The sequence below is a fragment of the Marinomonas sp. genome (genome assembly GCF_039940335.1).
In the GTDB taxonomy this organism is placed as follows: domain Bacteria; phylum Pseudomonadota; class Gammaproteobacteria; order Pseudomonadales; family Marinomonadaceae; genus Marinomonas.
Genome location: NZ_JBDVGW010000013.1, coordinates 576,715 through 690,234, shown reverse-complemented (window position 1 = coordinate 690,234; position 113,520 = coordinate 576,715). Strand labels below are relative to the sequence as shown.

Here is a 113,520-nt window from a genome sequence, read left to right as displayed (position 1 = left end):
TGGTGAAACTTGCGAGCCAATAATCACATAATCTATGGATTTACTTGGGTCTTTTCGAGTGATAGCCCCAAGGCTTGTGGCAATGGTCTCTATCTGTTTTCGGGAGCCTGTATCAAATACACCAGTAAAACAAATTCGCGCGCCAGTATGATCCATTGAGTTTATTGTGTCGGCAATGTGATCCATTGGGTGTACGTCGGTAGCACCTGTTTCTAAAAACTGAATGCCAGAGGTTTGTTTTAAGAATGATAGTAAAGTGGCCTCGTCATTTGCATTGAGGCTTTCAATCTTTGAAAATTCGACCATCTTTATTACAACGTCCCTTACCGTTGGGTCGTCTACTAAATCGGCATGATTGTTGATCCAATCAACGATGTAAGATAATTCGTCATCATTAACTTGATCATCAGATACAATGCCGCTAATCAGCCCCAAGAACTCATTTAGGTAGTCAGATTCAGTAATATCTTCATAGGATCGATACTCTATGATGTCAGAAATTAGGTTGTTTATATCGTCGAGTTCTTCCGCTGAGAACTTGCCATCCTTTAAGGCATCGTTAATTAACTCTCGTAGGTCTATGGCGTCTGGGTCATCGCATAGTGGTTTAGAGTTCAAAAGCCAAGTGTTGAGGTAAAGCGCTTCCATTGTATTGAGTGTCGTATCTGCGGCAACGCCTTGTAGAATGCCTTTTAGTGAGAAAATAGCCTTTTTCTTATTGCTGGCCAGCGCATAATTTGGGGTTTTTCTGTCCATGGGTCCATCCGCTTTTGTAGTGATAGTGTTTGCACTATAAAACATTTGTAAAAGCGTGACACGTCACAATTTTACTGACTAATAATATTATGTGATTGAAATAAACATCGTATCGAAAGGCGGCTGACTAGTGCATCTGAGCATGCGCAAAGGCGGGTTTACAGGAGCTCATTAAAAAGGGGCAAAATGCCCCTTGTGTACATTCTCTCTATGCTTATTTCCAATAAGCGCCATTAGCGTTCTTGACGCATGTAATTTCTTTCTTAGAGTCTTTGACTTTGATCACACTACCTTCGCTATACACAGTACCAGCGTAGATGCAGAAACTAGTTTTGTTGTAGGGAACTTCCATTTTGACTGGAGCTTCTGCCATGGCTTGGCAAGATGCTACGAATAGGGTGGCAATACATAGAGATTTTTTCATCATTCTACTTCCTTTTTTGGGGATGGATTTTGTATATTTATACAGTATGTATAAATATACAGTTCATTTTGAGGGTTATTTTTAGTTTTTCAAGAGATTTAGTTAATTGTTTTTATAGAAGGCCATCTTGCTCAGAAAAATAACCAACGGATGAACTGCCAGTGGTGAAGTGAATAAAAATATGAGGCTCATCAGTTTTAAAGGAATCTGATTAAAAACAATGAATTGGTGACAAATTAGATGTGTTTTGTCAAAAAAATGATTGTAAAAATTACAAAAAAAGCAATAAAAACATAGAAAATAATTGGAAAATAGTTCAAATTTGACTTGTGAGGCTATAGAATCCACCGCCATAAGGTTAACTTAAGGGAAGAGGATGACGACAACTGTTTATGATGTCGATGGCAAAGTAGTAACAACAGATTCGAGATGGTCTATCAACTTAGATGGACTTGGTCTAGTTAACCATGTTTTATTTGTAGATAATACAGAATTTGAGAAGCTTGCGAATAGACAGACTGTTTGTGTTATTTTTGCTGGCGACTTAGAATTAATATCCGAATGGAAAGCTTGGCTAAACCAGGAAGATCTTGGTGTTGATATACCAAGAACAGAAATAAGCCAAGACAGAACTGTATCTCTCACATTAATACATAAAAAGAATAATCAAGTTCTTTTTGATTGTGGTCTAAAATATCCATTACTAGATGAGCATTCTAAACGTATGCTTGCTTTGTTTGCAGGGTCTGGTGGGATAAATGCATGTCATTGTTGGGTAGAAAACCGTTGTGCAAGAACTTGTATTGGAACAGCTGCAACAGCTGATCCTTATACAGGTGGAGAAATAAAATTTTTAAATTTTGTCAGTGATGACAACAACTTAGGATCATATTGCTTTGATCCTAAAGTGGTTATGGAAGCAATATTGGATAGAGGTAAAGTCATGAATGTACTTCAAGCTGGACAAATCGTAGATCTAAAAGATTTCGACAAAGATGGTGTCATTAAGAGTGCTGTATTAAATGGCGCCCTTCATGCTACAGCTCCAGTTGGTGGTGACTCTCAATTTAAGTGGACTGAAGAGAGAAAGTCAAAACTTCGTAGCGTGTTAGCTGAAATTCGTGAAGAGGAACAATCCCTTTAGAATCTACAAGGGAGTCGATAAAAGGAGCATATAACTTGCTCCTTTTTTTATAGTTTTTCAAACATCCCCAATCCCAAAATCACTCACTAATACTTGGCTAAGCTCAGGTCCCGCTAAACTCACTAGAAATGGCCTCACACATGGGTCATCAATCAAGGCAGATAATTTAAACGACTGAGCCATTTGCATGTGTTGGTCGTAAAGGCTTTGTGCTATAGACACTTCATTGCTAATTAAGCCCAAGATGGCTGTAAGATTACTACCAAGTTCGCTGGTGACTCTATCCAGCAAATCTTCAAAGTCTGCTTTTTCCATTGTGCCTGAATCAAAGCTGATGATGCCTTGGTCGAGTTCATCCAATATGCTTGTTGAAGCGGCCAAGAGATCATCCGTTGCGCCTGCGGCGGTACCCATGATGGTGTTAATGTTGGCGCAACTGTCTGGTACATCATTAATATAGCTATCAATGACTTTCACGGCGCTGGCCACTTGCAGATCGTCCAACATGGTATTGAGTCGGCTTTGTACATGAGCGTTCAATGTGTTGGCACCGGTACCGTAATTTAACAATGCAATTTGACAGTTTGTGACTTTTACTTCATTGGGAAGTGTCGGATCGACTACGGTTTCTTCTTCCGCGGGTAAATATTTGTCTAGCTTTGTTCGAAGGGTACCGCATTGGCTGTTGGTTTCCGTAGCCTTGCTCATTGTCACACTTTGGAAAGGGCTACCCGATGAAAAGGCATTGAATGCACCTTTGCTGAAATCTAATGCCATTGTTATGCACCCTCATTTTGTACGGTTAGCCAACGTGGTTCATTGAAACCAATCTTTGCGCGAGCGGGTAATCGCTCGTTTAACTCTTGCCAAATCGCTTGCTTCGGTATCGTTTCACAGTCGTAATACACTTCACGAACATTTTTTAAATCGCCATGGCCTGCGGCATTGTTTGCCATGATGCTGGCAAGCCCTGCGGGTACGCGATGCATGTTTAGAATATCTTGCTGGGTGACTTCTTTGATCTTGTCGTATTCGTCGCGGTTGCCAAAATCACCAACAGGAATTAACTGAACACGATCTTTTGTGTAGCCCGGTTTACCCGAAATAGTGGATTCCATATTCATGTACAGTGAACGATGGTTACCGGGTCCCTTGGATTGAGTAATGGCCTGTTCAATGTCTTCGGCTTTTTCATCGTCTAAATCGAAGGTTACCAAAATGTAGCCACTGTGGGCGCCATTTAGGTAATACTTACGGCGAAACAGTGTGGCCGCTTCACCGAGCAAAATACTGTGAATTCCAGAAAAGTAAGTGGGCACACCATAAATGCTTTGGCGAATATCGCCGCCATTTAGATGAATGATTTCGGTACCATAATATTCTTGAAAACTGCCATCGCTGTTTAGTAAGAAAAAATTGCTGTCGGTACCCACGCGAACATTTACTGCAGGCAAACGCACATAGCGATTAATACCACCAAGATGGTTGCGAATAGCGAGAAAATAAGCATTGTCGAATACTTCAAAATCTTTAAAAGCCAGCCGTATTTCTTTGCGTGAAATCATCGGATTGTCTTTAAAACTGGCTAATAGCTGATTTTGTTTGAATTCTAATACACTGGCATGGGTACCGTTTGCATACATGGTCTTAGCTAGGCCGGCTAAACTGACAGGTGGTAGGTACCAGAGGCCATTTGTGTCGGAAAAGATGCCAAGGTAGTCGCTTATTTGACTGCCCAACACTGGTTCGGGATCACCAAAACTAAACGCGTGAGTTTTACTTTTTGTTGGCGATTCTGGCATCAGCTCACCTGTTTTTACGGCGCTACTGGTGTATTCACTGGCAATCCGTTGGCGTGGTTTATCTGTCGTTGTCATAGTTTTCAATCCTGTTTTTATCCCATTGTTACGCGCGTTTTACTGGTTTTCTTTTCGGGCTTCTTAGACTTTGAATATTGTCGTTCCGCTTGCATTGCGTGGAATACTGCCCATGCTAAATCGGCATGACCTGTTTCACCACTGCGAGCCGCACCATAGGTAATGGAGCCATTTGGTGTGGTGATTTGGTGGATCATCATGAGAGATTGAGAAAGTTCTTTGTTGCCCATGTCATATTCAAAGCGGCCACCGTCTATTAAGCGTTTAGCCCGTGTTACCAGGTCGGTTTTTTCGGTGACGGAATAGTGGATAGGAACAACGTGCTTTAGACGCAAAGCAACACAGCAATCAAACGTGTCATGACCAATGCCGGTCACATCGATTCCGCACCATTTCACATCAAAGCGATCGTAAATTTCAGCGATTCGGGCGGCTTGATATTCCGATGTAATGCCCTTGAATTGATGGGTTTCAATGACTCGCCATTTTTGAGCGTGGCTGATCGGTATTTCCAATACCACTAATGCGGCATTGTCTCTAATGCGTGACGGATCATAACCAATCGCCACCGGGCGGTTTCGGCTAGGGTTGTCGCTTTCAAAGTCCACGTCTGTCCATTTGCTGAATGCGTCGACCATGCATTTTTGTAGCGTAGTGAACGGAAAGACACTTTCATTATCATCGACGAACTTACAGCCAAATAGGTTTTCGTAATCGGCTTTACTGTACTCTGATTTCAGTTCATCAATATCGAACAGTGTGCAACCGGCTTTCTCTGCATCTTCCACGGTGACTAGATGACGCCAAATTTTGTCACCGCCCAATGCACCTTGCTTGAGTGTTTTATCAGAGAGGTCAATTTCAACTTTACGAGAACGGTTTTTATTGAATTTCGCACCGCTCCAATGATCATAAGCTGGGTGTTGTAAGCTGGATGGCGTAGAAAAATAGGTACGGCGCCATTTCTTATGTGAGGCCATACCGGATGCCAGCTTTTGCAACTTGGCGTAACCGTGAATCCAGAACACTTCATCAACATATAAATGGCCGTGGTAACCCTGCGCTGTGCTTGAGTTAGTAGAAAGGAAGTACAGCGTGGCCCACAGCTTACCGTCTTTATAAAGCTCTATGCTGTCAGAGCCTTTTAGCTCTAGATCAAATGTATCTCGAGCAAATGCTTGGATGTAACCCTTAAAAATCCGCGCTTGGTCTTTCGATGCAGATAGAAAGACTTGGTTGTCGCCGTTCTTAACAGCATCTTCAAAGGCTTCCCATGCAAAATAATAAGTCGCACCAATCTGGCGGCTTTTTAATATAAAGCGGTTTCGGCAAAGGTCGGGGTCGTGGGCAACTTGGCGCCACAGCAATTGGTATTCAAATAGGTTTTCATCTGCCCAGGTATCAAACTTAGATACATCAATGTCGCTAATGTCATTTTTGACCTTGGCTTTTCTTTTGCCGTTTGAACGACGATTACCGCGACTAATGGCTCCTTCCACCGCTTCTGGCTTGCCATCGGCAATGGCCTTGGCCTCTGCTAGGATCTTTTCGGCTTTGGCTAGGTCTTGTTTCATGCCGCCAAAAATACGGCACAAAGAAGTGAGCTCTTGCACTTCTTCTTTCGTCTTGTTCTCACGGTTCGTGAGTGTACTAATGCGCCGGCTTATTTCTATTTCTGCTGTGTCGAACGCCAGCAGTTCTTTCCAGTTGAACTTATCAATCCAGCCGTAGACGGTTCTTTCACTGACATTCAGGCGATGAGATATCTCCGCTGCTTTATGGGCGCGGATATACATTAATCGTGCGTAGTCGATAGTCTCTTGGGAATGTGCCATGCCGCCATATTAGCCGCCATGCCGTCTACAAATAACGCTACTTAAAACGATGCTTTGTGATAGTTGAATTATCGCAATTCTGCGGATTTTACGTGCTGGAATACACAGATTTAGCCGCTTATCGTTGCATTACAGAATGTTACAACTGAATGGATAAGTGGCAAGGGTCTTGAAAAATGGCAGAAAAATCGAAGTGGTTCAAAGTAGCAACGTCTGGCCCTACAGTCGATGGTCGAGAGATCAAAGAGCAGTGGATTAAAGACATGGCTGAAACTTACGACATGGAAGAATACACTGCAAGTATTTTTCAAGATCACTACGGCTGGTACGGCAACTATGGGCAAGTGGTTGCAGTAAAGGCGGCGAAAGACGCCAAAGGTCGTTTGTGTTTATTTGCTCGGATCAAAGCGAACAAGATGTTGTTGGCACTGAATAAAGCTGGCCAAAAACTCTTTACCAGTATTCGCGTGATTGAAGATTTCGCATCAACGGGTAAAGCCTACTTGATGCACCTCGCCATTACCGACGAACCTGCCAGCCTTGGTACCGAACAGCTTTCCTTTAGCCAAAACGGTGAACAATCCCAAATTTTTGTAAATGAAGACGGCATAGTGCTGGACTTTGTTTCGCCTCAAACCGACGAAGAACTGGAAGCGGAAATTAAAAAGCGCCCAGGGCTCTTTAAGCGTTTATTCAGTAAATCCCCAGAACCAAAACAGGAAGACGAACCCATGACAGAAGCAGAAAAAGCGGCGTTTGAAGCGCTGCAGAAACAAGTGAATGAATTTAAAACCAAGCTTGAAGCGCTTACCTCCAATGACGAGCCAGAAGGTGATACGCCAGCGGACTATGCGGCAGAAGTTGAAGCGTTAAAAGGCAAAATCGCTAAGTTGGAAAGCGAGAAAGCTGACTTCGCAACGCAAGCGGAAACGCTAAAAGCGCTAAACGAAAACTTCACCAAACTGCAAAGCGATTTTGCGGCAGCAATGGAGGACAAAACAGGTTCGCCAGCATCGAGTAAAGGTGAAGCGGAAGGAAGGCTAGACGTTTTTTAAGTCATTAAATCATGGGGCGTCTGGGGAGCCGCTTTTTAAAAATTCAGTAAAGGAACAGAGTGATGAGTAATTACGCATTATCAGAAACAGGCCGCAAGCAGTTAGAAAGCTTTAGCCAGCGCATGCATGAAACGGTTGGCGCTGACCAAGGCAAGCAGTTTGCCGTGGCACCTGCAGCCGTACAAAAACTGTTTGAAAAAGCAGTTGAAGATGGCATGCCCTTTTTAGGGAAAATTAACTCCAATGTCGCGGTAACTGAAAAAGTCGGTGAAAAAATCGGCCTATTTGTTTCTGGCTTGGTGGCGGGTCGTACCGACACAAGTGGAAGCACTGAACGCCAAGCGCGCAGCCTGCATTCGTTAGAGAAATTCGGTTACGCACTAAAACAAACCAATGCCGATGTCGCGCTGAAATACAGCATTATCGACCAGTGGAAACACGTCGCGGCGGGTAAATTCGCAGAGCTTTATGCCTCTGCCATCCGTATGGCAATTGCCAATGACCGTTTGCGTATTGGTTGGTATGGCACCAGTGCGGCCGACACAACGAACCCAACGGACAACCCATTGGGTGAAGACGTAAACATTGGTTGGTTCCAGAAAATCCGTAATGAAGCGGCCACACAAATTGGTGACGACGAGATCACCATTGGTGAAGGTGGCGACTTTACTAACCTTGATTCCTTGGTTCGTGCGCTAAAAGACAGTATTGATCCTGTTTTTCGAAATGATCCACGCTTGCGAGTTCTCATTGGTAGCAACTTAGTTAGCTTGGCTGAAAACAAGTTCTATACAGCAGGCGGAGAGAAGCCAAGCGAGAAACGTCATTTAGACGGTGGTCGTTTGCTTGATACCTATGGCGGACTTCAAGCAGAGACACCACCTTTCTTCCCTGAAAACGCGGTCATGATCACGTTCTATTCTAACTTGTCGATTTATCGCCAAGAAGGAACATGGCGTCGAACCATTATCGATAACCCGAAGAAAGACCAAATCGAAGACTTTAACTCATTCAATGAAGATTACATCGTTGAAGATTATCGTGCGATTGCAGCGGAAACAAACGTGGTGGCGTTTGATCCAGACGCAGAATAAACCAATAGGTTTAACAAATGGCATTCGCATGATGCGAGTGCCATTGATTAAACCCATACAAATGGAAAGCAAACATGAACCTAATCCAAAAGCGTCGACTTGCCAAAATGGCAGCGCAAAACGCACAAAAAGAAGCTGCTAAACCAGCCAATAAGAATGGCAAGGGTGTAGCGCCTAAAGTTTCAAAAATGAAACAAAAGTTGGCAAAGAAAAAAGCCCAGGCAGAAGCCGTAAAGCTAGAAGCGGACAAGACCAAAGTAGAAGCTGATAAACAAGGTGATGACTTAGAAAACCAAGTCGATGATTTGAAAGACAGCGTGGAAAATCAAGCGGATAAAGCCGAAGACTTGGCCGAAACCGTTGAGCAACAAGGCGAGCAACTCGACAGCGTTAAAGACGATGTGAACGACTTAGAAAACCGAGTCGATGGCGTTGAATACGATGTTCAAAAAATCAAAGACAGACTAGAAGACGACTCTCAATTTGTCGGTAATCCAGAACTGGAAACACATAAAGTCATCATGGCCGATGCCATTGACGAAATGAAAAACCTTGAAGACATAGAAGATCGCGCATCTTACAAAGCCGAAGCGATTAAGCGTGTTGAAGCATTTGTGATGGGGTATGTGGAAAGTGCCGCGAAATACCCAAACATCGTGGCCGTTTGGATGATGGTTTTCCTTTTCGATTTGGGCGACATCGCTCGCGCTGTACCGTTGGCGTTGCATTTAGCTAAGCAACAAGTTCACAAAATGCCGCAGCGTTTTAACTCCAGCATTTACCAATTTATTTGTGATTACGTCTATGACTGGTCGGTAACACAGCTAGAAGCCAACAAAAGTGCTGGGCCATATTTAGAGCAAGTGATTCAAGCAATTGAGTCTGATAAATGGCAATTGTCTAACATCGTGCACGGCAAAATGTACGCGATTTATGGCAAGCATTTGGAAGCATTGAGCGAAGACGAAGCCGCATTGAACGCCTTTGAAAAAGCCATGGATTTGAACGAACGCGCAGGCGTGAAAAAGAAAATTGAAAGGCTTAGAGCAAAACTAAAAGTCTAACAACGAGCTCCCCGCAGGGCATCGCCAACGGTGGCGGGTTGATTGCTAGTCAACCAACACTAAAGCCGTTTGGTCGATGTTTATTTAAAGGCCATTGGGTATCAGGAGAACAGTGTGAGTTTAAACGGACAGACAACCGCAAGCACAACAACGGGAACCGTGATTACAAACTCACATTCTTTCTTTCCTGATATTGAACTACAGGCTTTTTTAGATAACTACCGCCTGCCAGGTGAATACGATGAAGCACCACTGGTTTATGAACTCAAGACTGCTTTTCGTCATGTAAACGAAGAGTTAATAGATTACGTGCTGGTCCTGCAAAGCGTTGTTGCAGTAGAAACGCTAGAAGTATTCGATGCTGCACTGGTCGATGTGTACAAGACGGCTGTCATGCATTGGGCTCGCTCATCATTGATTAAGTATTTCGAAACCGTTAATCGAAAGTCTGCCGCTGAAATACAGGGTGATCGTAATGAAATCATCGTGACCGAGTGGAAAGGCGAAGCACAGCGGGAAATAGACTTTGTTGGTAAGCGTCTTTTAAAAGTGGCTGAGGCCAATGGCGCACTGAGAACAAGACGAGTTTATGCAGACGGTTTTAGGGCGTCGATTCTATGAAAAAGATGGCAGCGTTGCGTACACATTTAGAGACGACCAGCTGTTTTAAGTTCGAGCAGTTTGATGCTTGGGTAGAAGCGCTAGAGCAAACCACTCGCGGTAAAAATGAAGGAAATAGAGTCCTTCTTTACACAATGGAATATAGGGCGGTGTTCTCTATTGAGCGTTTTGCCTATCAAAAATTTCCAATAGAAATATTACACGCCAAATTAATTACTTGGCTTGCGGACAATGATGAACGTAGCGACATGGAAGATAAAGAACCAAAAGTGGTGTTTGATATTTTTGATGATCATACAGCCGATGTTGAAATTACGTTGATGTTTGAAGAAGACGTTTATATCTCGCCTAGTGAACAAGGGAACATTGAATACGCTGGCGGATCATGGGCGCTAGAAGACGCGGATCATGATGTTGCCGAGACGTTTGATCTGGTAGGACGGAATGAATAAGAGCGGTCTGCAAGCATTTTGGCGCGGTGAGCATGCCGTAAATGCTGAGTTGAAAATGCTAATGCTTCCAGCTGAACGCAAACAACGGGCTCTAAACCAGATGGGGCGCGAGGTGAAAAAACAATCTCGAAAGAATGTTAAACACCAACGTAATACCAAGAACAAGCCATTTCAAGAAAGAAGAAAGCAACGAAGTCGAGAAGGCCAGATGTTGAGTGGCTTCGTGAAAGGTTCAAACATTAGGCAAAGGCGAAAAGGTAATTCTTCGATCACGATTGGCTTTAAAAATAACTTTATGGGGCGGATGGCAAGAGTCCATCAAGAAGGTCAAACCCAGACAATGCGCGCACGAAAAATGAGCGAGAGCCTAAAGGACGACTGGAGGAATGAGCCAGCAACTCAAGCTCAAGCAAATGCAATTCTGCGGCTAGGTTGGGCAACATCAAGACGTAGGGATGGTAGGCGAAAGAAAATAAGCCGGCAGTACATAATGGAAAATTTAACCAAGCTTCAAGCGCTTGGGATGCTGTATGAATTGAACAATAAGCGAAAAGGAAAGCAAAGCTGGCAGGTCGCTTTACCATCAAGAGAGTTTTTTTCAAACGATGCTCAATGGGTAAAACAAATGGCGCATGACGCCATGAAAGCAGAACTAAGTAGAGGCAAATAAAATGGCATTAGGTAGCGTTAGCGTTAGCAGTCAAGACAATGGCAATGGTGACTTTACCAGTGTCGAAGGACAATTTTTATACATCGGAGCGGCAGGCAAGAACGCTGGTACGGTTCAGTATATCGATCAAACAACGGATTTGGACAATGTATTGGGCATTCCGGCGAGCAAGCTGAAAACTGCGATTGAAAATGCTCGAAATAATGCAGGCACCAATTGGACGGCCATTGCTATGCCGCGAAGCGCCGCAGGTGAGTGGTCTACAACATTTGAACAGGCCATGGCGAACAACTTTGTTTGTGAGGCAGTGGTGGTAACGGATCCTGTGACGACGCAAGCAGTATTAGACGATATGAATGCGGCAGTAACGAGCGCAGAAAATCAATATGGTCGTTACCTGCATTGGTTTGCTGTTACCGATGTAATGGATAGCAGTGCTCAGGCGTGGGACGATTTTATTGAAGCGTTTGAAACTTTACAAAACGGTGTGGCGGCGCCAGCTTTGTCTTTGGTGCCAGAAGTGTTTTCTGGTTGGCTGGGGACCTATTGTGGTCGCCTTTGCCATGAGGATCAGTCTTTGGCCGATACGCCAATGCGGGTTGCTTCTGGTGCCATTGTTGGTTTGTCATCACTGCCAGCGGATAAAGACGGCATTGTGTTCAACATGAGCCACGCTAAAGCATTAAACGATGCGCGTGGAACTGTCCCCCAAGTGTATGCAGATTATGACGGCATTTACTGCAGCGACGGTATGACGCTGGCAGCAGAGGCCAGTGATTTTTCGGTGATTGAAAATTGTCGTGTCACGAATGTTGTGAAGCGCGAAGTTCGTATTTTAGCCATTAAAAAAGTGGGTAATCGTGAACTTAACAGCACGCCGATTTCCGTGGCGGCACATGAAACCTACTTTATGCGTCCTATGATTGATCGCAGTAAGAGCCTTGTTTCAAACGGTATTTATAAGCCTGGTGATGTTAAGCCGCCACAAGATGGTGATGTGACCATCACTTGGCCAACAAGAACGAAAGTGGAGTTTGGTTTGTTAATTCGACCATACAACTGTCCAAAAGCCATTGCTGCAACGGTGGCATTAGAACTAAGTAACGAGGTGTAAACATGCCACATCATATTTCCGGAATGGATGTGAACGTATCGATGGGTACGTCACTGATCAACATTAAGCAGTTCACGTTGAACATTGAAGATGGCGTGAAAGCGGTGACAACTCGTGGCATACCTCATGGCCATGTAAATGGGGTGGTGGCGGCCAGCGGCGAGATCACACTTGATACAGAGAACTTTAACCGAGTAATAGAAGAGGCTCGTAAAGTGGGTTCATTTCAGCAGCTATCAACATTCGACATTATCAGCCTTGGTTCAACGGTTGATCAGACGTTTAAAACGGCGGCTTACGGTTGCAAGCTTAGTGTGAGCAAGTTGCTGGATGCAAGCAGTGACGGTGGTGACAAGTTGGAGCACACGATTCCTTACTCTGTGACGGATTCACGCTTTGTTGAAATCAATGGTGTGCCATACGCAGATCAAAGCTTCTTAGAAACGCTAGGGCTGTAAATGGATATTCGATACTTGGTGGTCCATTGCTCAGATACGCCAAATGGACGCGAAACGACGGCGGAAGATATTCACCGATGGCATTTAGAGAATGGCTGGGACGGTATCGGATATCACTTCGTTATTACGCTGAATGGAAGTGTAATTAGTGGGCGACCTAAGTATTGGCAGGGTGCGCATGCAGATCCATACAACCAAGAGTCTTTGGGAATTTGTCTTATAGGGCGTGATCAGTTTACTGATGATCAATGGCGCTCCCTTGAGGGGCTTGTATTGGCTCTTACTGCAGAATTTCCTGAGGCGGAAGTAGTTGGTCATCACGATCTGAACAGCCACAAAACCTGCCCCAATTTTGATGTGAAAGCGTGGTGGGAAGACGTAAAAAAGCGGAGCTTGGACTAATGAGTATTTTTGGCACATTGCTAAACGGTATCACCGGTGGGTTTGCTGAAAAGGCGATTGATGCGGTGAAAGAGTACTTCCCACCGGATATGTCTGCGGAACAAAAAGCAGAAATGCAATTGAAGCTGAAGCAGATTGAGCTGGATGCGCAGCGTCAGGCCAACACAGCGGTAAATGAAGCGGAGAAAGTGCTTAATCAACGTATCGCTGAATATGAAGGTACCGCCAGTGACTTGAAGGCCATTCCAGTGGTTGGGCCGTTAATGATTTTCTTGCGTGGATTGCAACGACCTGTTTGGGGCTTTGCCACGCTGTATATGGATTTCATGTGGTTTGCTGAGTGGACGACTCTAACCGAGAAACAAGAAAGCGCTTTGATGGCCATTAATGTTTTGGTGTTGGGTTTTCTTTTTGGTGAGCGTGCAGTAAAGAACGTGATGCCACTGATCACAAAGCTATTTGAAGCGAAGCGGGGTTGATATGGAACTGTCGGGACCAGTGCTGACCATCATCATGTTTGTATTGTCGTTAGTCGTGAGCGGTCTACTTGGTTTTCTGACGTTCTTATTTCGACGTACCGCGGCAAATGAGCGCGACTTGATGCAGCACAAATTAGACGCTGCAGAAAAATATGCGCAAAAAGAAGAGATAAACGGTTTGGCCAGCAGGCTGGAGCGAAAAATTGAAGATTTGTTTAGACAGCTTTATGAGTCGAAAAAATAGGGGAAATGTATGAGCGCACCACAAGTCATTCTAGTAATGATCGGGACAGTAGAGTTTGAATTCTCGGTTACAAATAAAGAATACAACAAATTTGTAGACAGTATGGCCAGCGGTAAAGCGGTTTTGCCTGCCTATAACTTGCTGTCTAGTACGGTTAAAAATGAACAGCACGCGACGCTTAAAAACTTGCTGGTAGATGATGCCAATAACCCAAAAGCGAATTTAGTGATGGAGGTTATGGGTATTGTTACGGAGGAGTTCGCTAGCGATCTGCCTGCGGTGGTAAAGCCGCGAGCGAGTTCTGTGAGTTCATCGAAAGAAACGGCTTCGAGCAACTCGTAACTCTTAGAATGCGCCACTTACCACTGGCTGATGACTCGCCCGAAAATTTAGGGCGAGCGCTGTGGTTAGAAGGGCGGGAATTGGAGCGGAGTACAGCCGCTATTGCAAAGGGCATAAATAAAGCGTTTTCGGGGTAGGTGATGAAATGGCTAAAGCGTTAGACAAGTTGATGCTCACGGTTGGTTTATTGGATCGCATCACCGCACCGATGAAGGGAATTCAGCGGACTATCAAAAATGTTACTGATAATTCTCGAAAAGCTTTTATGAGTACTGCGGCTGGGGTAACGGCATTGATCGCCGCTTCAACTACTTTTGCGAGCACAATAAACCCAGCGAATGACATGAACAACGCACTTAATGAAGTGCGATCACTGGAAGTTGCTGACGATACCTTAGCCCGACTTAATCAAGCGGGTTTGAGATATTCCATCGAATTTGGCGAGTCTGCCAGTAATTACGTGCGGTCTGCCTATGATATTCAATCGGCTATTAACGGTTTAGCAGGTGATGATTTACCTCGATTTACCACCGCCGCGGGTACCTTAGCGAAAGCCACGAAAGCTAATGTTACAGACATTACAGGCTATTTTGGTTCTATGTACGGCATCTTTAAGAAACAAGCCAATGACATGGGGAAGGGGGCTTGGGTCGAAATGCTTGCCGGGCAAACAGCGCAAGCCGTCCAAATGTTTAAAACAACAGGCCCAGAAATGTCGGCCGCTTTTGAGTCCATTGGTGCAGGTGCAACCACTATGGGCGTTAAGTTGAATGAGCAAATGGCCGTGTTGGGTTCTTTGCAAGCCACCATGAGCGGATCGGAAGCGGGTACCAAGTATGGTGCTTTCTTGGAAGGGCTCGGGAATGCTCAGGATAAGTTGGGTTTAACTTTTACTGATAACAGTGGCCAGCTTCTGCCTGTGGTGCAGATTCTCGACATGATTAACAGCAAAACCACAGGGCTGAATGCCTTAGAAGTTCAAGATTTATTAAGTGGAGCGTTCGGCTCGGATGAGGCTGTAGGTTTTATCCAGTTGATGTCGAGTGACATTGATAAGCTCGGCCAAGATATCAACAAGTTAGGAAGCATTAGTGGAATGCAAAAAGCCATCGATATGGCGAAAGCTATGCAGGATCCGTTTGCTCAAGTCGCGGCAGGTATTAGAGGGGTTTCTACTGCGATATGGCAAAAAGCACTTCCGGTCATCTATCCGTTCATTGACTCTATTACCAACGTCACTTTGCTGATTGTTGAATGGACTGACAAGTATCCACATTTGGCAAAAGCTATTGGGCTGGCGGCAACGGCATTCATGGCATTTGTGGCAATTGCTGGATTAATGAGTATTACTATTGGCTTGGCCCGTTATGCCATGGTTGGTCTAACCATGCGATTCATCATTGTTAAGCCCATAGTGTGGGCGGCACGAGTAGTACTGATTGCTTGGAATGCAACATTGTGGTTGGCGAGAACAGCCTTGCTTGCGTTCGTACTGTACGGCCCTGCATTAGCGGGTGTATTTACCGCAATGAAAGCGGGAATTTTAACGAGTCTTCCTGCTATGTGGGCCTTTACTGCAGCACTGCTTGCCAACCCTCTAACTTGGATCGTGGTGGGTGTTGTCGCATTGATCGCCGCGCTAGCTGCTTTGGTTGTTTATTGGGATGACGTTACTGCAGCGGTTAAGCGGTTCTTTTCTGGTATGTCAGCACTGGCCAACACGGCGATATTTGAGCCTATTCAAAAATGGTGGGGGGATTTTCAAGTGTGGCTAAGTTCAATCACTTTCATGCCATCTTGGGATTTACACCTTGAGCTTTTTGAAAGCCTTAAAGGGTGGTGGCTAGGCTTCAAAAATTGGCTAAGCACTCTTGATCCATTTGCTTTTCTCGGGGAAAAAATTAGCTGGCTAAAAGAAAAGTTTAGTTGGTTACCGGGCATTGATGTAACGGCCAAGTCCACACAAGAGGTTGTAAGCAGGAGCGAATCCAGCTTGGAAAGTGTCAATAAAATGGTTGCCTTGCCAGGGTCGGAAGACGCTCAAGGTCGCCAAGACTCAGATGGTTTATTTCAGACGATTAGCAATATGTTTGGCGGCAATAAAAAGAGCCTGCATGTTGAGAAAATGGAAGTTCATAACAACGGTAAAGGCGTGCGTGGTGATGAGCTGATGTATCAACTGGAAATGGAAGCAGGCTAATGGCAAGCATTGATTTATTGATTGAAGATGATGACCTTGTCTTGTCTGCCATTGGCGAGCCTAAGCTTGTATCTGGTGCTGACTGTGTTGCTCAAGATTTGCGTCACATGATCAGAGAAAAGGCTTATGCGTGGAAGATGATCGGTGAGCGAAGCAAAACCAAAATACAGGCTTTATGCACAGAAATAGAACTCGAAATGGAAGACGATGAACGAATTTACCCCGGTACGGCCAGTGTGTCATTAAGCGTGGAAAGTCTTATTTGCAACGCAGAAACATTAGAGGGTGAGGCTGTCAGTTTGGTGGTACCAGTATGAGCGATTTTGAACAGGTTTTGATTGAAAATGGTGTTCCGACCACAGAAGAAGCTGTCACAGAAGAGTTTCGTACTGTGCTTGCTGATTCGGGGTCAACCATTGCGAATGACTCTAGTTATTCACCGTTTTGGCGGCTGATTTCAGCCATCGCTACTAAGCCGGTGATGTGGCTTGTTCAGTTGCTGATTACAAATATCATGCCGCAATTTTTCTTAAAAACGGTGGGGGAATCATTTATTGAATTGTGGGGCGATAGCTACAACTGCCCACGAAAGCAAAGCCAATTTCTGAAAGGTCGTGTCATATTTACAAGAGAAAATACATCGGGAGCTTTCACTGTTCCAGCAGGAACAGTTGTTTATACGGATTTAATAAACAACACGGTTTATAGAGTAACAACAGATTTAGATGCCACGTTTAACGATGGTGAAGCAGGCTTGATCATATCCGTTACGTCAGAGAGTGCGGCCACCGCTTACAACTTGGAAGCGGGGTATTTTTCAAACTGTGATTTGGACGGTGTGAGCGTAACCAATCCTAATGATTGGATTGATCAAGTCGGTGCAGATATAGAAGAGATTGAAGCCTATCGTGCACGGATCCGAAACGCCTTTAACACGTTAAGTCATTACCACACAGACGGCGTTTATAAATATTTGATCTCGTCTTGGGTTGGAGTTCAGTCCGACAAAATATGGTTTGAACATGATGCCCCGCGTGGGCCAGGTACCGCAAATGCGTACATTTTATTTGACCTGAATGCGCCGGCTGAAAGTTACCTTGAAACCATTAATCGTCAAATTTCAACAGAAGGTTATCACGGCCATGGTGACGATGTGGTGGCGTACAACATGCCAGAAACCGAACACGATTTAATTACCACTTTGTATTTTTCAGACACGCTATTAGATGAAGAAAAAGAAGCCAAAAAGGTAATCGTTTATAACGCTATTTATTCGGCATTTCGCGGTAATGCGGCTTATGAGGTAATAAAGACAGAGCCATTTTCGCGCTTCTCGTTTACCAACTTGGCAGGTGAGCTTTTCGATTTGGTAGATGGGCTAGAAGACATTGAATTCAGTCTGGGCAGTATCGTTTCAGAAATGTCGATTCCCACTCTAAATTCGTTAGAAATCGTCGAGGGGTAGCAGGTATGGCGGATCGTTACTCCTTGCCCGCTTGGATGAAACGTGGCATTCACGCCAGCAAGATAAAAGCGGCTTTTGATGACTGGTGGGATAAAACAGAGGCGTGGTTGAAAACACCTCTAAACCAAATGGACGCGAGGACTTGCGCGGTTGCGTTGCTCAAATATCACGCTTATCAAAAAGACGTGACTCGTTTAGAAAATGAGCCTGATGATTTGTTTAGAAAACGAGTAGCTTTTGCTGAGCAAAACGCAATGGATGCTGGTTCAAAAGAGGGCTTTATCGCCATTTTTGAACGACTAGGAATTGGTTATCTGGAGGTTCTGGAGCGTGAAGACTCAGAAAACTGGGATGTTATTACACTACGTCTTTCTGATTCCCAGATTTCTGAAAACATCGATCTGCTTGGTTACATCATTCAGCAGTACGGGCGAACTTGCCGCCGCTATGAATTAACAGTTCTAACGCCAATCGATATGACAGTGGGCGTGTTTGAAGTGGGGCACTCGTGGGCTTTAGATGTAGCGAGTGAGCCAAAAGAACCATGGGCTATAAGTTCGGCAATAAAAAGCAACGAGATTGGGCATTCATGGAATTTGGATATAGCGACAGTTTAAGTGCATTAACTGGATTTAGAGAGAAAAAATATGGCTTTTATAACCATTGATGGCGAACGTCAAATAGCAAAAAAACAAGGCGACAACCAAACATTAAATATAGCCACATTTGTGTTGGCTAACATTGAGAATTTGGGCGAAGAGCCAGCGACAAGAATAGAAAGTATTCCAGATGCTGAGTATATTTCCGATCAGTTGAACGTCACGAAATCGGGCTATGTCAGCACAAACCAAGTGGTTTACTCGCTGGTAATGGGGTCTGATATTGGTGACTATGATTTTAACTGGGTGGGAATGGTCGATGATGAGGGAGTGCTTATTGCTGTCTCCTACATACCGACAATTAAAAAGCGTAAAAACGATGGCGGTGTGCCTGGTAACACTATTACGCGTAATTTTCTATTGGCCTATACCGGTATTCAACAAACAACGTCAATAACGGTACCTGCAGAAACTTGGCAGATTGACTTTACTGCACGGCTAAGTGGGATTGATGAGCGTGAGCGCCTGGCTAACTTCGATATTTATGGTCATGAAGGTTTCTTGGGTGATGGCTGGAAGGTTGCCGGATCAGCGGGAATGTATAGTGTCGCCGCTGGCGTGGGTTATGTTGGTGGTATCCGCATCAAAAATACAGAAGCACAAGAAATCACGACAAGTACATTATCTAATGAAATTTGGTTAAACGTCAGTCTGCAGGGTGATATTTCAGACATGACCGCCGTGGGTGAATTCGTTATCGATACGGGGCCATTTGAAGATTATATCGATGGGAATGGTGTTGCTCATTACTTAACAAAACTTGCAACAATTGATGTGGCGGGTGGTGTGAGTGATGAGAGGATTATTACTTACTTAAAAGACCTGAAGTCGATTGTTGATAAAAATGCCAGTCGGAAAAGACTTTTTACTGTCTCTGGTGATGCTAACAATCTCATTCTAACGACTAAAGATGGTGAAACGCCAGTTACAGAATTAAGCGACTTTGACGAGTTTTCATTCATTGTTTCAGCAACAAATACATCGTCCAGCATGACGATAAAAGTTGATGATCTAGCCGCAGTTACATTGTCTGGTATTAGTAGTGACACACAAGTATTTGAAACCGCATTGCTGACTATTAGATATATCGGCGGAGCGTTTTATATTGCTGAGCAGATTAACCCAAAACTCGGTAGTAATGTTTTAGATATAGCTAAGTTGTATACGGACACCGTTGATATTTTGCGCCCGGGTGAATATGCGTTGGATGGCTCTTCTTTAAGTCGTTCCGATCATCCAATTGCATTCGCTATTGTTAATGCATCAAGCAATTACATTGATCAAGCCACAAAAGATGCCGACCCGATTATGTATGGTGGTTATTATGGTGATGGTGATGGTGAGAATACATTCACCTTGCCTATGGTTGGAGGTGAGTTTATCCGTATGTTCGACGATGGGCGAGGTGTGGATGATGGGCGAATTTTTGGTAGTTGGCAGGAAGACTTAACTACAGTGCCTAGAGGGGTTATTTTTAGAGTGGGTGAATTTGGAGGGGATGATGGGCAGTATGATTTATCGGGGAATTCTGGTTATAAAGGTGTTAATGACCTTACTCCAGCCGACTCTAACTCCCTACCAGGTTTATATGAAAATCGCCCACGTTCCATTGCTTATTACGGTAAAACCCGACTTTAGGAGTCTCAAAATATGAAATTAAGTACATTCAAATTAGGGGCTACTTACCCTGTTTTTATAGAGCAAATCGAAACAAAAAAAGACCCAGTCAGCGGTAAATGGTTGAAACCTGGTTATTCGACTGATGTTGAGTTAATCGCAGAAAAAGAGGGATTTCAGCGATATTTTAAAGACGGTTCTTGGCACTACGTTGTCGATAATATTGGCACTGAGTACTGGGATGAAGATGGCACAAAACACACAATCACTGAATTGGGTGAAGAAGTACCAGATGGTGGGTTGCTCGAAGCGCCAATTATCCCTATTACGCTAGAAGCTCAAACAGCTTTAGCCAATGTGGAATGCACCAAACGTATAAACTATCATTGGAATCAGATCGGTCAAATTAATGCTTCTTTAGGGGTTTACGGAGAAGAAGATACATTTGCATGTGCAGCTTGGATCGCTGCCAATCGGGAGGCGCTAATTGAGTTGCTGAATCGTGACGATTTGACAGAAATAGATGTCACAGAAGATCAATTCTGGCCAGTCTTCAAATGATTGTCTTATCCCTAAATCGTACTGAGGTTAAGGGTTACGGTATGAGGGTGGATTGTGAATTCAGTCTGCCCGAATCTGATTTGTCAGGTAAAAGTTCTTCAACGGCCACTGCGGAAGAAGGAGAGAAAGCGTGCCGGTTAAGGGTGTCGTTAAACATTAAATACACTGACTCTGCAGACCTTATCAATATTAAAAAACTCAGTATGGAAAAAGGCTCGGATACAGGTGCCCGACGAGTTTTTAATATTGAAAACCAAACTGCTAAAGCGTTTGGGGTACGTCAGGTAAGGTTTTCTGACAGTCTAACGGCAAGAGAGATGGAGGATGATCATGCCTGGTCTGTTTCGTTTGTCTTGGTGGAGTATCAGTCTGTTGCTGAAAAAGTTGAGTTGATAACAATCAAAGAGAAAGAGCCAGAAGCCGCGCCAGCTGATGAAAAAGTGATCTCTGAATCTTCTGTAGCTTCTACAACGACACCATCATGGCTTGAAAAGGTTGTAGCGAATTTAGATACATATTTAGCCGGAGAGGATTCGGCAACAGATGAAGTATGAGTACCTATTAAAGATAAATTCAAGCCGTGTAGACCTAGTTTCGCATGATGTTGTTCTTGATGCAGGCTTACCTGGTCGGGCTTCTTTTACTATCAATAGCATTGACACACCAAGTGGCGTGGTTCTTTTCTCATTTAGCGTTAATAACGGAAAACAACACAGCCAATTCTATGGCTATATAGAACGATCTATTAAAGTAAGTGATGGTGTTTGGTCTATCTTTTGCCGTGAAAAATCCAACGCTTTAGAAATGCGCGCACCTATTGCGCTTCGAAATAAAACTTTAAAGGATATCTTGTCGGAAGTGAAAATTTTAACGGGTATCGGTTTTGCCATTCCTTCAAGTGACTATTCAATCAAGTCTATTCCTTACTGTGTGAATACCGGTGGAGGTTTTCACCTAATGCAATCATTAGGAAGCATGTTTGAAATAGAGGATTATCTCTGGCAACAACGGCGGGATGGATTGGTTTTTGTTGGGTCTTGGTCCGATGGGCATTGGCCAGATAACCCAGTCACCATTCCTAGTGCTTTGTTAGACAAGCAGAGTTCAAATCAGACTGCAGAAATACTAGCGATACCGGGTTTAAGACCTAACTATCTATTAAATGGCAACCGTTTAAAAAGCGTGCGCATGATCGAGTCGAAGATGGTAGTTTCGTGGAAAAAATAGTTGAACGTATTTTAATGCGAAAGTACCCAGAGCTTAAAAGTGGCTGGCATCTGCCCATGTGGGCAAAAGTAACGGACATACAAAAACCATTGGTTGGACAAACGGTAACGGAAGAAGAGCCAATATATACAGTATCGGTTCAGCTGTTAAAAGTAGGCGGTGAAGAAGACAAAGACGTTCCAGTGATGGAAGATGTTTTATTGCCTGTACCATCTGGTGGTGAACAGCGAGGCTTTTGGTCTAAACCAAGCAAAGGCACCATTGTTGAATTGGCCTTTGCTTACGGATCACCAGCCCATCCGTTTATCCGCTCAATACTGCCCCATGGATTAAAACTTCCTAATATGGCCGAGACAGATCAGCGGTGGCAGCAATCCGAAAATGCCTACACTCAAGTAAACAAAGATGATGACTGGGAAACCAAAGGTAAGAACAGCTTAATAGATATAGAAAAAGAGCTGAGATTAAAGGCTGGCAATCTGATTGAAATCATAGCCCCAAAGCATCATGCAGGCGATGATTCAACGAATATTTATAGCCTACTACACGACCTAATGAACACCGTGGCAGACCTTGCAAAAATTGCAGGAACACACAACCACTCATACACATGGAGTGATCCAGGTGGAGCAGGGACAACATCACCTCCAATGCAAACCGCGAGTTATACCCAGAAAAGCACGGAAGCCACGGAACAAGCGGGTAAGCTGAGTCCACTACTCAAATAACCAGCACACAAAACAACAATCGGAAGGGCGCGCATAGCGCCCTTTTTAATGCCTACAGCTTGTCAGCGTACCGCTCTCCCAACCCCCAAAAAGCACTCCTCCCCACACCTGCGCGCTTTACGCTTTTTTTTGTTTCTGCAATTCTAAAACTGCAATAAGAAGCCGTCACAGCCCATATAACAGGCGTTTTTCAAAAAAATGGAATTGCAGTTAATTGAAATAAAATGCAGTTAAAAACGCCTTAGAATAAGTGTAAAAAACGCTGAAAGCCTTGTTTTTCCCGTTATGAGCTATTTTGAGTGATTAAAAACTTAAAAAATGAGACCTGATTAAAAATGAGCGAAAATAATGCTGTTTTGATAGAATTCCGCCCAATGATTAAAAACAGAGCTATGACAGCTTTGTATGAATTAAAATTGTGTACATACTGGTGTACATAAAATTGGAAATTGAAAAAATGAACCAAGAATTTCTTAATGAAATCAATAAAAGAAGAACATTTGCTATCATATCTCACCCGGATGCGGGTAAAACCACCATTACCGAGAAGCTTTTGCTACTGGGTCAGCTTATTCAAACCGCGGGTTCAGTAAAAGGCCGTAAAGGCGATAAACATGCTACCTCGGACTGGATGGCGATGGAGAAACAACGTGGGATCTCGATTACCTCTTCGGTGATGCAGTTCCCTTACCGAGATCGCACTGTCAATCTATTGGATACTCCAGGGCACGAAGACTTCTCGGAAGATACTTACCGTACTTTGACAGCGGTTGACTCAGTATTGATGGTGATCGATGGTGCCAAGGGTGTTGAGGATCGCACGATTAAGTTGATGGATGTTTGTCGCTTGCGTGATACGCCTATTTTGACCTTTATTAACAAGATGGATAGGGATATTCGTGATCCAATTGAATTATTGGATGAAGTAGAAGAAGTCTTGAAAATTGCGGCGGCGCCTATTACTTGGCCGATCGGCATGAGTGACTTCTTTAAAGGGGTATACAACCTATATACCGATACCATCCATGTGTTTGTTCGTGGTCGTGGCCACACCTTAATGGACGATATTCGTATCGAAGGTCTAGAGTCCGACGAAGCGAAAGAGCTGCTGGGTGATGACTGGGAAGCTTATGCAGAAGAGATTGAATTGGTCCGCGGCGCGAGCCATGAGTTCGAGCTAGAGGCTTATTTAGCGGGTGAGTTAACACCGGTGTTCTTTGGTACGGCGCTGTCGAACTTTGGTATTCGTGAAATGCTGGATGGCTTCGTTGAGTGGGCACCTGCACCGATTGGTCGTGGTACTCATACACGTACCGTTGAAGCGGAAGAGGAAAAATTCTCTGGTTTTGTGTTTAAAATTCAAGCCAACATGGATCCGAAACACCGTGACCGTATCGCCTTCATGCGAGTTTGTTCTGGTACCTACACTCGTGGCATGAAGATGCGCCATTGTCGTTTAGGTAAAGATATTAAAGTGACTGACGCAGTATCTTTTACTGCGGGTGATCGTGAAGGGGTCGAGGAAGCCTTCTCTGGCGATATTATTGGTTTGCATAACCATGGCACAATTCAAATCGGTGATACCTTTACGGAAGGTGAAGATCTAAAATTTACGGGGATTCCTCACTTTGCACCAGAATTGTTCCGTCGTGTGCGCTTGAAAGATCCGATGAAAATGAAAGCCTTGCAGAAAGGCTTACAGCAACTTTCCGAAGAAGGTTCGACTCAGTTGTTTATGCCTCAGCGCAATAATGAGCTTATCGTGGGTGCCGTGGGTCAGCTTCAGTACGAAGTGGTAGCATATCGACTAAAAGACGAATACAAGGTTGAGTGTATTTACGAAGCGGTTAATGTGAATACGGCTCGCTGGGTTGAGTGTGACGATCCGAAGAAATTTGAAGAGTTTAAGAATAAGTGTCGTGACAATCTTGCGATTGATGGTGGTGGTCACTTAACTTACCTTGCTCCAACGCGAGTTAACTTGATGATGGCAGAAGAGAAGTGGCCAGATGTGCGTTTCCGTTCTACCCGTGAGCACTGATCAATACTTGACTAAAATACTCGGTTAAGTGGATAATCCATTTATTCGAATACACTTGTAATGGTAATGATATGAGCATGGTTGAATCAGTAGATCCTATTGAGTTTACAGCGGCGGCTGCGGCTAAGTTGCAGTCTCTTATTGAGGAAGAAGAAAACGATCGTCTCATGCTACGTGTTTATGTGACAGGTGGTGGTTGCTCCGGTTTTCAATACGGCTTTACGTTTGATGAAGAGCATCAAGAAGATGATACGGAAGTAAAACGCGATGGGGTGACCTTGGTGGTCGATCCATTAAGCTTCCAGTATTTGGTTGGCTCTGAAGTCGACTATAAAGAAAACTTGGAAGGTTCGCGCTTTACGGTGCAAAACCCCAATGCCACCTCAACTTGTGGTTGTGGGGCGAGCTTTAGTATTTAGTACTAATAGGCTTTCTTTTAAAACCCTTTATGCTTGTCATAAAGGGTTTTTTATTGCCTTAAGCTTTTTCATACAGTCGGCTGGCTTGACGGCTTTTCTCCTCAGGACTCATCATGCTGCTGTCTAGGGGAGAGTAATTTCCCATGTAGAGTAACCCTAGGCGATTGTCGCCAAGAATTAGGGGCGTTAATATTTGGTCTTTATAGCGCCAAATGCGTAATCCATGACTGTCACTGCTGGTAGGGTTGCTGTCAGAAAGGCGACTTTGATTGGCGTAGGCGTGTAAATCCGATAATTGGTCTGCTTCACCGTCTTGGTCGAGTAAAACATGGAAGTGTCGATTCTGCTCATTTAAAAACTCCGGTGTATAAGGGGTTTTTAATGGGCTTAGATTGTTTTCTTTCGGGTATTGATGAAAAAGTGCAGGCTTCTCAGGAGAGCCTAGTGGTGTTGACATTAATACTGTCATTTCAATGGTATTGCCATAAGCGGGTTTCACAGGAATGTGAAAAATTAACGATTTGGCTTGTGGTCTTTTTTGTATATGCGGCACCTGATAGTTGCTGGCAGGTTTCTGCGGCAAGTTGTGATACGGTGGAATTTGTAAAAATACTTGCCAAGATTTTTCTTCGACGCCCAGTTCCTGAGGTGAGGAAATATTGATTTTAGTCTCAAACAAATAGCAAAGGATATGTTCGATAAGGTTAGCGACAATACTTTGTGATGCACTGAGTGGCTGAGCTTCCTTACTGTCGAGGTAGATTTCTTTAACCTGAGTGGCGTCTTGACTTAAATCTACAGAGTCTTTATCGCGGACGACAGCACGCTTTCTCAGGCTACTATTGAGCCGAGTGTCGTGGGGCGGTGTGTTGAGTTTGTTGAGTGCTTCTATGAATAACATGAGACCATTCCTGCAATAACTGGAATTTATATCGGCACCATGAAGCAAAAATTTAGGAATAGCCTTTTTATGACGATAAAAAGCTATTCCCTAGGGAGGTATTAACGCAGTAGGTTAGACAATTTTGGATTGGCTTCTAGTGCTGCTCGGTAGAAAAGCGCCACTTTACCTATGGTTTGCACCACTTCGCATTTCATGATTTTGCTGATTTCAGCGATCAAGGCGCTACGAGTGTCACGATCAGCAATGCTGATACGGACTTTAATAAGTTCGTGATCTTCAAGGGCGCGATCAATTTCAGTTAACACAGATTCTGTTAGGCCATTGCCCGCAACCATTACCACTGGATTAAGTGCATGGCCAATAAGGCGATATTGCTTTTTTTGGGCGTTTGTAATGCTCATAGTAAAATTTTCTCATATTAGTTAACCCTCTTTATTGGAGGCTTTAGAGGTTAAGCGATATTATAGCGGAATATTGACTGATTTAGGTATGATGAAAACGTGGCAAGATCAAAAAGTAGTAATAATTGGATGAAGGAACATTTTGACGATCAATATGTCAAACGCTCCCAGCAGGATGGTTATCGTTCTCGAGCGAGTTATAAGTTGCTGGAAATCAACGAGAAGGATAAATTGTTCCGTCCAACCATGCGAGTGGTAGACTTAGGGGCCGCACCGGGGGGGTGGTCACAAGTCGCAGGCAAACTGGTGGGCGATAAAGGCACCGTGGTTGCGTCAGATATTCTTGAAATGGCACCACTACCTGGGGTTCGCTTCGTGCAAGGGGACTTTACTGAGCAAGACGTATACGAAGCTATTCTAGCGGAAATAGGGAATGAAAAAGCAGATCTTGTAATTTCAGATATGGCCCCCAATATGAGTGGTAATAGTTCTTCGGATCAGCCACAGGCCATGTATTTGGTGGAGCTTGCTCTGGATATGGCGGCACAAGTGCTACGTCCAGGGGGTAATTTTTTGGTTAAAGTGTTTCAAGGGGAAGGTTTTGATGAATATCTTAAAACCATGCGAGCACAATTCGCCTCCGTTGTGACACGAAAACCAGATGCGTCACGCGCGCGTAGTCGCGAAGTTTACTTATTAGGAAGACAATTTAAAGGTTAACGATCGGTGTTCTGGTATAATGCCAGCAACATTAAATACAACCGTTAAGAGGTGTGCTCTTGAACGATATGCTGAAAAATATACTGTTGTGGCTAGTTATTGCGGCTGTGCTACTAACTGTGTTTAACAATTTTAATACAACGACTGAAACGAATCGGATTTCTTATTCTGAATTTGTCAAAGAAGTGCAAGATGGACGAATCGCGAAAGTAGTGGTTGATGGCTATACCATTAGCGGTAGTCGTACAAGCGGAGACACCTTTGATACGGTTCGACCTGCTGCAGCCGATCCTAAAATTATGGATGACTTGCTGAATAATAACGTTGTTGTTGAAGGTCGTATGCCTGAACAGCAAAGTATTTGGACGCAATTGCTGGTTGCTAGTTTTCCTATTTTACTTATTCTTGCCATTTTTATGTTCTTCATGCGCCAAATGCAAGGCGGTGGCGGTGGTAAGGGCGGCCCAATGTCTTTTGGTAAATCCAAAGCGCGTTTGCTGCCAGAAGATCAAATCAAAACAACCTTTGCCGATGTGGCAGGCTGTGATGAAGCCAAAGAAGACACCGAAGAATTGGTGGATTTCCTTCGTGAGCCAAGCAAGTTTCAGCGTTTAGGCGGCAAGATTCCTCGTGGTATCTTGATGTGTGGACCTCCAGGTACAGGTAAAACCTTGCTGGCTAAAGCCATTGCAGGTGAGGCAAAAGTGCCTTTCTTTACCATCTCTGGTTCTGACTTTGTTGAAATGTTTGTGGGTGTGGGTGCGTCTCGTGTCCGTGACATGTTTGAACAAGCTAAAAAGCATGCCCCATGCATCATCTTTATTGATGAGATCGATGCGGTAGGTCGTAATCGTGGTTCAGGCATGGGCGGCGGTAATGACGAACGTGAGCAAACTTTGAACCAATTGTTGGTTGAAATGGATGGTTTTGAAGGTAACGAAGGTATTATCGTTATCGCCGCTACCAACCGTCCAGACGTGTTGGACCCAGCACTATTGCGTCCTGGTCGTTTCGACCGTCAAGTACAGGTTGGTTTGCCAGATATTCGTGGTCGTGAACAGATTCTTAAAGTGCATTTGCGCAAAGTGCCTTGTGATGATGATGTTGAGCCAAAGAACATTGCTCGTGGTACGCCTGGTTTCTCTGGTGCCGATCTTGCGAACTTGATTAACGAAGCGGCACTGTTTGCTGCTCGCTCAAATCGTCGTTTGGTGAACATGGAATTGCTTGAGTTGGCCAAAGATAAAATCCTCATGGGTGCTGAACGCAAAACCATGGTGATGAGTGAGAAAGAGAAACTTAATACCGCTTTCCATGAAGCGGGTCACACCATTATTGGTTACTTAATGCCTGAGCATGATCCAGTTTACAAGGTGTCCATTATTCCTCGTGGCCGTGCCTTGGGTGTCACTATGTATTTGCCAGAAGAAGACAAATACAGTGTCAGTAAGCTCGGCCTAGAAAGTCAGGTTTGTAGCTTGTATGGCGGTCGTATTGCCGAAGAAATGATTCATGGTTTTGATGGTGTTTCGACCGGTGCTTCCAATGATATTGAGCGTGCAACCAGTATTGCTCGTAACATGGTAACTAAATGGGGTTTGTCTGAAAAACTGGGGCCATTTGCTTATGAAGAAGATGACAACAGTGGTGGCTACATTTCTGGCCCAACAGGTAGTAAGGCTAATTACTTCTCACCTGAAACAGGTAAGGTAATTGACGCTGAGGTACAGGATATTATTACTCGTTGTTATGCGACAGCGACGCGCATCTTAGAAGAGAACCGTTCTAAGCTTGACGTGATGGCTGAGGCCTTGATGCAATACGAAACAATTGATGCTAAGCAAATTAAGGAGATTATGGATGGTAAAAAACCTTCCGCTCCCGAAGGCTGGACTGACCCTAAGGGGAATGGTCCAAAGGCAGATAATGTTGAACCTGAAGAAACGGTTGAACCGGTTGTAGATCAGGATAGCGATGACGAAGTGCCCGCTTCTAAGCCTGTTAGTGAATAATTAGGTATAGATGTAGGTATATGTCTTTGATGTCATTTGGGGGCAAGTCACTCGACTTGTCCCGTCCTCAGGTTATGGGCATTTTAAATGTCACCCCAGACTCGTTCTCAGATGGCGGGTCTTTTTCGTCTCTAGATACTTCCCTAAAACACACAGAAAAGATGATTCTTGAAGGTGCCAGCATAATCGATGTGGGCGGCGAATCAACGCGCCCGGGTGCTGCCCCAGTGAGTCTTCAACAAGAGTTAGATCGGGTTATTCCTGTTATTGAAGCTATTAAGCAACGTTTTGATGTTGTGGTTTCTGTCGATACGAGTAGCGCAGAGGTGATGCGTCAAGGGGCTTCCCTCGGTGTCGGTTTGATTAACGATGTGCGAGCGTTGGAGCGTGAAGGTGCCTTAGAAGCCGCTGCTCAAACTCAATTGCCCGTTTGCTTGATGCATATGAAAGGGGGGCCGCAGACAATGCAGGACCAACCTAATTATGTGTCTGTGGTGGATGAAGTGACACGTTATCTCATGTCCCGTGTGGGAGCTTGTGAGGCGGCAGGTATTGCTCGCTCTCAGTTGCTGCTTGACCCGGGTATCGGTTTTGGCAAATCCTTAGAGCATAATTTGAGTTTGTTGAAACATACTCAACACTTTCGCGAGTTAGGATTCGAAGTGTTAATAGGCGTATCCCGCAAAACCATGATAGGTGATGTGTTGGGTTTGCCAGTGGATGAACGTCTTTACGGTACTATGGGGGCAAATGCTGCTTGCTACGGGAAAGGCGCACGTATTTTTAGAGTGCATGATGTGAAAGCGCATGTGCAAATGCTAGAGCTAATGTATCGAATTGAGAGAGAAAACTGATGCGTAAATATTTTGGTACGGATGGGATTCGTGGCACAGTGGGTAAAGGGCCAATTACACCTGAGTTTATGTTGAAACTTGGTTGGGCTGCTGGGCAAGTATTTAAAGAGCAAGATAAGAAAATTTTGATTGGTAAGGATACCCGCATTTCTGGCTACATGTTCGAGTCAGCTTTAGAGTCAGGGATTGTGGCGGCAGGAGTAGATGTTCGCCTAGTAGGTCCTATGCCAACGCCTGCGATTGCCTACCTAACACGAACGTTTCGTGCCAGTGCAGGTATTGTGATCAGCGCTTCCCACAATCCCTACACAGATAATGGTATTAAATTCTTTTCCGCGGAAGGTGGCAAAATCTCGGATGAGATCGAAGAGCGTATCGAGCACTATCTTGATCAGCCTATGGGGGTTGTTGAGTCTCACCTAATTGGTCGTGCACGTCGCATAGATGATGCGGCAGGTCGTTACATTGAGTACTGTAAGGGTACTTTTCCGATTGGCTTGCAGTTGACCGGTCTAAAAATTGTGGTGGATTGTGCAGATGGCGCTACCTATCATGTAGCGCCTCGTGTGTTTAGTGAGTTGGGCGCTGAAGTGATTGCCATCGGTGCCAACCCAGATGGTTTGAATATTAATGAGTTTAGTGGAGCTACTAAGCCTGAACTGCTGCGTAAAAATGTCTTAGCGGAAGAAGCGGACATTGGTATTGCACTAGACGGTGATGGTGATCGACTGATTCTCGTGGACCGTCATGGTGTGGTTAGAGATGGTGATGATATCTTGTATATTATTGCCAATCATTTGATGCAAACGGGCCGCTTTAGTGGTGGTGTTGTGGGTACGCTGATGAGTAACTTCGGTCTAGAGTTGGCATTTTCTGAAACCGGTATTGGGTTTAGTCGTGCTGCGGTAGGTGACCGTTACGTCAATGAAAAGCTCAAGCAACATGGTTGGGTGTTGGGTGGTGAGCCATCTGGACACATTGTTTGTCGTTCTATTACCACCACGGGTGATGGTATTGTGGCGGCCTTGCAAGTGCTGCGCGCAATGGTAGAGGAAGGCAAAACTCTTGATGAGCTGTTGGTGGGTCTAGTCAAGTTTCCGCAAAAATTACAAAACATCCGTGTCGAAAAACGTTTCGTGCCGAATGAAGTGCCGGCTTTGCAGAAAGCGATAGCGGTGGCAAATGAACGTTTAAACGGCCTTGGTCGTGTTTTGTTGCGAGCGTCTGGAACCGAGCCTTTAATTCGAGTTATGGTAGAAGGTCGAGATGACGATACGGTAAATGAGCTGGTGAAATACTTGTCTGAAGAAGTGAAGGCGGCAATTCCAAAATAAGCGCTCATTTAAGAGGTGCTTTTTGGTTGTCTTATAAATAAATACTTGAAACCCAAGGTGCCTTTCCATAGAATAAGCGCCTCAAATTTAGGAGTTAGAATATGATTCGTCAAAAGATCGTAGCTGGAAACTGGAAAATGAACGGTTCAAAAGAGACTGTTTCTTCTTTAGTTGAAGGTTTGCTGAAGATGGATGCTTCTAACTCTGAAGTGGTGGTTTCGCCTTCATTTCCTTATTTGTCTCAAGTGTCTGATGCTTTGTCTGCCAGTGCTATCCAATTAGCTGCGCAGAATGTTAGTGATCAGTCAAAAGGGGCATTTACTGGTGAAGTTTCCGCTTCAATGTTGAAAGAATTTGCGGTGAAATATGTGTTGGTAGGTCATTCTGAGCGACGCTCTTTATATGCTGAATCAGATGCGTTCATCGCTTCAAAAGTAAAACTTCTTCTAGAAGAAGGTCTGTCCCCAATGCTGTGCATTGGTGAGACATTGGCGGAGCGTGAAGCAGAGCAAACCTTAGTGGTTTGTCAGCGTCAGGTTCAGGCTGTGATCGATCTCGTTGGTATTGAAGCTTTTGGAAATATAGTTATAGCTTATGAGCCGGTATGGGCAATAGGCACAGGGTTGTCAGCCAGTGCAGAGCAAGCGCAAGATGTGCACAGTGCCATTCGACAGTTCCTGGCAGAGTTATCTCAAACTGTCGCTGAAAAGGTACAGATTCTGTATGGCGGCAGTGTAAAAGCATCAAGCAGTTCGGCTTTATTTGCAATGCCAGACGTGGATGGTGCTTTAGTTGGTGGTGCATCATTAGATGCAGACGAGTTTATAGCGATAGTTAAATCAGCAGGTTAATTGATGGAAGCACTTATTTTGGTTTTTCACGTCTTGGCAGCAATCGCGATTATCGCGCTTGTATTGTTGCAGCAAGGCAAAGGCGCAGATGCAGGTGCCGCTTTTGGTGGTGCTTCTCAGACCGTTTTTGGTAGTCAGGGTGGCGGTAGTTTCTTTGTTAAGCTAACAGCATTTTTTGCCCTGGTATTCTTTTTGACAAGCTTTGGTTTGGCGTTTTTTGCCAGCGAGCAGGCGAAGAGTGTATCAACTGGAATAGATTTTGTTCCTTCTGCTTCACATGTAGCAGAAACGATTTCATTGCCTGAATTAGGTGATGATGTAACTTCATCGGATTTGCCGGTTACTGAATAAGTAACCCTTTAATTCGATGTCGAAGGTTTTGCCGATGTGGTGGAATTGGTAGACACGCCATCTTGAGGGGGTGGTGGCTTAGGCTGTGCCGGTTCGAGTCCGGCCATCGGCACCAATCTTGAATTGACATTATTATTGTGTATAATGTCCGCGTATTGATTAGCAATAATTTTAGTTTTTTTAATCTGTAAGGTTGAAAGAATAAAGTTATTCGTAGGTTAAGGTGTAAGTTAGATGTTTTTATTGAGAAATCTACTTATATTGACCGCCAAATCGCATTCTAAGAAGCCCCTATATGGGGTTTTTTGTTATCTATGCAGTTTGAAATGGGCCTTGAGCCCGTTTTTTGTTTCTGCGTTTTAAAAAATGATTTTCGGAGAAAACGATTGTCAGCGAAATATACGATTTTAGATGAGCTTATTCGACCTGTGGTTGAAGGGTTAGGGTTTCAGTTCTGGGGTATGGAGTATTTATCTCAAGGTAAAGACTCTGTTTTGCGTATTTTTATCGAAACCGATGCTGAAAAGGGCATTGATGTTGAAGATTGTGCGCAAGTTAGCCGTCAGGTGAGCTCGATTCTGGATGTAGAAGACCCAATTACAGGTGAATATAACTTGGAAGTTTCCTCTCCAGGTTTGGATCGCCCTTTGTTTGAATTGGCGCAATACCAGGCTTATGTAGGGACAATCGTTTCTCTACGTTTACGTGTGCCTTTTGATGGGCGTCGTAAATTTAAGGGTCAACTTGTGGGTATCGAAAACGAAGATATCGTTATCCGTGTTGATCAAGAAGAATATTTGTTGCCTGTCGAGTTAATCGAGAAGGCAAATGTGGTTCCACAATTTTAAAAATTAACCTTGAAGAGAGGCTAAAGGGATGAGTAAAGAGATTCTTTTGGTAGTCGAAGCTGTTTCTAACGAAAAAGAAGTGCCGAAGCAGATTATTTTCGAAGCCGTTGAAATTGCTTTAGCAAGTGCAGCAAAGCGCCGTTTTGAAGAAGATGCATTGATCCGAGTGTCTATTGATCAACGTACTGGTGATTATGCAACTTACCGTCAGTGGAACATTGTTGCGGACGAAGATTATTCTTCACCAGCAACAGAGCTCACTATAGATGATTCAATTGAACAAAATCTTGGTGTGGAAATTGGCGGTATTTACGAAGAAGAAGTAGAGTCTGAGGCCTTTGGTCGTATTGCTGCGCAAACAGCGAAACAAGTGATTGTACAAAAAGTTCGTGAAGCAGAGAAAGCCAAAGTCGTGGCACGCTACATGGAAAAAGTGGGTAAGTTAGTTCACGGTCAAGTGAAGAAAGTGACCCGTGACAGTTTGATTATTGATTTGGGTGAAAACGCAGAAGCAAGCTTGCCTAAAGACCAATTGATTGCTCGCGAATCTTTCCGTATGAACGACCGCATTCGTGCGTTGTTGTTGGAAATTCGTGATGATAATCGCGGTTCACAACTTATCTTGTCTCGTAATAGCCCTGACTTCATGGTTGAGCTGTTCCGTTTGGAAGTGCCAGAAATTTCAGAAGAAATGATTGAAATTCGTGGTGCTTCACGTGACCCAGGTCTACGCGCGAAGATTGCCGTTAAAACCAACGATCGCCGTATTGATCCAATCGGTGCTTGTGTGGGTATGCGTGGCGCTCGTGTACAGGCTGTGTCCAATGAGATGAATGGTGAACGAGTTGATATCGTCCTTTGGGATGATAACCCAGCACAATTGGTTATCAACGCAATGGCACCGGCCGAAGTAGATTCCATCGTAATCGATGAAGATGCTCATTCGATGGATGTGGCGGTTAAGAGTGATAACTTGGCGCAAGCTATTGGTCGTAACGGACAGAATGTTCGCTTGGCATCAACATTAACGGGTTGGGCACTTAACGTCATGACCAGTGAAGATGCGGAAGCGAAACAGCAAGAAGAGTCGCAGAAACTAATCGATTTATTCGTTGATAGTTTAGAAATTGACGATGATTTGGCGATTCAATTGGTTGATGAAGGCTTTGCTTCTTTAGAAGAAATTGCCTATGTACCAATGGAAGAAATGTTAGATATTGATGGATTTGATGAAGATTTAGTTAATGAGCTACGTTCACGAGCAAAAGATGCTCTGTTGAACAAAGCCCTTCAAGCTGAAGAGCAACTAGATGGCGCCAAACCCGCTGCTGATTTGTTGGAAATGGAAGGCATGGATAATCACCTTGCTCTCGTTCTAGCGTCGATTGGCGTGATTACAATGGAAGATTTGGCTGAACAGTCTGTTGACGAATTGTTAGAAGTTGAAGGGATGACTGAAGAGCGTGCCGCGAGTCTAATTTTGACCGCGCGTGCTCCTTGGTTCGCTGAATCTGAATAAAATCTGAGTACACAAGGGGGAACTTAATGACAGTTCAAACCGTAAAGATACTATCCGAATTAGTAAATACACCAGTAGAGAAGCTACTGACTCAGATGAAAGAAGCTGGTCTTCCTCAGAAGAGCGAAAACCAAGAAGTCTCTGATGTAGAAAAGCAAGTTTTGTTGAATTACTTGAAGCGCTCTCACGGTGAAGAAGGTAATGCTTCTCAGCGTATTACTTTACAGCGTAAAAAAACCAGTACATTATCTCGCGGAGATGGTGGTAAAGCGGTTAACGTTGCGGTGAAGAAAAAACGCACCTATGTTAAACGTGATGAAACAGATGATACAGCTCAGCAGGAAGAGCTGGCTGCGAAGCGTCAAGCGGAAGAGCAAGCTCGCTTGGCCGCTGAAGAACAAGCAAGAGTTGAGGCAGAACGCAAATTAGAAGCTGAAAAAGCTGAAGCGCAAGCCCAAGAGAAAAAACGCCAAGAGGCGGCCGCTAGCACGGTTGCAGCGGATCCTGTTGTCGTTGATAATTCTGAGCAAAATGTTTCCGATACAGGAGCGAAAAATCCAGTGGAATCTCCTAAGCAGGCCAAGCCGACCAAGAAAACTTTCTCCTCTCCAGCAGAAAGTAAACCGGCTCATGCGCCAAAAGGCAAAAAAGGCGCACCAAGACAAGATGGTGACGCAAAGCCTCGTGGTCGTGGCAACGATAATAAACGTGGTCGTGTTAATGTTAATGGTGACGACGAGTTCGCACGCCGTGGCAAGTTAGGGCGTAAGAGCAAGAAGCCTAACAAGCAGCAAGAACATGGTTTCCAAAAACCCACTGCGAAAATCGTTCATGAAGTCGCATTGCCTGAAAGCATTACCGTCGCTGATCTGGCTGAGAAAATGACGGTTAAAGGCGCTGAAGTCATCAAGATCATGTTTAAAATGGGCGCAATGGCGACTATTAACCAAACGATTGATCGTGATACAGCGACCTTGGTAGTTGAAGAAATGGGTCATACAGTCAAGTACATCGATGAAAATGCGGTGGAAAATGACATGATCGAAGCCATTGATTACGATGGTGAAGCAATTAAGCGTGCGCCAGTTGTAACGGTAATGGGTCACGTTGACCACGGTAAAACTTCGCTACTTGATTACATTCGTACGACACGCGTTGCTGCGGGCGAGTCTGGTGGTATTACCCAGCATATCGGAGCTTACCATGTAGAAACACCGCACGGCATGGTTAGTTTCCTTGATACACCAGGACACGCCGCCTTTACATCGATGCGTGCCCGTGGTGCTAAAGCAACCGATATCGTTATCCTTGTTTGTGCTGCAGACGATGGTGTTATGCCACAGACAATTGAAGCGATTCAGCATGCTCGCGCAGCAGAAGTACCTATGGTTGTTGCCATTACTAAGGTTGACAAAGAAGGTGCAGACTTAGATCGCGTTAAAAATGAACTAGTTGCTCAAGAAGTCGTTCCAGAAGAATGGGGCGGTGATGTTCAGTTCGTCGGTGTGTCTGCCAAGTCTGGTGAAGGTATCGAAGAGCTTCTAGAAGCTATCTTGTTGCAATCCGAAGTATTGGAATTGACTGCTGTGCCTAGCTCACCTGGTAAAGGTGTAGTAGTTGAATCTCGTCTTGATCGTGGCCGCGGCTCAGTGGCGACGTTACTTGTTCAAAATGGTACCTTGCGTAAAGGTGATATCGTATTGGCAGGCCTGCAAATGGGTCGTGTACGTGCTTTGTTGGATGAAAATGGTAAAGCCATTACTGAAGCAGGTCCGTCTATTCCGGTTGAGATTCTTGGTCTTGATGGAACACCAGAAGCAGGGGAAGAATTTATTGTAGTTGCTGATGAGCGTAAAGCTCGTGAAGTAGCTAACTTCCGTCAGGGTAAATACCGTGAAGTACGCTTTGCGCGTCAGCATTCTGCGAAGCTTGAAAACCTATTCTCTGAAATGGGCAAAGATGAAGTTCGCACTTTGAATGTTGTACTTAAAGCCGACGTACGTGGTTCTCTTGAGGCTTTGATTAAGTCTCTAACAGACCTAAATACAGAAGAAGTACAAGTGAACATCGTATCTAGCGGTGTTGGTGGTATCACGGAAACGGATGCGACTCTGGCCTTGGCTTCTGAAGCCGTTATCTTTGGTTTCAACGTACGTGCTGATAGCTCTGCTAAACAGTTCATCGAGCGCGAAAGTATTGACTTACGTTACTACAGTGTCATCTACAACATTATTGATGATGTGAAATCTGCCTTGTCTGGCATGTTGTCTCCGGATCTACGTGAAGACATTCAAGGTACCGCTGAAGTGCGTGACGTATTCCGTTCACCTAAGTTTGGTTTGATTGCCGGTTGTATGGTAATTGACGGTACGGTTTACCGAAACAAACAAATCCGTGTACTTCGTGATGACGTGGTTATCTATGAAGGTGAGTTGGAATCATTGCGTCGCTTTAAAGATGTCGTTAATGAAGTCAGCAAAGGCATGGAATGTGGTATCGGTGTGAAAAACTACAATGACGTTAAAGTTGGCGACAAGATCGAGGTTTTTGAAACCATCGAAGTAGCTCGTACACTTTAATAGGAAAATATAATGGCAGGCGAATTTAGTCGTACTAGTCGAATTGGTGACCAGCTCCAAAAGGAGCTGGCTAAACTGATTCAATTTGAAGTCAAAGACCCTCGTTTGGGTCTGGTGACTGTCAATGAAGTGCGTGTTGCAAAAGACTTAGGTTATGCAGACGTTTATTACACTGTGCTGGGTAAAGATGATCAGCCTGAAGTGTTGGCTGAAAATCAAGAGGCACTGGAAAGCTCAAAAGGCTTTTTGCGTCGTCGTTTATCACAAGAAGTGAAATTGCGTGTGATGCCCTTGTTACGTTTCCATTACGACCAAAGTGTGGTCAATGGTACGCGTATGTCTGCACTTATCGACGAAGCAATTCGTGATGACCAGACCAAGAATGGCAGCGAAGACGAGTAAGTAATTTACATGGTAAAAACGAAATGGCGTTCAGTAGACGGGATTGTCCTACTGAACAAGCCCATCGGTTTAAGTTCCAATCAAGCTTTGCAAAGAGTCCGTCGTTTGTATCGAGCTGCGAAAGCAGGTCATACGGGCGCTTTGGACCCATTAGCAACAGGAATGTTGCCTTTGTGTTTGGGTGAAGCGACCAAGTTTTCTCAGTTCTTATTGGATGCAGACAAACGTTACGTTACCTGTATCCAGTTAGGGACTCGAACCACTACGGGGGACCGAGAAGGTGAGGTGTTAACGCAGGAAACGATTCCTGAGTTGACCGATACAGAGTTAGAAGTGGTGTTAGATATGTTCCGTGGTGACATTGAACAAATTCCACCTATGTACTCTGCTCTCAAGCATGAAGGTAAACCGCTCTATGAATATGCCCGTCAAGGCATTGTCATAGAACGGAAACGTCGTCAGGTTATCATCTCCAATTTAACCCTTATTTCGAGAACTGCTGATACCCTAACCTTGGATATTAGTTGCTCGAAAGGCACCTATATTCGCACTATAGGTGAGGATATTGGTGAGACTTTGGGCTGCGGCGGTCATTTAAAAACCTTACACCGTGTTTCTACGGCCGGTTATCAGCCGGAAAATATGCTTACGCTGGAAGAGTTTGAGGCGTTAGCTGAGCAGGGTGAAGAAGTGTTGGATGAACGTCTAATGACCATGGATACGGCGGTTGAACACCTTGATGAGGTGATGTTATCGGTGACGGACAGCAAAGATATGTTGTTTGGTCGCACGGTACAAAACCCTACGACATTAGCTGATGGCGCATTAATCCGCTTGTATGACCAAGAAAACTCGCGTTTTCTTGGATTAGGGCAAGTAAAAGGGGCTTTTATCAAGCCTCAACGATTGGTAAATACCAGTGAGTTGACCCTGTAAATAGCAGTGAGTTCTGTAAAAAATAGTGGTAAACTTATGGTTCTAGGATAACTGAAAATATGCTCGGCTATCCTTTACTTTTAATAGCATATTAATTTGGAGATATAGATTATGGCATTGTCTGCAGAATCAAAAGCAGCGTTGGTTAAAGAGTTTCAAGTAGCGGAAGGCGACACTGGTTCTCCTGAAGTTCAAGTAGCATTGTTGACTAAGAACATCGAAGGTCTACAAGGTCACTTTAAAGCTCATATCCATGACCACCATTCTCGTCGCGGTCTAATTCGCATGGTAAACCAACGTCGTAAGTTGTTGGACTACCTTAAGCGTAAAGACGCAGCACGTTACACTAGTTTGATTAAAAAGCTAGGTCTGCGTCGCTAAGACTGAATAAGGGCCATAGTTTTCTATGGCCCTTTTTTATTGGTTTCCCAAGGAGCAGCCTGTACTTCATATGAGTTTTTAGATGAAGAATTTATATGAGTACTGGCTTAAAAAGATGGCCTTTGGGAAAAAGAAAAACTTTATAAAAAGGAATACGTGTGAGTATTACGACTAAAACTTTCCAGTTTGGTAACGACACAGTTACGATCGAAACTGGCCGCATTGCTCGTCAAGCGACGGGCGCAGTGCTATGTACCATTGGTGATGCGCAAGTATTAGCGACCGTTGTTGGCGCTAAATCAGCTAAGCCTGGTCAAGACTTTTTCCCACTTTCTGTTCATTATCAAGAGCGTGCTTACGCGGTTGGTAAAATCCCTGGTGGTTTTCTAAAACGTGAAGGTCGCCCTTCAGAAAAAGAAACGCTGACTTCTCGTCTAATCGACCGTCCTATTCGTCCATTGTTCCCTAAAGGTTTCATGAACGAAGTTCAGGTTGTTTGTACTGTTATGTCTACCAATACTAATTTGGATGCAGACATCGCTGCCATGATCGCGACCTCTGCAGCGCTAACGATTTCTGGTATTCCATTTAATGGTCCTATCGGTGCCGCTCGTGTTGGTTTCAACGACGAGTCAGGTTACGTGTTGAACCCAAGTTACTCTGAGCTAGATTCTTCTCTTCTAGACATGGTTGTTGCGGGAACAAAAGATGCCGTTCTTATGGTGGAATCTGAAGCACAAGAGCTAACAGAAGACGAAATGTTAGGTGCGGTATTGTTCGCTCATAAAGAAATGCAAGCAGCGATTACAGCGATCAATGAGTTTGCCGCTGAAGCTGGCAAGCCTCGCTGGGAATGGGAAGCAGAAGCCGCTAATGCGACTTTAACTGAAGCTTTGGCAACAGGTTACGCAGCCCAAATCGAAGAAGCGTACGGCATTAGTGAAAAAATGGCGCGTTACGCCAAATTGGGCGAAGTGCGTGATGCAGCGGTTGCAGCCTTGGTAACAGAAGAGGGTGAATTCTCTGAAGCTGATGTGACCGGTGCTTTCTCAAAATTAGAAAAACGCACAGTACGCCGCCGTGTTATTGATGGTCAGCCACGTATAGACGGTCGTGATAACAAAACAGTACGTCCAATCAATGTTGAAGTAGGTTTACTAAGTAAGACTCATGGTTCATCTTTGTTTACTCGTGGTGAAACACAAGCCATTGCTACTTGTACACTAGGTACAAGCCGTGATGCTCAAATGACTGATGGCTTAACTGGCGAAAGCAAAGACAGCTTCATGTTGCACTACAACTTCCCTCCATACTCTGTAGGTGAGTGTGGTCGTATGGGTGGTGTTGGTCGTCGTGAAATCGGTCACGGTCGTCTTGCTCGTCGTGGTGTTCAGGCTGTTTTGCCTTCTGAAGAAGAATTCCCGTACACTATTCGAATCGTTTCTGAGATTACTGAATCTAACGGTTCAAGCTCTATGGCTTCTGTTTGTGGTGCGTCTCTATCTATGATGGATGCTGGTGTACCATTGAAAGCTCCTGTTGCAGGTATCGCTATGGGTCTTATCAAAGAAGACGATGGCTTTGCGGTATTGACGGATATTCTGGGTGACGAAGATCATCTAGGCGACATGGACTTTAAAGTAGCAGGTACTGAAGAAGGTATCACTGCGCTACAGATGGACATAAAGATCGAAGGTATCAATGAAGAAATCATGGATATCGCCCTAAGCCAAGCAATGGATGCTCGTAAGCACATCCTACGCGAAATGGCTGAAGTTATCGGTTACGCTCGTCCTGAAGTGTCACCAAACGCTCCTTCTATGGCGACAATTAAGATTGATCCAGAGAAAATCCGTGACGTCATTGGTAAAGGTGGTGCAACCATCCGTTCTATCACTGAGCAAACGGGTGCATCTATCGATCTTGATGACGATGGTACCGTTCGTATCTACGCTGCGGATAAAGCTGCTTCTGATGCTGCATTGTTGAAAATCCATGAAATCACTGCTGAAGCAGAAGTGGATAAACTTTACCAAGGTAAAGTTGTTCGCCTTGCAGAATTCGGTGCTTTCGTTAACATCTTACCAGGTAAAGATGGTTTGGTTCACATTTCACAAATCGCAGAAGAGCGTATTCGTGCTGTGTCTGATTTCTTATCTGAAGGTCAAGACGTTATCGTTAAAGTATTGGATGTAGACGCTCGTGGTCGCATCAAGCTTTCTATGAAAGACGTAACGGAAGAAGATAAAGCCTCTTTCGCTGAGTAAGCTGAAAGGTTTTTCTATAGATTGTGAAAAGGGGGCTATTTATAGCCCCCTTTTTTTTGTTTAATAACCCCAAGGCTTTTTAGCAAAGCAGCTATACTGAGCAAAACTTAGCAACCAGAGGGAAAGGATATGAAATTAAAAATTGTTGGAGTGATGGCCGCTGCGATGGCATTGGCAGCCTGTAGTAAAGACGTCATTGATACGCCACCTGTGGCAGCGGTTCCTGAGTGTGTATTTGCTGACGGTTCTAACCAAGCAGCCCCACTATGGGTCTGTGGTGCACCCGTTGAAGGTGTTGAATTATCTGCGGTAGGTTACAGTGAAAAATCTGCAGCCGGACCTAACTATATGAAGCAAATGGCGGCTACCGCGGCTCGTGTAGAATTAGCACAAGTGCTGAGTTTAGATCTGCAAAACATGGTGAAGCAGTATGTTGAAACGACAGGCGCTGGTGATGCTGAAACAGTAGACCGTGTAAACAGTGTAGTGACTAAGCAAATTACCGATCAGACCTTAATTGGCTCGAAGGTTATTCGTCAAATTCCAACACCAAGCGGCGGTTTAGTGGTATTGGTTGGTTTAGACCCAGAGCAGGCTGGTGAGATGACGCAGGATATTCTTCGTACCTCAATGAAAAATGAAGCGGCCGTTTTCCAGAAGCTACAAGCGGAAAAAAGCTTTGACGAGCTAGCTGAAGAAATTGCGTTAAGTCGCGCCCAGTAGAAGGTTTACTAAGCACGGTGCTGTGGCATCGTGCTTAGTAAATTGATTTAGCCAGTGCTTATTCTAGGTCTTCAAAGATGGGGGTAGGTTTTTTGTTTTCATCCACTGCAACAAAGTTAAAGTGCCCAGTGATGGCTTTGGTGCGAACGTCACTATCAAGTTGTTCTAGGAAAATGCTTACTTCTACTTTTAAAGAAGTGCGTCCAACGTGAACAACATTTGCTACCAGTTCTACCAAAATGCCAGAAGGAATTGGTTGGGTGAAATCAACTTGCTCAGTAGAAATTGTCACCATAGATTTTCTGGTGAAGCGAGTCGCAGCAATATAAGCAACCTCATCCATCCACTGTAGGGCTATGCCGCCGAAGAGGGTGTCGTAATGGTTGGTGGTCGAAGGGAATACCATTTTTGCGACGCGTGTTTCTGATACTTCCTTACGTTTTTCAATAAGTTGCTGTTTCATGAGAGCAAAGCCTTTTCGTCATCTGATAATTTTGTCATTTATTATACTCTTTGCAGCGGTTGGGTGTGATAGTCGTTTTCAAACAAAAGACCTGTTTGAGGACTATATTGCCGATTTAAACCGTTCTCAGCTGGTGCAAATTGATTCGCCTGATACGGTGTTTCCTTTAGCTTATCCTCCGCTTCGTGATCGCCTCCAAGCACTTTCTGAATTTGATATTGGTCTTTTGGATTTCTTGTCCCTACAACAATGTGATGTGGGTGCTGTTGCGGGTCAACGAAACAGTATTCTGGGCAAGGTAATGCCCACGAGTCAGCGGTTTTTATACGAGTTAGACATAATTCGGGCGATTGAGAGTTGTCAGATCCAAGATGAGGGGTTGCTTAACGCTTTAGAAAATGTGGCTTGGCATAAACGGCACGAACTTCCTATTGCTTTCGGGAATGCTGTATTTAATGACACAGGCAGAGAAAGCTTTTTCAGCTTGTCGAATGGTTATTTGCCACTTGATTATTCTACTGCCCATAATCAAGCACTGCTTAGTGCTTTAAACGGCTTGCTTGGTATTGCAGAAAACCTGAAAAGTCTTCCTGTTGTTGATGGAGCGGAATTTGAGCAAGACCTAAAAGCCTTAACAGACAGTGAATATATTGGCCGCTTAATTTTTAGTTTGGTGCAGATAACGGAATATTTAAATGCTGTGACTGAAGGGGTTAATAACATAGAAAAGGGTCAATGTGGGTCTCCGATTCATTATTTGGCAACGCAGTTTGAAGACAATTATGTGCAAAGATTACAGCCTTATATGGCTCGCATTAATCGCTCCGCTTACCAAATATTACCACAACTTATGAAGCTGATTGAGTTGACTGAGCCGCTTACGGATGCGTTGAATGTCTATGTGGAACAGATTTCTCTTAGCGCCGACATAGGTGTATGGGCTAAGTATCAACAAGCCTCGGCTCAACATGCTAGGTCATGGAGTCAATTGTTGGCATCTTGTGGAACAGCCATTGGCGGAGCGAAAAAGGGTTAATAGGAGGATTAAACCCGCATGCTGATTTGATTTTCTAAATTAGCAATGGCGTCGTACTGATAAGCGCTCCCTTCGGCGAGTGGCTCTGCGGCTAGAGCTTTAAGTAAGGCAATGTTGGCTTCAGGATTGTTGGCAATACCTTGAGAAAAATAAGCAGGGCGCGTAATAGCGTGGGGTTGGTGCTGATTCAGTTCGTCATTGGTTTCCATGACAGGAGGGCCAGGTTGAGTAAACAAACTCATAAATAAGGCAAATTGAGCGTCACCCGAAACCGCTTTACCTGCGCGGCTATCTTGGGTGAGCTGAGTTTCAACTATGCCTCTAATGTTCATTTTGGGACCTGCTTATTTAAGTGTATCTAGCTATCGGCCTGGAAGGAGAAATCTTAATCTTAGAGGGCAGTTTTTCTTTTTTGTTAGTTGTTTAGCATTAGTGACTTCACCAAGTGTGCCAAAGGGTGTTTATTGGTAAGATTTAATCATTAAATAATAAGTAATTTGCCATGAAAGGGTAGGCATGTTGATTATGCTTCGTACTATAATGCATTATAGATCAACTGCTTCTTATTTTTCCTACAAAGTGATCCAGAAAGCTGAGCTGTCAAAAACAGGGTTAAGGCATAATGCATGCATGACATTGATGAACTGATAGATAACGTTAGACGTAATGAACAGATCGCTTTGAAATTTTTCGAAATTGAGCGCTGTATTCTGTCAATTGGTCGTTGTGATCAGTTTGTTTCCACGTTAACCAAAGAAGTTCAGAAGCAATTTAATGTCCCTTATGTGTGGGTAAATTTAATCAATGAAGCCCCGCTATCGCATTTAATCGAAAACTTAGAAAAAATGCCTGATCTAAGAGATAGAGTGCTATTTACTAAGCGTCGCTTCATGTTGGATATTATTAAGTCGAGTAACAAAACTGTACTGGTTAACACAGATTTACAGCGTTGCCGAGAAATTATTCCTGAAGTCTATCAAAACATTATTGCCTCCGTGGCGATCTCACCTTTGACTATAGATGGTGAGCTGGTAGGCTTGTTTTGTCAGGCGGATGCCGACAGTACTCGTTATGATGCTCAAACCAAAGACACCTTCTTACTAGATCAATTAGCAATCAAGATATCCATTTGTTTGAGTAATGTGTCGGCACGAGAAAAGCTTGAGTATTTGGCGACAAGGGATCCGTTGACCGGCTTGCTAAATCGTCGACAGTTAGAACTGATGCTAGATCGTGAATTTAGCCGCTCTAAACGTCAAGGAAGAGACCTTACCGTTGTTTTCATTGATTGTGATGCATTTAAATCCATCAATGATACTCTAGGGCATAACTGTGGTGATGAGGTGTTAGAGTATATTGCCAAGCGCCTATTAAAATATGTACATCGCCAAGGTCTAGCATTTCGTTTTGCTGGGGATGAGTTTGTCTTTGTGATGCCGGGTAAAAGTTATGACCAAGCTCTCTTGATTGCCGAGTCTATTCAAGAATACCTGCAATCGAACCCATTACGCTATAAGTCTAACTTGGTTCCTATCACGATCAGTTATGGTGGCGCGAGTGTCACAACTGATGCACCATCAAATTACAAGCAACTGCTAAAAATCGCCGATGAGCGTCTTTATGACTATAAAAATAATCGCAAGAGACTGGTGCCTACTAAGGTGTTCAAGTTCTTAAATCGGTTGAGATAGATGTAATTAAATTACATTTTAAGAGATAATATTTTGCCTGAAAGTGTTTTTCAGTCTTATTTTGTTGTAAAATTTCAAAAAAAATCTATTAGGGTTCTTTTATGTCCCATGCATTGATTGCTGACTTAGGCGGAACGAACGCACGTTTTGCTTTGGTGCCTATTCATGAGTATATCCCTCAGGAAGTGAGGGTGCTGCCTTGTAAAAATTACCGTACCTTTTTTGATGCGGCAGCCGATTATATCGCAACTTGCAGTGTTGATATGAGCCAGATTGATGCGGTGGTGCTTGCTATTGCCGGCCCAGTCAACAAACCCGTTATTCGATTTTCTAATAATCCTTGGGAGTTCACCCGGGAAGAGATACAAGCTTACTTTGGAGACGGGCCAAAAATAGCCTTATTAAACGATTTTGATGCCATTGGTCATTCCTTAGAAGTCTTGCCTGAAGAAGAGTTGGTAGCGGTTGGTGAGGTTACTGACATCGACAAAAAAGCCCCCGCTTGGGTAATAGGTGCTGGTACTGGATTAGGGGTGTCTTGTGTCGTTCCCCAAGATAATGGTCCTAACTTGATTCTACCTGGTGAAGGTGGTCATGTGGATTTAAGTGCCTGTAATGAGCTAGAAGACGATATCGTGCGTTTTGTTCGTACCCTCCATAAAAGAGTGTCGGCGGAGCGACTATTGTCTGGTATGGGGTTAGAAAATATTTATGAAGCCCTCGCTTGGCGCGAAGGTGTGAGTAAGCGTTTAAGTGCACCAGAAATTGGTGAAGCACTTAAAGGCGGGAAGGACCCTATTGCTAAGGCTGCTTTGGAGCAGTTCTTTGTATTTTTAGGCCGAGTAATCGGTGATTTAGTATTAACGGTGGAATCCCGCGGTGGTGTCTATATTGCCGGTGGAATAGTCCCTCGTTATTTAGAAAGTATTCTTAGAAGTGGTTTTCGCGATGCAATGCAAGAAAAAGGTCGTATGAAAGCTTATGTTACCCCTATTCCGACTTTTGTTGTGATGTCTGAATACCCAGGGCTGATGGGGTGTGCATGTTATGCATCCTATCTAGTATCGAAAGCCTAGATTTAGTTGGAGAGTGAAGAATGAAGGCCAGTTTGAAAGCCTGTGATGTTGTAATTTTCGGTGGTGGTGGCGATCTTGCGATGCGTAAACTATTGCCCGCTTTGTACCATTTGGATATGGACGGACTGCTAGCACCTAGTACTCGCATTATCGGTGCGTCCCGTCGTGAAGTGAGCGCTGAAGATTACCAAGCCAAGATACGTACGGCATTGGATGAGTTTGTACCTTCCAGTATTGGTGATGAGAAAACTTGGCCAAGATTCAAAGAGCGTTTAAGCTATGTTTCTGTCAACGCCCAAGAAGAAGCCGACTTCAAGCGTCTAAATGAGCACAAAATTGGTGAAGAAAATCGTGATGTTGTTTTCTATTTAGCAACTTCCCCTGACCTTTTCGGTTCTATCTGTTCTTCGCTAGCAAGTCATGGCTTGAACGATAAGCGCATGCGTGTGGTACTGGAAAAACCATTAGGCCGTGATTTGGCATCATCTCGTGCTATTAACAACGAAGTCATGAAAAACTTTGGCGAGCAGCAAGTGTTCCGTATCGACCATTACCTAGGTAAAGAAACGGTGCAGAACCTATTAGCGATTCGCTTTGGTAATACTTTGTTTGAGCCACTTTGGTCGAGTGCTCACATTGATAACGTACAAATCACTGTTGCAGAAACAGTCGGTGTTGAAGGTCGTTGGGGTTATTACGACAATGCGGGAGCCATGCGAGATATGGTTCAGAACCACCTTGTGCAGTTGTTGTGTCTTGTGGCGATGGAGCCTCCTGGTCGTATGGACGCAGACTCAGTACGAGATGAAAAAATCAAAGTGCTAAAGGCTTTGCGTCCTATTGTTGGCGCCAATGCTTACACCAAAACTGTACGCGGCCAGTACGCTCAAGGCCAGATTAAAGGAAAAGGTGTACAGGGGTATTTTGATGAAGAAGGTAGTAATCCGACCTCTAAAACAGAAACCTTTGTGGCGCTTCGTGCCGACATCGACAATTGGCGTTGGGCTGGCGTACCTTTCTATCTAAGAACAGGTAAGCGTTTAGGTCAGCGTTACTCTGAAATCGTCATCCAATACAAAGCGGTTCCGCACAGTATTTTCAGTGATGAAAGTAACCGTCAGTTACAGCGTAATCAGTTGATTATTCGCCTGCAGCCAGAAGAGAAAATCTCTTTGACTGTGATGAACAAGGTACCAGGTGCTAGCGAAGGTATGAACCTGCAGCCGGTCGATTTGAACCTAAGTTTGACCGAAGCGTTTAATGATAAACGTAGCCCAGAAGCTTACGAGCGCTTATTATTAGATGTGATGCGTAATGACGCCACTTTATTTATGCGTTATGACGAAGTAGAGGCCGCTTGGAAGTGGGTTGATGGTATTATGGACGCTTGGAATCAAACCAGTGAGCGTCCAAAAGAATACGCGTCAGGCTCATGGGGGCCAGCGGCATCCATGGCGCTTCCAATCAAAGACGGTCGTAACTGGCACGATTATTAAGTTTTAATAAAAAAAGGAAATGAGGATGAGTTCTTCTTACACTGCTGAACAAGTAATGACGGCAACACCTGTTGTCCCTGTTATTGTTGTTGATAATGCGGAACAAGCGGTTTCTTTGGGTAAAGCTCTAGTAGCAGGTGGTGTACCTGTACTAGAAGTTACTATGCGTACTCCTGCAGCGCTTGAAGCTATTACAGCGCTTCGCAAAGAAGTACCAGAAGCCATTGTTGGAGCAGGTACTGTCTGTACTCGTGCTCAATATGTGCAAGCTGTTGAAGCGGGTTCACAATTTATCATTAGCCCAGGAATGACGGCAGACCTGTTAGCAGTCGGTAAAGAGTACGATATTCCTTATTTGCCTGCTGTGGCAACGATTTCAGACATTCTATTGGGTATGGAGTACGGTTACGATCACTTCAAATTCTTCCCAGCAGAAGTAAATGGCGGCGTTAAAGCGCTTAAAGCCTTTGGCGGCCCATTGTCTCAAATCCGTTTCTGCCCAACGGGTGGTATTGGTGCGAATAACTTCCGTGAGTACCTAGCATTGCCAAACGTATTATGTGTTGGCGGTTCTTGGATTGTTCCTACAGACCTTGTGAAAGCGGGTAAGTGGGATGAGATCACAGCATTGGCAAAATCTGTGTCTCAATAAGATGTTAGTGCTTCTCAAAAAAAGGGAAAGGCGATCGCCTTTCCCTTTTTTATTGCTCGAAAAGTGCTAGAGGTTCTCTTCGGCAAACTCTGCTAAACGACTCCGTTCAATACCATTTACATGCATGATGCTGGCGTATTTAAAGGACTTACATTTTTCCACTAGGTAGGTTAAACCTGAAGTGAGTGGGGTGATGTACTTGTTATCGATTTGCGCCAGGTTGCCCAAGACGATAATTTTTGAATTACTACCGATCCGAGTGACGATGGATTTGAGCTGGAACTGAGTTAAACCTTGGGCTTCATCAATAATGATGAGGGCGTTGTTGAATGATCGGCCGCGCATAAAATTAAGTGATTTAAACTGTATGTTAGCCTTTTGTTTGACGTAGTCGATACTGCTAAAAGAATGTTCGTCTGCGCCATGAAGAATCTCAAGGTTGTCATCAAATGCTGCCAACCAAGGCGCCATTTTTTCCTCTTCTGTACCGGGTAGAAAACCAATATCCTCCGCCATAGGTGGAGTAGAGCGCGCGACAATGATCTTATTGAAGCGTTTCTCTTCCATGGTGACTTGTAGGCCATAAGCAAGCGCTAGCAGTGTTTTACCAGAACCTGCCGGGCCTGTCATGATCATTAGGTCGGAATTATCATGACGCAACAAATAGAAAGCCATGGCTTGCTCTAGGTTGCGGGGGTGGATCCCCCAAAAGCTTTGGTTCATTAGATTCTGTTTACTAATATCCAATAGGTAGACAAACTCCTTGTCTAGGTTGACCACGAAACCGACAAACTCTTCTTCATCAATGATGAACATATTTAGATAAAGTGTCGGCAAGTTGCTTCTGGCAATCACATGAACCGTGTGGCGACCATGGGCCTCGCTCTTGACACTGTCTACGGTAGACCAAAAACTGCCGTCATACTGGATGTAGCCTTTGCTCATTAAGTCTAAATCATCAAGCACTCGGTCTTTCTTGTAATCCTCAACCCGCTCAAGGCCAGAGCCCTTAGCCTTAATGCGCATGTTGATGTCTTTGGTGACTAGGCAAATAGAAGATCTTGGATTGGTGGCTTGAAGGCTAAGGCCAACATTGATAATGCGGTTATCGTTGGCGTGATCATGATTGCCATTTAAAAACGGAATGTTATCTGTGTTAGTGATCATTTGGTCTGGGAAAATAGCCAAAGACCCTTCTGTGTTTTGTGTGCTGTCCTCTGTGCCTAGCTCTTCCCCCATCACTCGAATAGGAACACCACTTTGCAAAGCCTTAGGTGAGGCATTGCCAACGATTTTATCGATAGTGTTGATGGCCAGTCGAGCTTCACGGCTAACATCTTTGTCTCGCCTGTCTTTAATGACATCTAGCTCTTCTAGCACGGTCATGGGAATAACCACCTTATGCTCGGCAAACGCATAAATGGCTAGCGGGTCATGCAGTAGCACATTGGTATCAAGAACGTAAATTTTTTCCATAGACAAATCTCCTGTCATAAGTAGGACAAGTTCCAATAAGGGTTATTTGACGAATTGATCGGATGTTACTGAGCGTTAAATGGGGATTGCTAAAAGAAGTGATGGGACTGGGGGTAGAGTTGAGTGTCTGTTTGCCAAACAAGCTAGATTGGCATCTGGGGGTAAGAGAATGATGTTCGTGTCTTTTCAGCAAGCTGGACCTCACAATCTGTATTCATACTCTAACTAGAGTGTATGACAAATTTGTGGCCGAATCTGCTGATTTTTTAATTTTTTACATTGCAGGTTAATAGGATACAAAAATAGAGGTGAAAAAAAGACGAAAAAAAACCGCCTGAATTAGGCGGTTTTAGTAGAGGCTTACTTACGAATATTATTCGTCTAGGAAGCTTCTCAAGTGTTCAGAGCGGCTTGGGTGGCGTAATTTACGCAACGCTTTAGCCTCGATCTGACGAATACGCTCACGCGTTACGTCGAACTGCTTACCCACTTCTTCAAGAGTGTGGTCAGTGTTCATATCGATACCGAAACGCATGCGCAGTACTTTCGCTTCACGGGCGGTTAAGCCAGCTAGGACTGTCGTGGTCGATTCACGAAGACCCTCAATAGTGGCTGTATCAATCGGTGATTCAGCCCCGTCGTCTTCAATGAAATCACCTAGGTGCGAATCTTCATCATCACCGATAGGGGTTTCCATAGAGATAGGTTCTTTAGCGATCTTCAAGACTTTACGAATCTTGTCTTCAGGCATATCCATGCGTGCTGCCAACTCTTCTGGCGTTGCTTCACGACCCATTTCCTGTAGCATTTGACGAGAAATACGATTCAACTTGTTGATCGTCTCAATCATGTGCACAGGAATACGGATGGTGCGTGCTTGGTCGGCAATGGAGCGTGTAATGGCCTGTCGGATCCACCATGTAGCATAAGTCGAGAACTTATAGCCGCGGCGGTATTCAAACTTATCAACTGCTTTCATCAAGCCGATGTTACCTTCTTGGATTAGATCCAAGAACTGTAGACCACGATTGGTGTATTTTTTCGCAATGGAAATAACCAAACGTAAGTTGGCTTCTACCATTTCTTTCTTAGCACGACGAGAGCGGGTTTCACCGATAGAGATGCGGCGGTTAATTTCTTTCAACTCTGCGATAGTTAAGCCAGAATCTTTGGCAACGGCGCGAAGTTTCCGCTGGCTGCGCATGAATTCCGCTTCGTTTTCTTCAAGTCCTGCTGCGTAGCCAGCGCCCGAAGCAATTTGTTCTTGCAACCAATCTGGGTTCGTTTCGTTACTTGGGAAGCGTTTTAAGAACTCAGTACGAGGCATGCCAGCTTTGCGTACACAAACTTGCATGATGAGACGTTCTTGGTCGCGTACTTTGGTCATGCGTGAACGAACACGATTGATTAATTCATCAAACAATTTAGGCACAAGTTTGATCGGAGCAAAGCTAATGCTTAGTTCTTCTTGTTTCGCTTGAACGTCGGGGTCTTTACGGTCACGGGTTTCCAGAAGGACTTTCAGCTCTTCATAGATGCGTGAGATGTCATTGAAGCGTAAAGCTGTCTCTTCAGGATCTGGACCGTTATCCGTTTCTTCTTCTTCGTCTGTATCAGAATCATCGTCGTCGTCATCATCTGTCGATTCTTCTTCGATGATTTCTTCAGGTGCAGATTCTTCAAACACAGGTTCTTCACCGTCGCCATCAATAAAGCCACTGAAGATATCGCTTAGACGACCTTCTTCCTCAATGACTCTTGCATAGGTGTCGAGTAGCACATCGACCGCGCCCGGGAAATAAGACACAGCGGCCATAACTTCTCGCGTGCCTTCCTCGATACGTTTCGCAATGGCAATTTCGCCAGCACGAGTTAGTAGTTCTACAGTGCCCATTTCGCGCATATACATGCGAACAGGGTCAGTGGTGCGAGTAACATCGCCTTCTACCGCTGCTAGGGCTGCGGCCGCTTCTTCGGCTGCGGCTTCGTCGGTAGAATCGCCTTCTTCCATAAGAAGGCTATCTTTATCAGGAGCAATCTCAGAAACCGTGATGCCCATGTCGTTGATCATGGCAATGATTTCTTCTACTTGCTCTGGGTCAGAAAGGTCATCAGGGAGGTGGTCATTGACTTCGGCAAAAGTTAGGTAACCTTGTTCTTTACCTTTGGCGATCAGCTCTTTGAGACGTGACTGTTGAGTGTCTGGCATTCGACAACCTATCGTTAGAAATGTATTTGGAATTTTGCAAGCAGCGGATTATACCAAAATCAATCACTTTTATCTAGAAAATCATCGATTATAAGGGTGATTTTAAAGAAAAATTAAGATTTTTTTCGTCGGAGTGTATCCATTAAATCACGTAACTCTTGCTTGCTACTATTATCCTTTATGGATTCATTACCCTTATTTTTCAAGCGCTCAATGCTAGTATTTAAGCCAAGATTTTTTTCGAGGGCCGATATCATGTCGGCTACTTCTTGTTGAGCATTGCTAATTTTCTGCTTAGTCGCTGCATCTTGATGATTTAAAAGACTAAATATTGCCGTTAGAGTAATGCTGTCCTGTAGCTCTGTTAATAAATGGCCTACATTCTTTTTAGGATATTTATGGAAGAAGCGCCAGATTTTGCAGAATATTTGTAAATCTTCCTCACTTCGATTGATCAGCGGGTCGGGTACATCTACTTGCGTGGCAATGTGAGGGTGGAGCAATAAGCAAAGGCTGGCTTGTTTGATTCGGCTCAAACTTGTAGGCGCGGGTGGAAAGTGGGCGGGTGTATCTTGGTTATTTTTAAAGCGCCCCTTGTTACCAAACTTTGAGCCCTTTTTGCCTGAGTTGGACGTTTGCTGCTGGCCCGTATAAGCATCTTGTGGGATACCTAGCGATTGGTATGAGTCGTCATACTCTTCATAGCCCATACTAGGTGGTAAATGATCATCATAGCCCCCTGGTGGGTTTGAATCTGGGGTATTAGAGGGAGTTTGAGGTTCATAGTTGCTTTGACGAACCGCTTTGATGCTAGTGTTGCCAAGGGTGTCGCTGTCAATACCAGATTGTTCACTGAGTTGGCGAATAAGCACAGAGCGAAAAGTCAGCTCTTTCGGCATCTGCTGGATCATCGCCATAGCGTTACGGGCAAATTGTGCTTCGCCTTCTTCGTCACCGAGAGTGACTTGGCTGCGGGCGTGGTCAAACAGCACGTGAGATAAAGAATGAGCGTCCTCAAGGCGATGGTTGAAGGCGCTTTCACCTTCACTGCGAACTAAAGAGTCTGGGTCTTCTCCATCGGGGAGAAATAAGAAGCGAATTTGTTTTTCATCTTGCATGACTGGTAATGCCGCTTCCAATCCGCGAATGGCGGCAGCACGACCCGCTTTGTCTCCATCGAAACACAATACCACCTTGCTCACTAACTTGAATAGTTTGCGGATGTGTTGGCTGTTTACAGAGGTGCCAAGGGTGGCCACGGCATTGGTAATGCCGTGCTGAGCAAGAACAATTACATCCATGTAGCCTTCTACTACAAGGATTTGATCGAGTACCTTAGTATTTTGTTTGGCTTCAAATAATCCGTATAACTCCTGACTTTTTTGAAATACAGGCGTTTCTGGGGAGTTTAGGTATTTGGGTTTTTCATCTCCGAAGGCTCGGCCGCCAAAGGCAATCACTCGACCTCGACTATCGCGGATAGGGAAGATAATTCGGTCTCGAAAGCGGTCGTAGTAATGTCCCGGCTGATCTTTTTTTTCAATCAACATACCGCCACGTAGCAGTTGCTCTTGGCTTTCGGCGCGGGTGCCAACTTTTTTAAGCAGGTTGTCCCAGCCCGGCGGAGCAAATCCTAACCCAAATACTTTTGCAATTTGCCCAGAAAGGCCTCTGTCTTTTGAAAGGTAATCTGTCGCTTTGATTTTTTGGGGGCTTTGGGTGAGCTGTTGTTGATAAAACTGAGCACTTTCGGAAAGTCTTTTCAGTAATTCGGCATTTTGCTCATAACGGTCTGGGGCGCCTTGTTCCTTAGGAACCTCCATACCAGCATCTTTGGCGAGAGTTTCAATCGCGTCGACAAAATCTAAATGGTCATGTTCCATGACAAAGGAGATAGCATTACCGCCAGCCCCGCAGCCAAAGCAGTAGTAAAACTGTTTGTTAGGATTAAGGCTGAAAGATGGGCTTTTTTCATTGTGAAATGGGCATAGAGCACTGTAGTTTTGGCCGGTTTTTTTTAAGCTGATGCGGGACGCAACCACGTCGGTGATATCTGTGCGAGCTAATAGCTCATCGATAAATTGATCGGGTATGCGTCCTGCCATAGTCTTAGCCTAATTGTGCTTTAACTTGCTTACTGATTTGCGCCATGTCGGCACGACCTTGTACTTGAGGCTTAACAATGGCCATTACAGCGCCCATTTGTTGCATAGAGCTAGCGCCCGTTTCTGTAATAGCGGCTTTGACGATTGCAGCAACTTCATCATCCGTTAAGGGTGTTGGTAGAAACTCGCTAATAATTACCATTTCTTCTTGCTCGATTTTGGCAAGATCTTCACGGCCACCGTCTAGGAATTGCTGGTTGGAGTCTTTACGTTGTTTGTTCATTTTATCTAGGATGGCCAATACGCGAGCATCGTCTAGCTCAATGCGCTCGTCGACTTCTACTTTTTTACATTCGGATAAAATGGTGCGAATGACGGTAACTCGTTGTTTTTCTTTCGCGCGCATTGCGACTTTAAGGGTGTCGGAAATATTCTTTTTAAGTGCTGACATAAAATCCTCTCTAAAATTAAAAGCAAAAAAAACGGCTAGTTTAATTAACTAGCCGTTTTTATAAGCCTAAAAGTGTTGTACGTCTAGGCTAACATTTGTTTTCTAGTAAAATGCCAAACGGCAGATTGGCCTAGTACAAACGTTGGAATTTTTTCTGCTCGCGAGAAACTTTCTTAGCGTGACGTTTAACAGCAGCGGCTGCAGCACGTTTGCGAAGAGTTGTTGGTTTTTCGTAGCATTCACGACGACGAACTTCAGCCAAAACGCCTGCTTTTTCACAAGAGCGCTTGAAGCGACGTAGAGCGATGTCAAATGGTTCGTTGTCTTTTACTTTAACTGCTGGCATGTAAATTACCTTTCAAATAATGTTTTAAATTTAAGTGTTCACAAAACGGCGTGAATCATACCCGTATTTATAGGGCTTTCAAAGCGCGCTTTGGTTGAACAGGATGAGATCCATCGGATCATTTTTCTTACCCTGAACAGACTAGATCGCGTCTGTAACGGTTTACTCTTTTTTTAAAGGGTGTCTGCCTTCCTAATTGCTTTCTTGCAACTTGGTGCAAACTCGAAAAATCACCTGCCTTTTAATTTAAACATTGAAAACGCGCGCATTATAAAGTGTTTTTATTCGACTGTCTAACGTTATACCAAAGCTAGCCTAAGGAAATTGAGCACAAGTCTGCAATGCTGGATCTGAATGGGGTACAATGCCGACAAATTACGTTAAGAGATGATTGCCATGAAAGTCTTGGGGTTAGAAACGTCTTGTGATGAGACGGGGATTGCTATTTACGATACCGAAAATGGCTTATTAGCACACACAATTTATTCTCAAATCGCCCAACATGCAGAGTATGGTGGTGTGGTTCCAGAATTGGCCTCCCGTGACCATGTGCGAAAAACCTTGCCATTAATCGATGAAGTTTTAGCGCAAGCTGGCATCAATAAACAAGAATTGGATGCCATTGCTTATACAAGTGGCCCTGGTTTGGTTGGCGCTCTTATGGCTGGGGCGACAATCGGTCGCTCTTTGGCGCATGCATTGGATATTCCTGCCTTAGGTGTGCACCACATGGAAGGACACTTGTTGGCGCCAATGTTGGAAGAAACCCAACCTGAAATGCCGTTTGTGGCGTTGTTGGTATCGGGTGGCCACACACAATTGGTGCGTGTGGATGGTATTGGTGAATACCGCTTATTGGGCCAATCTCTCGACGATGCTGCAGGGGAGGCGTTTGATAAAGCCGCCAAAATGATTGGTTTACCCTACCCTGGCGGGCCACAAATTGCAGCCTTGGCGAAATCAGGCAACCCTAAGTCAGGATTGAAATTCCCACGCCCTATGACCGACAGGCCTGGGCTCGACTTCAGCTTTAGTGGTTTGAAAACAGCTTTTTTAACAGCGGTTCATGAAGCTTTAGATGAAGAGCGTTGTGATGAGCAGTTCAAAGCGGACGCAGCGCTGGCGTTTCAATCCGCCGTGGTAGATACCCTAGTGATTAAATGTCGCCGAGCGCTGGAAAGTGAAGGGTTAAAACAGTTGATTATTGCAGGTGGTGTGAGTGCCAACCAGCATTTGCGTGAGCAACTGGAAAGCCAGTTGAAGAAAATCAAGTCCAGTGTCTTTTATGCGCGACCGGAATTTTGTACCGACAATGGTGCCATGATCGCTTATGCCGGGGCACAGCGTCTGGTAAATGGGCAGTCTTCGGATTTGAGTTTAACCATAAAGGCGCGTTGGCCTTTAGCCGATTTGCCAGCCATTAAGGAAGCCTAATGCAAGATATCGTGTTTATAGAAGGGCTGACAGCCCAAGCTGTGATTGGTGTATATGACTGGGAAAAAGAGATCCAACAAGAGCTGGTGTTTGATCTAGAAATGAGTCACGACAATCGTTTACCGGCGGGGACAGATGATTTGTCTCTCACTTTGGATTATGAAGCCATTTCAAATTACATCTTAAACTTTTGTGCCACAGAGCAATTTGAGCTGATTGAAACTTTAGCGGAAGTCCTAGTGGCTAAGTTAATCGAAGCATTTTCTCTAACCGAGGTGACCCTAACCTTGCGTAAACCCGGTGCTGTCCCTGCTGCACGGGCGGTTGGTGTTAAGATTCGTCGCTTAGCTGAACAATAAAGGGACTGTCCATCTTGCTTAGGGCTTGGATTCGAGCTTCTTTTAGAGCTTGACCCAGTTCGGCGCCACTAAAGCCTTGTTTTATAAAATTAGCAGGTGAAACACTAGCAGCCTGCTGTCTAAGGGCAAGCCAATCTTGTTGCTCTGTTTGGGTCAGGGCGCTTAGCACTTGAATGAGCCGTTCGTACGGTTGTGGTTTCTTAACTGCGCTGACCGACATAATCCAGCCTTCCCATTGCTGTGCTGTCATTTGGGGGCTGCATTGATGCATGAAATGACTGGCTTGCTCGGCGAGTAATTTAAACTGATTCGGCACGCGTAAGGATTGCTGTAAAGTTTGTAGCTCCGCAACGGGGGTGCGGTGGCAAATAATCGCCCAGCGCTGTTGGGGGGTCAAAGTGCCTTCGCTTAACAATATCGTGCAGCTTTGCTTACACCATACCAATTCCGAGAAGATACTTTCTAGTGCGCCAGCTTCTTCTAATACGGAGAAATATTGGCCGCTATTCGAAGTGCAAAGGGCCTTTTCTGTTTCTTTCCAAACGCGTTCTGCACTTAAGCTTTTCAATTCGCCGGATTGGCTAATGGTGCGCATGAGCGTTAATGTGTCTGGGGCTATTGTAAAACCAAAATCATGGAAGCGTGCTACAAAACGTGCGGCTCGTAAGACTCTAAGGGGGTCTTCCGTAAATGCTTGTGAGACGTGTCGCAAGATTCGATCATCAAGGTCTTGTTGGCCATTGAAGGGGTCGATTAGCTCACCATCCTCACTCTGAGCGATGGCATTTATGGTCAGATCCCTTCGCTCTAAGTCCTCTTCAAGGTTAATATCGGGTGAAAAATCACAGATAAACCCTGTATAGCCCACTCCTTGCTTTTTTTCTTTGCGGGCGAGAGCGTATTCTTCTTTGCTTTGCGGGTGTAAAAAAACAGGGAATTGTTTACCCACTTGCTGGTAGCCTTGCTGCTCGAGTTGTTCGGGTGTCGCTCCCGTCACCACCCAATCCCTGTCGATGACCGGCAGCCCGAGTAACTCATCTCGTACTGCACCACCAACAAGATAGGTTTGATAACTTGCCATGCTGGGTTAAATGCTCATGTCGCATTGCTCTGGGAACATAGCGCTCCACTGGCTAAAGCCACCATTTAATGAGTAGACCTCTATAAAGCCTTGAGCCGCTAAATACTCGGCCGCACCTTTGCTACTGTTGCCATGGTAGCAGCATACAATCACAGGTTTGGATTTATCTGTTTGCTCAATAAAAGCCGGCACATTGTCATTGTTTAGGTTAATTGCATTCGTCATATGGCTGGTTTGAAAACTCACTTGGTCACGTATGTCGACAATCGTGGCATCGTTTTCAATGATTGGGAGGGCATCGGCAATATCGATACAGGTATAAGTCATGAATTCTTCCAGTTTGTTGAACAAGGTGTACTAAATTTTTGTTGGTCTTCTAGGCGTAAAGCAGTCAGGCTGCCTCCCCAGACGCAACCGGTGTCTAGGGCGTGAATGTTTTCTTTATTGGCCATGCCTTCCAGTGCGGCCCAATGACCAAAAACCACTTGGCAATTTTGAGGCAGCTGCAATGGGTAGTCAAACCAAGGGGCGTAATTCTGTTTGGCGTTGTCTGGGGACTCTTTAGATTTGAGGTCTAGGACGCTGTCAGCATCACAAAAGCGCATACGAGTTAAGTAGTTGGTAATGCATCGTAAGCGGTCCATACCCACCAGTTTGTCATTCCACTTAGCCGGCTTGTTGCCATACATAGTGGCAAAGTAACTGTGAAAGTCTTCGCCACGCAATTGTTCTTCCACTTCTTGAGCGAAACCAAGGGTCTGTTCAAGCGTCCAGCACGGAGGGACGCCAGCGTGGGTCATGATGGTGTTGAAAGACGCATCATAATGACAAAGAGGACGCTGCCTTAACCACTCGATCAGATCGTCTCTGTCGCTGGCCGTGAGTATTTCGGATAAGGTGTCATTACGTTTTAAATTGCTATGACCATAAGCGACGGCCAGTAGGTGTAAATCATGGTTACCCAAGATTGCTACCGCTCCGTCTCCTAAGGACTTGATAAAACGTAGAGTCTCTAAGGATTCCGGGCCTCGGTTGATGAGGTCTCCTGCGAACCAAAGTGTATCGGACTCGGCTTTATATTGAATGCTTTCTAATAGCTCAAACAGAGGGGTTAAGCACCCTTGTAGGTCGCCTATAACATAGGTAGCCATTTAAGCCTCAGTGTATTTGGTTGGGTGCGCAAAGTGTGAAAGGCTCTATAGACGCTTCAAATGACGTACCATCATCGGCCTGGAATTGATAGCTGCCCTGCATCACCCCAACCGCAGTCTCAAGAACCGTGCCACTGGTATAGTGGAAAGAAGCTCCAGACTCTAGGTGTGGGAACTCGCCCACAACACCGTCGCCTTTTACTTCTTGGACCCGTTGGTCGCCATTGGTAATGACCCAATGACGAGTTTTTAATTGTGCGGTTTCGGTACCACAATTGGTGATGGAAATATGGTAAGCAAAAACATAACGTGACTCTTCCGGTGTTGACTGATGGGCAAGATATTCTGTCCTAACCGACACAACTATGTCGTATTTTTGCATCTAACTTTCCTTCTGTATTACATAGTTTGTAATGTTAACAAAGTCTTCAACATCCAGTCTTTCAGGGCGTAAGCTTGGGTCAATATTAAGGTTTTCAAAGTCATCATTGTCCAGCACTCCTTTGTAGTTATTACGCAAAGTTTTACGGCGCTGGTGGAACCCAATTCGAACCATGTCTTCTAGTTTTTTAATGTCCGATACCTGATAGGGCATGGTTCTGTGTGGTGTCATACGTACGATAGCAGAATCAACTTTTGGCGCCGGGTCAAACGACTCAGGGCCAACGATAAAGAGTGATTCTACTGAACAGTAGTATTGTGCCATCACACTGAGACGACCATATAAGCTGTCTCCCGGGCGGGCGGCAAGGCGATCTACCACTTCTTTTTGCAGCATAAAGTGCATGTCTTCAATGACTTCTGCTTGGCTGAGCAAGTGAAAAATAAGCGGTGTAGAAATATTGTAAGGTAAGTTGCCAACCACACGAATCGCTTGTTCATGAGTGGCCAATGAAGAAAAATCAAACTTCATGGCATCCGCTTCGTGGACGGTTAGGTCTGGGTAGCGGAAAAGGTTCACCTTGAGAATAGGGATTAGGTCGCGATCAAGTTCGACCACATCCATACGTTCCGTGACACTAATGATGCCTTCTGTTAAAGCGCCCTTACCTGGGCCGATTTCAACAATGCGCTGACCTTTTTTAGGGCCGATGCAGGCAACAATGCGTCGAATGATACCATGGTCATGGAGGAAGTTTTGGCCGAATCTTTTACGGGCCTTGTGTGCTTGTGGTCTACTCATTAAAGATGTTTTTTCGCGTTATTGGCCATATTAATGGCGTGTTGGATAGCCACTTTTAGGCTGCCGTTATTTGCTTTGCCTGTGCCTGCTAAATCCATAGCAGTGCCGTGGTCGACGGATGTTCGAATCATGGGTAACCCAAGGGTGATATTCACCGCGTTACCAAATCCAGAGTATTTTAACACAGGTAAGCCTTGATCGTGATACATCGCCAAGGCGCAGTCTGCATTATCTAAATATTTTGGTGTGAATAGAGTGTCGGCAGGGAGAGGGCCGATGAGGTTAATGCCTTCTTGGCGTAATGCTTCTAAGGTTGGCGTGATGACTTCAATCTCTTCTTTGCCAAGGTGGCCGTCTTCACCCGCGTGAGGGTTGAGTCCACAAACCAGAATTCTAGGTTGAACGATCGCAAATTTGTCAATTAAATCTTGATTGAGAGCTCTTACTACTCGGCTGATTGTGTCTGGGGTTATCGCCGTAGAAATGTCTTTTAATGGTAGGTGAGTGGTCACTAAAGCCACTTTCATGGCTTCAGTCGCTAGCATCATCACCACGTGTGGAGACTGACTCAATGCCTGAAAAAACTCCGTATGCCCAGAGAAGTGAACACCGGTTTCACAAAGAATCCCTTTGTGAACAGGCGGCGTCACTATGGCATCAAAGTCTTTACTAAGGCAGCCTTCACCCGCTTGTTTAAGGGTTTCTAAAACATAGTTAGCGTTACGAACATCCAGCACTCCTGGTTGGCAGGTTTGGGAAAGTGCTATGGGCAATACTTGGATTTGCGCCTGTTGATGAGGGCCTACCTTTTGAGCATTGTCGACTTCGCAGATTTTTACTGTAACGCCCAAGCATTGAGCGCGCTGTCGAAGTAGGTTCGGGTCGGCTAATACGACTAAGCGAGCAGGGAAGTTTTGCTCGCTTAGTGCACTAAGAATAATATCCGGACCAATACCCGCAGGTTCACCTGAGGTAATGGCCACTAGAGGATGGCTAGAGGAAGGGGCCGGTGTCATCTTTAAAGCTATTCCTTCAAGTCGATAAAGGCATCGGCACGTAACTCTTCTAACCAGTTACTGAGCACTATGTCTTGTTTTTGCGCGGTTAATGCTTGTCTTGCATTGGCACGTTTAACTTGATCACTTACGTCTTCATCGCGGCGGCCTTCTACTTCTAGAATATGCCAGCCAAACTGAGTTTTGAAAGGCTGACTGACACTGCCAATGGCGGTCTCGTTCATCACGTTTTCAAAGGTCGGGATCATAGTGCCCGGTGTTACCCAGCCTAGATCACCACCTTGTAGGGTTGAGCCTTGGTCTTCACTGTATTCTTTAGCAAGGGCGGCAAAATCTGCACCTTCTTTTAAATCAGTGTAGAGCTTATCGGCTAAGGCTTTGGTTTGAGTGTCATTGCGGATCTCATTTGGACGAACCAAGATGTGACGAGTTTTGGTTTGTTTTTGCAATGTGGTGTTTGGCGAGCGTTTTTCCATCACCCACAATAAGTGAAAGCCTGCATTACTGCGCAATGGTCCAATGAGTTGGCCGCTTTCTTGCTCAAGGGCACGTACAAATAGAGGAGGTAATTGGTTTAATGGACGCCAGCCAAGATCGCCCCCTTGAATAGCAAACTGACCTTCAGAAGATGCAATCGCTTGATCAATGAAATCACTTTCGCTGGTGATTTGCTGTGCGATTTCTTCAATTTTTAGCTTGGCCTTCACCGGGTCTGTGGCGCGAATAATAATGTGGCGTAGGCGAACCTGATCTTTTTCTTTACTGATGCTGGTGGTTGAGCTCAAGTAATCATCAATTTCCTGTTCAGAGATCACAATGCGTCTTTTGATGATTTCTTTTTTGATGCTGTTGATTAGGATTTCCTGCTCAATTTGATCACGATAGCGACTGTAATTAATACCTTGTTGACTGAGAACTTGCCTTAGGCCCTGTAGATCCATCTTTAGGTTTTGTGCAACCCCAAGAATGGCTTTGTCTACTTCTGAGCTAGAAGGGCGCATGCCGATTTTTTTAGCATAATTGGCTTGCAAGGCTTCGTCGATCATCTGATTAAGAATTTGACGGCGAATGTTGTCCGTCATTTGCCCACCGGGAATACGCTCTTTAATTACTTGGAAGCGCGTATTAATATCGCTGTCTAAAATCGCTTTTGAATCAATGATGGCAACAATGCCATCAATTTTAGTTTGTTCTGCGTGAGCGGCGTAAAACGGTACGCACATAAGTAAAATAGCGGTGTAAAAAGAAAACAACTTCATGGTTAGTATCCAACTTGTCCTTTGTTCCAGTAGTCATCAGCAATGCTGGCTTCGGTATTTTGACTGCCGACTGTGCTTAAACTGCGTAATATAAATTGTAAAAAGATGCCTCTATCGCTTTCGTCATCGTCGTCTACCCAGTCTTGGTAGCTTAGTGAGACTTTGACACAGCAGTTTTCATAGCCTAATCCGACCACCTCTTTGGTGGTATCATCGTCAAAAAAGTCGTACGTATGATGGGTGAACATGGACCAATTTCTATTTAGCGGAAATATGGTACTGAAGCTCGCTTGTTTGGCATCGTCATCCGAATCGCTGTTATCTATGGTGTACAGATAACTTAAGTTGATCTTTATGTCGTCCGTAGGCTGCATTTTTAGTACAAGCTGTGCCAAGTCTGAGCTTCCGTCATCTAGATCATAGTTAACGTTACTAGTGAGGCTGTAGCGGTCGCCATTGTAACTTGCCGACGTAAGGATGTCGCTGTGTGTATCGCTGTCCACAGCAGTATCACTGTCCGTATCGCCGTCTATATCAACATAGCGATCTTCAAAATAAAATACTTGTCCGACTTTAAATGTCCATCTTTCCACATTATTGACATCATAAAGACTGGATTCCACCCCCAATGTCATTTGCTCCGTGTCGCCAATGCGGTCATCACCGGAAAACCTTTCATGGCTAAACGCTTGGGAGTAGGTGATTGTCGGTTCGCTGGCATCAAAATCAGGGATGTCGTCTTGATCGACATAAGGTGCGTTTAAGTAACTTAAGCGCGGCACCAGCGTTTGTCGCCAAATGCCGTTATTTACATTAATGGCTCTCTCAAACGCGATGCTGGAATCGAAGTAGCCACTGGCATGAGTGATTGAGGAAGTACTATCTGAGCCAGTGTAACTATTGAGGTTGTAATCTCGGTATTGCACTAATACACCTGGGCTGAAGCTGCCCCAAGCATTGCTCAAATCAACGGAAAGGTCTTGATTTAAGACACCACGCTGACCGTCGAAGTCATCTTCTGCAGGGTCATAAAAATCTGTGTACTGAGCGGCCAGTGAGTAATCGATCAGTTCCCCTGCCACTCGATAAGAGCTTTCAACTCGAGGCAACCAATCGAAGGGTTCGTCATTGGACGAATCGGGCGTGAAGTAACGACGCTGAGTGATTTTGCTGCTGAAATTGCCTTTCGAGTAGGCTACGTAGGCACTGCGTTCGTAGTCGTCCTTTTCACCAATAGAAGTGGTGTTTACCTCTGGGTATAAGTCATCTGTGGGGTTGTCTTCTAACGTTACCCCTGCGGTGATGTTTTCAGTAAAAGTTAATTTGGATGTGAATTTTTGTAGGGTTTGCTCACCTTCATCATTGTCATAAAAACTAGACTGCTCATAGGTAGTTTCATCGTATTCTCCTAAATGCCTCAGCTCGATATCAAGACCTTCCCCTTTGTTCTGTACGTAGTTGGGGGTAATCGTTGCGTCGTAGTTGGGGGCAATGTTCCAATAAACAGGAGCGGAAACACTGAGTCCGTCATTACCTGAGTAACTGAAGCTTGGGAATAAAAAACCAGTGTGTCGTTGATCATCTATGGGAAAACGCAACCAAGGCACATAAAAAACAGGAATATTAGCAATGTGTATGCGCACATGTTTTGCTGTACCAAAGCCTGTATTCGGATCGAGTTCGATAGCGCTACCATACAGTTTCCAACTCTCTTGAGTGGGTTCACAACTGGTGTAAAAACCCTCTTCGATGAAAACAACGCCTTGCTCGTTGCGAGACAAGGATTGAGAAGCGCCACGTATTCCGGACTGATAGCTTAAAAACTGGGCGTTGTTAAAGCGGGTGTCTTGTAAACCGTTACTTGATATATAACTACTATCACTGAGAATAAGCTGATTCGAATTTTGTACACGCACATTTCCTTCAGCTTGATAATATTGATCTGGTATACCGTCAATTGTCTGTGCATAAAGAGTCGATTCGGGCTGTTGGATCTCAGCGTTGCCTTCCAAATGGACAACGCCTTTCTCGTTTCTTTTCATCATATCAGCCACTAAAGTGGTGTCAGATGTGTCTGTCGCATGCCAGTTGTTAATATAGGATCCTTGGCAATAGCGATTTAAATTCGTTTGTTGTTCAGTAGAAAGTGCTTCACGAGGAACCCAGCCCCATTGATTGGCTTGGGCAAGAGGAATGAAGAAAAGACTATGCAAAAATATTGTGCAGGGGCGTAAATACTTGGCCATACAGGGTATACTTGTTAACAATAAATGATTGTCCAAACTGGACTTGTCCCATGAATGGGTCCACGTTAAAGCTAAATGATAATCTAAGCAGGCCCATAGGGGCTACCGATTCTGGAGAAATATCTTTATGTGGAAAATTGTCTGTGCCATTTTGGGTTACATCCTAATGGGATTTGTGGGCGGGGTACTCGGGTTCTTTATCGGCAGTTTTATTGACCGATCTCAGTCTGGTGGTGGTTTCATTGGTGCTCGCCGTGGCAATGTCCGTGCTCAACAGGAAGCTTTCTTTCGCACTTTATTTTTATTGATGGGGCGTTTGGCCAAGTCTGATGGTCAGGTTTCTCAAGCAGAAATTCAATTGGCTCAAGCTGTCATGCAGCGTTTGCGTCTTTCCCCAGCGGCTCAAGAACAAGCCAAACAATTGTTTAATGAGGGTAAAGCGGACAATTTTGACTATGTGCCTGTACTGAATCATTTTAAAGAAGTGGTGGGGCCGGGTGACCTAACACGAACCTTACTCGAAATTCTTTTGGTGTCTGCTTATGCGGATGGCCACTTTAGTGTGGAAGAAAAGTCGTTAGTTTCTCAGGTGTGCGCTTATCTTGGTGTGACAGTTGCCGAATTTGAAGCGTTGCATTTGCAGGTTAAGCAGCAGGCTCACTTTCGACAAGGCTACCAGTCATCTGGTGATGCCAGCAACTCTTCCGACCTGTTGAAATCTGCTTACGATGCTTTGGCTGTGAAGCCTGAAATGAGTGATGCTGAGATCAAGAAAGCTTACCGCAAGTTAATGAGTCAAAATCATCCGGATAAACTCAGTGCGAAAGGCTTGCCAGACGAAATGATCGAGTTGGCGAAAGAGCGTACCCAAGAGATTCAATCAGCGTATGAGTTGATCAAAAAGTCTCGTAAATAAAAGACGAAAGGGCTTAATAAAAGAGCCCTTTTGAAAACGCACTGAGTGTTTTACGCTGGTTTATTTGTGCGGTGTTTTGTTTAAGAAAGCCTCTCACCCTTTGAACCAGCTGTTGTTGGTTGGATTCATCAAGTACATCGTTGTTGGATTCTATGGGTAAATAGCGACTATTGTTGGAATTTTGATTCATGGCCTGCTTGCGCCACAGGTTAAAGCGTCCCATGTTTAAGGGTGAGTAATAGTCTAGGACAGGGCTATTAATGTTTATTAATTGCTGAGCTATCAGGTATTCCGAGGCTTCTTCAGGGGCCTTAATATCTATCATAACCAGAGCTTGCGCGGCGTTAGGATTGTCTGCTAAAAAATTTAACGCGTAACTTGCTCCAGTCTTTTCTCCTAATAAAACAATACTCTGCGCATTATTTGATTTGGCAAAATCAATGCTAGCTTGAATGCGAGCATTAATAACGTTCTGCTCCTTTAGGATGAGTTCAGCTGCGTCCTCATTGTCATTAGAGGGCGCTTCACTCGTCACCGCCTGAGCTCTATTGGTGATGTCGGGTAATTCTATGGATATAGTGCACCAGCTATAGTCAGGAAGTTGGTTGCGTATGGGGCTGATAGTATGGGGCCAGTCTGGGTGTTCATTATCCGCGGGTAGCAAGATAACGCAGCCAATGGAGTCGCGAGTAACGGCTTTATTATAAAGCGCAAGGAAGCGGTCATCGTCGGCTTCTAAGGTCTGTATCTGGTGGCTCTGGTGCTTGTTGGTGAGTTGCTGAACTAATGCATCCATACGCATGGTTTGCGGCATGGGCTGACTGTACTTATCTGCCCCTTGTGTACGGTCGTCGTCTGCCCCAACGCTGGCATTTACACCGAACAGTAAAATCAGGCCAATTAAATGGTTATTGAGCGCGTTTTTGTTCATAGAATTCAATACTTCTGATGCATCGCTTGTTAAAATTAATCTTTGTTTTATACCGATTTTTTTATTGTGTCACTGCTGGAGCCAGATATGAATGATTTTTTCATTGCCCCTTCGATCCTTTCCGCTGACTTTGCTCGTTTAGGTGCGGAAGTTGATCAGGTATTAGCAGATGGGGCCGATATTATTCACTTTGACGTGATGGATAACCATTATGTGCCTAACCTAACCATTGGCCCTATGGTCTGTAAGGCATTGCGTAAGCATGGTGTGACGGCTGAAATTGATGTTCATCTCATGGTGAAGCCGGTTGATCGTATGATTAGCGACTTTATTGAGGCGGGTGCTTCTTATATTAGCTTTCACCCGGAGGCCAGCGAGCATATTGATCGCTCTCTACAAATGATCCGTGATGGCGGCTGCAAAGCCGGTTTAGTGTTTAACCCAGCAACACCGTTACATCATTTAAAGCACGTCATGGATAAAGTGGATATGGTGTTATTGATGTCGGTTAACCCAGGATTTGGTGGTCAAAGTTTTATTCCAAACACCCTTGATAAACTGCGTGAAGCGCGCGCTATGATCGATGCCAGCGGTTACAACATCCGTTTGGAAGTTGACGGTGGCGTAAGCGAGAAAAACATTGCCGAAATTGCCGCGGCCGGAGCAGATACTTTTGTTGCAGGCTCTGCCATTTTTGGTAAAGAAGACTACAAGGCTGTGATTGATAGCATGCGTAAAGCATTGGCGAGTGTGCGACCATGAAGACCCCAAAGCACTTTTTAGAATGGTTTGACGGTTGGCCTGAACTAGTGTGTTTTGATCTCGATGGTACCTTGATGGACAGTGTGCCAGATATCGCAGGGGCTGTAGATGCCTTCTTAGCGCATTTTGATGTCCCTCTTGCAGGAGAGCAACGAGTGCGAGGCTGGGTTGGATTTGGGTCAGCCAAACTGATTGAGCAAGCGATGCAATGGGCAGATTTAGAACCTAAGCATCACGAAGAAGCCTATCGTGTTTTCCTTATGCATTACCATCAGCACCTAACGGATAACACGCGCTTGTACCCAAATGTTCAAGCGATTCTAAAAGCCTGTAAGCATAATAATGTGCCTATGGCATTGATTACCAATAAACCAAGTGTGTTTGTAAAACCCATGTTGGATCATTTTGGGCTAACAGAGAATTTTGCTTGGTTACTGGGTGGTGACACCTTAGATGAGAAAAAGCCTTCCGCTCTGCCTTTGTTGCATTGTAGTGAGGCAATTGAAGCGGCGCCAGAAAAGTGTCTGATGATTGGTGATTCGATCACAGACTTTAGAGCGGCCAATCAAGCTGGCTTTAAATGCGCCTTAGTAACTTATGGTTATCACCAAGGCGTCGATCTCGCTAGCTTAGGTGCAGATCTTTTGGTAGATGACTTAACAGAATTGTTACTTTAGGTTGTTTGTTAAGTAAAAATGCCAAGCGTCTGTCACTCGTTATAAGTGACCGCTTGGCATTTTTTATGTCTGCTTGCTTAAGAGGCCTTATTGGGGCCTTCTGGTATGGCATCCGCTAAATGAATGGTTTGAGTTGGGAAGGCCACTTCAGCGCCATGGGAAGCAATAATCTCCATGATCTTAAAGAGAACGTCTTGTTTAACGTTATGAAAGGTTCGCCAGTCCGTTGTCTTGGTAAAGGTGTAAATAAAGAAGTCCAAGGAAGAAGGGCCAAACTGATTAAAGTTCACCATGTAGATCTGATTCGTATCTAGGTCTGGGTGATTGGCTATCATGGACTTCACATCAGCAATGATCTGTGGCAATTTTTGAAAGTCATCGTAACGCACGCCGATGGTTTCTTTGATGCGTCGATGCGACATGCGAGAAGGGTTTTCTACCGAAATCAGAGAGAAGGTGGAGTTCGGAATGTAGAGGGGGCGTTTGTTAAAAGTACGTAAGCGAGTTTGACGCCAACCAATGTGTTCAACCGTCCCTTCAATATCTTGGTCTGGAGAGCGTACCCAATCACCGATAGCAAAAGGTCTGTCTAGATAAATCATTAAGCCGCCAAAAAAGTTGGCTAGTAAGTCTTTAGCGGCAAAGCCGACAGCGATGCCCCCGATACCCCCAAAGGCCAATACCCCAGAAATGCTATAGCCTAGGCTCTGTAAAATCACTAAAGCAGAAGTAATGATGATAGAGGCTCTTAGCAATTTACTGATAGCGCTGGCGGTGGTGTAGTCCACCTTATTTGCTACCTTTTCAGAACTGGTTAACGCTTTTTCGGCACCAGAAATACAGCGCAGTACAAACCAAGTAAGAATAATGATGACGCCGATTTCTCGGGCGTTGCTAATCAGTGTCGAAAATCCTGGGTCTAGCTCGGATTCGGAAATTTCCGCCGCAACGCTTAAACCCACCAGCCAAATGAAAACGCCCAAGGGCTTTCTGGCGGCGAAGATAAGTACGTTATCCCAAGGGGTTTTTGTGCGCTCAAGCTGTTTGTCTAGGCGAGCGAGCATTTGAGTGGCGATAAAGTTTACGACTAGGGTGATGGATACGACTAAAAAAACGCGTACTATCCAGTGCATTTCCGTATCGCCCAAGCCTATGTAATATTCTACGGTTTCCCAATTCATTAAACTGTCTCTATATTTGGTGCAAGAAAATACTTGTCTCTATCTGTTGGGATGTTACAACAAAAATAAAGTGCCTAGCCCTAGGAAGGCGACGAAACCTGCAATATCTGTCACGGTGGTAAGAATCACGGAACCTGAAAGTGCAGGGTCAATCTTCAGTTTGTCCAGCAATACCGGGATCAGAACACCTGATAAAGCGGCCATTAAAATATTGAGAATAATGGCGCAGGCGATCACCACACCGAGCATTGGATTTTGGAACCACCATAAGGTGATGGCGCCAATCACCAGTGCCCACAGCACACCGTTTAATACGCCGACTTTTAATTCTTTAGAGAGCAAGGATTTTAAGTTGCTGCGGGTAATTTGGCCTAATGCTAAGCCTCGAACAATAAGTGTAAGGGTCTGACTACCTGCTATGCCGCCCATGGAAGCAACAACAGGCATAAGAACCGCGAGGGCTACCACCTGCTGTAAGGTAGCCTCAAAAATGCCAATGAAAGCGGAGGCAAGAAATGCGGTCAATAGGTTGATACCCAGCCAAATGCCACGGGTAGCGGCACTTCGAGGTACCGGAGCAAAAAGGTCTGATTCCTCATTTAAACCGGCGGTAGACATTTGCTGGGCTTCATTTTCTAAACGCCAGGTTTCCATCGCAAGGCCCGCATGAAATCGGCCCAATAAAATATGGTTGTCGTCCACGACTGGAATTGCACATAAGCTAGAGCGCTCCAGTTGTTCAGAAGCCTTAGTAAGTTCTGCACTGGATAAAATAAACGGGCATTCTTCGTCAATTAAACTTGAAACCGGATCGTGCCCTTGAGCTTTAAAAAGCTGGTCGAACTTAACACAGCCTACCCAACGGCCAGTGCGATTGACCAAATAAATCATATCCGTGTAGTTGGGTGTGTGCTTTTTTAACAGTCTTAACGCTTCGGAAGCGCGAATGGATTGGGAGGCAATCAACAAATCGTGATCGATCCAGCGACCGACAATGTCATCGTCGTATACTACACCTTGTTGGTAGTATTCACGCTGCTTGTTATCCATCTGGTTGAGAGCAATATCCACCAACCTATCTGGCAAAGAATCTGCCATTTCCAATAGGTCTTCTGCGTCCACATCCGAAAACAGGGTTTCGATCTCAACATCATCTAGCTCTTTTAATAGTAGCTGACGGGACTCTCCACGCATTTCGACTAAGATGTCTAAACGGTTGGCGGTTTTAATGCTTTCCCAAGCCTGTTTACGTTGGGCAAGAGGGAGAGATTCAAGTGCTAAGGCAACATCATCTGGACTCAGATCAGACATAGCCTGTCTAACCGCCTCGGCAGAGTATTCTTCTTGAATTAACGTTTCTATTAAGACGGCGATTTGACCTTGCACGGGGAGTCCTTAAAACACGATGCTGAGCGTGCAAGATAACATGTAAAGACCTTTCGCTGTATAGTTATCAGTATGAAATAAGAGGCTAGTTTTATTTGTCTACTTAGGTGGTTTTAGCGAAGTATAGAGCGGTATCGTTTTTTAATTGATCGATCCACTTATCCAGTCAAGGAGAAGACAGTCATGGGAGTAAAGTGTAGAATCACTAGAAATTAACAGGTTGTTCGATGAGCTTATTAGAAGTCGGAGCAACCTAGCCTCATTTAGTTTAGGTCTAGCGTTCAACATGTTGTTACTGATCGATAATTATGACTCTTTTACTTATAACCTAGTGCAATATTTTCGTGAACTAGGTGCCGAAGTAGAAGTGTACCGCAACGATGATATTAGTCTTGCTGAAATAGAGCGCCTTGCACCCAGCCATTTAGTGATCTCTCCAGGCCCTTGTACGCCTAATGAGGCAGGCATCTCTATGGCTGCAATCGAGGCTTTTGCAGGGCGTATCCCTATTTTAGGTATTTGCTTAGGTCATCAAAGTCTTGCTCAAGTCTTTGGCGGTGAGGTGATTCGTGCTAAAAATGTTATGCATGGGAAAACATCTTTGATCCATCATAAAGAAGTAGGGGTTTTTTCGGGGGTTGTTAACCCGCAAACCGCAACGCGTTATCACTCTTTAGTAGTTTCTCAAGACAATTTGCCTGAGTGCTTAGAGGTCACTGCATGGACTTATAATGAAGCGGGAGAAAAGGATGAAATTATGGGATTGCGACATAAAAACTTGTCTGTTGAAGGTGTGCAATTTCATCCTGAATCGATTTTAACTGAGGCAGGTCATGCCTTATTAGCGAATTTTTTGACACGGTAGGAGATGTGGGTGGATATCCAAAAAGCAATTGCCAGCGTTGTAGAAGGCAACGATTTAAGCAGCGCTGAAATGCGTGTCGTGATGAACGATATAATGACAGGAAAGACCACACCCGCTCAGATTGGTGGTTTTTTAATTGGCCTTAGAATGAAAGGCGAAAGTGTTGATGAAATTATTGCTGCCGCCGAGGTTATGCGAGAACTCTCTAGCAAAGTCGATGTGCCTTTCGAGCATGTTGTTGATACCTGTGGTACAGGCGGTGATGGCGGTAACTTGTTCAATGTCTCAACCGCTTCGGCGTTCGTTGTTGCTGCAGCGGGCGGTAAGGTCGCCAAGCACGGTGGCCGCTCTGTGTCCTCTAAATCTGGTAGTGCGGATGTACTTGAACAAGCTGGAATCTATCTTGGCTTAGAGACTGGGCAAGTAAGTCGTTGTGTAGATGAAATTGGTTTGGGCTTTATGTTCGCGCCAAATCATCACTCCGCTATGAAGTACGCGGTAGGCCCAAGAAAAGAGATGGCCACGCGAACCATATTTAATTTGTTAGGACCACTAACAAATCCTGCTAACGCCAAAAGTCAGGTTATGGGCGTATTCGATAAAAAATGGTTACGCCCAATTGCCGAAGTATTAAAAGCTTTGGGCAGTGAACATGTAATGGTCGTGCATTCGCAAGACGGTTTAGACGAGATCAGTTTAGCTGCTGCTACCGATGTGGCCGAGCTCAAGAATGGCGAAATTCTTGAATACCAGATATCTCCTGAAGACTTTGGCATACCAATCCAAAGTGTAGCGCCTCTTCAAGCCCAAGATGCAGAGCAAAGTTTAGCTTTGATCAAGACAGCCTTAGAGGGTAAAGGGGAAGTTAATCCTGCTCGCGATATTGTCGCCCTCAATGCAGGGGCTGCGATTTATGTGTGTGGTGTCGCTGATAGCTTAGCGGAAGGGGTGATCATTGCTGAAGACGTTATTGGTAGTGGTATGGCAAAAATAAAGATGTCTGAATTGGCGAGTTTTACTCGTTGTTTCATGGATAACGAATCCTTGTAGTGGATAGGAGCTATAGCTTGATGCAAGTTGAAACACCTACAATTTTAAAGAAAATCGTTGCTCGTAAATTCGAAGAAATTGCCGAGCGTAAGGGACACTCCCCTTATGAAAGCCTCGAATTAGCGGCTTCTGTCGCGAATGTACATAATGCGCCTCGTGGATTCGCTAAGGCTCTAAGAGCCAAGATTGCTCAGCAAGAAGCCGCTGTAATTGCAGAAATAAAAAAAGCCTCTCCTAGTAAAGGGGTGTTGCGCCAAGCTTTCTTTCCGGCGGATATTGCTAAATCTTATGAGGCGGCTGGAGCAGCGTGTTTGTCTGTTTTGACTGATCGTGACTTTTTCCAAGGCCATGAAGATTACCTAGTGGAAGCTCGCGCGGCCTGTCAGTTGCCTGTGATACGTAAGGACTTTATTGTCGATGAATATCAGGTGTTAGAAGCTCGCTCTATCGGGGCGGACTGCATTTTGCTGATTGCTGCGTGCCTAAGCGGTGAAAAGCTTCAAGCATTAGATGTCATGGCGAGAGATTTGGGGATGGACGTGCTGGTGGAAGTGCATAATCGCCCAGAGCTTGAATTGGCTCTAGAATATACTCAAACAGAGTTGTTAGGTATCAATAACCGAGACTTACACAGTTTCGAATTGAGCCTGGATCATACATTTGAGTTGATGGACAGTATACCGGCAGATCGTTTAATTGTTACTGAAAGCGGTATCCATACTCGTGATGATGTGGCGATTATGAGAGAGAAAGATATTCACACTTTCTTAGTGGGTGAAGCGTTTATGCGTGCAGATAACCCAGGCCAAAAGTTGGCTGAGTTGTTTAAGTAAACAGATTAGGTGAAATAAAGTTGATGGAAACAAAAGTAAGTTGGCAAGAAGATGTTCATTTTACAGCGGAAACTGGCTCAGGATTTAAAGTAGAGATTGATGGGCAGCAGGTTGCAGGTCCTCGTCCTATGGAGCTAATTTTAGCGGGGTTAGGTGGCTGTACCTCTTATGATGTTGTGGGGATTTTAAAAAAATCTCGTCAAGATGTTGTGTCCTGTGTGGCTGAAATTCAAGCTGACCGTGCTGATGCCGTTCCTGCGGTTTTTACTGAGATCCGGGTGAAGTTCGTTGTGACTGGCCGTAAACTGAAAGAGAGTGTAGTGGCTCGAGCGGTTAAGCTTTCTGCGGAAGAGTATTGCTCGGCTTCTTTGATGCTGGAAAAAGGTGGCGTTAAAATTATTCACAGTTATGAGATTGTTGACGTGGAATAATGTTCACCAGTTTCTGAAAAAAAGGCTTTCTAAGATGCTTAGGAGGCCTTTTTTATACTCATATGAAAAGAGTTGATTGCGCTTTGAAATGGCGTCCCCGGCAGGAATCGAACCTACAACCTAGCCTTAGGAGGGCCATGTTATATCCATTTAACTACGGGGACGCGAAGAGGCATAGTATATAACGATTTAACTGTTTTATTGAAGCCTTGAGGGTGTATTTGCTGTCCATCTATATGAAAAAAAAGACTTTTTTGAAGCTTGTGGTGCTCAGTGTGAGTACAGAGAAGAGGCTTAGGCTCTGCCTAAGGTATGCTTACTGCTGACAGGATGAGTAGCGCCTCTGGCGGTATAGACTTTGTTTTTGTTGCTATGACCCTGCAGTAACTCAAAAAGACTCTTGTTGCGTTTTTGCAGTGTGTTCAGAATGCGAGCATTGCTGTGGTTCTTCGTTTTGCATTCTTGCAATGCGCTCTCACATTCCTGCATGAGCTGTCGAATGTCATCCATTGAATCATCTTGCTTGGCAAGCCAGGATTTAAATTCTTGTTCGGTAGGATTTTTTCGATCAACAACATCAAACTTGACCAGAACCTTTATGCGCTTTTCGTTTAGGGCGTTCATCTCTTCAAGTAAGGTTTGTTTTTGCTCTGCAAGGGATAATATGATGTCGCTGTTTAATCCACCGAAAGCAACCCTTTCTTCATCAAGAAGATTTGATAGCTCTAGTAGTATCTCTTTGCTTCTGATGAAAATAGGGGCAAGTGGTAGCATAAAGGTAGGAACTTAAAGGCCGTGTAATGTATACATCGACCTAGAATAAAGAATCCATAGAGGCCATATTGTTGGCCAGCTTCTGTGAGTCTATGCGGTATTCACCTGCCGCAATAGCACGTTTAATCTGCTCAACTTTTTCCATATCAACATCTGGAAGACTATTGATCTTTGCTTCTTGGCTTTGCAATGTTTGTGCTGCACCGCTTAGACGTACTGTATCTTCCGCCATTTTTTCGTTGCTGCGGACATTATTACTCTCTACAGAAGTGCCTGACGCACCTTCTTTCGAAGTACGTTCATTCTTGCCGACACTATTCTGGGTAGATAACCCTGTTAAGTGTATTGCCATTATGTTTCCGCCTTAATTTGTTTTATCTAACAACACTATCGGCCAAGTTAATTAAAACTTTAGAAATATTTAGCTAAAAATAATTTTGCCAATCTGTGTGATGCAAAGCTGTTTAATAGTTTACAAGAACCTCACCACTAGATACAACTTTACCGTAAATAATTCGTCCTGAGCTGGCATTTTTGACACGAATTTGTTGCTCCATGATGCCACTTTCTAATGCTATACCGTTCATTCTAACCTGGATGCTACCACTTCTTGCGGTGATGAGGACTTGGTCTCCTTTCTTTATTAGTAAAGGTTGTTTTGTGTTGGTGCTGGTAATAAAAGTGTTTGTTCTTATGTTGCGAGAGGCCACCAAACCGTATGGAGGGCGCTCAACAGTAAAGTATTGCCCGCGTAGGTCAACAAGATCCACTTCACCAATGCTAGTATTGGACCGATTAATAGTGTCGCCTCGTTTAATGGGGGCGCTGGTTTTTACTGCTGATACTAGGATTGATTGAGTGGCAGGAACATAGGACTTCCAAACAGGGTTTTGACAACTTATAACATAGTTGGTGCGTTTCGCAGCGCCTTCTCTTTGATTGCTGATGTTTACTGTTTCATCTTGGCAAGCTGGAAGGTAGTTTAGGGAGGCTAAATTGTTGAGCGCTATTTTGATATTGGCGTTGGGGTAAATTGTCGCCAAGCGTGGAATTTCAACCTCATTGATGAAGTGGTTTAGCTGCTCTTCAATCGAAGCCGCCAAACTTCCACCGATTTGTAAACAAATGAAGGCTATCGTTAGCCTTGCTACTCGCATAATGAACACTCTTTATCTCTAGTTGTGTATTTAATATCAGATAGGGGATAAGATATTAGTAAATTGATAAAAATCACTCTATCATTGGGCATTATCTTTTAACACTGGGTAGTTCCCCTTTTTGCTGTTTACTTAAGATTTGTTGGAGGCATGTATGGCTGGCGTTTTAGATAGTGTAAACCAACGCACTCAGCTGGTTGGAGAAAATCGCCTGGAATTGTTGCTGTTTCGTTTGAATGGTAAGCAAATCTACGGCATTAACGTTTTTAAAGTAAAAGAAGTTCTCCAATGTCCTAAGTTGACAACCATGCCTCACAGTAGCCCTGTTGTTCGAGGGGTTGCCCATATTCGTGGCGGCACGATTCCTATTCTTGATCTTGGTCTTGCTACAGGGGCCAGCCCAATCGAAAATATCAGTCAATGCTTTGTTATTATTACTGAGTATAACCGTCGTATACAAGGCTTCTTGGTACGCGGAGTTGAACGAATCGTAAATATGAACTGGAGTGATATTCAACCACCGCCAAAAGGCTTATCAAATGACAACTATTTAACAGCTGTTTGTCAGGTTGATAAAGAAATGGTCGAAATTATTGATGTGGAGCAAATTCTTTCTGAAGTGGCTCCGACTCGTCAGGCTATTTCTGATGGCATAGTGACAGATGATGTGCAAGCGAATGCGAAGCAGCATCATATTTTAATCGTGGACGACTCTTCTGTAGCTCGTAAACAAATTAAGCGCTGTATGGAGCAGGTTGGCTTTGCTACCACCGTCTTATGTGATGGTCGAGAGGCTATAGAATACTTGCAAGGTATGGTTGCTGATGGCGCGGATGTCACAAAAGAATTTGCTATGGTTATTTCTGATATAGAAATGCCTGAAATGGATGGTTATACATTAACCACAGCCATTCGAAATGACAGTCGTTTACAAGACTTGTTTATCTTGTTGCATACATCTTTAAGCGGTGTATTTAATGAAGCGATGGTTAAAAAAGTGGGTGCAGATGGCTTCCTTGCTAAGTTTCAACCCGATGAGCTAGCAAGATTAGCGATTGAGACTGTCCAGGTGCAAAGTGAGTAATTAACTCGACTTTGTTTAATAACTGTCAGAGCTTAAGGCTCAAAGTTGAGTCTGTAATATGGAGTGTTAATGCTCAGTAGTGCCAACGCTATTACACCTAATGGCTATGTTAGGTTTCGAGATTACTTGCAAAAAGTCTGTGGTATTTCACTTAGTGATAACAAACAGTACTTAGTGGCAAGCCGCTTGGGCCGCATTTTAGAGCGCGAGAAGCTGGATAAAATCGAGCGTCTAGTTGACATCCTTGAAGTGGGCCGTAACCCTAAGCTTAAAGAGGAAGTCATTAACGCCATGACGACCAACGAAACTTTGTGGTTTAGGGATTCCCATCCTTTCGACATACTTAAAAATAAGTTGCTGCCTGAGCATGCTAACGCCCCATTAAGGATTTGGTCGGCGGCTTCTTCGACCGGTCAAGAGCCTTATTCCATCAGTATGGTGGTTGAGGAATCCAAAGCTCATAGTGGTCGTTGTGATATTATTGCAACGGACATTTGTACCTATATCTTGGCACATGCTAAGCAAGGGGAATACGACAGCTTAGCCATTGCTCGTGGTTTGGACCAGGGCCTTCAAAATAAGTACTTCGACAAAATTGACGATAAAACTTGGAAAATCCGCCCTCAAATCAGCAAGCGAGTGAGTTTTAAACACCTAAACTTGATCGACTCTTTTAGTGCCTTAGGTAAATTCGATATTATTTTTTGCCGTAATGTCCTGATCTATTTTTCAGCGGATTTGAAAATGGATATTATCAAGCGCATGCACGCCAGTTTAAAAACCGGAGGGTACTTGTTTCTTGGTGGTGCGGAAGCTTTGAGTGGTCTGTCGGCTTACTTTGAAATCGTTCAGTGTCACCCTGGGATTGTTTATAAAGCGAAAGTTTTGTAATTAGAACTCTTTTCTAGAGGCCCGCTTATGCAAATAAGCGGGCTTTTTTTGTCTAAAAAATTACCTGTTTAAACTAATCTCTATTGCCGCTTTTTGCCGATTAGAAAATATAAATTTTTAAGGTGTTGATTTTGTTGTGTTTTTTATTTGGCATCATTATTGCTTTGTATTAAGTCAGTAAATTTATATATGAGGTTAGGATGGCGATTTCGTTCGATAAAGCATTTGCAGGGCACGATAAAATGTTGGGTTTTAGAAGTGCCCGTGCTGCCATACTTGCAAATAATATCGCCAATGCCGATACGCCTAACTACAAGGCAAGAGATATCTCTTTTGATGGCATGTTGGCGAATGAGCAGGCTAAATTGAAGTTGTCGGCGACCAGTCAGAGCCATTTGTCTGGCGGCTCTAGTGCAACAGAAGGTGGGCTTTTTTATCGTAATCCTAATCAGCCATCTTTGGATGGTAACACTGTGGATATGCAGCGTGAACAAGCTGAATTTGCAGAAAACTCATTACAGTTTGATACCAGCTTTATGTTTCTCGATCGCAAAATTAGCGGCATGAAAAAAGCGCTGACAGGGAACTAATTTTTATGTCTATAAGTAATATTTTTGCTATTTCAGGTTCAGCGATGAGCGCTCAGACAGTCCGACTGAATACTGTGGCGAGTAATATGGCAAACGTTGACAGCGTTGCAAGCTCTGCAGATCAAACCTATCGAGCGCGTAAGCCTGTGTTTTCACAGATGATGAATGACAATATGAAAAATTATGGTTGGTCGAATGCCACTATAGATGAGAGTGGTGCTGGGGTTGGGGTAAAAGTGGATGCCATTGTGGAGTCGGATGCGCCGTTACAACCAAGATACGAACCAGATCACCCGATGGCAAATGAAGAAGGGTATGTGTTTTACCCAAATGTAAACCCAATGGAAGAAATGGCCGACATGATGTCTGCTTCAAGATCCTTTCAAACTAATGTGGAAATTATGAACTCGGCCAAAAGCATGATGCAGAAAATGTTAACGCTTGGTCAGGTATAGGTGATGTATGGCAAATATATCCGATAGTAATCCTTTAAATGGCTTAATAGCTCAGTACGGCACAGAGGGTGCTAAGGCTAAGGCTGGTATCGAAAAACCAGCAGAAGCGGTCACTGAAGCGGGTCTTGCAGATCAAAACGTGTTCCTAAAGCTCTATATTGAGCAACTTAAAGGGCAGGATCCGACGGCGCCTCAAGACACCAATGATATGGTGGCGCAAATGTCTCAGTTTAGCTCATTAGAAAAGCTAACCAGTATTTCTGATCAGTTAGAAAATATGGCCTCAGCACTCACCTCTAATCAAGCGTTAAGCGCTTCAACATTAGTCGGTAAGTCAGTCATGATGGATGGTAGTAAGAGTGCGGTGACTGATGCTCAGGATGAGGTGTTATTGAAAACCGTTATTCCTGAAGGCTCTCGGTCTGCGACTTTGAAAATTTATGATGCTAACAATCAGTTGGTAAGAACTGCCGAACTTACGGGGGCGGAGTATAAATGGAACAGGCAAGATGATGAGGGAAATGTTTTGCCGTCTGGTGAATACCGTTTTGCCGCTTCATCAATGAATGAGAAAGGTGAGGTGTCAGCAATGACGACACAACTACCGACTCGCATTCAAGGTGTCACCATTAATGGTGAGAATGGCACGGTTTTAAACGTGGAAAATCACGGCAAGATCAATCTTACAAATGAATTGGAAATTTTAGGGTAATCGGAGGGTATTATGGGTTTCAATACAGCGCTTTCAGGCATTAAAGCTTCAGCAGACTATTTAAGTGTGACAGGTAATAATATTGCCAACGCCGATACTACAGGTTTCAAAAAATCACGTATCGAGTTTGACGATCTTTATAATACCAGTGTTCTTGGTGCTGGCAGTAACAACAGTATTGGTTCTGGCGTTAGTGTGAGTGCGGTGGCCCAAGAATTCTCTTCCGGTAACTTATCTTATACCGATAACAACTTAGACTTAGCGGTTGATGGTAGTGGTTTCTTTGTATTGGGTGGCAATGTAGCACAGTCTTACACCCGAGCTGGTAACTTTAAGTTAGACGCAGATGGTAACTTGGTGACGAACAACGGGCTTAATGTTCAAGGTTACAATGCGGTTGATGGTTTGGTAGGCGGTAATCTTGAAGACTTGGTTGTGCCAACGGATCGAATTTTACCGGAAGCGACGTCTAAAATTGACTTGAAAGTAAACTTAGACTCACAAGGCGATGATGTGCCGGCTTATATTAAAGATGATTTTGATTTAACCGATCCTGATACGTTTAATTTTACCCAAACTGAAAGTGTGGCTGATGCCAATGGTCAGAATCACATCATTACTTATTATTATGCTAAGAGTGAATTGCCGAATACTTATCGAGTTTATGCAGCCGTAGATGGCAACATGACGGATGATACTGGGGCGCCTTTCATGCCAGAAATGTATGCCACCTACAACAGTGCTGATGGTGGTACAGATTATAATGGTGATGGCGTTACCGAAGCGCCGTTTGAACTTTTGTATTTAGGTGCGGCTGAACCTACGACGGATGATATTGCTGCGGCGACTAAAACGCCTTTAGCTGTTGCAGGTACGCTTAATGGTGTTGCCATTACGGGGGCTCTAGATCCTACCGCAGTTCGAGACTCCAGTACGGTTGCCCGTGAAGCTTTCGATCCATTAGATCCTGCTACCTATAGCTATGGTAATACTAAAACTGTGTATGACTCTCTTGGGGAGTCTCACACCATAGGCTATTACTTCATCAAGCAAGGTGAGAATAACACCTACGAACTCCGTGTAACGATGGATGGTGAAGAAACTTACATAAATCCATTGGATGGTCAGGAGACCAATTATCTGGAACCTGGTACGAATATCGCTTTTGATGCGGCGGGTAATTTTATCGGTTCATATCGAGGGTTACCGCCTTTTGATATTGCTGAGCCAATTACCATAGAGCTGACTGGTTTAGATCCAAGTAATCGTTCTGCTATTGCACCGTTAGACTTTACGGGATCAACACAGTTTGCCCTAGAGAATACGGACCACTTCGAGCAGGATGGTTTTGCGGCAGGTGAATTGCAGGGCGTTTCCTTTGATGAGGATGGTTTCCTTGTTGCCACCTATACCAACCAGCAAGCGGCAACACTTGGCCAATTAGCACTAGCGACGTTTGATAGTAATGACGGTTTAATGCCGACCGGTCACACATCTTGGTTGGCAGGTAAGAACTCTGGACCGGCTAATATCGGCCGACCTAACAGTGGGACTCTAGGTAAGATTCAAGGGGGGGCCTTGGAAGAGGCTAACGTTGATTTGACCACGGAGCTTGTGGCTTTGATTGAGGCTCAACGTAACTACCAAGCGAACAGTAAGGCGTTAGAGACAGAGAATACAGTGACGCAAACTATTATTAATCTCCGTTAATAAATTTTAAACAGCGTCTTTTTAAAGGCCGAAACAGCTTGTCTGTTTCGGCCTTTTTTCGTGTTTTTTTAAGTTGGTATGATTCTTGATAGATAGTTTGTAATTAGACGGTTTACATGAAGGGGTTTGCTATGGATAAAGCGCTGTATTTGGCGATGAGTGGTGGCGTGCAGACAATGAACGCACAAACAATTCATGCCAATAATTTAGCAAATGTCAGCACTACAGGTTTTAGAGCAGACTTTGAACAAGCTCGTTCCATGCAGGTATACGGTGAGTCTATGCCTAGCCGTGTCTATGCTATGACGGAAAATCCCGCTACCCGCTATACCACAGGAGACATGATACAAACCGATAGAAACCTAGACATTGCTGTTGCAGGTGAGGGTTTTATCACTGTCTATGATGAACTTGGCCAAGAAGCCTATACCCGAGCTGGAGACCTGCAAATTAATGCTGCGGGGCAATTGGTGACAGGAACAGGTTTGCCAGTAGCAGGTGTTGAAGGGCCGATTTTTTTGCCGCCCTTAGACCGTATTACCATTACACCAGATGGCTCTATTTCGATTGTTCCTCAGGGAGGAGCTGCGAATGAAGTGGCGGTTCTGAACCAAATTAAATTGGTCAATCCTGACCCACAAAATATTCGAAAAAAAGACGACGGTTTAATTCATGCTAAAGACGGTCAACCTTTTGAAGCGGATTTAAATGTAAGCGTGGCATCAGGGTTTCTAGAAGGCAGTAATGTGAATGCGGTAGAAGAAATGACACACATTATGAACCTTGCTAGACGGTTTGAGATGAATGTAAAAATGATGGACAGCATTCGAGAAAATGCTAATTCGTCAGCAAGAATTTTACAGCGTAGTTAAGTAAACGCATCGTAGTAACGAATAAAAGATAGCTTTAAGAGGTGAATATGAATTCAGCATTATGGGTAAGTAAAACTGGCTTAAGTGCTATGGATAAGCAGCTTAATGTGGTGGCCAATAATTTGGCGAACGTATCAACGAACGGCTTTAAAAAAGACCGAGCTGTTTTTGAGGATCTCATGTACAAAACCGTACGTGCACCAGGTGGACTAAGTGCTCAAAATGCAGAGCTACCTTCTGGTCTTCAACTTGGTACTGGTGTCCGTGTTGGTGCTACGCAAAAAGACTTTTCGGAAGGTGATTACAATGTCACTGATCGTCAGTTGGATATTTCGATTCAAGGCAAGGGTTTCTTTCAGGTTGTGCAAGCGGATGGCTCTATGGCGTATACCCGTGATGGCAGCTTTCAGCTGAATAGCCAAGGCCAGCTTGTGACGGCTAATGGGTTATTGGTTCAGCCTGGTATTAATATCGATAATGACTCAGTAGAGATATTTGTGTCGGAAGATGGTGTGGTTTCCGTGTCAAAAAGTGGTCAAGCGGAACAACAGGAAGTAGGGGTTATTAACATAGCGGGCTTTATCAACCCAACTGGTTTGGATTCATTGGGGCAGAATGTGTTCGCAGAAACCAATGCCAGTGGACCGCCTATTGTTGGCGCACCTGGTACAGACTCCCTCGGAACGCTAGGTCAAGGTATGCTAGAAGCATCCAATGTGAACTCTATTGAAGAGTTGGTCAATATGATTACAACGCAACGCGCCTATGAAATGAACTCTAAGGTGATTGCGTCGGCTGATGGTATGATGAGCTTTGCGATACAGCAGCTTTAACGTAAATTGAAATCATTTGGTTTAAGTGAAACGTGGAAAATAATGAAAATTAAATTGGTTCTACTGGCCTTAATGAGCGTTTGTCTGACCGGCTGTTTATCCTGGGATGTGGACGAGCAGGCGTTAGCTAACGCGGCAGCAGCAGGTGCTGGTGCGGCTGTTGCTGATGCAGTCGTTGATGCGGTTACTGATGATGAAGAAAATGCTGATGGTGATGCAGAGGAAGCAGAAGAAGAGTCAGAAGAACCAAGGACTGGTTATGTACCAGACCCCAACGATCCATTGAATGGGCCTCAAGTCCAGCAGGCGATTCGTTCGGATGACCCATACTATGCTCCTGTGTACCCAAATGGCTTAGAGCCTTTTCAAGCCCCTACGGGTGGGATTTATAGACCTGATATGGGCGATGTATTCTTTGGGGACCAAAAAGCGAGTCGAGTGGGGGATATACTCACCATTAATTTGAATGAAACCACCACATCGACAAAAGCCAATGCTGCGACAGTGTCGAAATCTGCTTCTGCAACCCTAGAAAATCCAACGGTTCTGGGGGAAACATTACGATTAGATACAGATTTGCCTCAGCAGGGAACGGATTTCTCGGGTAATGCTTCGGCGAACCAAAACAATAGTTTGAATGGTACTATTTCCGTTACGGTTGTTAAGGTGTATTCAAATGGATTGCTCGCAGTACGAGGTGAGAAATGGTTACGGTTGAATCAGGGGGATGAGTACATACGGTTTTCTGGGGTCGTGCGAAAGCAGGATATCTCACCTAATAATACAGTAGAGTCTGAGCGTGTAGCCGATGCACGAATCACCTATTCAGGTACGGGTGATGTGGCGGCTGGCAGTGAGCAAGGGTGGGTAAGTCGCCTACTAAATTCTAGTGATATGCCCTATTAATGAAAAGCAGGGCTAAGCCCAAGTAAAGGTGAACAAATGAAATATATGGTCGCGCTTTTTTTCGTTCTTCTCTCATTGTCAGTTCAAGCTGAGCGTTTGAAAGATATTGCGAGTGTGCAAGGAGTACGTGACAACCAGCTGTTTGGTTATGGCTTGGTGATTGGTCTCAATGGTACTGGTGATAGCACTGCCTTTACAGACCAAAGTTTTTCCAGCATGTTGTCTAAATTTGGTGTCACCTTGCCTGAAGGTGTCAATGCAAGCTCCCAGAATGTAGCGGCCGTGTCACTTACCGCAACGTTACCACCATTTTCAAAACCCGGACAAAAAATTGATGTCACGGTATCGTCGGTTGGTAACTCAAGCGGTTTAAGGGGTGGGACTTTATTGTTATCTACCCTAAAAGGTGCTGACGGTGCGGTTTATGCCATTGCCCAAGGTAATCTTGTTGTTGGAGGGTTGGGAACGAATGGAGCCGATGGCTCCCGTTCATCTCTGAATATTCCAACAGTGGGTCGTATCCCTAATGGTGCCAGTGTAGAACGCGCAGTACCTAGTAGTTTCAACGCTGGTGATACATTAACGTTCAACCTTAATCGACCAGATTTTACCACTGCCAGATTCGTCTCTGAAAAAATTAATGGACTGTTAGGGCAAGGAGTGGCGAAAACACTTGATGCGACGTCCATTCGAGTGACCGCACCTCGTGACCCAAGCCAAAGGGTGACCTTTCTGTCGATTCTTGAAAATCTAGAAGTTGAATTAGGCGAAGAGCGCGCTCGAATTGTTATTAACTCAAGAACAGGCACCATCATAATTGGTCAGCATGTAAAGGTCTCGCCTGCCGCTGTTACGCATGGTAGTTTAACGGTAACGATTAATGAAATACCTCCTGTTGTTGGTCAAGATGGAACTGTCACGGGTGGAGAAACTATTCTTGCGCCAAGAGCGGGCCTCGAAATTGATGAAACCAGCGGTCATATGTTTGTGTTTGATCCCGGCGCTTCATTGAATGATATTGTGCGAGCAGTAAATCAAGTCGGTGCCGCGCCTGGAGATGTGATGGCCATTCTTGAAGGCCTGAAGCAAGCTGGCGCTATTAACGCAGATCTTGTGGTGATATAGGATTACCCATGAATACCGTACCTTCGAATGACTTTTATGCCGACTTTTCTTCATTATCAGCGCTGAAGACGAAAGCACAAAAAGATCCAGACAGCGCCCTTAGGGAAGTTACGCAACAGTTTGAATCGATTTTTATTAATATGTTGCTTAAAAATATGCGCAGCACCAATGAGGCCATTGGTGGTGGTTTGTTTTCTAGTGCTCAAACCAAACAATATCAAGAGATGATGGACTCTCAGATGGCGCAAAGCTTGGCGAAATCGGGAGGCATTGGTTTATCTGAGGCATTAATTCGGCAGTATCAGCAAACTTCATCTGAAACTTCTACAAGCCAAAGTCGACAAGACGACACGGATTTCCTTAACCAAGTGGCTAAACAAGACTTAGCTCGTATCCAGGTGTTGGCCAAACAAGCTTCGGCAGATTTTATTAAGTCTGTGCAAGGCCAAGATGGCTTAGCTCCTCAAGCTGTCGCTGATAAAACACCATCGGCTTTGTCTGTTGTGTTTGACTCACCAGATGAGTTTGTTGATTCTTTGTGGCCCCATGCCCAAGCAGCAGCGCAAAAGATAGGCGTTGATCCTAAAGCGGTTTTGGCTCAGGCCGCCCTAGAAACTGGCTGGGGAAAGTACCCTATCGCGAAAGAAGATGGTGCAGCCAGTTTTAATCTATTTGGCATCAAAGCGGACAGTCGTTGGCAAGGGGATAGAGCGGTTGTCAATACTTTAGAATATCGAGAAGGTGTGGCAAAACGAGAGAAAGCAGCCTTTCGAGCCTACCAGTCTTTTTCTGAAAGCTTTGATGACTACGCCCGATTTTTACAAACAAGTGAACGTTATCAAGAGGCCTTGAAAGTAGGTAAAAATGCGTCGGCATTTACCCAATCTTTGCAACATGGTGGCTATGCCACTGACCCTCAGTATGCACAAAAAATCAATAATATAATGTCCAGTGAGTGGTTCGAGCAATTATAGTCTACAGGCTCCGATACTACTTGAGTAAAGTTTTCTGGCTTTTGGCCGATAGTAGGAAATAAGTAATTATCCTATTTAAATATTCGCAATGAGGTGAGCAATGGGCTCAAATTTATATGGTATTGGTCTCTCTGGTTTACAGTCGAGCAATGCCCGTATCAACACCACAGGCCAAAATACGGCCAATGTAGACACGGAAGGGTACAGTCGTCAAAAGACAAATACTTCCAGCTCTCATGTGGGTGGTGTGGAAGTTCGTGATACGACTCGCCTTGTTGATAATATGATCAATAGTCAGGTTAGAGCTGATACTTCGAATCATTCTTACTATGAAACCTACCATAACATGATGTCACTTTCTGATGGTTTGTTAGCCGAAGACAGTGTTTCGCTGAATAATTACCTAAACGATGCTTTTAAAGCTTTGCAAGCGGTGAATAATGACCCAGCATCGCCTGGTTTACGTAACCTCGCTCACTCCAGTTTAGGAAGCCTAGTAGAGCAATATAAAGTTCTATCAGGTATGACCGCAGAGCAAAGCCGAACGGTAGATAATCAGCTAGCGGCCTCTCTTACAGATTTAAACGCGCTTACTAAGCAAGTTGCAAAATTAAATGATGAAATTCTTCAGCAGGAAAGTAATTCATTTTCCCCTGCTAATGAGCTTAGAGACCAACAAGAATTGTTGGCGGTTAAAATCTCTGAATACATAGATACCAAAACACAGTTTAATGATGAAGGGGTGATGAGTATCTCTTTGGCAAATGGTCAGCCTTTGGTATTAGATCGCCTAGCCCCAGAATTAGAAATGGAACCTGACCCGCTGGACCCAAAGAGAATTAAGCTTACGGTTGACTTAGGTCGTCATGAAGTTGGCATAAAATCGGAAGATCTAGGTGGTTCTATTGGTGCTTTGGTGGATTATCGCCGCGACTTTTCGATTGATACAGACCGTACTCTTGGACAGAGCGCAATCTCAATTGCTGATGCGATGAATCAGCAGAATGCCTTAGGTATTGATGCTAATGGCCTTTTAGGCCGTGATCTTTTTTCTTTTGCCGACATTAAGATTCAAGCCGATAAGGCTAATACAGGTAAAACACCGGATCTTGAGGTGCGAGTGTCGCCTGGTAACTCGGCTAATATTCTTAAAGATACTTATGAATTGATCAAAACAGGTGACTCGAGTTTCTTGGTGCAGACTTATGACTTGAACGGTGAGCCTTCAAGACGCACTGCGACCATAGATGCGAGTGCTGCACCTGATAAAAAGGGTTTTTACCAAGTGGCTGAGCTTGGTGTTGACCTTAAATTAGGGGATTTAAGTGATTACGAGATGGGTGATACTTTCCAATTTTCTCCCACTCAAGGTATGGCCTCAACCTTTCAGCTAGCAGCAAAAAATGGTGATGACTTGGCTTTAAGTGGGCCAATGAATGTTTATACGGACTCTGGTAATTTATCGGAAGCTAAGATTTCCTTAAGTTCGGTAACCAATACAAATCCAGATAGCTCGGCGTTTGCGTCAAACCATGGGTTGTATCCAAATGCTCCACATAGCATACATTTCATGTCGAATAATGAATTTCAGGTTCGAGATGCAAATGGTGGGGTGCTAACGTCTATTGATAATGTTCAAGATTATCAAAACCTGCTGGAACAGGCCGGGCTTGCTGAGAAAGCTGGCTTTGATGTCTCATTATCTTCCATGCCAATGGCAGGGGATGTGTTTTCAATGGATATGGAAAATATTGGCGTTTCAAACAACTTTAACGGCTTATTACTAGGTGAGCTACAAAATGAAAACCTGGTGGCAGGGCGTCAATCTGTTTCTGAGTCCTTTTCTGATTTGGTTGCTCAGGTAGGGAGTAAATCGGCTGAATTGGAAGGCAATGTTAAGTCTAGCGAAATCATAATGAATCAAAGTATGGCGCGTCGAGACAGTATTTCTGCCGTCAGCTTAGACGAGGAAGCGGTTAATTTGTTGAAGTACCAGCAATCCTATTCAGCCTCTGCTCAAGTTATTACCGCAGCACGTACAACCTTTGAAACCTTATTAGGGGCGGTGAGATAAGCTTATGCGAGTAACAAATAACCTCATATATGGTCAATCAAGCAATGCCATTTCGAAAGCGAATGAGCGTTACATGGATGTGCAGGAAAAAATTGCTGCGCAAACCAATATTATTAAAGCGAGTGATGACCCAGTGGGGGCCAGTCAAGTCCTACAATATGAATCCAGTAATCAAAAACTTAGGCAGTATGATGATGCTATGAGTATGGCGGCTAGTAATCTAGAATATCAAGAGGTTGCACTGGATAGTCTGAATAGCTTGTTGGATGATGCCAGAAGTTTGCTAATTCAAGGGCAAAATGAAATTAACACTCAAGCAGATGTGGATGCGATATCTCAAGAGCTTGCCATTATGGTTGAGTCTATGGCAGATCTCATGAATTCTAAAAGCGCTGAAGGTGATTACATTTTTGCCGGAACAGACACTTCAAGTCCTGCCTTTGTATTAGGTAATGATGGTCGCTATGAATGGGCTGGTAATGAAAGCCAAAAATTTGCTCAAATCTCAGAGGGTATGAAAATAGCCGTAACAGATTCGGGCAAAAAACTGTTTGAGGATGTATGGGCGCGTAATAATTTTAGTGCGCATGTTGAAAGCGGTGAGGCGAATCTAGCCACTGAAATACGTCATCAAGGGGATTTCGATGCTTTCATGGATGAACATTATGACCCGATTAATCCATTAAATAACCATTACCGATTGACGACTTTCGCTCAAGGAGAGGAGCCAACTCTTGTTTCTCAGGTTGAGTCAGCCTTGGACGCAAATGGCGATGTTATTGAAGAGACGGCAGAACAAGAGCTGGCAGACCAGCTTGGTGATGTGCTCAAGGAAGAAGAATATGATAATAGGCCTTACTTTGGACCATCGGGTCAGTATGTACTCACTAATAGCTTCGGAGAAGAGGTAGCCTCTGGCGAATATCATCCCAGTAAACCTATTGTTTTTGAGGGCATGTCATTTTCTATAAACAGTGCGCCGGGAGCGGTCATCGACTTCGAATTGAACCCGCCTAGAAGAGACAATGTTCTCAATGAAATAAAGAAAACCTTATCCATTATCTCAGATGAAGATTCTAGTATGGCAGAGCGCGAAAAAGCGTTTTTTGATGCTACAACAAGTATTACTAATACTCAGAGTTCTATAGGTCAAGGGCGTTCATCAATTGGTGCAAGAATGAATACCCTCAGCGACAAAGGTAACGTTAACTCTGCGAGTCAATTATCGAATGCGATAGCTCAAGACAAAGTAGGCGGTCTTGATGTGGGGGCTGCAGCCACTGATTTAGCGATGGCAGAGTCGGCTCTAACCGCATCACAAAAGTTATTCTCTCGCATTAATAACCTTTCTTTATTCAATCAAATTTAATAGTGCAGGTAGCTTTCAATGTCGGCATTTAACATAGAATCTTGTTTTGGTGCAGATATAACCGTTGGCTATTTTGATATTGAAGAAATTCTAGATGTTTTTGGCATTAAAACAGAAGTATTTAAAAGTACTCGGCTAAAAAGCCTAATTAAGCAGCATGGTAGAAAAGATCGTATTGTGACCATTGTAATGCGACAGGTGGCTCTTGATTATTTAAAGCCTGATTTGGAGGCTAAATTTCTACCCTATGATGTGCATTTTAACGATGATCTGCTACTAAGTAGTAAGCGTGAGCGTTTGTACGATGCCCAAGAGCGTTTTTTACTGCTTTGTTATGCTATCGCGAATGGTAAGCCTGTCCGTAGTTTGAAAAAACTGCATAAAGGTTTAAGTAGTAAAGAGTGGCGAGAAAAGCACCGTCGTAATGTCAGTTTATATAAATACTTTCGTCAAGAATTAAACGACCATACCCGAGAATACATTCTTAGCTATAAAGCCAGAGCCAGTGGCGAACAACCCGTTGAGAAAAAAACATCAGTAAGAGAGCCTGTCTCTCAACCGGTAGAGAAGAAAGCGGACCCTCAAGAGAGCCTAGCGCGAAAATTACCAACGGCCGATAAGCATCGAAAAACTACCTTAGAAGAAGAATTGGTAGCAGCGCAAAAACTGTTTGTAACGGGTGGCGACTTGCTGGCTGAGCAGGTGGACAAATTTAAGCGTGGAGAGGTCATTGATTTAGAGGCGCTTAAGGGCTTTTCTCGACACTTTATTGACTCTTACCAACGTAACAACTTTGCTCTCATGCTCATGCGTCAAGCGAATAATATAAAAGATTATTTACCTCGACATATTTTAGGAATGGCTGCTTTGTCGGTCCCTTTTGCCCTAGGGTTAAAATTAACCGCCGATAAAATTGAAAATATTGTTTTAGGCTGTCTAGTGTTTGATTTAGGCCGCTTTCGTTTGCCTCCAGCGGTAGTCAGTAAACCCGATGCGTTGAATTCGAGTGAGGTGGAACTGTTTCAAAATCATGTTCGCTTTGGTGAGCAGGTGTTGAAAAAGTGTCCAGATTTGCCTGCTAGTGTCTATCAGATGCTGACGGATCATCATGAAAGAGTCGATGCAAGTGGTTACCCGCAAGGGAAAAGCGCTCAAGATATCTCAAATTATGGAAAAATGGCCGCCATTATCGATGCGTTTGATTCGATAACGTCGGTGCAGCCTCATCGAAGTGCTAGTGGTCCTATTACGGCTCGTAAGCGCATGCTGGAAGATTCTGGACGTGCTTTTGACGCCAATTTTTTGGCTGTTTTCCTCAACAGTATTGGTTCATGCCCTGTGGGTACGTGTGTAGAGCTGTCTAATGGTCGGATAGGATTTGTGCTTACCCTAGATAAAAAGCTACAGCCTGCTTTGGTTCGCCAAGTGTATAGCTTACGAAATAAATCATTTATCCCATCAGTGGATCTAGAGTTAAGCAGGGCTTTAAATCAAGAATCAGATATCAGTATTCTTCGAGAAGTTACTCCGCAAAAGTACGGCCTAAAGCTAAGTAATTGTCTATAAACGTTTTTATTCTAAACTCTGTGACTCACTAGTGTCACTGGTGAGCCTGTTGTTACACCTGTCTCTCTCCTCAATACGATGTTGTTTCTAAACAAACGCCCACTTTCTAAAAGATTTTATCTTTCTTTCCTAAAGTTTTTTCTACTTGGCTCGATACATAATTGAAGCGTTTTTTTAGGTTCGAAAAAATTAAAGATCTAAAAAAAACGAAAAAAAAATTAAAGATCGATACCAAGATGTCGATAACAGTTTTAAGAGATCAACAACCAAATAACTAATTAAATCAAAAGGTTGTGGCTCTTAAATTATTTTCTTAGGAGAGAAGAAATGGCTTTATACGTAAACACAAATACATCCTCATTAAATGCCCAAAGGCAATTAATGCACTCAGCAAACTCATTAGATACAGCGTTCCAACGTTTGTCTTCTGGTCAACGAATTAACAGTGCGGCAGACGATGCTGCAGGCTTACAAATTTCTGACCGTTTAACGTCACAAATTAATGGTCTTAATCAAGCAGTGCGAAATGCCAACGATGGTATTTCATTAGCGCAAACTGCTGAAGGTGCGTTAGACGAATCAACTGATATGTTACAGCGTATGCGTACATTATCGATTCAAGCAGCAAACTCATCCAACACGGACAAAGACCGCTTGGCCTTGCAAGAAGAAATGGCTCAGCTGGCTGAAGAAATTAATCGAATTGCAGAGACAACCACTTTTGGTGGACGAAATCTTTTAGATGGAACTTACGATGGTATTTTCCAGGTGGGCGCTGATGCCAACCAAACGATAAGCTTTTCGATGCGTTTTGGTGGTGGAGCAAATTCTATTGATTACCAAACCAATAATGGTTTCACCATGTCTGGTTTATCCAGCCAATCAGGTACACCAATCGATGGCTCTACGGCCTCGGTGTCTACTGCGGCGAATGCGCAAAGTATGATTACTATCATTGATACTATGATTTCAGGGATTGACTCTAAGCGAGCGGAACTTGGTGCGGTACAAAACCGTTTTAGTTCAACGATTAGTAACTTAAGTAATATTTCTGAAAACGTTGCGGCAGCCCGAGCGCGTATACGAGATGCAGACTTTGCAGAAGAAACTGCAGCACTTACGAGTGCTCAGATTCTTCAACAAGCAAGTAGTACGATTTTGGCCCAAGCGAATCAGCGCCCGCAAGCAGCCTTGTCATTACTAGGGAACTAATTTAGCGGCATATAAGCTTTTGATAAGGGGTAATTCTTTGCCCAATCGATAATTGAATTTTCGAGCGTGTTCTCGAATTTAAGTCACTTCTCTCTCCTAGAGGTGGCTTTTAGCCGGATGAGAAATCATCCGGCTTTTTTCGTTTTTGTAGAAGCTGTTGGTGTTTTTATGAGCAGTATTTGCCTGTTGGTGAGCTTTGTTCAGTCAGCATATACAAATTAAGTGGCGGACGACGTCATAGAGAAAGGATGGGGTATTTGGATCGAATAAAACTAGGTTGGCAAGTGTTCACGCTTTTTCCCAAGTGTTCATAGTGGACAGCTCTGTCGCTTTGCGAGACAGCTGGTTGTGAATTGTTATGGATAAAGCCTTGAGATTGGCTTGGTCTTTAGCGGCTTACGGCCATGTTCAATAAGCGAGCGAGAACGAAAACTTCTCCTCTATAGCTCTACTGTGTGATAGGCAGAAGGTGCTAAGAATGGGGAACTCTTGTGGGTGATGAGGGTAGGTTTTGGCTTGATGGCTAGTGACTAAATATTTGAATATCTAAAGGTTTGTTGATGTGTAGGTAGGCCGAGCACATTGCTCGTGGTGTGCTCTGCATGTGCTCTTTCACAGTGCTGGGTAAGTTGAATGAGATGGGTGACCCTGGCTCCGTGTGATGACGCCTGCCAGGAGCCTAATCGAAGAAGTCTTAGCTAAGGGCGCTGGTGTCTGGTCATAGGCTAGAGGGTGCCTTTCTCATATTGGTGCGGCAAAAGTCTGTCGGCAAGCGTGGGGTACTTGTCTTTCCAGTCTGGTCGGCTCAGGTGAGAGCTTCTGATGTTGCACTTGTTCCCAGTTGAGGGTGAGAGCTTCATAGATTCTCGTTTTATAGATTGGTGGGTTTTTCATACCTGTGTATAGCACAGGCATGTTGAAAGGGTACTTCGTTCAATAAGCGCTTTTTTTAGGGTGTTTTTAAAGATTTTTTTAAGTTTTTTTAATGAAGAAGATGATTTTAATTTTTCTTTTAAAAAACACTTAAATCAATGAGTTAGGGAAAATTTTTGCCAGTTGTGCGGTGTATTTCTGCCGTTGATGGGAAAATATTTTCTGCAAAGTGTTAAAGGTCTTAACAAGTCGACCGATAACTAAATTACGATCTGCAAACTAATCGCAGAAAATTGAAAAACTAGGAGGCTATAATGGCTCTTTATGTAAATACGAATACTTCGTCTACAAATGCACAGCGTCAGTTGATGAGCTCTGGTAAAACGCTGGATACATCTTTCCAACGTTTGTCTTCTGGCTTACGTATTAACAGTGCGGCGGATGATGCGGCAGGTTTGCAAATCTCCAACCGTCTTACTTCTCAGATCAATGGCTTGAACCAGTCTGTTCGTAACGCTAACGATGGTATTTCGCTAGCGCAAACGGCTGAGGGTGCACTAAACGAAACAACTGATATGTTGCAACGTATGCGTACACTTTCTATCCAATCTGCTAACGGCTCTAACTCTGATGAAGACCGTCTAGCGCTTCAGCAAGAAGTTAGTCAGTTATCTACGGAAATTAACCGTATTGCTTCTGATACCACTTTTGGTGGCGCAAACTTACTTGACGGTACGTTTGAAGGTATCTTCCAGGTAGGTGCTGATGCTAACCAAACAATCAGCTTCAGTATGACTAAGGGTGGTATCAACGACTCTATCGACTTAGCCGCTTCTGGTGGTTTCACTATGACTGGTTTGTCAGCAGGTGCGACAACCCAGGTTAATGCTGATACAGCTTCTGTATCCAGTGTAGGAAACGCGCAGAGTATGATTGCTATCCTTGATAGTATGATTGCAGCAGTAGACTCTAAGCGAGCGAACCTAGGTGCGGTACAAAACCGTTTCAGTTCTAGTATCAGTAACTTGAGTAATATCAGTGAAAACGTAGCGGCGGCACGATCTCGTGTACGTGATGCAGACTTCGCTGAAGAAACAGCGCAACTTACCAGCGCTCAAATCTTGCAACAAGCCAGTTCTTCTATCTTGGCTCAAGCAAACCAAAGACCGCAAACAGCATTGTCCCTATTGGGATAATATTGCGATTACGAAAAGCTGGGGCACGGCCTCAGCTTTTGCTTTTGTGAAGGAATACTGAGATGTCTATTAGTTCTAGTGATTTTTCAAAGCAAGCACTTGGTGGCATTCCTAATCGTCAAGAACAGCGAGTGGCGGATGACTTTCGAGCAATGCGTCAAGCAAACGCTAAAGTTGTTCAGAACACGGCCGATAGTAATAGGGCAGACTCTGGAAATAACGGCCAGGCGGCTCAATCAAGTCAAAAAGTTGAGCCGCAGCAGGTCGAGAAAGTAAACCAGAAAATGGCTCAGCTGAGTGTTCATTTGTCTTTCGAAGTAAACGAAGGCGGTGATCAAAATGTCGTGAAAGTAATGGATCAGACAACTGGAGATGTTGTACGTCAAATTCCGACGGAAGAATTTCTTAAAATGTCTGAACGAATCGATGCTATCATGAGTCAACTTAGCGAGGTAAAGGGTAGCTTGGTAAACAGTCAGGCTTGAGTTTGATAAATGATGCTTAGGCATCCGGAGATAGGTTATGTCGGTAGGCTCATTAGGGGCAGGTTCTGGACTCGATCTAGAGAGCCTTGTTAAAAATATGGTGAGTGCCCAACGAGACACCAAAGTGAAGCTTTATAACGATAAGTTAGACGGTTTTGAGACAAAATTGTCTGCTTTGGGTAGCGTTGGCGCAGCAATCGACAGCTTTAAGTCTTCCGTCAAAACATTAAACGACGAAACTCTGTTTACCGGCCGCAATGCCATCATTGACCAAGAAGAAGGTAATGAAAGCATTGCAATATCTACTGACAATACAGCCTCGAACGGTTCTTATGCCATTAGTGTAAATCAAATGGCGGCTGGTAGTCGTATTGTGTCGGCTGATAACCTGTTCAGCTCTGGTGATGACATCATCACGACGGTTGGCGGTGACTTAAATTTATCGGCAGGCGATGATAGTTTTACACTTACCGTGGAGCCTGGAACGACCCTTTCCCAATTACGTAGTCAAATAAACAATTCTGCTGAGAACTTTGGTGTTTCAGCAAACCTTGTGGATGATGGCAACGGCAATCTTTTTCTTACCATGACGTCTTCTAAACAAGGCGCAGAAAATACCTTACGAATTACAAATGAACCGACTCCTGTTCCAGAGGGGAGTGAGTTAGTGAGTGATGTCGATGATGCTTTAGAATCACCTGCGTTGCTTGAAACCGGGTTTGGTTTAGACAGTGTCTCGACCGAAGGATTATCGGCAGGTTTGTATACTCCGCTGGGAGATGAGGCTAAAGATGCCATTATCACGGTTGACGGGATTGCTATTCGCAATGATACAAACACTTTTGATGATGCCGTATCAGGATTAACCATTGAAGCGCTAGCAACTTCTGATAAGCCCGCTAATGTTGATATTAGTTATGATCAACAAACGGTAAAAGAAGCGGTAGAGACCTTTATATCTTCCTACAATGAAATGGTCGACGTGTTAAAGCGAAGCTCAGCTAAAGGGGCTGTGCTGAGTGGCAACAGCATGATACGTAATTTACAAAACGCCCTGTCCAGTGAGCTGATGTCCAGTTCTACCAACACGGGTGTATTTTCATCTATTTTTGATATTGGCATCGAAATGCAGAATAATGCCGTGTTAAGTTTTGATAACGCTAAGTTTGATGATGCAATGCAAAAAGGCTATAACGATGTAGCACCACTTTTTTCTGGTGATAGCGGCCTTGCTGAATCTTTAGATAATATGTTGGATAACTACACAGGCTCTCAAGGGATGAATAATACTCTGAAAGAGTCGGTAAGACGCTCAATTGATGACACGGAAGAGTCACTTAATGATTATGAAAAACGCATGGAACGCTATGAGTCAACATTACGTGATAAGTTTACAGGTTTAGATTCTCAATTGGCGAATATGAATGCGCAAGGCAACTATTTGAACTCCATGCTAGAAAAACTGTAATCATTGATGAAATTTAAATGAAGATGATATTTGGAGTTGTGTATGTATAACAAAAAAGGGATTCAAGCGTATAAGAAGGACTCTATCAAGTCTGATTTAGCCTCTGCTGACCCCCATCGTATTATTCAACTTTTAATGCAAGGAGCTCTGGAAAAACTGGCCCTAGGCAAAGGCTGCATTGACCGAAGTGATTGGGAAGGCAAAGCGAAAGCTTTAACTCGAGCAATTGAGATCATCAATGCTCTGAGAGATGCATTGGATAGAGATGCGAACCCTGAACTAGTGGATAATCTAGAGTCGTTGTACGATTACATGGTCTTGCGTATTAATGAGGCGAGTGTAAACAAAGATTCCGCTATTATAGATCAAGTAATGGGCTTAATTTTACAGATTAAAAGTGCTTGGGACCAAATTTCAGAAATGGATAAACAAGGCGCTTACTCAGACAAAGAAGATGCTCGTGCAGGAGCAATTTAATGCTCGATATCAAACACTTAACGAAGTTAAGTGCAGCGCTACAAATCAGCACCCAGGATAATGATGTTGATGAAATACTAAAACTCTGTGCAGAGAATGATGGCTTTATATATTCCCTCAAGCCATCTTCAAAAGACCCTGAAACCAATCAAGCGATCAAAGAATTTATTTTGGTCCACCAGAGCGCAACGCAGCTGATCCGCGATCTTCACCAAGAAATGCAAAAACAACTTTTCCAGTCTACCAAAACCCGTAAGGGTGTCAGCCATTACAAAGGCGTGAAACATGCAGAATAATGATGCGAACAACACTTTACTTGAAGAAGCAGAAGCCTTTGCCAAACTCTTTCAAGAGGGATTGGTGAGATTGAGAGACAACGATCAAGAGTTCACTGAAAGATATGTGCGTAATATGGCGATTTTTGAGCAAGTCATGCCGCATATTTTTGAAGAGTTTAAAAATTATCAGCCGACAAAGCGTCATATTTATTTAGAGGCCAGTGGTGAATTAAACCTTTATCGTGAAGATGTTAGTGCCCCCCTGTTTTCCACCACTCCGCGAGAGCAAGCAAAGGGGAAAATTGATCGAGCCTTACAAGCCCCGAATAAAACCTTATTGAACCTTGGTCGTACCGACAATCATCCAAGTCGACATGTTTTTTACAGCAATAAAATGCTGGATGAAATCGAAACCCAACAACAAGCTATGTCGCCCTTAAAAGTATGGCCTGATTTTGTGGGTGGGTGTGTTTTATTTGGTTTGGAGTTTGGCTATCAACTTGAATACCTGCTCAGCCAGAGATCCATCAAGCACCTGTATTTATACGAAACCGACTTAGACTTCTTCTACTACTCATTATTCGCTATCGAGTGGCAAAACATACTACAAACATTTAATCGCGATGGCCGTACGATCCATTTTTTCTTAGGTATTGAAGCGCAGGAATTCACTGAGCGCTACGTTTTGCAGCTTGAAGAAAATGGTTACTTTATGGCGCCGGAAACCTACCTTCACGTGGCTTACACCAGCCCAGAAAATGACCAAGCGATTGATTACTTTAAAAAACATTATGCTCGGCAGGTTATGGGCTGGGGCTTTTTTGATGATGCCCTAATGGGCGTTGCCCAAGGCCTGAGATCTTTGCCTAAAACCAAGCTTGCTCATTACCCTGGCGACAACGTTTTACCTAAATGGGTGAAAGAGATCCCTGTATTTATCTTGGGGAATGGTCCATCCCTAGACTCGGGCATTGAGCTGGTGAAAGAAGTGCGAGACCAAGTCTTGTTGATCAGCTGTGGATCAACTATCAACACCCTAAAAAAACTGGGCATTAAGCCAGATATTCATGTAGACATTGAGCGCATGAAGCAAACAGTGGATAAGTTTTTGTTTCTGGAGAAAGATTATCTAGAAGACATTTGGGGATTGTCCGTTAACGTTATGCATCCAGACTATTTTGACCTTTTCAAACGTACTGGTATTGGTATGAAACCTGGGGAAGCGATTACTTCATTAATCTTGTCACAGGCCCGTCACCATGGCGATATGACAGAATATGTGCAGCTCAATTACTGTAATCCGATTGTGGCCAATTTAGCCCTCTCTTATGTGCATATGTTTGGTTTTAATAATGTCTATTTTTTAGGTGTGGATAATGGCTTTAAAGATAAAACCAGCCATCACTCTATTCATAGTGGGTACTATAAAGACGGTAAAGAGTCGGGTTTTCAAACCTTTGAAAGCGCTAGTTTAGTGGAGCGAGAAGGTAATTTTGGCGGTAGTATTTATGCGACAGGCATTATGGAAACCTCTCGGATTCAATTAGAAGCGTTAACACGTTTATTAAACAAGCGTCGAAACTATAACAGCTTTAACTTGTCGGATGGTGCTAAGATTGAAGGCGTCACACCTTTAAGAACCGAAGATGTCCTGATTATGGACCCGAAAATCAATCATCAAAAAGTGATCGACATTTTGGAGCAGACCTTCTTTACTTTGCCACCTGAGCAAGTGCTATCCCAAGCGCCAACCGATATTATTTCCGTGCCAGACTTTGAAAAAATCAGTCAGATGCTACAGCAGGGATGGGACGACTCTATTACCACTCGTGAACAAGTATGTGACTTGCTGTGGTCTCATCACCGGAAAATATTTTTCCTTAAAGGTAGTATTCACAGACACATCCAAGACTTATTGATTGGCTCTTTTACCTATTCTGCTTTCCTCATAGTGCAGTTTATTTTTGCCCATGATGATGAAGCACAAGCGGTTGCAAGAGCCCGTAACTTGTTTGCAGTATGGCATGAGTTTTTACAAGAAATGCCGGCATTAATGCAGCAAGCATCAGATTTTGTCGATCAAGGTAACGATCACCTTATTACTTATTACAATGGTTAATTATGTTTGAGCAAACGCCTTTTATTATTGCGGAATTATCGGGCAATCACGGGCAAGACTTTGCCCTAGCCAAACAGATGATACAGGCCGCGGCAGCCGCAGGTGTCGATGCCATTAAGTTACAGACTTATACACCCGATACCATGACCCTAGATATACGCCATGGAGAGTTTGTAGTGTCGGACCTTGGAGGCTTGTGGCAAGGGGATAATCTATACGACCTTTATGGCAAGGCTTATACTCCTTGGGAATGGCATAAACCCTTGTTTGAATTAGCGAATTCGTTAGGGTTAGTGGCATTCAGCTCACCTTTTGATGCCAGTGCGGTAGACTTTTTAGAATCCTTAGACGTGCCGCTTTATAAAATTGCCTCTTTTGAAATGACGGACATTCCCCTCATTCAGGCCGTTGCTAAAACCGGTAAGCCGATCATTATGTCGACCGGTATGGCAAGCTTTAGTGAAATTGAAGAAGCCGTGGCGGCCATCCGTGAGATAGGCGACAACCCACTTACCTTATTAAAGTGCACCAGTACATATCCTGCTAATATTGCCGACTCCAACCTGATAACCATGGCCGATTTGGCTCGAAAAACGGGGTGCTCTGTCGGACTCTCTGATCACACCCAAGGGCTGGCTGCGGCGGTTGCGGCGACGGCATTAGGCGCTACCGTGATCGAAAAACACTTTGTGTTGGATCGCAGTGCAGGTGGTGTTGATGCGGCATTCTCTATGGAGCCAGATGAGCTCAAATCCCTAGTGAAGGCTTGTCGAGAAGCTAAGTCCGCTTTAGGTAGTATTCAGTATGGAGGCTCTGAAGCCGAACAAGCCTCGAAGAAATACCGTCGCTCCATCTATGTTCGCCAAGATGTGCCTGCGGGTACAGTGCTAACGTGTGAGCATTTGCAAATTATTCGTCCAGCCATGGGACTTGAGCCAAAATACTGGACGCAAGTATTAGGTAAGACATTGGTGCAAGACGCCAGCAAAGGTCAGCCTTTGTCGTGGGACATGCTGGCATGAAAGCGCTGATTCGTGCTGATGCCTCAGTGCAAATTGGTATGGGGCATAGGGTACGATGTGAGGCCTTAAAGCAAGCGTTCGAATCCCTTGGTTGGCACTGTCAGTTTGTTATTCACCAAGATTACCAAGGTTTTTCAGCCTCGGACGATTTAATTATTGAAGATGAATCCGAGTTTCTAGACTTGGCGACGAATGTCGATTTAGTGGTCATTGACCATTATCAGTATCTCCCTGACATGATCGAGCAGGTATACCGTCAGCAAGCTCACCTTCTTGTCTTGGATGATATGAACGATAGGGGAGGGTTTCCATGCCAGTGGCTTCTCAACCCTTTGCATGAAGCGTATTCAGCTAAGGTAAAACAAGCGTTATTGGGCAGCCAGTATGCGTTATTGCGACCAAGCTTTGCACAAGCTCATCTTCAAGCCAAAGCAACATCCTCACACACTGGTAAATTACTGATTACTTTAGGGGGGACGGACCCTTTGGCACTCACCTTACCCATAGTTTCCCGCTTGTTGGAGCAGGGGGTTGAATCTGCAAAATTACAAGTGTTATTGGGAAAAAATGCCAGCAATGCTGAGGCTGTTATCCGCTTTTGTCAGCAGCACAACATTGCTTTTGCGCAAGGCGTAAAGGATGTAACCCCATTAATGCTGGACGCTAGTATGGCGATTTCGGCGGCCGGCGGTACCTTATTTGAGCTTGCTTGTTTGGGAGTACCAACCGTATTTGCACAAGTTGCGGATAATCAAACTCGCTCTTTAGAGCAGCATGTTCCCTTAGCTTGGTGTGATACGGTACGTTTTGACAATCTTGAGTCCCAAGAGGTACCTCAGGCGTTACAGCAATTGGTGAATAAAGTCCTGAATTATTGGTCTTGCCCAAGTTGGCAGCAAGCCGCTAAAGCCTGTGCTCAGCAGTTAGTGGATGGACATGGCGCGCAACGAGTGGCTAGTTTGATTGATCAACAGATTTTAGCTGAAGTTCAGAAGCCTGCTTAAGTAACATCAATTGGGTTAAGCGTAACCAATCTTCTTCTGTGTCTAAATCCTGAATCCTGTGCCTTGGCAGCATGACAGGTTTAGAGGTCGGAGCAAAAATCTCTTCTCCCGTTAACCACTCTTCAGTACTTGCCCAATAGAACTGACCCGCATCGTGTATGGCTTCGATCAAATCTTGTGAGCGTTTATTGATGTGTTCAACAAACATGGGGGCTAACTCGCCTTGAGCATTGGTATGTAAGGCACGCTGTATCGGAAAAGCAAAAGTCGTAGCGGAAAAACTGAATCCCTTACTAGGGAGGCAATCTAAGCCTTGCTGTAAATCCGTCACCTTTAGTAAAGGGCAGGTGGCATAGATTAAGCAGGCTTGAGTGGGGGTTGGCTGATTTTTGTTTTTGGCTTCATCACAAAGATAGCCAAGTGCATGCTGCATAACAGGGGTGGTTCCTGTCATGTGGTCAGCTAATTGAGCTGGGCGGATAAAAGGTGTTTGTGCTCCGTATTGACGAGCAATTTCTGCGATTTGCTCGTCGTCTGTCGACACAATTACTTGATCAAACAAATTAGAAGATAAGGCGGTCTCAATCGAATAGGCGATTAATGGTTTGCCATTTAACAAACGAATGTTTTTTCTTGGTATGCGCTGGGAGCCACCACGGGCAGGTATCACAGCAACACGCACTGTATGGGGAGGCTGGGTCATAGGGTTACTCCGTTTTCCGCCAGTGCTTTGGATAAAACCTGCGCCGTATAAATTTGCTCTTCATAGCTAAGATCGGCAAACAAGGGCAAACTAAGGGTGCGTGCATAGTAGTCTTCAGCGATAGGGTAGTCACCTAATTTAAAGCCCAGCGCTTGGTAATAGGGCTGGCTATGAACAGGAATATAATGCACTTGCGTACCAATGCCGGCTTGGCGTAAGGCATCAAACACCCCTTTGCGTTTTGTGGCATGTTGAGCAGGAAGCAGAATTGGGTAAAGATGCAAAGATGACTTAGCATCGTTTTTTTGCTTGGGCAATGTAATGGGTAAACCATTTAGCAGTTGTTGATAGTGGTCAAATTGCTGGTGGCGGCGCGTAATAAATTCGTCTAAACGCTTTAGTTGAGAAAGGCCAAGGGCGGCCTGTAGCTCAGTCATTCGATAGTTGTAGCCTAAGGTCTGTTGTTCGTAGTACCAATCCCCGGGCATTTGCGTTAGCTCTTGAGGGTTCTTCGTCGTCCCTTGATGACCGTGAGTACGCATGTGTTGAGCCAGTTTGGGGTCATTAGTCACCGCCATGCCGCCTTCTGCTGAGGTAATGATTTTTACCGGGTGGAAGCTAAACACACATATATCACTGTATTGGCAATTGCCTACAGGTTGATCGTAATAATAGGCGCCAATGGCATGGGAGGCGTCTTCAATGATGGCAAAGCCATATTGTTGCGACAGCTGATGAATGGCTGCCATATCACAGGGTTGTCCAGCAAAATGCACAGGGATCACCACCTTGGGCAACTTATTTTGACGGGCAGCCAGTGCAAGTTTTTTGGCCAACTTTTCCGGACAAAGGTTGTAGCTGTGTTCGTCTATATCAATGAAATCCACTTCTGCGCCACAGTAGCGAGCGCAATTTGCCGAAGCAATGAAAGTATTGGGAGACGTCCAAACGCTATCTTTGTCTGTGACCCCAAGAGCCAAGCAAGCAAGATGCAATGCGGAGGTGGCACTGTTGCAAGCGAGAGCATGCTGAGCGCCAACTTTATCTGCTAGCTTGTGCTCGAATTCGTTAACTTTAGGACCTTGAGTGAGGTAGTCTGAGTTTAGAGCCTCTACTACAGCGGCGATATCATCCTCATGAATGGATTGGCGCCCATAGGGAATAAATTTAGTGACTGTCATCGAACGCTAGAATCTCTTCAACACTTAGAAAATGCGGGTTAGAACCAGACTGATATTCGTATCCCGCCTCGACCAACTGACCTTTTTCAGCCAATTTATTCTGAGTAAAGTCCATGTCTTGTTGGTAAAACTTGATGCTAGGAGCTATCACATAATGGTCTTCATACTCATAGGTATGAAAAGAGTCATCACTTGGGCACATTACTTCGTGGAGTTTTTCTCCTGGGCGAATACCGATATTTTTGGTTGGCAAATGTGGGGCATAAGCCGCAGCTAGATCTAATATTCGCACCGATGGAATCTTGGGAATAAAGATTTCTCCCCCTTGCATACGTTGGAAGTTCTTTAAGACAAAATCGACCCCCATAGGTAAGGTGATCCAAAAACGCGTCATATCTGGGTGGGTTATGGGAATTGCTTCCGCCCCTTCCGTCACTAATTTCTGGAAAAAGGGCACGACTGAACCTCGTGATCCGACCACATTGCCATACCGAACGACGGAAAAGCGTGTACGGCCTTGGCCAACCATATTGTTTGCCGCAACAAACAGCTTGTCGGAAGCCAGCTTGGTAGCACCATATAGATTGATCGGCGCAGCCGCTTTATCTGTGGATAGAGCAATGACTTTATCCACATCATTGGCAATGGCAGCCGCGATAACATTTTCTGCCCCATGAATATTGGTTTTGATGCATTCCATTGGATTGTATTCAGCCGCGGGTACTTGCTTTAGTGCCGCAGCATGGATGACGTAATCCACATCGCGCATAGCTTGAGTAAGGCGGGTTTTGTCGCGCACATCACCAATGAAATAACGCATGCAGGCAGCATCGAAATCTTGTTGCATTTCGTATTGTTTAAGTTCATCACGGGAATAGATGATGAGACGTTTTGGCTGATAGTGTGCCAACAGAGTTTTGACATATTGGCGACCGAAAGAGCCGGTACCGCCAGTAATTAGAATGCTTTTGTTGTTGAACATGAAATCAATACCAAAAAATTAGCTAGAGTTGCTAAGCCTATCGGCCTAATTGAGGAAAACATTAATAAAATCAATATGCTTATTCTCATTCTGAACGTGCGATACAGTCCAGTAAGTGATCATTTACCATGCCAGTTGCTTGCATGAATGCATAGCAGGTAGTGGCGCCAAAAAAACGAAAGCCGCGCTTTTTCATATCTTTAGCGATGCGTTCAGATAGCTCGGTTTTGGCGGGTACATCAGCCATGCTTGTAATAGGGTTAGCCAATACCTTGTGGCCGCTAAAAGCCCAATAATAGTCACTGAAAGAGCCAAATTCTTCGGTGATCTTTAAAAATATTTTGGCATTGTTGATGGTGGCTTCTATCTTGCCACGGTGACGAACTATGCTGGCATCTTCTAGCAAACGCTCGACATCTTGCTCACTCATGAGTGCGACTTTCTCTGGGTCAAACTGATGAAAGAGACGACGATAACCTTCTCTTTTACGTAAAATCGTAATCCAGCTTAGACCTGCTTGGGCGCTTTCTAGTACAATGCATTCAAACAGGGTTTGATCGTCTTTAACGACCTTACCCCATTCCTTGTCATGGTAATCGATATACTCAGGTGTGCTTAAACACCAAGGACAGCGAACGCTTGTCATAAAAGATTCTCCTATACGAGCTAATCAGCATAGCGTCTTGTTGATTGGGCGTCATCTAAATTTCACAACCAAAACGGATTTGACTATGACAATTAATGTTATTCAATATGGAGCGGGAAATGCCCTTTATACCGACTTATAAAAGAAATGATGTCATCGTTGAGAAAGACGAATGTGTTTACCAAGGCTTTTTTCAGCTACGCAAACTCACGTTGAAGCATAAAAAGTTTAATGGTGAGTGGAGTCAAAGCATGACTCGGGAAATGATGGTGCGCAAAGACGCCGTTTGTGTACTGCTGTTTGATCCTCGTACTGATCAATTATTACTGATAGAGCAGTTCCGCCCAGCTGTGCTGCAGAGCGAATCCCCATGGTTGCTTGAGCTAGTTGCAGGTATGGTAGAATCCGATGAAAGTGATGAAGATGTTGCTCGCCGTGAAGCACTAGAAGAAGCAGGCGTGACGATTCAGCGCTTAGAGTATATGTTTAAGTTTGTGCCTTCTCCCGGTGGTTTAGTGGAATATTTGCGCATGTACGCTGGAGAGTTTGATGCCCGCTTGGTCGATGTTTCACAGGTGCATGGCTTAGATGACGAAAACGAAGATATTAAATTACACCTTGTGTCTTCTGGAGAAGCCATTGCGCTTTTAGAGGAAGATGTAGAAAACGCCAGCACCATTATGGGATTACAATGGTTTGCCTTGAATAAAGGTAAGCTGTTAGCAAAATGGTCAGAGGATTAATGAAAACGCTTCGGCAGGAAAGCTGAATGTTAACCGCAGGGCAAGCAGCGAATAAACGAATGAGTGAGATAATGAATAAAGCCACGGGTCACTATGTGCCAGATTTAGCCAGTTTACAGATGCTCGGTGAGTTAAATTACCGCCGCATCGGCCGGCTAATGCGTGGCCAAGAAGATCAAGACGCGTGGCATTTTTCTATTCATAGTGCAGGGGATCAAGAAAGTCGCTTGCGTTTAACGTTAGGCCCCCAAAGCCGTTTTACCACGCAAGTTGTTTTAGAGTTCGGCCCTGAACTGCAAACACCGCTTTTGTTTACGACTCAGTTAAGCATGACCATTCGTTTGTATCATGATGTAGGGATAGCGGAAATAACCGATGGACACCGCCAGTACCGTGGCACTTACCCTTACCCTAATGACGACATGTTTCATCGGGATGAGAAGTTTCGTCTCAATCAACAGTTGGCAGACCTTTTAGAGCTGTGCCTGAAACATGGCCACAGGTTGGGTAATCACGACTTTCAGTTTGCCTAGTAATAGTTTTGAATTTTAAGGATTGATCTTGCCGTATTTACTCTACATTCATGGTTTCAACAGTTCTGATAAATCCGAAAAAGCCAATGTTCTCAAATCTTATGCCGAGCCTCTAGGCCTTGCATCTTATATATTGTCCCCTTGTTTATCTTGGCAACCGAAAAAGGCCATAGCCCAGTTAGAATGTTTGATTGAGACTCATCTGGATGAGGGCATTACCCTGATAGGCAGTTCATTGGGAGGTTTCTACGCTAGCTATTTGGCGGAGAAATACAAAATTAAAGCGATTTTAGTGAACCCTGCTGTACAAGCGCCACAATTACTTACCGCTCATCTTGGCCAACAACATAACCCTTACACGGGTGAGGAGTATGTTTTAACGCAAGAGCAGATGGCGGAACTTAAAGCACTCGTGGTAGCTCAACCTAGTGCCTCTTTGTATTGGCTTATGGTGCAAGAAGGGGATGAGACGTTAGATTATCGAGCGGCGTTAGACAATTTTCAAAGTGTCGCTCGCTTGACCCAGGAAAAGGGTGGTAATCATAGATTTGTTGATTTTGAAAATCACGCCAAAGACATTTTTGAGTACGCTAATTTAATACCAATAGCAGACTCTTAAGACCGCCTACTGATTAACACATAACAGCACCTGAGACTATTTCACAGGACATAGATCCAGTGATAGACTCATTGCCATAAAATTATATCTATTAGCGCTAACCCATCAGCGCTAATGTTAACTTGGAAACAACTACCCATGTCTGCAAAAGAATATAACGCTGGTTCGATCGAGGTTCTTAGTGGCCTAGAGCCTGTGCAAAAACGCCCTGGAATGTACACAGACACTGCTCGCCCTAACCACCTGGGACAGGAAGTGATTGATAACTCTGTGGATGAAGCATTAGCCGGTCATGCGGACCGTATTGAAGTCATTTTATATAAAGATGGCTCATTGAGTGTGGAAGATAATGGCCGTGGTATGCCTGTGGATATTCACCCAGAAGAGGGTGTTTCCGGGGTCGAGTTGATCTTAACCAAGCTTCATGCCGGTGGTAAATTCTCTGGGGATAATTACCAATTCTCAGGTGGTTTGCATGGTGTTGGGGTTTCTGTGGTAAACGCTTTGTCGACTTCGTTGGAAGTTTGGGTGAAACGTAACGGCATTCAGTACCATATTGCTTTCGCTGACGGCTTTAAAGTTTCCGATCTACAAGAAGTCGGCACAGTAGGTAAGAAAAACACTGGTACTAAGGTGAAGTTCACCGCAGACAGTAAATATTTTGATAGTCCGAAATTCTCTTTATCTCGTTTAAAGCATCTATTAAAAGCCAAAGCCGTATTGTGTTCTGGCCTACATGTGGTGTTCATTGATCAAAGTGGTGCGGAAGAAGTCAAAGAAGAGTGGTTCTACCAAGATGGCTTGAAGGATTACCTTGCTCAAGCCAATGAAGGTTTTGTTTTATTGCCAGAAGCGCCATTCATTGGTGGGTTAACGGAAATTACCCAAGGCGTTGATTGGGCTGTGCAGTGGTTACCAGAGGGTGGTGAATTGGTCACCGAAAGTTATGTGAACCTGATCCCGACGGCACAAGGGGGAACCCATGTTAACGGCTTGCGTACCGGCTTATTAGAAGCAATTCGTGAGTTCTGTGACTTCCATAACTTACTACCACGAGGTGTGAAGTTAACCGCAGAAGACGTTTGGGATCGCTGTAGTTATGTGCTTTCGGCAAAGCTGCAAGAGCCTCAGTTCTCTGGACAAACCAAAGAGCGCTTATCTTCTCGTCAGATCGTTGCGTTTATTTCTGCAACAGTCAAAGATGCCTTCAGTCTTTGGTTGAATAAGCATGTGGAAGACGGCCAGAAGATTGCTGAAATTGTTATTAGTAGTGCGCAAAAGCGTTTGCGTGCCAGCAAAAAAGTGGTGCGCAAGAAGATCACTCAAGGCCCAGCATTACCAGGCAAATTAGCGGATTGTTCGGGTCAAGACTCTAGCCGTAGTGAGCTTTTCTTGGTGGAAGGGGACTCAGCGGGAGGCTCAGCCAAACAGGCTCGTGAAAAAGACTTCCAAGCGATTTTACCCTTGCGCGGAAAGATACTGAACTCTTGGGAAGTCGATTCTGGCCAAGTATTGGCGTCCCAAGAAATACATGACATTTCCGTGGCGCTTGGGGTCGACCCAGGAGATGAAGACTTAAGCGGTCTACGTTATGGTAAAGTCTGTATCTTGGCCGATGCCGACTCCGACGGCCTACATATCGCGACTCTTATTTGTGCTTTGTTCGTGAAACATTTTCCTGCCTTGGTAAACCACGGTCATGTCTTCGTTGCCATGCCCCCCCTGTATCGTATTGATATTGGTAAAGAGGTTTACTACGCATTGGATGATGAAGAAAAAGACATTACTTTGCACAAAATCGAGTCTGAGAAAAAGCGTGGCACGCCGAACGTTCAGCGCTTCAAAGGCTTGGGTGAGATGAACCCAGCCCAGCTGCGTGAAACGACTATGGCACCGGATACTCGTCGTCTTATCCAGCTCACTATGGAAGACAAGCCTGATACCGATGAGTTGATGGATAAATTACTGTCGAAGAAACGTGCAGGCGACAGAAAAAATTGGCTGGAAACTTATGGCAACTTAGCCATTGTCGATTAAAACAAATTTTTTATGACCAAACCCCCTTAAGAGACTTTGTCCTAAGGGGGTTTTTGGTATGGTGGGGTATCCCTTATCAAGCCATGATAATGTAAGGTGGTAAGGAACATTATCATGATTAAGTGTTCTACAATATTAGAGCATTTTGAAGAAGAGAAAAGTGATATGTCATTAATTAAAAATATTCGCGACTTGTTTAACTCAAACCATTCATCAGAAAAATTGGTTTTTGAGCCCTTATTGAAAAGCCTTTTATCCATGGCTTGGTTTGTCGAAGCAAGAGACCCTTATACAGGAGGGCATCTTTGGCGGGTATCACAGTTTTCTTACTTGCTTGCTAAGAAAAGTGGTTTAAGTGAGGCCATGGCAGCACAAATTAGCCTAGGTGGTTTTCTACACGATCTTGGAAAAATCGGCATATCAGACAGTATCTTACGTAAAACGGAGCGTTTGACAGACGAAGAGTACAATGTGATTAAAACTCATCCAGAGGTAGGTTTTCGCTTAATTAGCGACCACCCTTTGGCTGAGGTCATTAAAGATGCTGTACTTAGTCACCATGAAAGACCTGACGGTAAAGGCTATCCACATGGCCTTAACAGTGAGTCTTTAAGTCCTATGGCCAAAATAGTGGGCATATGTGATGCGTTTGATGCCATGACCAGCTCTCGTCCCTATCGTAAAGGCATGACAGAAGAAAAAGCATTGTCTATTTTATTAAGTGAGAAAGATGCTCAGTTTGATGGCAGCTTAGTAGATGCTATGCAGATGTTAAGTATTGATGGAAAATTAAAGCATATTATAGGGCATACCGATGAGGGTATACCTCTGCATAATTGCCCTATGTGCGGTCCTACCTTAGTGGTTAAAAAAGATCACCAGGTGGGGGATCAAATTTCATGTAACAGTTGCCATGCGGAATTTGGCTTAGCCGTTGATGGGCAAGGGATTATGGTGCCGACGCCAACAGGAAAAAATGTATCCGCAGCTCAGAGGGGAGTGGATTTAGATGAACATGTGATTGAGAGCACGTTAATTTTGATGCGGAAAAATCTCTCACAAGGTGTTTTGAAGCCCCTTTTGAGCTAATAATTAAGGCTCTCTAGGAAATGTTCAGTTAGGTTCCTCACGTTTAAAACTTCACTTATAATAAAGTGAAGTTCAAAATTTTATGGATAGATTGCATGCCTGATATAGATGATTCCAATGTAATGACAGAAGAAAAGTTGTACGAAAGGTTAGATTATTACCTAATGGCATATGGAAGCGATCGCTCTCTTTTATGTGTATCAGAGCTTGACGGATTTATTACTGCACTTGGCTGCTCGGCAAAAGAATTACAACCAGATCAATGGCTTGATGCTATTTGGGGGGCGGATGAAGATCAGCCAGTTTGGGAATCCTCTCAACATGAAGATGAATTTTTAAGCCTAGTACTCATTATGTACATGGAAGCCATGAATAACCTAGTGCATGGGGAATTTTACCCTGTTTATCTAGAACAAGATGTGGATGATAAATCCGTCATTATTGTTGAAGAGTGGTGTGTCGGCTTCATGCGAGGCGCTAAACTAACTGGCCTTGGTTTGGGCGAAAATAAAGAGTTTATGGATGAAGTGTTAGCGCCAGTACGCCTGTTTGGTACACAAGCGGGTTGGAAGCGCCAAGAGTCAATGGTGCAAGAAGAGATTCAGTTTTGGGAAGAGAATATAGAGCCTTCCATCTTACGCTTAGCACGTTGTAACTTCCCTGAAACCCAAGGTGCGACGCCCAAGCCTAAAACCCAAGTTTTGCACTAATCGTTATTGCAAAAAGGCAAAAAACATACCGCTAGAGCTAAATAAGCCTAGCGGTATTTTTTATCATGGGAGGTTAAGAGGTTTAACCAACCACTTTTTTAATGCTTTCACATAGGTAGTCGATGTTGTTGTCACTGACCCCCGCAATACTCATACGACCTGTATCGGCAATATAAATCGAGTACTCGCTACGCAACGTCCGTACTTGCTCAAGTGTAAGGCCTGAGTAAGAGAACATACCACGCTGATCTTTAATGAAACTGAAATCCTTGCTGACACCGCAGTCTTTAAGCTTCGCCACCAGCTTTTCACGCAAACCGTTAATACGGTTACGCATTGCCGTCACTTCTTCTTGCCACTCTGCTTTTAATTCAGAATTCGACATGATTGTCTGCACTACTGCCGCACCATGCGCTGGTGGCATGGAGTAGTTAGCGCGAATGGCTTGCCCTACAATAGAAAATGCGGTGTCTGCCTCTTCTGCTGTTTCAGCAATGATGCTCAAGCCACCACAACGGTCGCGGTAGATACCGAAGTTTTTCGAGAAAGAGTTGGCGATTAACATGCTAGGCACTTTAGAGGCCATATGGCGTAAACCTGCCAAGTCCTCGTCTAGCCCATCACCAAAACCTTGATAAGCTGCATCCACAAGCGGTAACAAGCCGCGTTCGTTGACAAAGTCTGTAATCACTTCCCAGTGCTCAGCTTGAAGATCAATACCCGTTGGGTTGTGACAGCAAGCGTGTACCAGTAATACATCACCTGCTTTCGCCTCGGCACGCAGTGTTGTCATCATGTCGTCAAAACGAAGACCATTGGTGGCTGAGTCATAATAAGGATAATCGCAAGACTCAATGCCTGCAGAGTTGAAAATGGACTTGTGGTTACCCCAAGTTGGATCACTCACCCAAAGACGCGCACCTTTAAGGTTTGCACTAATGAAGTCGGCCGCAACTTTTAAAGCGCCTGTACCGCCGGGTGTTTGTGAAGAGCGAATGCGTCCGGCTTGTTTGATAGGGTTGTCTTCCCCTAAAAGTAAATCTTGGATAGTGCTTTCGAACTCACTTGCTCCGTATATACCTAGGTAGCTTTTAGAGCTTTCTTGTTCTAGAAGGATTGCTTCTGCTTTTTTAACACTATTTAGAATAGGGGTGTGTCCATTATCATCTTTATAAACCCCAACACCTAAGTCTATCTTATTTGGGTTGGTGTCTTTCATATGGGCAACAATAAGCGCTAAAAGAGGGTCACCGGCAACAGCATTAAGATGTTTAAACATAATGGAAAAGAATCCTTTTAATAGGTCATAGTCAGATTGCAAAACGTCATAGTGAGACAAATTTGGCAACAAAATAGCGCATCTGCACACCCGTTTATTTTGCCGTATTTATGCCAGAATACAACGGACAAAGGTGCGAAAAAATACATTTACTGTCAATAAATCATGACACTTTCCATCATGAATCAATTTCGCACTTCTTCCTCCAAAAGCTCAACATAAAGCACTAGGCGTTAAACCTTTGTAACAGACAAAATTATCGTTTTACCTTTTGTAATCAAAGGATACAAAAAGCCTACTAGGTCCAATGAAGCCCACTGATATAGAGATAAAAATAACAAAACTGCCTTTGTAGTTGAGCTGCCACAAGACTAATTTTTACAGCCAAGGATAAGAATACATTTAAGGCTGACAAGGAGATTGGCATGGCAAATATCGTAATTTGTGCAGACGGAACATGGAACCGACCTGAAGAAGATACCAGCAAAGATTTCCCTACTAATGTTCTGAAATTAGCCCGAGCCATTGCTCCAACGAGAAACCAGCTTGCACAACACGTCTTTTATGATTGGGGTGTCGGTTCTTATTATGGTGCCATCAGCGGTGGTGCTTTTGGCTGCGGCATTCATAAAAATATTATGGATAGTTACCGCTATATTATTCAGAACTATCAGGCGGGCGATAATATTTACTTGTTTGGCTTTAGCCGAGGGGCTTATACGGTGCGAGCATTAAGTGGGCTGATTAACAATTGTGGTATTTTAAAAAGACCTCATGCACATCAAGTTGCTGAAGCTTGGAAAATCTATAAAAGCCCTCTATCTCGAAATAAACCGAGAGGGGCTGCAGCGACATCTTTTAGGAGTGCCTTTAGTCATGAAAACCGCAATATTCATTTTATTGGGGTTTGGGATACGGTGGGAGCATTAGGGATCCCTTTTAGCTTAATGGGGTTGTTTTCCGCTGATGATGAGTTTTATGACACTAAAATGGGATCAAACGTATCCATAGCAAGACATGCTTTAGCAATTGATGAGAGGCGTGATGATTTTGCGCCAACCATTTGGGCACCAAGAGCTGGTGTAGACTTACAGCAGGTTTGGTTTGCTGGAGTGCATGCGGATATAGGAGGTTCTTATGCGCCAGATAAAGGCACTAATAGTCGCATTTCCGATACATCGTTAGCCTGGATGCTTAAACAAGCCAAAGCGGCGGGTCTTGGGCTAGAGAGTCATATTGAGCGTAATTTAACGGACGGAAGCTTTGCCAAAAAGCATGAGTCTCGAAGTATTCCCTATCGCTATAAAAAAGCGTTTAATCGCCCCTTAATTTTTAAGAATATTCCGACCAAAATACATCATACAGTGAAGGCTCGTTATCTTGCCGATCCGAAATACCGTCCTCAGCAGTTGGTAAAGCTGGTGGAAAAGGTGGGTTGGGAAGGCGTAGTTCTAGAGTATGAAGAGTAAGCCGGTCAAACTCTAATTGAGGGTTTGACCAGCGAGAAAAATTAAAACAGTGCTCTACGAACTTCATTGCCTTCAGTTGGATGATTAGGAATATTGAAAGCAAGTAACAGTGAGAGACTTGCCATGGCTGCGCCAGCATAGAAAACACTCGCTGGTGATACGAGCCAAAGTAAGCCGAAACTCACAGGGATAAATACAGCGGCAATATGACTAATAGTAAAAGAAACGCCAGCGGTTGATGCAATGTCTGCTGGGTCTGCGATTTTTTGAAAATAGGTTTTGATGGCAAGTGCTAAGGCAAAAAATAGGTGGTCGATGACATATAAGCCTGCAGCGATTTCGGCACTTTCAACCAGTGCATAACTGACAAATACTAGTATTAACCCCGTGTATTCAAAAAGTAATGCTTTACGTTCTCCTATTTTGCCGATGATGCGGCCAATACGTTTGGCAAATAACCAATTGAAGGCGTAATTAATCAGAAACAAAAGGGTAATGTCAGCCGCTGAAT

At 44.2% G+C, this 113,520-nt stretch carries 117 protein-coding genes and 2 tRNA genes (2 of these 119 cut by a window edge); 84 read left to right on the top strand and 35 right to left on the bottom strand.

The window, feature by feature from the left end; genetic code table 11:
* Both ABJF92_RS12995 and ABJF92_RS12990 read right to left on the bottom strand, forming a co-directional pair.
* On the bottom strand, nt 1-756 hold the 5' portion of the coding sequence (locus ABJF92_RS12995; RefSeq protein WP_446816209.1) for a BRCT domain-containing protein. The gene continues 111 nt to the left of window position 1, outside the view; 756 of the gene's 867 nt are visible here — the first part of the coding sequence; its start codon is at nt 754-756; its stop codon lies off the left edge, out of view.
* Between the two features lie 214 nt (nt 757-970).
* Nucleotides 971-1,183 carry a DUF1496 domain-containing protein gene (locus ABJF92_RS12990; protein ID WP_446816208.1) on the bottom strand — a complete coding sequence of 71 codons (213 nt, stop codon included), beginning with the start codon at nt 1,181-1,183 and terminating at the stop codon, nt 971-973.
* A 373-nt stretch (nt 1,184-1,556) separates the two neighbouring features.
* On the opposite strand from ABJF92_RS12990, the gene ABJF92_RS12985 reads away from it, so the two are divergent.
* Nucleotides 1,557-2,324, top strand: coding sequence for a hypothetical protein (locus tag ABJF92_RS12985; protein ID WP_446816207.1), 768 nt, complete (start codon nt 1,557-1,559; stop codon nt 2,322-2,324).
* A gap of 57 nt (nt 2,325-2,381) precedes the next feature.
* Here ABJF92_RS12985 and ABJF92_RS12980 read toward each other — a convergent pair whose 3' ends face one another.
* The 3 genes from ABJF92_RS12980 to ABJF92_RS12970 are packed head-to-tail and all read right to left on the bottom strand — an operon-like array spanning nt 2,382 to nt 6,036.
* Nucleotides 2,382-3,101 (bottom strand): DUF7217 family protein, encoded by a 720-nt coding sequence (locus tag ABJF92_RS12980; protein WP_446816206.1) that lies wholly within the window; start codon nt 3,099-3,101, stop codon nt 2,382-2,384.
* A 2-nt stretch (nt 3,102-3,103) separates the two neighbouring features.
* Nucleotides 3,104-4,201: a phage portal protein gene (locus ABJF92_RS12975; RefSeq protein WP_446816205.1), complete on the bottom strand. Its 1,098-nt coding sequence runs from the start codon at nt 4,199-4,201 to the stop codon at nt 3,104-3,106.
* 17 nt (nt 4,202-4,218) lie between these two features.
* A complete protein-coding gene (locus ABJF92_RS12970; protein WP_446816204.1) occupies nt 4,219-6,036 on the bottom strand; it encodes a terminase large subunit domain-containing protein in 1,818 nt (605 codons plus the stop codon).
* A 176-nt stretch (nt 6,037-6,212) separates the two neighbouring features.
* Between ABJF92_RS12970 and ABJF92_RS12965 the strand changes: the two genes are divergently transcribed.
* The 24 genes from ABJF92_RS12965 to erpA all read left to right on the top strand — a co-directional run bounded on the left by ABJF92_RS12965 (nt 6,213) and on the right by erpA (nt 24,948).
* On the top strand, nt 6,213-7,091 hold the full coding sequence (locus ABJF92_RS12965; protein ID WP_446816203.1) for a GPO family capsid scaffolding protein: 879 nt from the start codon (nt 6,213-6,215) through the stop codon (nt 7,089-7,091).
* Between the two features lie 62 nt (nt 7,092-7,153).
* Nucleotides 7,154-8,185 (top strand): phage major capsid protein, P2 family, encoded by a 1,032-nt coding sequence (locus tag ABJF92_RS12960; protein WP_446816202.1) that lies wholly within the window; start codon nt 7,154-7,156, stop codon nt 8,183-8,185.
* Nucleotides 8,186-8,259: 74 nt separating this feature from the next.
* Nucleotides 8,260-9,249 carry a phage terminase small subunit gene (gpM, locus tag ABJF92_RS12955; RefSeq protein WP_446816201.1) on the top strand — a complete coding sequence of 330 codons (990 nt, stop codon included), beginning with the start codon at nt 8,260-8,262 and terminating at the stop codon, nt 9,247-9,249.
* A gap of 114 nt (nt 9,250-9,363) precedes the next feature.
* Complete coding sequence (locus tag ABJF92_RS12950; RefSeq protein ID WP_446816200.1) at nt 9,364-9,870, top strand: head completion/stabilization protein; 507 nt, start codon at nt 9,364-9,366, stop codon at nt 9,868-9,870.
* Entirely contained in the window at nt 9,867-10,322 is a 456-nt protein-coding gene (locus ABJF92_RS12945) for a phage tail protein (RefSeq protein WP_446816199.1), read from the top strand. The genes ABJF92_RS12950 and ABJF92_RS12945 overlap by 4 nt, the downstream gene beginning before the upstream one ends.
* Nucleotides 10,315-10,992: a hypothetical protein gene (locus ABJF92_RS12940; protein ID WP_446816198.1), complete on the top strand. Its 678-nt coding sequence runs from the start codon at nt 10,315-10,317 to the stop codon at nt 10,990-10,992. Before ABJF92_RS12945 ends, ABJF92_RS12940 begins: the two co-directional genes overlap by 8 nt.
* A 1-nt stretch (nt 10,993) precedes the next feature.
* Nucleotides 10,994-12,106, top strand: coding sequence for a DUF2586 domain-containing protein (locus ABJF92_RS12935; protein WP_446816197.1), 1,113 nt, complete (start codon nt 10,994-10,996; stop codon nt 12,104-12,106).
* Nucleotides 12,107-12,108: 2 nt separating this feature from the next.
* Nucleotides 12,109-12,564, top strand: coding sequence for a phage protein (locus tag ABJF92_RS12930; RefSeq protein WP_446816196.1), 456 nt, complete (start codon nt 12,109-12,111; stop codon nt 12,562-12,564).
* Between the two features lie 15 nt (nt 12,565-12,579).
* The gene (locus ABJF92_RS12925; RefSeq protein ID WP_446816195.1) at nt 12,580-12,966 is read left to right on the top strand and encodes an N-acetylmuramoyl-L-alanine amidase; all 387 of its coding nucleotides are present in this window, start codon (nt 12,580-12,582) and stop codon (nt 12,964-12,966) included.
* Nucleotides 12,966-13,445 (top strand): hypothetical protein, encoded by a 480-nt coding sequence (locus tag ABJF92_RS12920; RefSeq protein ID WP_446816194.1) that lies wholly within the window; start codon nt 12,966-12,968, stop codon nt 13,443-13,445. Before ABJF92_RS12925 ends, ABJF92_RS12920 begins: the two co-directional genes overlap by 1 nt.
* A 1-nt stretch (nt 13,446) precedes the next feature.
* Nucleotides 13,447-13,689 (top strand): hypothetical protein, encoded by a 243-nt coding sequence (locus ABJF92_RS12915; RefSeq protein WP_446816193.1) that lies wholly within the window; start codon nt 13,447-13,449, stop codon nt 13,687-13,689.
* Nucleotides 13,690-13,698: 9 nt separating this feature from the next.
* Complete coding sequence (locus ABJF92_RS12910) at nt 13,699-14,031, top strand: putative phage tail assembly chaperone (RefSeq protein ID WP_446816192.1); 333 nt, start codon at nt 13,699-13,701, stop codon at nt 14,029-14,031.
* An 8-nt stretch (nt 14,032-14,039) separates the two neighbouring features.
* On the top strand, nt 14,040-14,168 hold the full coding sequence (locus tag ABJF92_RS12905) for a DUF6890 family protein (protein ID WP_446816191.1): 129 nt from the start codon (nt 14,040-14,042) through the stop codon (nt 14,166-14,168).
* An 8-nt stretch (nt 14,169-14,176) separates the two neighbouring features.
* On the top strand, nt 14,177-16,231 hold the full coding sequence (locus ABJF92_RS12900) for a phage tail tape measure protein (protein WP_446816190.1): 2,055 nt from the start codon (nt 14,177-14,179) through the stop codon (nt 16,229-16,231).
* Nucleotides 16,231-16,548, top strand: a complete 318-nt coding sequence (locus ABJF92_RS12895; RefSeq protein ID WP_446816189.1) for a DUF2590 family protein — start codon at nt 16,231-16,233, stop codon at nt 16,546-16,548. Before ABJF92_RS12900 ends, ABJF92_RS12895 begins: the two co-directional genes overlap by 1 nt.
* Nucleotides 16,545-17,696, top strand: a complete 1,152-nt coding sequence (locus ABJF92_RS12890; protein WP_446816188.1) for a baseplate J/gp47 family protein — start codon at nt 16,545-16,547, stop codon at nt 17,694-17,696. The genes ABJF92_RS12895 and ABJF92_RS12890 overlap by 4 nt, the downstream gene beginning before the upstream one ends.
* Before the next feature lie 5 nt (nt 17,697-17,701).
* Complete coding sequence (locus tag ABJF92_RS12885; protein ID WP_446816187.1) at nt 17,702-18,313, top strand: phage tail protein; 612 nt, start codon at nt 17,702-17,704, stop codon at nt 18,311-18,313.
* A 30-nt stretch (nt 18,314-18,343) separates the two neighbouring features.
* Nucleotides 18,344-19,993, top strand: a complete 1,650-nt coding sequence (locus tag ABJF92_RS12880; RefSeq protein ID WP_446816186.1) for a phage tail-collar fiber domain-containing protein — start codon at nt 18,344-18,346, stop codon at nt 19,991-19,993.
* Between the two features lie 12 nt (nt 19,994-20,005).
* The gene (locus tag ABJF92_RS12875) at nt 20,006-20,533 is read left to right on the top strand and encodes a hypothetical protein (protein WP_446816185.1); all 528 of its coding nucleotides are present in this window, start codon (nt 20,006-20,008) and stop codon (nt 20,531-20,533) included.
* Nucleotides 20,530-21,087: a baseplate complex protein gene (locus ABJF92_RS12870; protein ID WP_446816184.1), complete on the top strand. Its 558-nt coding sequence runs from the start codon at nt 20,530-20,532 to the stop codon at nt 21,085-21,087. The genes ABJF92_RS12875 and ABJF92_RS12870 overlap by 4 nt, the downstream gene beginning before the upstream one ends.
* Entirely contained in the window at nt 21,077-21,760 is a 684-nt protein-coding gene (locus tag ABJF92_RS12865; protein WP_446816183.1) for a hypothetical protein, read from the top strand. Before ABJF92_RS12870 ends, ABJF92_RS12865 begins: the two co-directional genes overlap by 11 nt.
* Complete coding sequence (locus ABJF92_RS12860) at nt 21,748-22,488, top strand: hypothetical protein (protein ID WP_446816182.1); 741 nt, start codon at nt 21,748-21,750, stop codon at nt 22,486-22,488. The genes ABJF92_RS12865 and ABJF92_RS12860 overlap by 13 nt, the downstream gene beginning before the upstream one ends.
* A 457-nt stretch (nt 22,489-22,945) precedes the next feature.
* Entirely contained in the window at nt 22,946-24,529 is a 1,584-nt protein-coding gene (locus ABJF92_RS12855) for a peptide chain release factor 3 (RefSeq protein WP_446816181.1), read from the top strand.
* 71 nt (nt 24,530-24,600) lie between these two features.
* A complete protein-coding gene (erpA, locus tag ABJF92_RS12850; RefSeq protein WP_446816180.1) occupies nt 24,601-24,948 on the top strand; it encodes an iron-sulfur cluster insertion protein ErpA in 348 nt (115 codons plus the stop codon).
* Nucleotides 24,949-25,006: 58 nt separating this feature from the next.
* Here erpA and ABJF92_RS12845 read toward each other — a convergent pair whose 3' ends face one another.
* Complete coding sequence (locus tag ABJF92_RS12845) at nt 25,007-25,849, bottom strand: hypothetical protein (RefSeq protein WP_446816179.1); 843 nt, start codon at nt 25,847-25,849, stop codon at nt 25,007-25,009.
* Between the two features lie 101 nt (nt 25,850-25,950).
* Nucleotides 25,951-26,253 (bottom strand): YhbY family RNA-binding protein, encoded by a 303-nt coding sequence (locus tag ABJF92_RS12840; RefSeq protein ID WP_445975399.1) that lies wholly within the window; start codon nt 26,251-26,253, stop codon nt 25,951-25,953.
* A gap of 99 nt (nt 26,254-26,352) precedes the next feature.
* Between ABJF92_RS12840 and rlmE the strand changes: the two genes are divergently transcribed.
* From rlmE to ABJF92_RS12765, 15 genes are all read left to right on the top strand, one after another.
* Nucleotides 26,353-26,973 (top strand): 23S rRNA (uridine(2552)-2'-O)-methyltransferase RlmE, encoded by a 621-nt coding sequence (rlmE, locus tag ABJF92_RS12835; RefSeq protein WP_446816178.1) that lies wholly within the window; start codon nt 26,353-26,355, stop codon nt 26,971-26,973.
* 59 nt (nt 26,974-27,032) lie between these two features.
* Complete coding sequence (gene ftsH / locus ABJF92_RS12830) at nt 27,033-28,985, top strand: ATP-dependent zinc metalloprotease FtsH (RefSeq protein ID WP_446816177.1); 1,953 nt, start codon at nt 27,033-27,035, stop codon at nt 28,983-28,985.
* A gap of 20 nt (nt 28,986-29,005) precedes the next feature.
* A complete protein-coding gene (gene folP, locus ABJF92_RS12825; RefSeq protein WP_446816176.1) occupies nt 29,006-29,839 on the top strand; it encodes a dihydropteroate synthase in 834 nt (277 codons plus the stop codon).
* Nucleotides 29,839-31,173 carry a phosphoglucosamine mutase gene (gene glmM / locus ABJF92_RS12820; RefSeq protein WP_445975395.1) on the top strand — a complete coding sequence of 445 codons (1,335 nt, stop codon included), beginning with the start codon at nt 29,839-29,841 and terminating at the stop codon, nt 31,171-31,173. Before folP ends, glmM begins: the two co-directional genes overlap by 1 nt.
* Before the next feature lie 101 nt (nt 31,174-31,274).
* Nucleotides 31,275-32,024, top strand: a complete 750-nt coding sequence (gene tpiA, locus ABJF92_RS12815) for a triose-phosphate isomerase (protein ID WP_446816175.1) — start codon at nt 31,275-31,277, stop codon at nt 32,022-32,024.
* Nucleotides 32,025-32,027: 3 nt separating this feature from the next.
* Nucleotides 32,028-32,375, top strand: coding sequence for a preprotein translocase subunit SecG (secG, locus tag ABJF92_RS12810; protein WP_446816174.1), 348 nt, complete (start codon nt 32,028-32,030; stop codon nt 32,373-32,375).
* 30 nt (nt 32,376-32,405) lie between these two features.
* Nucleotides 32,406-32,490: transfer RNA gene (locus tag ABJF92_RS12805), tRNA-Leu, on the top strand.
* Nucleotides 32,491-32,761: 271 nt separating this feature from the next.
* Nucleotides 32,762-33,223, top strand: a complete 462-nt coding sequence (gene rimP / locus ABJF92_RS12800; protein ID WP_445975392.1) for a ribosome maturation factor RimP — start codon at nt 32,762-32,764, stop codon at nt 33,221-33,223.
* Between the two features lie 28 nt (nt 33,224-33,251).
* Entirely contained in the window at nt 33,252-34,742 is a 1,491-nt protein-coding gene (gene nusA / locus ABJF92_RS12795) for a transcription termination factor NusA (protein WP_446816173.1), read from the top strand.
* A gap of 26 nt (nt 34,743-34,768) precedes the next feature.
* Nucleotides 34,769-37,321 (top strand): translation initiation factor IF-2, encoded by a 2,553-nt coding sequence (infB, locus tag ABJF92_RS12790; RefSeq protein ID WP_446816172.1) that lies wholly within the window; start codon nt 34,769-34,771, stop codon nt 37,319-37,321.
* 12 nt (nt 37,322-37,333) lie between these two features.
* The gene (gene rbfA / locus ABJF92_RS12785) at nt 37,334-37,723 is read left to right on the top strand and encodes a 30S ribosome-binding factor RbfA (protein ID WP_446816171.1); all 390 of its coding nucleotides are present in this window, start codon (nt 37,334-37,336) and stop codon (nt 37,721-37,723) included.
* A gap of 9 nt (nt 37,724-37,732) precedes the next feature.
* Entirely contained in the window at nt 37,733-38,659 is a 927-nt protein-coding gene (gene truB, locus ABJF92_RS12780) for a tRNA pseudouridine(55) synthase TruB (protein ID WP_446816170.1), read from the top strand.
* A 111-nt stretch (nt 38,660-38,770) separates the two neighbouring features.
* On the top strand, nt 38,771-39,040 hold the full coding sequence (rpsO, locus tag ABJF92_RS12775) for a 30S ribosomal protein S15 (protein WP_012068748.1): 270 nt from the start codon (nt 38,771-38,773) through the stop codon (nt 39,038-39,040).
* A 158-nt stretch (nt 39,041-39,198) separates the two neighbouring features.
* Nucleotides 39,199-41,307: a polyribonucleotide nucleotidyltransferase gene (pnp, locus tag ABJF92_RS12770; RefSeq protein WP_446816169.1), complete on the top strand. Its 2,109-nt coding sequence runs from the start codon at nt 39,199-39,201 to the stop codon at nt 41,305-41,307.
* Between the two features lie 129 nt (nt 41,308-41,436).
* Nucleotides 41,437-42,030, top strand: coding sequence for an LPP20 family lipoprotein (locus ABJF92_RS12765; protein WP_446816168.1), 594 nt, complete (start codon nt 41,437-41,439; stop codon nt 42,028-42,030).
* 58 nt (nt 42,031-42,088) lie between these two features.
* On the opposite strand, the gene ABJF92_RS12760 is transcribed toward ABJF92_RS12765, so the two are convergent.
* Nucleotides 42,089-42,493, bottom strand: coding sequence for an acyl-CoA thioesterase (locus tag ABJF92_RS12760; RefSeq protein ID WP_446816167.1), 405 nt, complete (start codon nt 42,491-42,493; stop codon nt 42,089-42,091).
* Here ABJF92_RS12760 and ABJF92_RS12755 point away from each other — a divergent pair.
* Nucleotides 42,492-43,529 carry a DUF3080 family protein gene (locus tag ABJF92_RS12755; protein ID WP_446816166.1) on the top strand — a complete coding sequence of 346 codons (1,038 nt, stop codon included), beginning with the start codon at nt 42,492-42,494 and terminating at the stop codon, nt 43,527-43,529. The two genes, ABJF92_RS12760 and ABJF92_RS12755, sit on opposite strands and share 2 nt — an antisense overlap.
* An 8-nt stretch (nt 43,530-43,537) precedes the next feature.
* Here ABJF92_RS12755 and ABJF92_RS12750 read toward each other — a convergent pair whose 3' ends face one another.
* The gene (locus ABJF92_RS12750) at nt 43,538-43,861 is read right to left on the bottom strand and encodes a hypothetical protein (RefSeq protein ID WP_446816165.1); all 324 of its coding nucleotides are present in this window, start codon (nt 43,859-43,861) and stop codon (nt 43,538-43,540) included.
* A gap of 294 nt (nt 43,862-44,155) precedes the next feature.
* Between ABJF92_RS12750 and ABJF92_RS12745 the strand changes: the two genes are divergently transcribed.
* The 4 genes from ABJF92_RS12745 to ABJF92_RS12730 all read left to right on the top strand — a co-directional run bounded on the left by ABJF92_RS12745 (nt 44,156) and on the right by ABJF92_RS12730 (nt 48,444).
* Entirely contained in the window at nt 44,156-45,220 is a 1,065-nt protein-coding gene (locus ABJF92_RS12745; protein ID WP_446816164.1) for a GGDEF domain-containing protein, read from the top strand.
* A 101-nt stretch (nt 45,221-45,321) separates the two neighbouring features.
* Nucleotides 45,322-46,296 carry a glucokinase gene (gene glk / locus ABJF92_RS12740; RefSeq protein ID WP_446816163.1) on the top strand — a complete coding sequence of 325 codons (975 nt, stop codon included), beginning with the start codon at nt 45,322-45,324 and terminating at the stop codon, nt 46,294-46,296.
* A gap of 20 nt (nt 46,297-46,316) precedes the next feature.
* Nucleotides 46,317-47,792: a glucose-6-phosphate dehydrogenase gene (gene zwf / locus ABJF92_RS12735; RefSeq protein ID WP_446816162.1), complete on the top strand. Its 1,476-nt coding sequence runs from the start codon at nt 46,317-46,319 to the stop codon at nt 47,790-47,792.
* Nucleotides 47,793-47,817: 25 nt separating this feature from the next.
* On the top strand, nt 47,818-48,444 hold the full coding sequence (locus tag ABJF92_RS12730) for a bifunctional 4-hydroxy-2-oxoglutarate aldolase/2-dehydro-3-deoxy-phosphogluconate aldolase (RefSeq protein ID WP_445975379.1): 627 nt from the start codon (nt 47,818-47,820) through the stop codon (nt 48,442-48,444).
* A 66-nt stretch (nt 48,445-48,510) separates the two neighbouring features.
* Here the strand turns inward: ABJF92_RS12730 and ABJF92_RS12725 are convergent, their stop codons facing one another.
* The 5 genes from ABJF92_RS12725 to rpsU all read right to left on the bottom strand — a co-directional run bounded on the left by ABJF92_RS12725 (nt 48,511) and on the right by rpsU (nt 55,031).
* Nucleotides 48,511-49,920 (bottom strand): PhoH family protein, encoded by a 1,410-nt coding sequence (locus tag ABJF92_RS12725; RefSeq protein WP_446816161.1) that lies wholly within the window; start codon nt 49,918-49,920, stop codon nt 48,511-48,513.
* Nucleotides 49,921-50,293: 373 nt separating this feature from the next.
* On the bottom strand, nt 50,294-52,129 hold the full coding sequence (rpoD, locus tag ABJF92_RS12720; RefSeq protein WP_446816160.1) for an RNA polymerase sigma factor RpoD: 1,836 nt from the start codon (nt 52,127-52,129) through the stop codon (nt 50,294-50,296).
* Nucleotides 52,130-52,242: 113 nt separating this feature from the next.
* Complete coding sequence (dnaG, locus tag ABJF92_RS12715) at nt 52,243-54,234, bottom strand: DNA primase (protein WP_446816159.1); 1,992 nt, start codon at nt 54,232-54,234, stop codon at nt 52,243-52,245.
* A 4-nt stretch (nt 54,235-54,238) separates the two neighbouring features.
* Nucleotides 54,239-54,685, bottom strand: coding sequence for a GatB/YqeY domain-containing protein (locus tag ABJF92_RS12710; protein ID WP_446816158.1), 447 nt, complete (start codon nt 54,683-54,685; stop codon nt 54,239-54,241).
* A 130-nt stretch (nt 54,686-54,815) separates the two neighbouring features.
* Nucleotides 54,816-55,031 (bottom strand): 30S ribosomal protein S21, encoded by a 216-nt coding sequence (gene rpsU, locus ABJF92_RS12705; protein WP_009835737.1) that lies wholly within the window; start codon nt 55,029-55,031, stop codon nt 54,816-54,818.
* A 396-nt stretch (nt 55,032-55,427) separates the two neighbouring features.
* On the opposite strand from rpsU, the gene tsaD reads away from it, so the two are divergent.
* Together tsaD and folB are read left to right on the top strand one after the other, a co-directional pair.
* Nucleotides 55,428-56,465: a tRNA (adenosine(37)-N6)-threonylcarbamoyltransferase complex transferase subunit TsaD gene (tsaD, locus tag ABJF92_RS12700; RefSeq protein ID WP_446816157.1), complete on the top strand. Its 1,038-nt coding sequence runs from the start codon at nt 55,428-55,430 to the stop codon at nt 56,463-56,465.
* Nucleotides 56,465-56,824 (top strand): dihydroneopterin aldolase, encoded by a 360-nt coding sequence (folB, locus tag ABJF92_RS12695; protein ID WP_446816156.1) that lies wholly within the window; start codon nt 56,465-56,467, stop codon nt 56,822-56,824. Before tsaD ends, folB begins: the two co-directional genes overlap by 1 nt.
* Here folB and ABJF92_RS12690 read toward each other — a convergent pair.
* The 8 genes from ABJF92_RS12690 to ABJF92_RS12655 are packed head-to-tail and all read right to left on the bottom strand — an operon-like array spanning nt 56,796 to nt 64,760.
* On the bottom strand, nt 56,796-57,905 hold the full coding sequence (locus ABJF92_RS12690) for a tRNA nucleotidyltransferase (protein WP_446816155.1): 1,110 nt from the start codon (nt 57,903-57,905) through the stop codon (nt 56,796-56,798). The two genes, folB and ABJF92_RS12690, sit on opposite strands and share 29 nt — an antisense overlap.
* Nucleotides 57,906-57,911: 6 nt before the next feature.
* On the bottom strand, nt 57,912-58,232 hold the full coding sequence (gene glpE / locus ABJF92_RS12685) for a thiosulfate sulfurtransferase GlpE (RefSeq protein WP_446816154.1): 321 nt from the start codon (nt 58,230-58,232) through the stop codon (nt 57,912-57,914).
* Nucleotides 58,229-59,056: a symmetrical bis(5'-nucleosyl)-tetraphosphatase gene (locus ABJF92_RS12680; protein WP_446816153.1), complete on the bottom strand. Its 828-nt coding sequence runs from the start codon at nt 59,054-59,056 to the stop codon at nt 58,229-58,231. Before ABJF92_RS12680 ends, glpE begins: the two co-directional genes overlap by 4 nt.
* Nucleotides 59,057-59,063: 7 nt before the next feature.
* The gene (gene apaG / locus ABJF92_RS12675) at nt 59,064-59,438 is read right to left on the bottom strand and encodes a Co2+/Mg2+ efflux protein ApaG (protein WP_446816152.1); all 375 of its coding nucleotides are present in this window, start codon (nt 59,436-59,438) and stop codon (nt 59,064-59,066) included.
* Nucleotides 59,439-60,239 (bottom strand): 16S rRNA (adenine(1518)-N(6)/adenine(1519)-N(6))-dimethyltransferase RsmA, encoded by an 801-nt coding sequence (rsmA, locus tag ABJF92_RS12670; protein WP_446816151.1) that lies wholly within the window; start codon nt 60,237-60,239, stop codon nt 59,439-59,441.
* Complete coding sequence (gene pdxA, locus ABJF92_RS12665) at nt 60,239-61,255, bottom strand: 4-hydroxythreonine-4-phosphate dehydrogenase PdxA (RefSeq protein ID WP_446816150.1); 1,017 nt, start codon at nt 61,253-61,255, stop codon at nt 60,239-60,241. The genes rsmA and pdxA overlap by 1 nt, the downstream gene beginning before the upstream one ends.
* Before the next feature lie 8 nt (nt 61,256-61,263).
* Nucleotides 61,264-62,514, bottom strand: a complete 1,251-nt coding sequence (locus ABJF92_RS12660; RefSeq protein WP_446816149.1) for a peptidylprolyl isomerase — start codon at nt 62,512-62,514, stop codon at nt 61,264-61,266.
* Nucleotides 62,515-62,516: 2 nt separating this feature from the next.
* On the bottom strand, nt 62,517-64,760 hold the full coding sequence (locus ABJF92_RS12655) for an LPS-assembly protein LptD (protein ID WP_446816148.1): 2,244 nt from the start codon (nt 64,758-64,760) through the stop codon (nt 62,517-62,519).
* A 127-nt stretch (nt 64,761-64,887) separates the two neighbouring features.
* Between ABJF92_RS12655 and djlA the strand changes: the two genes are divergently transcribed.
* Nucleotides 64,888-65,676: a co-chaperone DjlA gene (gene djlA, locus ABJF92_RS12650; RefSeq protein ID WP_446816147.1), complete on the top strand. Its 789-nt coding sequence runs from the start codon at nt 64,888-64,890 to the stop codon at nt 65,674-65,676.
* Between the two features lie 13 nt (nt 65,677-65,689).
* Here djlA and ABJF92_RS12645 read toward each other — a convergent pair whose 3' ends face one another.
* Nucleotides 65,690-66,607 (bottom strand): DUF3530 family protein, encoded by a 918-nt coding sequence (locus ABJF92_RS12645; RefSeq protein WP_446816146.1) that lies wholly within the window; start codon nt 66,605-66,607, stop codon nt 65,690-65,692.
* 87 nt (nt 66,608-66,694) lie between these two features.
* Between ABJF92_RS12645 and rpe the strand changes: the two genes are divergently transcribed.
* Nucleotides 66,695-67,369 carry a ribulose-phosphate 3-epimerase gene (rpe, locus tag ABJF92_RS12640; protein ID WP_446816145.1) on the top strand — a complete coding sequence of 225 codons (675 nt, stop codon included), beginning with the start codon at nt 66,695-66,697 and terminating at the stop codon, nt 67,367-67,369.
* A complete protein-coding gene (gph, locus tag ABJF92_RS12635; protein WP_446816144.1) occupies nt 67,366-68,046 on the top strand; it encodes a phosphoglycolate phosphatase in 681 nt (226 codons plus the stop codon). The genes rpe and gph overlap by 4 nt, the downstream gene beginning before the upstream one ends.
* A gap of 77 nt (nt 68,047-68,123) precedes the next feature.
* Here the strand turns inward: gph and ABJF92_RS12630 are convergent, their stop codons facing one another.
* Together ABJF92_RS12630 and ABJF92_RS12625 are read right to left on the bottom strand one after the other, a co-directional pair.
* Nucleotides 68,124-69,227: a mechanosensitive ion channel family protein gene (locus ABJF92_RS12630; protein WP_446816143.1), complete on the bottom strand. Its 1,104-nt coding sequence runs from the start codon at nt 69,225-69,227 to the stop codon at nt 68,124-68,126.
* A gap of 54 nt (nt 69,228-69,281) precedes the next feature.
* Nucleotides 69,282-70,613, bottom strand: a complete 1,332-nt coding sequence (locus ABJF92_RS12625; RefSeq protein ID WP_446816142.1) for a magnesium transporter — start codon at nt 70,611-70,613, stop codon at nt 69,282-69,284.
* A 286-nt stretch (nt 70,614-70,899) separates the two neighbouring features.
* Here ABJF92_RS12625 and ABJF92_RS12620 point away from each other — a divergent pair, with 286 nt between their 5' ends.
* From ABJF92_RS12620 to ABJF92_RS12605, 4 genes are read left to right on the top strand one after another with little or no spacing between them, the layout of a single operon-like run.
* Nucleotides 70,900-71,478, top strand: coding sequence for an anthranilate synthase component II (locus ABJF92_RS12620; RefSeq protein ID WP_446816141.1), 579 nt, complete (start codon nt 70,900-70,902; stop codon nt 71,476-71,478).
* A gap of 9 nt (nt 71,479-71,487) precedes the next feature.
* A complete protein-coding gene (trpD, locus tag ABJF92_RS12615) occupies nt 71,488-72,528 on the top strand; it encodes an anthranilate phosphoribosyltransferase (protein WP_446816140.1) in 1,041 nt (346 codons plus the stop codon).
* Between the two features lie 20 nt (nt 72,529-72,548).
* Nucleotides 72,549-73,361, top strand: coding sequence for an indole-3-glycerol phosphate synthase TrpC (gene trpC / locus ABJF92_RS12610; RefSeq protein ID WP_446816139.1), 813 nt, complete (start codon nt 72,549-72,551; stop codon nt 73,359-73,361).
* A gap of 23 nt (nt 73,362-73,384) precedes the next feature.
* Complete coding sequence (locus ABJF92_RS12605) at nt 73,385-73,792, top strand: OsmC family protein (protein ID WP_446816138.1); 408 nt, start codon at nt 73,385-73,387, stop codon at nt 73,790-73,792.
* An 89-nt stretch (nt 73,793-73,881) separates the two neighbouring features.
* Here ABJF92_RS12605 and ABJF92_RS12600 read toward each other — a convergent pair.
* The 4 genes from ABJF92_RS12600 to flgA all read right to left on the bottom strand — a co-directional run bounded on the left by ABJF92_RS12600 (nt 73,882) and on the right by flgA (nt 75,723).
* Nucleotides 73,882-73,956: transfer RNA gene (locus ABJF92_RS12600), tRNA-Arg, on the bottom strand.
* A gap of 130 nt (nt 73,957-74,086) precedes the next feature.
* The gene (locus ABJF92_RS12595; RefSeq protein ID WP_446816137.1) at nt 74,087-74,566 is read right to left on the bottom strand and encodes a flagella synthesis protein FlgN; all 480 of its coding nucleotides are present in this window, start codon (nt 74,564-74,566) and stop codon (nt 74,087-74,089) included.
* A 40-nt stretch (nt 74,567-74,606) separates the two neighbouring features.
* Nucleotides 74,607-74,918 carry a flagellar biosynthesis anti-sigma factor FlgM gene (flgM, locus tag ABJF92_RS12590; protein ID WP_446816136.1) on the bottom strand — a complete coding sequence of 104 codons (312 nt, stop codon included), beginning with the start codon at nt 74,916-74,918 and terminating at the stop codon, nt 74,607-74,609.
* A 112-nt stretch (nt 74,919-75,030) separates the two neighbouring features.
* Nucleotides 75,031-75,723: a flagellar basal body P-ring formation chaperone FlgA gene (gene flgA / locus ABJF92_RS12585; protein WP_446816135.1), complete on the bottom strand. Its 693-nt coding sequence runs from the start codon at nt 75,721-75,723 to the stop codon at nt 75,031-75,033.
* Between the two features lie 154 nt (nt 75,724-75,877).
* Here flgA and ABJF92_RS12580 point away from each other — a divergent pair, with 154 nt between their 5' ends.
* From ABJF92_RS12580 to pseG, 23 genes are all read left to right on the top strand, one after another.
* Nucleotides 75,878-76,807, top strand: coding sequence for a chemotaxis protein CheV (locus ABJF92_RS12580; protein ID WP_446816134.1), 930 nt, complete (start codon nt 75,878-75,880; stop codon nt 76,805-76,807).
* A 69-nt stretch (nt 76,808-76,876) separates the two neighbouring features.
* Complete coding sequence (locus tag ABJF92_RS12575; RefSeq protein ID WP_446816133.1) at nt 76,877-77,698, top strand: CheR family methyltransferase; 822 nt, start codon at nt 76,877-76,879, stop codon at nt 77,696-77,698.
* A 200-nt stretch (nt 77,699-77,898) separates the two neighbouring features.
* Nucleotides 77,899-78,288 (top strand): flagellar basal body rod protein FlgB, encoded by a 390-nt coding sequence (gene flgB / locus ABJF92_RS12570; protein WP_446816132.1) that lies wholly within the window; start codon nt 77,899-77,901, stop codon nt 78,286-78,288.
* Nucleotides 78,289-78,293: 5 nt separating this feature from the next.
* Nucleotides 78,294-78,743, top strand: a complete 450-nt coding sequence (gene flgC, locus ABJF92_RS12565; protein ID WP_446816131.1) for a flagellar basal body rod protein FlgC — start codon at nt 78,294-78,296, stop codon at nt 78,741-78,743.
* 7 nt (nt 78,744-78,750) lie between these two features.
* Nucleotides 78,751-79,455: a flagellar hook assembly protein FlgD gene (locus ABJF92_RS12560; RefSeq protein ID WP_446816130.1), complete on the top strand. Its 705-nt coding sequence runs from the start codon at nt 78,751-78,753 to the stop codon at nt 79,453-79,455.
* 12 nt (nt 79,456-79,467) lie between these two features.
* Nucleotides 79,468-81,165 (top strand): flagellar hook-basal body complex protein, encoded by a 1,698-nt coding sequence (locus ABJF92_RS12555; protein WP_446816129.1) that lies wholly within the window; start codon nt 79,468-79,470, stop codon nt 81,163-81,165.
* 131 nt (nt 81,166-81,296) lie between these two features.
* Nucleotides 81,297-82,037: a flagellar basal-body rod protein FlgF gene (gene flgF, locus ABJF92_RS12550; RefSeq protein WP_446816128.1), complete on the top strand. Its 741-nt coding sequence runs from the start codon at nt 81,297-81,299 to the stop codon at nt 82,035-82,037.
* Between the two features lie 47 nt (nt 82,038-82,084).
* Entirely contained in the window at nt 82,085-82,870 is a 786-nt protein-coding gene (gene flgG / locus ABJF92_RS12545) for a flagellar basal-body rod protein FlgG (protein WP_446816127.1), read from the top strand.
* 42 nt (nt 82,871-82,912) lie between these two features.
* Entirely contained in the window at nt 82,913-83,776 is an 864-nt protein-coding gene (locus ABJF92_RS12540; RefSeq protein WP_446816126.1) for a flagellar basal body L-ring protein FlgH, read from the top strand.
* Between the two features lie 36 nt (nt 83,777-83,812).
* Nucleotides 83,813-84,901, top strand: a complete 1,089-nt coding sequence (locus ABJF92_RS12535; protein ID WP_446816125.1) for a flagellar basal body P-ring protein FlgI — start codon at nt 83,813-83,815, stop codon at nt 84,899-84,901.
* A gap of 8 nt (nt 84,902-84,909) precedes the next feature.
* Nucleotides 84,910-85,875, top strand: coding sequence for a flagellar assembly peptidoglycan hydrolase FlgJ (gene flgJ / locus ABJF92_RS12530; RefSeq protein WP_446816124.1), 966 nt, complete (start codon nt 84,910-84,912; stop codon nt 85,873-85,875).
* A gap of 100 nt (nt 85,876-85,975) precedes the next feature.
* A complete protein-coding gene (gene flgK, locus ABJF92_RS12525) occupies nt 85,976-87,949 on the top strand; it encodes a flagellar hook-associated protein FlgK (protein ID WP_446816123.1) in 1,974 nt (657 codons plus the stop codon).
* A 4-nt stretch (nt 87,950-87,953) separates the two neighbouring features.
* Complete coding sequence (flgL, locus tag ABJF92_RS12520) at nt 87,954-89,318, top strand: flagellar hook-associated protein FlgL (RefSeq protein WP_446816122.1); 1,365 nt, start codon at nt 87,954-87,956, stop codon at nt 89,316-89,318.
* Between the two features lie 18 nt (nt 89,319-89,336).
* Entirely contained in the window at nt 89,337-90,884 is a 1,548-nt protein-coding gene (locus tag ABJF92_RS12515) for an HD-GYP domain-containing protein (protein ID WP_446816121.1), read from the top strand.
* Nucleotides 90,885-91,211: 327 nt separating this feature from the next.
* Entirely contained in the window at nt 91,212-92,096 is an 885-nt protein-coding gene (locus ABJF92_RS12510; RefSeq protein WP_446816120.1) for a flagellin N-terminal helical domain-containing protein, read from the top strand.
* A gap of 1,187 nt (nt 92,097-93,283) precedes the next feature.
* Nucleotides 93,284-94,165 carry a flagellin N-terminal helical domain-containing protein gene (locus tag ABJF92_RS12505; RefSeq protein ID WP_446816119.1) on the top strand — a complete coding sequence of 294 codons (882 nt, stop codon included), beginning with the start codon at nt 93,284-93,286 and terminating at the stop codon, nt 94,163-94,165.
* 62 nt (nt 94,166-94,227) lie between these two features.
* Nucleotides 94,228-94,650 carry a flagellar protein FlaG gene (locus ABJF92_RS12500; RefSeq protein ID WP_446816118.1) on the top strand — a complete coding sequence of 141 codons (423 nt, stop codon included), beginning with the start codon at nt 94,228-94,230 and terminating at the stop codon, nt 94,648-94,650.
* Between the two features lie 37 nt (nt 94,651-94,687).
* Complete coding sequence (fliD, locus tag ABJF92_RS12495; RefSeq protein ID WP_446816117.1) at nt 94,688-96,118, top strand: flagellar filament capping protein FliD; 1,431 nt, start codon at nt 94,688-94,690, stop codon at nt 96,116-96,118.
* Between the two features lie 42 nt (nt 96,119-96,160).
* Nucleotides 96,161-96,595, top strand: coding sequence for a flagellar export chaperone FliS (gene fliS, locus ABJF92_RS12490; RefSeq protein WP_446816116.1), 435 nt, complete (start codon nt 96,161-96,163; stop codon nt 96,593-96,595).
* Nucleotides 96,595-96,891, top strand: coding sequence for a hypothetical protein (locus ABJF92_RS12485; protein WP_446816115.1), 297 nt, complete (start codon nt 96,595-96,597; stop codon nt 96,889-96,891). The genes fliS and ABJF92_RS12485 overlap by 1 nt, the downstream gene beginning before the upstream one ends.
* A complete protein-coding gene (locus ABJF92_RS12480; RefSeq protein WP_446816114.1) occupies nt 96,881-98,992 on the top strand; it encodes a motility associated factor glycosyltransferase family protein in 2,112 nt (703 codons plus the stop codon). Before ABJF92_RS12485 ends, ABJF92_RS12480 begins: the two co-directional genes overlap by 11 nt.
* 2 nt (nt 98,993-98,994) lie before the next feature.
* Nucleotides 98,995-100,014: a pseudaminic acid synthase gene (gene pseI, locus ABJF92_RS12475; RefSeq protein WP_446816113.1), complete on the top strand. Its 1,020-nt coding sequence runs from the start codon at nt 98,995-98,997 to the stop codon at nt 100,012-100,014.
* A complete protein-coding gene (gene pseG / locus ABJF92_RS12470) occupies nt 100,011-101,018 on the top strand; it encodes a UDP-2,4-diacetamido-2,4,6-trideoxy-beta-L-altropyranose hydrolase (RefSeq protein WP_446816112.1) in 1,008 nt (335 codons plus the stop codon). The genes pseI and pseG overlap by 4 nt, the downstream gene beginning before the upstream one ends.
* Here pseG and pseF read toward each other — a convergent pair.
* From pseF to ABJF92_RS12450, 4 genes are all read right to left on the bottom strand, one after another.
* Nucleotides 100,969-101,721 (bottom strand): pseudaminic acid cytidylyltransferase, encoded by a 753-nt coding sequence (pseF, locus tag ABJF92_RS12465; RefSeq protein WP_446816111.1) that lies wholly within the window; start codon nt 101,719-101,721, stop codon nt 100,969-100,971. The genes pseG and pseF overlap by 50 nt on opposite strands.
* The gene (pseC, locus tag ABJF92_RS12460; protein WP_446816110.1) at nt 101,718-102,902 is read right to left on the bottom strand and encodes a UDP-4-amino-4,6-dideoxy-N-acetyl-beta-L-altrosamine transaminase; all 1,185 of its coding nucleotides are present in this window, start codon (nt 102,900-102,902) and stop codon (nt 101,718-101,720) included. The genes pseF and pseC overlap by 4 nt, the downstream gene beginning before the upstream one ends.
* Entirely contained in the window at nt 102,889-103,884 is a 996-nt protein-coding gene (gene pseB, locus ABJF92_RS12455; protein WP_446816109.1) for a UDP-N-acetylglucosamine 4,6-dehydratase (inverting), read from the bottom strand. The genes pseC and pseB overlap by 14 nt, the downstream gene beginning before the upstream one ends.
* 85 nt (nt 103,885-103,969) lie before the next feature.
* Complete coding sequence (locus ABJF92_RS12450; protein WP_446816108.1) at nt 103,970-104,530, bottom strand: DNA-3-methyladenine glycosylase I; 561 nt, start codon at nt 104,528-104,530, stop codon at nt 103,970-103,972.
* 119 nt (nt 104,531-104,649) lie between these two features.
* Here ABJF92_RS12450 and ABJF92_RS12445 point away from each other — a divergent pair, with 119 nt between their 5' ends.
* The 6 genes from ABJF92_RS12445 (at nt 104,650) to ABJF92_RS12420 (ending at nt 110,261) form a co-directional block, all read left to right on the top strand.
* On the top strand, nt 104,650-105,273 hold the full coding sequence (locus ABJF92_RS12445; protein WP_446816107.1) for an NUDIX domain-containing protein: 624 nt from the start codon (nt 104,650-104,652) through the stop codon (nt 105,271-105,273).
* A 26-nt stretch (nt 105,274-105,299) separates the two neighbouring features.
* Nucleotides 105,300-105,806 carry a DUF1249 domain-containing protein gene (locus ABJF92_RS12440; protein ID WP_446816106.1) on the top strand — a complete coding sequence of 169 codons (507 nt, stop codon included), beginning with the start codon at nt 105,300-105,302 and terminating at the stop codon, nt 105,804-105,806.
* Between the two features lie 28 nt (nt 105,807-105,834).
* Complete coding sequence (locus tag ABJF92_RS12435) at nt 105,835-106,425, top strand: YqiA/YcfP family alpha/beta fold hydrolase (RefSeq protein ID WP_446816105.1); 591 nt, start codon at nt 105,835-105,837, stop codon at nt 106,423-106,425.
* A 138-nt stretch (nt 106,426-106,563) separates the two neighbouring features.
* Nucleotides 106,564-108,462, top strand: a complete 1,899-nt coding sequence (gene parE, locus ABJF92_RS12430; protein WP_446816104.1) for a DNA topoisomerase IV subunit B — start codon at nt 106,564-106,566, stop codon at nt 108,460-108,462.
* 114 nt (nt 108,463-108,576) lie between these two features.
* Nucleotides 108,577-109,551 carry an HD-GYP domain-containing protein gene (locus tag ABJF92_RS12425; protein ID WP_446816103.1) on the top strand — a complete coding sequence of 325 codons (975 nt, stop codon included), beginning with the start codon at nt 108,577-108,579 and terminating at the stop codon, nt 109,549-109,551.
* 95 nt (nt 109,552-109,646) lie between these two features.
* The gene (locus ABJF92_RS12420; RefSeq protein WP_446816102.1) at nt 109,647-110,261 is read left to right on the top strand and encodes a UPF0149 family protein; all 615 of its coding nucleotides are present in this window, start codon (nt 109,647-109,649) and stop codon (nt 110,259-110,261) included.
* An 82-nt stretch (nt 110,262-110,343) separates the two neighbouring features.
* On the opposite strand, the gene ABJF92_RS12415 is transcribed toward ABJF92_RS12420, so the two are convergent.
* Nucleotides 110,344-111,540: an amino acid aminotransferase gene (locus ABJF92_RS12415; RefSeq protein ID WP_446816101.1), complete on the bottom strand. Its 1,197-nt coding sequence runs from the start codon at nt 111,538-111,540 to the stop codon at nt 110,344-110,346.
* Nucleotides 111,541-111,965: 425 nt separating this feature from the next.
* Between ABJF92_RS12415 and ABJF92_RS12410 the strand changes: the two genes are divergently transcribed.
* Nucleotides 111,966-113,009 carry a DUF2235 domain-containing protein gene (locus ABJF92_RS12410; protein ID WP_446816100.1) on the top strand — a complete coding sequence of 348 codons (1,044 nt, stop codon included), beginning with the start codon at nt 111,966-111,968 and terminating at the stop codon, nt 113,007-113,009.
* Nucleotides 113,010-113,050: 41 nt separating this feature from the next.
* On the opposite strand, the gene ABJF92_RS12405 is transcribed toward ABJF92_RS12410, so the two are convergent.
* Nucleotides 113,051-113,520: the 3' end of an MFS transporter gene (locus ABJF92_RS12405; protein WP_446816099.1), read on the bottom strand. It continues 721 nt past the right edge of the window; the window shows 470 of its 1,191 coding nt (coding positions 722-1,191); its start codon lies off the right edge, out of view; the stop codon is at nt 113,051-113,053.

Bases quoted from the DNA above. Each gene is read 5' to 3' on its own strand.
- ABJF92_RS12990 (WP_446816208.1), bottom strand. From the start codon at position 1,183: ATGATGAAAAAATCTCTATGTATTGCCACCCTATTCGTAGCATCTTGC.
- ABJF92_RS12985 (WP_446816207.1), top strand. From the start codon at position 1,557: ATGACGACAACTGTTTATGATGTCGATGGCAAAGTAGTAACAACAGAT.
- ABJF92_RS12980 (WP_446816206.1), bottom strand. From the start codon at position 3,101: ATGGCATTAGATTTCAGCAAAGGTGCATTCAATGCCTTTTCATCGGGT.
- ABJF92_RS12975 (WP_446816205.1), bottom strand. From the start codon at position 4,201: ATGACAACGACAGATAAACCACGCCAACGGATTGCCAGTGAATACACC.
- ABJF92_RS12970 (WP_446816204.1), bottom strand. From the start codon at position 6,036: ATGGCACATTCCCAAGAGACTATCGACTACGCACGATTAATGTATATC.
- ABJF92_RS12965 (WP_446816203.1), top strand. From the start codon at position 6,213: ATGGCAGAAAAATCGAAGTGGTTCAAAGTAGCAACGTCTGGCCCTACA.
- ABJF92_RS12960 (WP_446816202.1), top strand. From the start codon at position 7,154: ATGAGTAATTACGCATTATCAGAAACAGGCCGCAAGCAGTTAGAAAGC.
- gpM (WP_446816201.1), top strand. From the start codon at position 8,260: ATGAACCTAATCCAAAAGCGTCGACTTGCCAAAATGGCAGCGCAAAAC.
- ABJF92_RS12945 (WP_446816199.1), top strand. From the start codon at position 9,867: ATGAAAAAGATGGCAGCGTTGCGTACACATTTAGAGACGACCAGCTGT.
- ABJF92_RS12940 (WP_446816198.1), top strand. From the start codon at position 10,315: ATGAATAAGAGCGGTCTGCAAGCATTTTGGCGCGGTGAGCATGCCGTA.
- ABJF92_RS12935 (WP_446816197.1), top strand. From the start codon at position 10,994: ATGGCATTAGGTAGCGTTAGCGTTAGCAGTCAAGACAATGGCAATGGT.
- ABJF92_RS12930 (WP_446816196.1), top strand. From the start codon at position 12,109: ATGCCACATCATATTTCCGGAATGGATGTGAACGTATCGATGGGTACG.
- ABJF92_RS12920 (WP_446816194.1), top strand. From the start codon at position 12,966: ATGAGTATTTTTGGCACATTGCTAAACGGTATCACCGGTGGGTTTGCT.
- ABJF92_RS12915 (WP_446816193.1), top strand. From the start codon at position 13,447: ATGGAACTGTCGGGACCAGTGCTGACCATCATCATGTTTGTATTGTCG.
- ABJF92_RS12910 (WP_446816192.1), top strand. From the start codon at position 13,699: ATGAGCGCACCACAAGTCATTCTAGTAATGATCGGGACAGTAGAGTTT.
- ABJF92_RS12905 (WP_446816191.1), top strand. From the start codon at position 14,040: ATGCGCCACTTACCACTGGCTGATGACTCGCCCGAAAATTTAGGGCGA.
- ABJF92_RS12900 (WP_446816190.1), top strand. From the start codon at position 14,177: ATGGCTAAAGCGTTAGACAAGTTGATGCTCACGGTTGGTTTATTGGAT.
- ABJF92_RS12895 (WP_446816189.1), top strand. From the start codon at position 16,231: ATGGCAAGCATTGATTTATTGATTGAAGATGATGACCTTGTCTTGTCT.
- ABJF92_RS12890 (WP_446816188.1), top strand. From the start codon at position 16,545: ATGAGCGATTTTGAACAGGTTTTGATTGAAAATGGTGTTCCGACCACA.
- ABJF92_RS12885 (WP_446816187.1), top strand. From the start codon at position 17,702: ATGGCGGATCGTTACTCCTTGCCCGCTTGGATGAAACGTGGCATTCAC.
- ABJF92_RS12880 (WP_446816186.1), top strand. From the start codon at position 18,344: ATGGCTTTTATAACCATTGATGGCGAACGTCAAATAGCAAAAAAACAA.
- ABJF92_RS12875 (WP_446816185.1), top strand. From the start codon at position 20,006: ATGAAATTAAGTACATTCAAATTAGGGGCTACTTACCCTGTTTTTATA.
- ABJF92_RS12870 (WP_446816184.1), top strand. From the start codon at position 20,530: ATGATTGTCTTATCCCTAAATCGTACTGAGGTTAAGGGTTACGGTATG.
- ABJF92_RS12865 (WP_446816183.1), top strand. From the start codon at position 21,077: ATGAAGTATGAGTACCTATTAAAGATAAATTCAAGCCGTGTAGACCTA.
- ABJF92_RS12855 (WP_446816181.1), top strand. From the start codon at position 22,946: ATGAACCAAGAATTTCTTAATGAAATCAATAAAAGAAGAACATTTGCT.
- erpA (WP_446816180.1), top strand. From the start codon at position 24,601: ATGAGCATGGTTGAATCAGTAGATCCTATTGAGTTTACAGCGGCGGCT.
- ABJF92_RS12845 (WP_446816179.1), bottom strand. From the start codon at position 25,849: ATGTTATTCATAGAAGCACTCAACAAACTCAACACACCGCCCCACGAC.
- ABJF92_RS12840 (WP_445975399.1), bottom strand. From the start codon at position 26,253: ATGAGCATTACAAACGCCCAAAAAAAGCAATATCGCCTTATTGGCCAT.
- folP (WP_446816176.1), top strand. From the start codon at position 29,006: ATGTCTTTGATGTCATTTGGGGGCAAGTCACTCGACTTGTCCCGTCCT.
- glmM (WP_445975395.1), top strand. From the start codon at position 29,839: ATGCGTAAATATTTTGGTACGGATGGGATTCGTGGCACAGTGGGTAAA.
- tpiA (WP_446816175.1), top strand. From the start codon at position 31,275: ATGATTCGTCAAAAGATCGTAGCTGGAAACTGGAAAATGAACGGTTCA.
- secG (WP_446816174.1), top strand. From the start codon at position 32,028: ATGGAAGCACTTATTTTGGTTTTTCACGTCTTGGCAGCAATCGCGATT.
- nusA (WP_446816173.1), top strand. From the start codon at position 33,252: ATGAGTAAAGAGATTCTTTTGGTAGTCGAAGCTGTTTCTAACGAAAAA.
- infB (WP_446816172.1), top strand. From the start codon at position 34,769: ATGACAGTTCAAACCGTAAAGATACTATCCGAATTAGTAAATACACCA.
- rbfA (WP_446816171.1), top strand. From the start codon at position 37,334: ATGGCAGGCGAATTTAGTCGTACTAGTCGAATTGGTGACCAGCTCCAA.
- truB (WP_446816170.1), top strand. From the start codon at position 37,733: ATGGTAAAAACGAAATGGCGTTCAGTAGACGGGATTGTCCTACTGAAC.
- rpsO (WP_012068748.1), top strand. From the start codon at position 38,771: ATGGCATTGTCTGCAGAATCAAAAGCAGCGTTGGTTAAAGAGTTTCAA.
- ABJF92_RS12765 (WP_446816168.1), top strand. From the start codon at position 41,437: ATGAAATTAAAAATTGTTGGAGTGATGGCCGCTGCGATGGCATTGGCA.
- ABJF92_RS12755 (WP_446816166.1), top strand. From the start codon at position 42,492: ATGAGAGCAAAGCCTTTTCGTCATCTGATAATTTTGTCATTTATTATA.
- ABJF92_RS12760 (WP_446816167.1), bottom strand. From the start codon at position 42,493: ATGAAACAGCAACTTATTGAAAAACGTAAGGAAGTATCAGAAACACGC.
- ABJF92_RS12750 (WP_446816165.1), bottom strand. From the start codon at position 43,861: ATGAACATTAGAGGCATAGTTGAAACTCAGCTCACCCAAGATAGCCGC.
- ABJF92_RS12745 (WP_446816164.1), top strand. From the start codon at position 44,156: ATGCATGACATTGATGAACTGATAGATAACGTTAGACGTAATGAACAG.
- glk (WP_446816163.1), top strand. From the start codon at position 45,322: ATGTCCCATGCATTGATTGCTGACTTAGGCGGAACGAACGCACGTTTT.
- zwf (WP_446816162.1), top strand. From the start codon at position 46,317: ATGAAGGCCAGTTTGAAAGCCTGTGATGTTGTAATTTTCGGTGGTGGT.
- ABJF92_RS12730 (WP_445975379.1), top strand. From the start codon at position 47,818: ATGAGTTCTTCTTACACTGCTGAACAAGTAATGACGGCAACACCTGTT.
- ABJF92_RS12725 (WP_446816161.1), bottom strand. From the start codon at position 49,920: ATGGAAAAAATTTACGTTCTTGATACCAATGTGCTACTGCATGACCCG.
- rpoD (WP_446816160.1), bottom strand. From the start codon at position 52,129: ATGCCAGACACTCAACAGTCACGTCTCAAAGAGCTGATCGCCAAAGGT.
- dnaG (WP_446816159.1), bottom strand. From the start codon at position 54,234: ATGGCAGGACGCATACCCGATCAATTTATCGATGAGCTATTAGCTCGC.
- ABJF92_RS12710 (WP_446816158.1), bottom strand. From the start codon at position 54,685: ATGTCAGCACTTAAAAAGAATATTTCCGACACCCTTAAAGTCGCAATG.
- rpsU (WP_009835737.1), bottom strand. From the start codon at position 55,031: ATGCCAGCAGTTAAAGTAAAAGACAACGAACCATTTGACATCGCTCTA.
- tsaD (WP_446816157.1), top strand. From the start codon at position 55,428: ATGAAAGTCTTGGGGTTAGAAACGTCTTGTGATGAGACGGGGATTGCT.
- folB (WP_446816156.1), top strand. From the start codon at position 56,465: ATGCAAGATATCGTGTTTATAGAAGGGCTGACAGCCCAAGCTGTGATT.
- ABJF92_RS12690 (WP_446816155.1), bottom strand. From the start codon at position 57,905: ATGGCAAGTTATCAAACCTATCTTGTTGGTGGTGCAGTACGAGATGAG.
- glpE (WP_446816154.1), bottom strand. From the start codon at position 58,232: ATGACTTATACCTGTATCGATATTGCCGATGCCCTCCCAATCATTGAA.
- ABJF92_RS12680 (WP_446816153.1), bottom strand. From the start codon at position 59,056: ATGGCTACCTATGTTATAGGCGACCTACAAGGGTGCTTAACCCCTCTG.
- apaG (WP_446816152.1), bottom strand. From the start codon at position 59,438: ATGCAAAAATACGACATAGTTGTGTCGGTTAGGACAGAATATCTTGCC.
- rsmA (WP_446816151.1), bottom strand. From the start codon at position 60,239: ATGAGTAGACCACAAGCACACAAGGCCCGTAAAAGATTCGGCCAAAAC.
- pdxA (WP_446816150.1), bottom strand. From the start codon at position 61,255: ATGACACCGGCCCCTTCCTCTAGCCATCCTCTAGTGGCCATTACCTCA.
- ABJF92_RS12660 (WP_446816149.1), bottom strand. From the start codon at position 62,514: ATGAAGTTGTTTTCTTTTTACACCGCTATTTTACTTATGTGCGTACCG.
- ABJF92_RS12655 (WP_446816148.1), bottom strand. From the start codon at position 64,760: ATGGCCAAGTATTTACGCCCCTGCACAATATTTTTGCATAGTCTTTTC.
- djlA (WP_446816147.1), top strand. From the start codon at position 64,888: ATGTGGAAAATTGTCTGTGCCATTTTGGGTTACATCCTAATGGGATTT.
- ABJF92_RS12645 (WP_446816146.1), bottom strand. From the start codon at position 66,607: ATGAACAAAAACGCGCTCAATAACCATTTAATTGGCCTGATTTTACTG.
- rpe (WP_446816145.1), top strand. From the start codon at position 66,695: ATGAATGATTTTTTCATTGCCCCTTCGATCCTTTCCGCTGACTTTGCT.
- gph (WP_446816144.1), top strand. From the start codon at position 67,366: ATGAAGACCCCAAAGCACTTTTTAGAATGGTTTGACGGTTGGCCTGAA.
- ABJF92_RS12630 (WP_446816143.1), bottom strand. From the start codon at position 69,227: ATGAATTGGGAAACCGTAGAATATTACATAGGCTTGGGCGATACGGAA.
- ABJF92_RS12620 (WP_446816141.1), top strand. From the start codon at position 70,900: ATGTTGTTACTGATCGATAATTATGACTCTTTTACTTATAACCTAGTG.
- trpC (WP_446816139.1), top strand. From the start codon at position 72,549: ATGCAAGTTGAAACACCTACAATTTTAAAGAAAATCGTTGCTCGTAAA.
- ABJF92_RS12605 (WP_446816138.1), top strand. From the start codon at position 73,385: ATGGAAACAAAAGTAAGTTGGCAAGAAGATGTTCATTTTACAGCGGAA.
- ABJF92_RS12595 (WP_446816137.1), bottom strand. From the start codon at position 74,566: ATGCTACCACTTGCCCCTATTTTCATCAGAAGCAAAGAGATACTACTA.
- flgM (WP_446816136.1), bottom strand. From the start codon at position 74,918: ATGGCAATACACTTAACAGGGTTATCTACCCAGAATAGTGTCGGCAAG.
- flgA (WP_446816135.1), bottom strand. From the start codon at position 75,723: ATGCGAGTAGCAAGGCTAACGATAGCCTTCATTTGTTTACAAATCGGT.
- ABJF92_RS12580 (WP_446816134.1), top strand. From the start codon at position 75,878: ATGGCTGGCGTTTTAGATAGTGTAAACCAACGCACTCAGCTGGTTGGA.
- ABJF92_RS12575 (WP_446816133.1), top strand. From the start codon at position 76,877: ATGCTCAGTAGTGCCAACGCTATTACACCTAATGGCTATGTTAGGTTT.
- flgB (WP_446816132.1), top strand. From the start codon at position 77,899: ATGGCGATTTCGTTCGATAAAGCATTTGCAGGGCACGATAAAATGTTG.
- flgC (WP_446816131.1), top strand. From the start codon at position 78,294: ATGTCTATAAGTAATATTTTTGCTATTTCAGGTTCAGCGATGAGCGCT.
- ABJF92_RS12560 (WP_446816130.1), top strand. From the start codon at position 78,751: ATGGCAAATATATCCGATAGTAATCCTTTAAATGGCTTAATAGCTCAG.
- ABJF92_RS12555 (WP_446816129.1), top strand. From the start codon at position 79,468: ATGGGTTTCAATACAGCGCTTTCAGGCATTAAAGCTTCAGCAGACTAT.
- flgF (WP_446816128.1), top strand. From the start codon at position 81,297: ATGGATAAAGCGCTGTATTTGGCGATGAGTGGTGGCGTGCAGACAATG.
- flgG (WP_446816127.1), top strand. From the start codon at position 82,085: ATGAATTCAGCATTATGGGTAAGTAAAACTGGCTTAAGTGCTATGGAT.
- ABJF92_RS12540 (WP_446816126.1), top strand. From the start codon at position 82,913: ATGAAAATTAAATTGGTTCTACTGGCCTTAATGAGCGTTTGTCTGACC.
- ABJF92_RS12535 (WP_446816125.1), top strand. From the start codon at position 83,813: ATGAAATATATGGTCGCGCTTTTTTTCGTTCTTCTCTCATTGTCAGTT.
- flgJ (WP_446816124.1), top strand. From the start codon at position 84,910: ATGAATACCGTACCTTCGAATGACTTTTATGCCGACTTTTCTTCATTA.
- flgK (WP_446816123.1), top strand. From the start codon at position 85,976: ATGGGCTCAAATTTATATGGTATTGGTCTCTCTGGTTTACAGTCGAGC.
- flgL (WP_446816122.1), top strand. From the start codon at position 87,954: ATGCGAGTAACAAATAACCTCATATATGGTCAATCAAGCAATGCCATT.
- ABJF92_RS12515 (WP_446816121.1), top strand. From the start codon at position 89,337: ATGTCGGCATTTAACATAGAATCTTGTTTTGGTGCAGATATAACCGTT.
- ABJF92_RS12510 (WP_446816120.1), top strand. From the start codon at position 91,212: ATGGCTTTATACGTAAACACAAATACATCCTCATTAAATGCCCAAAGG.
- ABJF92_RS12505 (WP_446816119.1), top strand. From the start codon at position 93,284: ATGGCTCTTTATGTAAATACGAATACTTCGTCTACAAATGCACAGCGT.
- ABJF92_RS12500 (WP_446816118.1), top strand. From the start codon at position 94,228: ATGTCTATTAGTTCTAGTGATTTTTCAAAGCAAGCACTTGGTGGCATT.
- fliD (WP_446816117.1), top strand. From the start codon at position 94,688: ATGTCGGTAGGCTCATTAGGGGCAGGTTCTGGACTCGATCTAGAGAGC.
- fliS (WP_446816116.1), top strand. From the start codon at position 96,161: ATGTATAACAAAAAAGGGATTCAAGCGTATAAGAAGGACTCTATCAAG.
- ABJF92_RS12485 (WP_446816115.1), top strand. From the start codon at position 96,595: ATGCTCGATATCAAACACTTAACGAAGTTAAGTGCAGCGCTACAAATC.
- ABJF92_RS12480 (WP_446816114.1), top strand. From the start codon at position 96,881: ATGCAGAATAATGATGCGAACAACACTTTACTTGAAGAAGCAGAAGCC.
- pseI (WP_446816113.1), top strand. From the start codon at position 98,995: ATGTTTGAGCAAACGCCTTTTATTATTGCGGAATTATCGGGCAATCAC.
- pseG (WP_446816112.1), top strand. From the start codon at position 100,011: ATGAAAGCGCTGATTCGTGCTGATGCCTCAGTGCAAATTGGTATGGGG.
- pseF (WP_446816111.1), bottom strand. From the start codon at position 101,721: ATGACCCAGCCTCCCCATACAGTGCGTGTTGCTGTGATACCTGCCCGT.
- pseC (WP_446816110.1), bottom strand. From the start codon at position 102,902: ATGACAGTCACTAAATTTATTCCCTATGGGCGCCAATCCATTCATGAG.
- pseB (WP_446816109.1), bottom strand. From the start codon at position 103,884: ATGTTCAACAACAAAAGCATTCTAATTACTGGCGGTACCGGCTCTTTC.
- ABJF92_RS12450 (WP_446816108.1), bottom strand. From the start codon at position 104,530: ATGACAAGCGTTCGCTGTCCTTGGTGTTTAAGCACACCTGAGTATATC.
- ABJF92_RS12445 (WP_446816107.1), top strand. From the start codon at position 104,650: ATGCCCTTTATACCGACTTATAAAAGAAATGATGTCATCGTTGAGAAA.
- ABJF92_RS12440 (WP_446816106.1), top strand. From the start codon at position 105,300: ATGTTAACCGCAGGGCAAGCAGCGAATAAACGAATGAGTGAGATAATG.
- parE (WP_446816104.1), top strand. From the start codon at position 106,564: ATGTCTGCAAAAGAATATAACGCTGGTTCGATCGAGGTTCTTAGTGGC.
- ABJF92_RS12425 (WP_446816103.1), top strand. From the start codon at position 108,577: ATGATTAAGTGTTCTACAATATTAGAGCATTTTGAAGAAGAGAAAAGT.
- ABJF92_RS12420 (WP_446816102.1), top strand. From the start codon at position 109,647: ATGCCTGATATAGATGATTCCAATGTAATGACAGAAGAAAAGTTGTAC.
- ABJF92_RS12415 (WP_446816101.1), bottom strand. From the start codon at position 111,540: ATGTTTAAACATCTTAATGCTGTTGCCGGTGACCCTCTTTTAGCGCTT.
- ABJF92_RS12410 (WP_446816100.1), top strand. From the start codon at position 111,966: ATGGCAAATATCGTAATTTGTGCAGACGGAACATGGAACCGACCTGAA.